This is a genomic window from Fluviicola sp. (assembly GCF_039596355.1).
GTDB lineage: Bacteria > Bacteroidota > Bacteroidia > Flavobacteriales_D > Crocinitomicaceae > Fluviicola.
The window spans coordinates 1-115343 of the sequence record NZ_JBCNJW010000005.1; the positions used below are offsets into that span (position 1 = coordinate 1).

At 44.3% G+C, this 115343-nt stretch carries 94 protein-coding genes and 1 tRNA gene (1 of these 95 running past the window's edge); 66 read left to right on the forward strand and 29 right to left on the reverse strand.

Translation table 11 applies throughout. From position 1 onward, the window contains the following. A partial coding sequence (locus ABDV94_RS11310) for a phosphoglycerate kinase (protein ID WP_343747290.1) occupies positions 1-991 on the forward strand: 991 nt, incomplete at its 5' end. A 91-nt stretch (positions 992-1082) separates the two neighbouring features. Here ABDV94_RS11310 and ABDV94_RS11315 read toward each other — a convergent pair. The 3 genes from ABDV94_RS11315 to ABDV94_RS11325 form a co-directional block, all read right to left on the reverse strand. Beyond that, the gene (locus ABDV94_RS11315; RefSeq protein ID WP_343747291.1) at positions 1083-3026 is read right to left on the reverse strand and encodes a hypothetical protein; all 1944 of its coding nucleotides are present in this window, start codon (positions 3024-3026) and stop codon (positions 1083-1085) included. 137 nt (positions 3027-3163) lie between these two features. Continuing rightward, positions 3164-3457, reverse strand: coding sequence for an Asp-tRNA(Asn)/Glu-tRNA(Gln) amidotransferase subunit GatC (gatC, locus tag ABDV94_RS11320; RefSeq protein WP_343747292.1), 294 nt, complete (start codon positions 3455-3457; stop codon positions 3164-3166). A gap of 39 nt (positions 3458-3496) precedes the next feature. Continuing rightward, positions 3497-4252 carry a lysophospholipid acyltransferase family protein gene (locus tag ABDV94_RS11325; protein WP_343747293.1) on the reverse strand — a complete coding sequence of 252 codons (756 nt, stop codon included), beginning with the start codon at positions 4250-4252 and terminating at the stop codon, positions 3497-3499. A gap of 121 nt (positions 4253-4373) precedes the next feature. Here ABDV94_RS11325 and trpS point away from each other — a divergent pair, with 121 nt between their 5' ends. The 3 genes from trpS to ppk1 all read left to right on the forward strand — a co-directional run bounded on the left by trpS (position 4374) and on the right by ppk1 (position 9576). After that, entirely contained in the window at positions 4374-5342 is a 969-nt protein-coding gene (gene trpS, locus ABDV94_RS11330) for a tryptophan--tRNA ligase (RefSeq protein WP_343747294.1), read from the forward strand. A gap of 231 nt (positions 5343-5573) precedes the next feature. Continuing rightward, the gene (locus ABDV94_RS11335) at positions 5574-7292 is read left to right on the forward strand and encodes an ABC transporter substrate-binding protein (RefSeq protein WP_343747295.1); all 1719 of its coding nucleotides are present in this window, start codon (positions 5574-5576) and stop codon (positions 7290-7292) included. Positions 7293-7485: 193 nt separating this feature from the next. Continuing rightward, positions 7486-9576: a polyphosphate kinase 1 gene (gene ppk1 / locus ABDV94_RS11340; protein ID WP_343747296.1), complete on the forward strand. Its 2091-nt coding sequence runs from the start codon at positions 7486-7488 to the stop codon at positions 9574-9576. Positions 9577-9638: 62 nt separating this feature from the next. Here ppk1 and ABDV94_RS11345 read toward each other — a convergent pair whose 3' ends face one another. Both ABDV94_RS11345 and ABDV94_RS11350 read right to left on the reverse strand, forming a co-directional pair. Further along, positions 9639-11555 (reverse strand): histidine kinase, encoded by a 1917-nt coding sequence (locus ABDV94_RS11345; RefSeq protein ID WP_343747297.1) that lies wholly within the window; start codon positions 11553-11555, stop codon positions 9639-9641. Between the two features lie 101 nt (positions 11556-11656). Continuing rightward, complete coding sequence (locus tag ABDV94_RS11350) at positions 11657-12448, reverse strand: hypothetical protein (protein WP_343747298.1); 792 nt, start codon at positions 12446-12448, stop codon at positions 11657-11659. A gap of 336 nt (positions 12449-12784) precedes the next feature. Here ABDV94_RS11350 and aspS point away from each other — a divergent pair, with 336 nt between their 5' ends. Then, complete coding sequence (gene aspS, locus ABDV94_RS11355; RefSeq protein ID WP_343747299.1) at positions 12785-14527, forward strand: aspartate--tRNA ligase; 1743 nt, start codon at positions 12785-12787, stop codon at positions 14525-14527. A 272-nt stretch (positions 14528-14799) separates the two neighbouring features. Here aspS and ABDV94_RS11360 read toward each other — a convergent pair whose 3' ends face one another. The 3 genes from ABDV94_RS11360 to ABDV94_RS11370 form a co-directional block, all read right to left on the reverse strand. Continuing rightward, positions 14800-15666: a DMT family transporter gene (locus tag ABDV94_RS11360; protein WP_343747300.1), complete on the reverse strand. Its 867-nt coding sequence runs from the start codon at positions 15664-15666 to the stop codon at positions 14800-14802. Positions 15667-15731: 65 nt separating this feature from the next. Next, positions 15732-16235 carry a copper resistance protein NlpE N-terminal domain-containing protein gene (locus ABDV94_RS11365; protein WP_343747301.1) on the reverse strand — a complete coding sequence of 168 codons (504 nt, stop codon included), beginning with the start codon at positions 16233-16235 and terminating at the stop codon, positions 15732-15734. Next, positions 16219-17268 carry a zinc-binding dehydrogenase gene (locus ABDV94_RS11370; RefSeq protein WP_343747302.1) on the reverse strand — a complete coding sequence of 350 codons (1050 nt, stop codon included), beginning with the start codon at positions 17266-17268 and terminating at the stop codon, positions 16219-16221. Before ABDV94_RS11370 ends, ABDV94_RS11365 begins: the two co-directional genes overlap by 17 nt. 98 nt (positions 17269-17366) lie before the next feature. Here ABDV94_RS11370 and ABDV94_RS11375 point away from each other — a divergent pair, with 98 nt between their 5' ends. Further along, positions 17367-18188, forward strand: a complete 822-nt coding sequence (locus ABDV94_RS11375) for a universal stress protein (protein ID WP_343747303.1) — start codon at positions 17367-17369, stop codon at positions 18186-18188. Positions 18189-18378: 190 nt separating this feature from the next. On the opposite strand, the gene rsmI is transcribed toward ABDV94_RS11375, so the two are convergent. From rsmI to ABDV94_RS11395, 4 genes are all read right to left on the reverse strand, one after another. Continuing rightward, positions 18379-19053 (reverse strand): 16S rRNA (cytidine(1402)-2'-O)-methyltransferase, encoded by a 675-nt coding sequence (rsmI, locus tag ABDV94_RS11380; protein WP_343747304.1) that lies wholly within the window; start codon positions 19051-19053, stop codon positions 18379-18381. Positions 19054-19181: 128 nt separating this feature from the next. Continuing rightward, complete coding sequence (locus ABDV94_RS11385) at positions 19182-19934, reverse strand: RDD family protein (RefSeq protein WP_343747305.1); 753 nt, start codon at positions 19932-19934, stop codon at positions 19182-19184. A 49-nt stretch (positions 19935-19983) separates the two neighbouring features. After that, on the reverse strand, positions 19984-21015 hold the full coding sequence (locus ABDV94_RS11390) for an endonuclease (protein ID WP_343747306.1): 1032 nt from the start codon (positions 21013-21015) through the stop codon (positions 19984-19986). 19 nt (positions 21016-21034) lie between these two features. Next, entirely contained in the window at positions 21035-22078 is a 1044-nt protein-coding gene (locus ABDV94_RS11395; protein ID WP_343747307.1) for a M42 family metallopeptidase, read from the reverse strand. A 426-nt stretch (positions 22079-22504) separates the two neighbouring features. Here ABDV94_RS11395 and ABDV94_RS11400 point away from each other — a divergent pair, with 426 nt between their 5' ends. From ABDV94_RS11400 to ABDV94_RS11440, 9 genes are all read left to right on the forward strand, one after another. Continuing rightward, positions 22505-24664, forward strand: a complete 2160-nt coding sequence (locus ABDV94_RS11400; protein WP_343747308.1) for a PKD domain-containing protein — start codon at positions 22505-22507, stop codon at positions 24662-24664. A gap of 71 nt (positions 24665-24735) precedes the next feature. Then, on the forward strand, positions 24736-27138 hold the full coding sequence (locus ABDV94_RS11405) for a TonB-dependent receptor (protein WP_343747309.1): 2403 nt from the start codon (positions 24736-24738) through the stop codon (positions 27136-27138). A gap of 44 nt (positions 27139-27182) precedes the next feature. Beyond that, the gene (locus ABDV94_RS11410; protein ID WP_343747310.1) at positions 27183-27842 is read left to right on the forward strand and encodes an SCO family protein; all 660 of its coding nucleotides are present in this window, start codon (positions 27183-27185) and stop codon (positions 27840-27842) included. A gap of 139 nt (positions 27843-27981) precedes the next feature. Next, entirely contained in the window at positions 27982-29796 is a 1815-nt protein-coding gene (locus tag ABDV94_RS11415; RefSeq protein ID WP_343747311.1) for an MFS transporter, read from the forward strand. Positions 29797-29971: 175 nt separating this feature from the next. Further along, positions 29972-30931 (forward strand): succinate dehydrogenase cytochrome b subunit, encoded by a 960-nt coding sequence (locus ABDV94_RS11420; protein WP_343747312.1) that lies wholly within the window; start codon positions 29972-29974, stop codon positions 30929-30931. Between the two features lie 18 nt (positions 30932-30949). After that, on the forward strand, positions 30950-32962 hold the full coding sequence (locus ABDV94_RS11425; RefSeq protein ID WP_343747313.1) for a fumarate reductase/succinate dehydrogenase flavoprotein subunit: 2013 nt from the start codon (positions 30950-30952) through the stop codon (positions 32960-32962). Positions 32963-32991: 29 nt separating this feature from the next. Continuing rightward, on the forward strand, positions 32992-33357 hold the full coding sequence (locus tag ABDV94_RS11430; RefSeq protein ID WP_343747314.1) for a four helix bundle protein: 366 nt from the start codon (positions 32992-32994) through the stop codon (positions 33355-33357). A gap of 65 nt (positions 33358-33422) precedes the next feature. Further along, the gene (locus ABDV94_RS11435) at positions 33423-34187 is read left to right on the forward strand and encodes a succinate dehydrogenase/fumarate reductase iron-sulfur subunit (RefSeq protein ID WP_343747315.1); all 765 of its coding nucleotides are present in this window, start codon (positions 33423-33425) and stop codon (positions 34185-34187) included. A gap of 212 nt (positions 34188-34399) precedes the next feature. Continuing rightward, on the forward strand, positions 34400-36184 hold the full coding sequence (locus ABDV94_RS11440; protein ID WP_343747316.1) for a PA domain-containing protein: 1785 nt from the start codon (positions 34400-34402) through the stop codon (positions 36182-36184). A gap of 151 nt (positions 36185-36335) precedes the next feature. Here ABDV94_RS11440 and ABDV94_RS11445 read toward each other — a convergent pair whose 3' ends face one another. From ABDV94_RS11445 to ABDV94_RS11455, 3 genes are read right to left on the reverse strand one after another with little or no spacing between them, the layout of a single operon-like run. Further along, on the reverse strand, positions 36336-39932 hold the full coding sequence (locus ABDV94_RS11445) for an ATP-binding protein (protein WP_343747317.1): 3597 nt from the start codon (positions 39930-39932) through the stop codon (positions 36336-36338). A gap of 8 nt (positions 39933-39940) precedes the next feature. Further along, positions 39941-40558, reverse strand: coding sequence for a hypothetical protein (locus tag ABDV94_RS11450; RefSeq protein ID WP_343747318.1), 618 nt, complete (start codon positions 40556-40558; stop codon positions 39941-39943). Continuing rightward, positions 40555-41769, reverse strand: coding sequence for a hypothetical protein (locus ABDV94_RS11455; protein WP_343747319.1), 1215 nt, complete (start codon positions 41767-41769; stop codon positions 40555-40557). The genes ABDV94_RS11450 and ABDV94_RS11455 overlap by 4 nt, the downstream gene beginning before the upstream one ends. A 51-nt stretch (positions 41770-41820) precedes the next feature. Between ABDV94_RS11455 and ABDV94_RS11460 the strand changes: the two genes are divergently transcribed. From ABDV94_RS11460 to ABDV94_RS11510, 11 genes are all read left to right on the forward strand, one after another. Then, entirely contained in the window at positions 41821-42471 is a 651-nt protein-coding gene (locus tag ABDV94_RS11460; RefSeq protein ID WP_343747320.1) for a thioredoxin family protein, read from the forward strand. A 27-nt stretch (positions 42472-42498) separates the two neighbouring features. Continuing rightward, a complete protein-coding gene (locus tag ABDV94_RS11465; protein WP_343747321.1) occupies positions 42499-44766 on the forward strand; it encodes a T9SS type A sorting domain-containing protein in 2268 nt (755 codons plus the stop codon). A 167-nt stretch (positions 44767-44933) separates the two neighbouring features. Next, positions 44934-46295 (forward strand): DNA repair protein RadA, encoded by a 1362-nt coding sequence (gene radA / locus ABDV94_RS11470; protein ID WP_343747322.1) that lies wholly within the window; start codon positions 44934-44936, stop codon positions 46293-46295. A 110-nt stretch (positions 46296-46405) separates the two neighbouring features. Then, positions 46406-48790, forward strand: a complete 2385-nt coding sequence (locus ABDV94_RS11475; RefSeq protein ID WP_343747323.1) for a T9SS type A sorting domain-containing protein — start codon at positions 46406-46408, stop codon at positions 48788-48790. Positions 48791-48878: 88 nt separating this feature from the next. Continuing rightward, on the forward strand, positions 48879-52370 hold the full coding sequence (locus tag ABDV94_RS11480) for a T9SS type A sorting domain-containing protein (protein ID WP_343747324.1): 3492 nt from the start codon (positions 48879-48881) through the stop codon (positions 52368-52370). 419 nt (positions 52371-52789) lie between these two features. Next, the gene (locus ABDV94_RS11485; protein ID WP_343747325.1) at positions 52790-56191 is read left to right on the forward strand and encodes a T9SS type A sorting domain-containing protein; all 3402 of its coding nucleotides are present in this window, start codon (positions 52790-52792) and stop codon (positions 56189-56191) included. Positions 56192-56311: 120 nt separating this feature from the next. Beyond that, positions 56312-57637, forward strand: a complete 1326-nt coding sequence (locus ABDV94_RS11490) for a PhoH family protein (protein WP_343747326.1) — start codon at positions 56312-56314, stop codon at positions 57635-57637. A 73-nt stretch (positions 57638-57710) separates the two neighbouring features. Further along, positions 57711-58250 carry an STM3941 family protein gene (locus tag ABDV94_RS11495; protein WP_343747327.1) on the forward strand — a complete coding sequence of 180 codons (540 nt, stop codon included), beginning with the start codon at positions 57711-57713 and terminating at the stop codon, positions 58248-58250. Positions 58251-58432: 182 nt separating this feature from the next. Next, positions 58433-59041: a hypothetical protein gene (locus tag ABDV94_RS11500; RefSeq protein WP_343747328.1), complete on the forward strand. Its 609-nt coding sequence runs from the start codon at positions 58433-58435 to the stop codon at positions 59039-59041. Positions 59042-59140: 99 nt separating this feature from the next. Beyond that, positions 59141-59842, forward strand: coding sequence for a DUF1003 domain-containing protein (locus ABDV94_RS11505; protein WP_343747329.1), 702 nt, complete (start codon positions 59141-59143; stop codon positions 59840-59842). Then, positions 59839-61035, forward strand: a complete 1197-nt coding sequence (locus ABDV94_RS11510; RefSeq protein WP_343747330.1) for an oxygenase MpaB family protein — start codon at positions 59839-59841, stop codon at positions 61033-61035. The genes ABDV94_RS11505 and ABDV94_RS11510 overlap by 4 nt, the downstream gene beginning before the upstream one ends. Positions 61036-61228: 193 nt before the next feature. Here ABDV94_RS11510 and metG read toward each other — a convergent pair whose 3' ends face one another. After that, positions 61229-63286 (reverse strand): methionine--tRNA ligase, encoded by a 2058-nt coding sequence (metG, locus tag ABDV94_RS11515; protein ID WP_343747331.1) that lies wholly within the window; start codon positions 63284-63286, stop codon positions 61229-61231. A 324-nt stretch (positions 63287-63610) separates the two neighbouring features. On the opposite strand from metG, the gene ABDV94_RS11520 reads away from it, so the two are divergent. From ABDV94_RS11520 to ABDV94_RS11600, 17 genes are all read left to right on the forward strand, one after another. Beyond that, complete coding sequence (locus ABDV94_RS11520; protein ID WP_343747332.1) at positions 63611-64075, forward strand: SLATT domain-containing protein; 465 nt, start codon at positions 63611-63613, stop codon at positions 64073-64075. An 84-nt stretch (positions 64076-64159) separates the two neighbouring features. After that, entirely contained in the window at positions 64160-64297 is a 138-nt protein-coding gene (locus ABDV94_RS11525; RefSeq protein WP_343747333.1) for a hypothetical protein, read from the forward strand. 218 nt (positions 64298-64515) lie between these two features. Then, complete coding sequence (locus tag ABDV94_RS11530) at positions 64516-65310, forward strand: hypothetical protein (protein ID WP_343747334.1); 795 nt, start codon at positions 64516-64518, stop codon at positions 65308-65310. A gap of 91 nt (positions 65311-65401) precedes the next feature. Continuing rightward, complete coding sequence (locus ABDV94_RS11535) at positions 65402-65800, forward strand: hypothetical protein (RefSeq protein ID WP_343747335.1); 399 nt, start codon at positions 65402-65404, stop codon at positions 65798-65800. A 51-nt stretch (positions 65801-65851) separates the two neighbouring features. Then, positions 65852-66571, forward strand: a complete 720-nt coding sequence (locus tag ABDV94_RS11540; RefSeq protein ID WP_343747336.1) for a hypothetical protein — start codon at positions 65852-65854, stop codon at positions 66569-66571. Next, the gene (locus ABDV94_RS11545; protein WP_343747337.1) at positions 66568-66975 is read left to right on the forward strand and encodes a hypothetical protein; all 408 of its coding nucleotides are present in this window, start codon (positions 66568-66570) and stop codon (positions 66973-66975) included. The genes ABDV94_RS11540 and ABDV94_RS11545 overlap by 4 nt, the downstream gene beginning before the upstream one ends. Then, positions 66976-67707, forward strand: coding sequence for a hypothetical protein (locus ABDV94_RS11550; protein ID WP_343747338.1), 732 nt, complete (start codon positions 66976-66978; stop codon positions 67705-67707). A gap of 47 nt (positions 67708-67754) precedes the next feature. Then, positions 67755-68135, forward strand: a complete 381-nt coding sequence (locus ABDV94_RS11555; protein ID WP_343747339.1) for a VOC family protein — start codon at positions 67755-67757, stop codon at positions 68133-68135. A gap of 152 nt (positions 68136-68287) precedes the next feature. Next, positions 68288-69085 (forward strand): DUF2268 domain-containing putative Zn-dependent protease, encoded by a 798-nt coding sequence (locus ABDV94_RS11560; protein ID WP_343747340.1) that lies wholly within the window; start codon positions 68288-68290, stop codon positions 69083-69085. A 6-nt stretch (positions 69086-69091) separates the two neighbouring features. After that, positions 69092-69307: a hypothetical protein gene (locus tag ABDV94_RS11565; protein WP_343747341.1), complete on the forward strand. Its 216-nt coding sequence runs from the start codon at positions 69092-69094 to the stop codon at positions 69305-69307. A gap of 139 nt (positions 69308-69446) precedes the next feature. Next, a complete protein-coding gene (gene xseA, locus ABDV94_RS11570; RefSeq protein WP_343747342.1) occupies positions 69447-70877 on the forward strand; it encodes an exodeoxyribonuclease VII large subunit in 1431 nt (476 codons plus the stop codon). A gap of 69 nt (positions 70878-70946) precedes the next feature. Further along, positions 70947-71981, forward strand: coding sequence for a metallophosphoesterase (locus ABDV94_RS11575; RefSeq protein ID WP_343747343.1), 1035 nt, complete (start codon positions 70947-70949; stop codon positions 71979-71981). Positions 71982-72682: 701 nt separating this feature from the next. Beyond that, positions 72683-72889: an exodeoxyribonuclease VII small subunit gene (gene xseB, locus ABDV94_RS11580; RefSeq protein WP_343747344.1), complete on the forward strand. Its 207-nt coding sequence runs from the start codon at positions 72683-72685 to the stop codon at positions 72887-72889. Between the two features lie 85 nt (positions 72890-72974). Then, positions 72975-73193 (forward strand): FeoA family protein, encoded by a 219-nt coding sequence (locus tag ABDV94_RS11585; RefSeq protein WP_343747345.1) that lies wholly within the window; start codon positions 72975-72977, stop codon positions 73191-73193. Further along, the gene (gene feoB / locus ABDV94_RS11590) at positions 73194-75143 is read left to right on the forward strand and encodes a ferrous iron transport protein B (RefSeq protein WP_343747346.1); all 1950 of its coding nucleotides are present in this window, start codon (positions 73194-73196) and stop codon (positions 75141-75143) included. Further along, positions 75143-75286 (forward strand): hypothetical protein, encoded by a 144-nt coding sequence (locus ABDV94_RS11595; protein WP_343747347.1) that lies wholly within the window; start codon positions 75143-75145, stop codon positions 75284-75286. The genes feoB and ABDV94_RS11595 overlap by 1 nt, the downstream gene beginning before the upstream one ends. 255 nt (positions 75287-75541) lie before the next feature. Continuing rightward, positions 75542-77806 carry a VWA domain-containing protein gene (locus ABDV94_RS11600; RefSeq protein WP_343747348.1) on the forward strand — a complete coding sequence of 755 codons (2265 nt, stop codon included), beginning with the start codon at positions 75542-75544 and terminating at the stop codon, positions 77804-77806. Positions 77807-78003: 197 nt separating this feature from the next. Here the strand turns inward: ABDV94_RS11600 and ABDV94_RS11605 are convergent, their stop codons facing one another. From ABDV94_RS11605 to ABDV94_RS11615, 3 genes are read right to left on the reverse strand one after another with little or no spacing between them, the layout of a single operon-like run. Continuing rightward, positions 78004-79698, reverse strand: coding sequence for a carbamoyltransferase C-terminal domain-containing protein (locus tag ABDV94_RS11605; RefSeq protein WP_343747349.1), 1695 nt, complete (start codon positions 79696-79698; stop codon positions 78004-78006). Between the two features lie 22 nt (positions 79699-79720). Further along, positions 79721-80119: an RNA-binding S4 domain-containing protein gene (locus tag ABDV94_RS11610; protein ID WP_343747350.1), complete on the reverse strand. Its 399-nt coding sequence runs from the start codon at positions 80117-80119 to the stop codon at positions 79721-79723. Then, positions 80100-80453 carry an MmcQ/YjbR family DNA-binding protein gene (locus ABDV94_RS11615; RefSeq protein ID WP_343747351.1) on the reverse strand — a complete coding sequence of 118 codons (354 nt, stop codon included), beginning with the start codon at positions 80451-80453 and terminating at the stop codon, positions 80100-80102. The genes ABDV94_RS11610 and ABDV94_RS11615 overlap by 20 nt, the downstream gene beginning before the upstream one ends. A gap of 114 nt (positions 80454-80567) precedes the next feature. Here ABDV94_RS11615 and ABDV94_RS11620 point away from each other — a divergent pair, with 114 nt between their 5' ends. From ABDV94_RS11620 to ispG, 5 genes are all read left to right on the forward strand, one after another. Further along, positions 80568-81170, forward strand: coding sequence for a CDP-alcohol phosphatidyltransferase family protein (locus ABDV94_RS11620; protein WP_343747352.1), 603 nt, complete (start codon positions 80568-80570; stop codon positions 81168-81170). Between the two features lie 20 nt (positions 81171-81190). Continuing rightward, complete coding sequence (locus ABDV94_RS11625) at positions 81191-82102, forward strand: zinc-dependent peptidase (RefSeq protein WP_343747353.1); 912 nt, start codon at positions 81191-81193, stop codon at positions 82100-82102. A 3-nt stretch (positions 82103-82105) separates the two neighbouring features. After that, on the forward strand, positions 82106-82504 hold the full coding sequence (locus tag ABDV94_RS11630; protein WP_343747354.1) for a hypothetical protein: 399 nt from the start codon (positions 82106-82108) through the stop codon (positions 82502-82504). Positions 82505-82838: 334 nt separating this feature from the next. Beyond that, positions 82839-83141 (forward strand): ArsR family transcriptional regulator, encoded by a 303-nt coding sequence (locus ABDV94_RS11635; protein WP_343747355.1) that lies wholly within the window; start codon positions 82839-82841, stop codon positions 83139-83141. 39 nt (positions 83142-83180) lie between these two features. Next, positions 83181-85091, forward strand: a complete 1911-nt coding sequence (ispG, locus tag ABDV94_RS11640) for a (E)-4-hydroxy-3-methylbut-2-enyl-diphosphate synthase (protein WP_343747356.1) — start codon at positions 83181-83183, stop codon at positions 85089-85091. A gap of 310 nt (positions 85092-85401) precedes the next feature. Here ispG and ABDV94_RS11645 read toward each other — a convergent pair whose 3' ends face one another. The 5 genes from ABDV94_RS11645 to ABDV94_RS11665 all read right to left on the reverse strand — a co-directional run bounded on the left by ABDV94_RS11645 (position 85402) and on the right by ABDV94_RS11665 (position 92553). Next, the gene (locus ABDV94_RS11645; RefSeq protein ID WP_343747357.1) at positions 85402-86277 is read right to left on the reverse strand and encodes a class I SAM-dependent methyltransferase; all 876 of its coding nucleotides are present in this window, start codon (positions 86275-86277) and stop codon (positions 85402-85404) included. A gap of 6 nt (positions 86278-86283) precedes the next feature. Then, on the reverse strand, positions 86284-88155 hold the full coding sequence (mnmG, locus tag ABDV94_RS11650) for a tRNA uridine-5-carboxymethylaminomethyl(34) synthesis enzyme MnmG (RefSeq protein ID WP_343747358.1): 1872 nt from the start codon (positions 88153-88155) through the stop codon (positions 86284-86286). A gap of 176 nt (positions 88156-88331) precedes the next feature. Next, positions 88332-88772 (reverse strand): rRNA maturation RNase YbeY, encoded by a 441-nt coding sequence (gene ybeY / locus ABDV94_RS11655; RefSeq protein WP_343747359.1) that lies wholly within the window; start codon positions 88770-88772, stop codon positions 88332-88334. Next, on the reverse strand, positions 88772-89185 hold the full coding sequence (locus tag ABDV94_RS11660; RefSeq protein WP_343747360.1) for an ATP-binding protein: 414 nt from the start codon (positions 89183-89185) through the stop codon (positions 88772-88774). The genes ybeY and ABDV94_RS11660 overlap by 1 nt, the downstream gene beginning before the upstream one ends. A 26-nt stretch (positions 89186-89211) precedes the next feature. After that, complete coding sequence (locus tag ABDV94_RS11665) at positions 89212-92553, reverse strand: hypothetical protein (protein ID WP_343747361.1); 3342 nt, start codon at positions 92551-92553, stop codon at positions 89212-89214. A 180-nt stretch (positions 92554-92733) separates the two neighbouring features. Here ABDV94_RS11665 and gltX point away from each other — a divergent pair, with 180 nt between their 5' ends. From gltX to ABDV94_RS11680, 3 genes are all read left to right on the forward strand, one after another. Then, positions 92734-94260 carry a glutamate--tRNA ligase gene (gene gltX, locus ABDV94_RS11670; RefSeq protein ID WP_343747362.1) on the forward strand — a complete coding sequence of 509 codons (1527 nt, stop codon included), beginning with the start codon at positions 92734-92736 and terminating at the stop codon, positions 94258-94260. After that, the gene (gene folB, locus ABDV94_RS11675) at positions 94257-94619 is read left to right on the forward strand and encodes a dihydroneopterin aldolase (protein WP_343747363.1); all 363 of its coding nucleotides are present in this window, start codon (positions 94257-94259) and stop codon (positions 94617-94619) included. The genes gltX and folB overlap by 4 nt, the downstream gene beginning before the upstream one ends. Before the next feature lie 81 nt (positions 94620-94700). Further along, a tRNA-Cys gene (locus tag ABDV94_RS11680) sits at positions 94701-94771 on the forward strand. 294 nt (positions 94772-95065) lie between these two features. Here ABDV94_RS11680 and ABDV94_RS11685 read toward each other — a convergent pair. Both ABDV94_RS11685 and ABDV94_RS11690 read right to left on the reverse strand, forming a co-directional pair. Next, a complete protein-coding gene (locus ABDV94_RS11685) occupies positions 95066-96022 on the reverse strand; it encodes a gliding motility-associated C-terminal domain-containing protein (RefSeq protein ID WP_343747364.1) in 957 nt (318 codons plus the stop codon). Further along, positions 96015-96548 (reverse strand): RNA polymerase sigma factor, encoded by a 534-nt coding sequence (locus tag ABDV94_RS11690; protein WP_343747365.1) that lies wholly within the window; start codon positions 96546-96548, stop codon positions 96015-96017. The genes ABDV94_RS11685 and ABDV94_RS11690 overlap by 8 nt, the downstream gene beginning before the upstream one ends. Before the next feature lie 272 nt (positions 96549-96820). On the opposite strand from ABDV94_RS11690, the gene ABDV94_RS11695 reads away from it, so the two are divergent. Next, positions 96821-97867, forward strand: coding sequence for a TlpA disulfide reductase family protein (locus ABDV94_RS11695; RefSeq protein ID WP_343747366.1), 1047 nt, complete (start codon positions 96821-96823; stop codon positions 97865-97867). Between the two features lie 66 nt (positions 97868-97933). On the opposite strand, the gene ABDV94_RS11700 is transcribed toward ABDV94_RS11695, so the two are convergent. Together ABDV94_RS11700 and rpiB are read right to left on the reverse strand one after the other, a co-directional pair. Next, positions 97934-99391: a M28 family peptidase gene (locus ABDV94_RS11700; RefSeq protein WP_343747367.1), complete on the reverse strand. Its 1458-nt coding sequence runs from the start codon at positions 99389-99391 to the stop codon at positions 97934-97936. 108 nt (positions 99392-99499) lie between these two features. Then, positions 99500-99940 carry a ribose 5-phosphate isomerase B gene (gene rpiB / locus ABDV94_RS11705; RefSeq protein WP_343747368.1) on the reverse strand — a complete coding sequence of 147 codons (441 nt, stop codon included), beginning with the start codon at positions 99938-99940 and terminating at the stop codon, positions 99500-99502. Between the two features lie 664 nt (positions 99941-100604). On the opposite strand from rpiB, the gene ABDV94_RS11710 reads away from it, so the two are divergent. The 14 genes from ABDV94_RS11710 to ABDV94_RS11775 all read left to right on the forward strand — a co-directional run bounded on the left by ABDV94_RS11710 (position 100605) and on the right by ABDV94_RS11775 (position 113882). Beyond that, positions 100605-101366 carry a response regulator gene (locus tag ABDV94_RS11710; protein ID WP_343747369.1) on the forward strand — a complete coding sequence of 254 codons (762 nt, stop codon included), beginning with the start codon at positions 100605-100607 and terminating at the stop codon, positions 101364-101366. A gap of 117 nt (positions 101367-101483) precedes the next feature. After that, positions 101484-103142: a S8 family peptidase gene (locus tag ABDV94_RS11715; protein ID WP_343747370.1), complete on the forward strand. Its 1659-nt coding sequence runs from the start codon at positions 101484-101486 to the stop codon at positions 103140-103142. 254 nt (positions 103143-103396) lie between these two features. Beyond that, a complete protein-coding gene (locus ABDV94_RS11720) occupies positions 103397-103801 on the forward strand; it encodes a GNAT family N-acetyltransferase (RefSeq protein WP_343747371.1) in 405 nt (134 codons plus the stop codon). A gap of 93 nt (positions 103802-103894) precedes the next feature. Continuing rightward, positions 103895-104482, forward strand: a complete 588-nt coding sequence (locus tag ABDV94_RS11725; RefSeq protein ID WP_343747372.1) for a YdeI/OmpD-associated family protein — start codon at positions 103895-103897, stop codon at positions 104480-104482. Between the two features lie 21 nt (positions 104483-104503). Beyond that, on the forward strand, positions 104504-105079 hold the full coding sequence (locus ABDV94_RS11730; RefSeq protein ID WP_343747373.1) for a DUF1572 domain-containing protein: 576 nt from the start codon (positions 104504-104506) through the stop codon (positions 105077-105079). 86 nt (positions 105080-105165) lie between these two features. Then, the gene (locus ABDV94_RS11735; RefSeq protein ID WP_343747374.1) at positions 105166-105915 is read left to right on the forward strand and encodes a hypothetical protein; all 750 of its coding nucleotides are present in this window, start codon (positions 105166-105168) and stop codon (positions 105913-105915) included. After that, positions 105908-106438, forward strand: coding sequence for a DUF2199 domain-containing protein (locus ABDV94_RS11740; RefSeq protein ID WP_343747375.1), 531 nt, complete (start codon positions 105908-105910; stop codon positions 106436-106438). The genes ABDV94_RS11735 and ABDV94_RS11740 overlap by 8 nt, the downstream gene beginning before the upstream one ends. A gap of 38 nt (positions 106439-106476) precedes the next feature. Beyond that, positions 106477-107178, forward strand: coding sequence for a hypothetical protein (locus tag ABDV94_RS11745; protein ID WP_343747376.1), 702 nt, complete (start codon positions 106477-106479; stop codon positions 107176-107178). 9 nt (positions 107179-107187) lie between these two features. Next, entirely contained in the window at positions 107188-107898 is a 711-nt protein-coding gene (locus ABDV94_RS11750) for a hypothetical protein (protein ID WP_343747377.1), read from the forward strand. Positions 107899-108006: 108 nt separating this feature from the next. Continuing rightward, positions 108007-108249: a type II toxin-antitoxin system ParD family antitoxin gene (locus tag ABDV94_RS11755; protein ID WP_343747378.1), complete on the forward strand. Its 243-nt coding sequence runs from the start codon at positions 108007-108009 to the stop codon at positions 108247-108249. Then, entirely contained in the window at positions 108250-108552 is a 303-nt protein-coding gene (locus tag ABDV94_RS11760; RefSeq protein ID WP_343747379.1) for a type II toxin-antitoxin system RelE/ParE family toxin, read from the forward strand. A 126-nt stretch (positions 108553-108678) separates the two neighbouring features. After that, positions 108679-110988, forward strand: coding sequence for a catalase/peroxidase HPI (gene katG / locus ABDV94_RS11765; RefSeq protein ID WP_343747380.1), 2310 nt, complete (start codon positions 108679-108681; stop codon positions 110986-110988). 192 nt (positions 110989-111180) lie between these two features. Next, positions 111181-113130, forward strand: coding sequence for a histidine kinase (locus ABDV94_RS11770; RefSeq protein ID WP_343747381.1), 1950 nt, complete (start codon positions 111181-111183; stop codon positions 113128-113130). A 2-nt stretch (positions 113131-113132) separates the two neighbouring features. Next, complete coding sequence (locus tag ABDV94_RS11775; protein ID WP_343747382.1) at positions 113133-113882, forward strand: LytTR family DNA-binding domain-containing protein; 750 nt, start codon at positions 113133-113135, stop codon at positions 113880-113882. Positions 113883-114063: 181 nt separating this feature from the next. Here ABDV94_RS11775 and rnr read toward each other — a convergent pair whose 3' ends face one another. After that, on the reverse strand, positions 114064-115343 hold the 3' portion of the coding sequence (gene rnr / locus ABDV94_RS11780; protein ID WP_343747383.1) for a ribonuclease R. It continues 880 nt past the right edge of the window; the window shows 1280 of its 2160 coding nt (coding positions 881-2160); its start codon lies beyond the right edge, outside the window — the gene reads right to left on this strand; it ends in the stop codon at positions 114064-114066.

Sequence of the window (115343 nt, forward strand, 5' to 3'; positions counted from 1 at the left end):
AGACAAGTATTCTTTGAGACACATTTCCGGGAGAATTGAAAGCCTGCTGGGGAAATCCATCAAATTTGCTTCTGACTGCATCGGTGCAAGTGCCTTTGAAATGAGTGCTAACCTGAAGCCGGGAGAGGTATTGCTTTTGGAAAACGTGCGTTTTTACAAGCAGGAAACTGCCGGAACGGAATCCTTTGCCGAAGATTTGGCAAAACACGGAGACTGCTATGTAAACGATGCATTCGGAACGGCTCACCGCGCACATGCTTCGACGACTGTTGTGGCTAAGTTTTTCCCGAATGACAAAATGTTCGGTTACCTGCTGGAGGCTGAAATCAAGAGCGTAGACCGCGTTTTGAACAGCGACGAAAAACCGTTGACCGCAATCGTGGGTGGGGCGAAAGTTTCTTCTAAGATTACGATCATTGAGCGTTTGCTGGAAAAAGTAGACAACCTCATCGTAGGTGGAGGAATGGCGTATACCTTTGTGAAAGCGCAAGGCGGAAGCGTAGGAAGTTCGCTGGTAGAAGACGATTTCCTGACTGTTGCCAACGATATTCTGGCGAAAGCAAAAGCGAAAGGCGTGAACCTGTATATTCCGACCGACACGGTTGTGGCAGATAAATTCGATAATAATGCAAGTACACAGTTGGTTCCGATCGGTGCGATTCCGGCGGGATGGATGGGTCTGGATGTTGGTCCGGAATCGATCAAAGCATGTGCGGAAATCATTGAAAATTCCAAATTGATCTTGTGGAACGGCCCGATGGGTGTGTTCGAAATGAGCAATTTCCAGAAAGGAACGGTTGAAGTAGCTCAATCCATTGTGAAAGCAACTGAAAAAGGCGCATTCTCGTTGATTGGTGGTGGCGATTCTGTTGCAGCAATCAACCAATTCGGACTGGCAGACAAGGTAAGCTACGTTTCTACCGGTGGTGGTGCCATGCTTGAATACCTGGAAGGAATCGAATTGCCAGGGATTAAGGCGATCAGATCATAATACAAAGAATATTTCTTTCATATAGAAAATCCCGATGAGCAATTCATCGGGATTTTTTCTTTTGGTTGAGGATTATATTCTGTTTGAGATTTCACGATTCAATTCGATAATCTAACCACATAGACTCTGGTTCAAATTTCCACACTCTTTCCAAGTCTTTCCAAACAGTGTTTTGTTGAATATTTTTGATCAGTGTTTTTACAGAACATTCTGTTTCGCCATTCCATAAATCATCATTTTCAGACGCAGCATTTGTCTCAAATAAAAAGCTTGAATTATTTCTATCCGTAATTGTTTTTATACTTCGATACGGATCGTACAATTCTTTTTTCCTATTGTTTATAATGACATCCAATTCCAATAAAGAAACTTTATAAAAACCCTCGTAAAGACGTAAATCTCCTTCAAAAAAATCAGTTATAATAAGTGGAATAATCTCCATTGAATCAAGTTCAATCTTTTCTTCAATTCCTAATTTCTCTCTCAGAAAATCCCAATTATCCCGTATATTTCGAACAGCTTTTTCTAATTGAAAAACAGCTTTTCCTTCTAAATTCATTGCTTCTGTTTCTGCTGCATGGATAAAGTCATCGCTTCTTGTTCTTGTTTTCGCCTCACAGACAAGTAAGCAATGATCCTTGAAAGCTAAAACATCAAAATCTCCCTGTTCTCCGTTGGAAGATTTGAACTTCTCTCTACTAATTGTTTTAAAATCCCTGGCTCTAAAAACTTCTTCAATCTTTCTTTCAAAGTTCTCCGAAAGCAAATTTCCCTGTTCTCTTTTTAAACGATTTAAAAGAATAACTTCCCAACGTCTGTCTTTTAGAAACGTTCCTAACCAAAATAGCTTGGCTTCTTCCCTTATAAAGGGTTTTTCAAGCCAATTTTTAGCATATTTCTTTGCATGAATATCAAATGTGAAATCAGATAATATTGACTGTGCTTCTTCTCTTGTCCATTCGAATGTTTCTGAAATACTATCCAATAATTGCTCGTAATCAAATACTCTAATGCCATCATTGGGAATATCAATCGAATAACAACGAAGAAATTTCAAGAGTTTGCGAATATCCACATCTCCGACTGTCTGAGGCAAATTATAGAATTCCCAAAACTTTATAGCTCCTGATATATCCTTTTTATTGACCATTGTAATTAAATCAAACCCACACAAATAATACTCTTCCAATTCTGATTTCAAATCATTGATCTTAAATCGAGAATAATTTTCATTCGTTTTCAGTGGAGCTATAATTGAGACACTTTGAAAATTCAAATAACCGCTTTGATAAAGTTCGATAGCATTTATTTGACTGGTTCTTTGAATCAATCTTTTGATAAAAGGAAAAATAGTCTCAGGGTCAAATTGATGACCTGGATTTTTAAATGTCATTTTTGGCGTTCCCTTAAACAAGGAAAATAGGTTGTTTAGTGCGTTAACTAATGTCATTTCATAAGCAACCTGTTTGTTTCTGTTACCTAATGTTTCAGGGGATAACTTAAAATCTTCATGGTATAATGAAAAAGCAAGAGCAATTTCTCCAAAAGAATATTGAAGAACAAAATGCTCATCTTCCTTGATTTCTTTTTCAAGTCGCTTTTGAAGCATTAAAATGATCTCAAATTCCTTGACCACATTTTGTAATTCCGAGTCATTCTCCGAAAGTTCTTTTAACGAGGTTAGGAAATTAGCATGCTTAAATGCACCCAAAAGTTTGATAAACCTGATAAAATCCTCTTTTGCTATTGAGGAAAGATATTGATTTAAAGCATGGTTACAATTCTCACCTTCTGAGAGATAAGATTTAATGAAATGTACTTTTACACTACTATCCAGGATTTCTCTTAAATGAAAGTGTGGTAACTCTGCATTCCAAAATACAGCAGAAGAAAAAAGAACTTTCTGATTTTTTAAATAAAAGACTAATAATTCATTTGATGAAAGATCCTTTTCAACAAATGAATTATAAAGAGTAGCAAAATCCTTCCTTTTTAAAAGACGGTCAATTTCCGCCCCATTACTTTCTCGATTCATTATGTCTAATTTAAGATTAGGTCGAGCCCATCAGACATAATAATAGTAAATCTATTCAAAAAAGTAATTCGTGCAAATTTTTTCCTAAGAATCTCTAAATCAGCACCTGGAAATGGAAAACAAGTTTGAATTAGAACTTACTTCTCCAACACCTTTGCAATGCGGAAATAATCGGAATCTTTTTTTGGTGCATTTTTCAATGCTTCTGCTTGTGTGATGGTTACTTCCGGTTCGTCGTCGCGAAGTACATTCACCTCGTCACTCATAAAGATCAGCGGTTCCACATCATCCGTCGGAAGTTCAGACAATTTCCCCATAAACCCGATGATTTTATTCAGGTCTTCACGGATAGCAACTTTTGCAGCTCCTTCAAAACGCAGTCTTGAAAGGTGTGCAATGTGATCAATTGTTTCTTCTGAAATCTTTTCCATGATGCAAAATTACAAAATTTGTACGAATTGCCCTTTCCTTCACTTCATTAAACCTCTTTCCCGCAAAGGTCCGGCCAGGGTGTTGAATACGTAATCGGACAATTCGGATTCGGAGAGTTCGTTTTGCTGTTTCACAGAGATCATGTCGTGCATGTATACCCGCGAAATTCCAGGGTGAGCATAGCCCATCACCTGATCCGGATCGGAGAACATGTGGTAATGGTCAATGAATGTAATCGGAATAATGGGAATCTGAGCATTTTTAGACAATTTGAAGGCCCCGTCTTTGAAGGGAACCATTTGAGGCAGGTCGTAATCGGGAATGCCGCCTTCCGGGAAAATAACAATCGACCACCCGCTGTTGATCGCATTCTTTGCCTGGATAAATGATTTCGCAGCTTTCATCCGATCTTTGCGGTAAACAGGGATATTCAGGCGCTTGAAAAAGGTCTTTACCAGCGGATAACTCAGAATTTCACTTTTCCCCATGAACAAAAACCGGTGGCGCGGCAACAGGGAATACATGATGAAAATATCAAAGTAAGAAGTGTGGTTCGACACGATCAGGTATGGTCCTTTCGGCAATTTTACCTTCCGGACGCGGTGTACCCAGATCAGGCAAAAGATCCGCATGGTAAAACTCCAGGCCACATTGATCGGGAAACTCCATTTCCTCCAGGAAACGCGGCTCAGAGTAATGAAAATAAAGGGGTAGAAGAAAAGCAACGTTGCAACGAAGACCAGTCCGACGTGCAACTTATAACATAAACTTAAGACTCCTAAGACCTGCTTCACCTCTCAAAAATAACGCTTCCGATGAAAAATCCGCAACAAAAAACGGGACAATCTCGAAATTCTAAGGATTTCATTCGATTAAGCGGACGGAAACAAGTAAATTCGCGAAAAAACAATTCAAATGGCCAGAGTTCTAACGGGTATTCAAAGTACGGGCACTCCTCACCTGGGGAATTTGCTCGGCGCGATTTTACCTGCTATTGAAATGTCGAAAGATCCGCAAAACGATTCTTTCCTCTTCATAGCGAATTTACACTCTTTGACTCAGATCAAAGATTCTGAAGTGATGCGTGAAAATACGTATTCTACGGCTGCTGTCTGGTTGGCGTGCGGCGTGGATCCTGAAAAAACGACGTTCTACAGACAAAGTGACGTAGCTGAAGTTTCGGAATTGATGTGGCATTTGTTGTGTTTTTATCCGTATCAGCGATTGACACTTGCAACAAGCTTTAAAGACAAAGCCGATTATTTAAGTGATGTAAACTCTGGTTTGTTTACCTACCCGATCCTGATGGCTGCGGATATTCTTTTGTATGATGCCGAACTGGTTCCTGTAGGAAAAGATCAGTCGCAACACCTCGAGATTACGCGGGATGTAGCTTCGAAGTTCAACAACCAGATGGGAGAAAGCTTTGTGCTTCCGGAAGCGCGTATTAACGAAGAAACCAAAATCGTTCCGGGAACAGACGGGGAGAAAATGAGTAAATCCCGCAATAACATCATCAACATTTTCCTGCCGGAAAAGCAATTGAAAAAACAAGTGATGTCGATCCTGACAGACAGCAAGGGACTGGAAGACGTGAAAGATCCGGATACCTGTCACATTTTCAGATTGTATGAATTACTGGCTTCTGCAGAACAGGTTGAAACCATGCGGGCAAATTACCTGGCTGGCGGATACGGCTACGGACATGCGAAAACAGCATTGCTGGAGCTCATCCTGGATAAATTTTCTGCCGAAAGACAAAAATACGATGCCTTGATGGCCGATAAATCTCAAATTGATAAAGCCTTAGAAATGGGGGCTTCTAAAGCAAGATTGATCGCACAGGAAACACTAAAACGTGTTAGGAACAAAATTGGTTACTAAAAATATTTTTAATAAACGATACCGTTTAATCAAAAATTAGTATATTTGAGTCAACTTATGTTACACCAACATAAACTACTCTTATTAAACCAACATGCTGAAGCTCCTCTTAGGGGCTTTTGCCTTTTTTAAGGATTTCATCTGCCGGAAGCATATTCCGGGTATATTGCTCACGCATTAGCAAAAATTGATTTAAATGTTATTTTTGTGAAGCACTACAACATACTTACTATGTTTAAACAGGTTGTTCTTATTTCCGTGCTCGCTCTGGGAACTGCTGGATGTTCGGATGATTCAGTCAATGTGGAGAATCTGAAAGCCATCGGAGGGGCAAGATATGGCGGTGAATTCCGGTTCATGTCATCCGAAAAAATCGAGGCATTATTTCCTCTCCAGGCCACTACGATTTACACACAACGAATTACTTCCCAGATCTTTGACCCCATTTTACGGCTGGATGCTTCCGGGTCAAAAGTCATTCCGTCTGTTGCGGAGAGCTTTACTGTTTCCCCGGATGGAAAATCCTATACCTTGTCCATCCGCAAAGGAATCTATTTCCACCCGGATGAATGCCTGGACGGAGAAGGCCGGGAACTGACCGCGGAAGATGTCAAATTCACACTCGACATGTCGTGCAGCGGGTTGGCGATCAACGATGTGAGCTTTATGCTCCACGACCGCGTGGTGGGAGCCGCAGCTTATAATGACGCAACCAAAAAACAACTGAAGCCGGGCGGCGTTTCCGGAATCCAGGTCGTAGACAAATACAAAGTCCGCATCAACCTCGTAGAGGCTTTTGCAGGATTTGACAAGCTCCTCACCTATTCTGGTTTCGGCGTGTTCCCAAAAGAAGCGTATGACTTTTATAAAAATGAAATCCGGAAGCACCCGGTGGGAACAGGTCCGTTTATGCTGGAAGCTCACAGCAGCAAAGGATTGAAACTCAAACGAAACCCGCATTACTGGGCGAAAGATCAGTTTGGGAACCAACTTCCTTTCCTGGCAGGAATTGAATTGAGCTACACCAAGAACAAACGCAGTGAACTCATTGCTTTCCGGGAGCGGAAAATTGACCTGGTACTGGAGATTCCAACGGAAGAGGTAGACAATATCCTCGGTTCCCTGAAAGAAGCACAGGAAGGGAAAACAGTGAAACACAAAGTAGATTCAAAACAATCCTTTTCGGTTACTTTTTTGGGGATGTCTCAGCGCAATCCTATTTTCAAAGATGTGCGCGTCAGAAAGGCCTTCAATCACGCTATTAACCGCGTGGATTTGGTGAACCATACCCTGCTTGGAGAGGGCTACCCGGTTTTGAACGGGTTCATCCCCAACACGGAGTTTTTCCCTGCCAACCGGGTGAAAGGGCCGGAGTACAACGTAGCAAAAGCCAAATCCCTGCTCGCACAGGCTGGTTTTCCGAATGGAGAAGGTTTTCCGGTGATGACCATTTATGTGAGCGGAAATGCAGACGCGGCAAATCACTCACTGGCAAAAGGAATTGCCGCGCAATTGAAGCAGAACCTGGGCATTTCCGTTTTGGTAGAACTGGTTGATTTTGACAAACGCAACCAATACGTGAAATCCGGGAAGGCCATTTTATGGATTTCCGGATGGATTGCAGATTACCCGGACGGTGAGAGCTTCCTGAGCCTGTTCTATGGAAAATATGCCAACATGGATTCGGAATTCATGAACCCATTCAAATACAGAAGCTCTACTTTCGACAACCTCTACGAACGCCTCAATAAGGAACAAAATCCACAGAAACGCACAGACATTATGGTTGAATGTGACCAGCAGCTTGTGAACGATGCGGTGGTGATTCCATTGATCAATGACGATTTCATTACAATGATCAATTCACGGGTGCGAAATTTTAAAACAAATTCGTTGGAAAATTTAGATTTTTCTTCTATCTTTATCAAAGAACCAAGGGGTTCTGAATAATTTAATTTTTAACTAACTCTCAGCTTGCAAAAGTTAAAGGCAGTCCAGGGCGGATTGCCTTTTTTTATTCTGTTAACACAATCTCAAAATTTTAGTAACTTAGAATCAAAAGCTCCGTACTAAGTTTGTCGCCATATTCGAAAACATGGTACGAAATCACGGAATAAATACCGCAAAAAACAAATCTCATTCAATGAAATACTTTAACCGCGAATTAAGCTGGCTTTCATTCAACGACCGTGTTTTACAGGAAGCTTTGGATGATGATGTTCCACTGGTGGAGCGTTTGAGATTCCTCGGAATCTACTCCAACAACCTGGATGAGTTTTACCGTGTGCGTGTGGCGAATATCAAACGAATGATCCAGGTCGGAGACCAGAAAGTGGACGGCTACAAAGGAACATCGGAAGAACTATTTGAAGAGATTCGAAACGTGGTGATCAAGCAGCAGCGCAAGTTTGAACATGCCTATGCTTCTATTCTCCACAAACTCAAACTGAACGGAATCCGTCATTACGACGAAACAACTGTCAACGACAGACAGAAACTGGAATTGAAGAGCTATTTCTTCTCTTCCGTTATCCACGATATTGTTCCGGTGCTCCTGGACAAAAAAATGCCGTTTCCACGCTTGCGCGACAAAGCCATTTACCTCGCAGTGCGGATGGAATGGGACGATAAAAGAAAAGCGCGTTTTGCCCTGATTGAAGTTCCGAGCCGCGTTTCCCGGTTTTACATTCTCGAATCCGAAAAAGGAAAAGGGGTGATCCTGATTGATGACATCATCCGCCTTCATTTGGCCGATATCTTCCCTATTTTCTCGTTTGACACTATCGAAGCGTTTACCTTTAAGTTTACGCGTGATGCCGAATTGAACCTCGATGACGACGTTTCGCTTTCTTTCATTGAAAAAATGGAGAAGAGCATCAAGCAGCGGAAGAAAGGAGAACCGGTGCGCTTAGTGTATGACCACCGCATGCCGCAGGATTTGCTGGAAATGCTCATCAAGAGTTTGAACCTAACGTTCGGGATCAATACCATTGCGGGCGGAAAATACCACAACTTCAAGGATTTCATGAAATTCCCGGATTTCGGGAACACCGATTTTGTTTATCCGGCATACAAACCGGCAGATCATCCGAGCTTTTACAAACAGAACAGCCTCATCAAGGTCGTGCTGGAGAAAGATGTCCTGTTACATTACCCGTATCACCGCTTCGACCACCTGGTAGATTTACTCCGTGAAGCAGCCATCGACCCGAAAGTGGTGTCGATCAAGATCAATATTTACCGCGTAGCACAAAATTCACAGGTAATGAACGCCCTGGTGAATGCCGTTCGAAACGGGAAAGACGTGACCGTGGTACTGGAATTACAAGCACGCTTTGACGAAGAAAATAACCTCTTATGGTCAGAACGGATGAAAGAAGAGGGAGCGAAGGTCCTATTTGGTCCTGAGCACCTGAAAATTCACTCCAAACTCATCCAGATCAAACGTCAATCGGACAAAAAGGAACAGCTGATAACGTATGTTGGAACCGGTAACTTTAATGAGCGTTCCGCGCAGGTTTATACCGACCTCGGACTTCTCACGGTGAATAAGAAAATTGCCCACGAGGTAAGCCAGGTTTTCCACATTATGGAGCACGCATTGCACAACCACCAGTTTAAAACACTCATTGTTTCACCGATCAATGCCCGCAGAAAGTACCTGCAGCTGATCAATAACGAAACAAAAAATGCGAAAAACGGGCTCCCGGCATTTATCTATATCAAAATCAACAATCTTGTTGATTCCCAATTGATTGACAAGCTTTATGAAGCTTCTCAAAACGGGGTTAAAATCAAACTGATCGTGCGCGGAATCTGCTGCCTTGTTCCGGGAATCAAGGGCTTGAGCCAGAATATCGAGATTATCAGTATTGTCGACCGGTTTCTGGAGCATACCCGTTTATTGGTTTTCGGAAACAATGATAATCCGCTGTATTTTATTACTTCTGCCGACTGGATGGAGCGAAACCTGGACAAACGGATCGAAGTCGGAACACCGATTTACGACACCGCAATCCAGGAACAAATCAAACTGTTGTTCGCGATGCAGTGGAGCGACCGGGAAAAAGCTCGTATTATTGATAAATTACAGAAAAACAACTACAAAGAGGCAAGCGGACACGAAGCAATCATTCGCTCACAGGTCGAACTACAGCATTACTATCATCATTTGATCGACCAGAAAAAAGAAGCTGAAGCAGCTGCGAAAAAGAGCCAGACTCAACAGGTTTAAAAAGATAGCAAAATCCAGATTGGTTTTATTCGTAATTCGGAACTAACCTCATTCGGCATTACCTAGAACCCTTCTTTCTTCAACTCGTCTGCGTATGCTTTGGTGATCAGCGGAATGAAAATTTCTACGGAAACTCCACCTCCGGATCGTTCGCGAATGAGGTAAGAAGAACTCGTTTTGTTGAGTTTATTCAAGAGGTAAAGGCGGTCGTTAATGATCTCTGAAGCCCTGGAAGAATCGATCGCTTTCAATCCTTTTCCATTGTCTTCAATCACAATAGCCAATTCATTCAATCCTTTCAGGGAAAAACGAATTTTCAGTTCTCCACGGCGATTCAGGTTCGAGAACCCTTCCAGCACCGTACTTTCCACAAAAGGCTGCAAGATCATCGTTGGCAGACACACGTTTGCCGGATCCAGCTGTTCATCAACCTGGAAGGAAAAATCAAAAGCCTGTTTGGATCGGTCGCGCTGCAAAGTCAGATAGAAGGTCAGAAACTCGATTTCACGGTCGAGTGTCATAAAATCATCGTATGTGCTGTCCAACACCTGTTTCAGCAATTTGGAAAACGACTGGATCTGCTTTTTGTAATCCGCCCCTTGTGCTGTGCCTTCATTCTGAAGCTGATGCAGGGCATTGTAAATGAAATCCGGGTTGATGCGTGCCTGGTTCAAACGCTGGCGGATTTCCAGGCGCTTTTGTTTCTGCTTCATGGATTTCTGGCGGAAAACCATCAGTACATAGGCTGCAAGAAGAGCAAAAATGATACTTCCCACGAGAATCAGACGCCATTTCAGGTTTCCAATCTGCTGCTGCTGCTGCAACAAGCGCTTATCCTGTTCATATTCCGCATCCGATTTCTCTTTGCGCACCTGGTGGTATTTCTCCTCCAGCTGACTCAGGGCACGCTCATTCTGCAATTTCAAAACGCTGTCCTTCATTTTGGACAAGTCTTCATAAACTGCCAGCGCCCGTTCGTATTCTCCGCTGAGTTTTGCACAATTGTACAACAACTCCAATGCATTGGTCACATCATACGGATCACCGATCTTTTGGGCATATACCAGGTTTGAATCTGCAAACTGGTATGCTTTGTCGTATTTTTTGAGTTCGAGGTAAATATCCGACATGTCACCGTAGATCGCGCTGCGTTCCTTCAGGTCATACACCGGGTTGGTTTGAAGCAGTGCGCTATCCAGGTATTGCAATGCCAAACGGAAATTCCGGTTGTAGTAGGCGTGATCTTCAAAGAGATTGTAAATCTGCAGATAACTTTCGGTGTACTCCATTTTCCGCGCCAGAACGTATGAAAACGAAACCACGTGCTGCGCTGAATCCAGGTAGTTTTTGTCCTTATTCAGCTGGTAGAGTTTGTAATATCGTGCGGAAAGTTGTGAAAGCAGGTCGATTTTCGTTTCGTTATCCGTCAGAACAGTCACAATCGGGTGTGCCAAACCAACGTAATACGTTGCTTTGTCTTTGTCTTTGAGCCGCCCGTAAGCTCCTGCCAATCCAAGATAAGCTCTCGATAACATGGCATTGTTCCCGGCTTTCTGAAGAATGCGTAATGTTTTGGAATAAGCAGAAACAGCCGCTTCGTATTCCCCGTGAAGCATCGACAAATCTCCTGATGTGAGGTTGTTTTCTACGTAGCTTGCCTGCTTGCAGCGGATGCTATCCAAAAGAAACTTTTCGCGGTCGAGACTTTTGCGGGCATCTTCCAACTGGCCGTTTTTTAGTTGGACCTGTGCCTTCAACTGGAAAGAAAATGCCAAACATCTCGGGTTTTTATCTGTTTCCAGTGATTTTGCGAACTTCCATAAGTTATTCGGCTTGTGCTTAACGGTACTGTCAAAATCCCGTTGCGCGATGTAATCCTGCATGGACTCACACGTGCATTTGGATTGTGCATGAAGGACTTCAGCCAAACCGATCAATAACAGACAAAAGAATAAGCGCATCATATAGTTCTCGCTCAAAGTTAGCAAAAAACGATTGAAAGTTATTTGAGACCAAAAAGAAAAGGAGCTCACCGCGATGAACTCCTTTTCCGTGCTTTATTACTTATGATCTAAATCCGCTAAATATTGAGTGTTAGTCCAAAAGTCAGCGGGTAAACTCCAACTGTTTTATCAGTATCAAACAGGGGCAGCAAGTTGTAATTTGCAAACACCCCGATGTCTTTATAACCGAATTTCACAGCTGCATCCAGGCGGAAGGCATTTAATCCGTAAACACCTCTTGTTTTCGTTTTATCTTTCGATTTATCTTGTTCGATCACCTGTTTGGTACTGGAACCGATTCTCACTCCACCAATCACACCGGCAGCAAGATAAAATCCTTTGTCTGATTTTCCGTTTGAACAGAATTCAACCATCAACGGAGCTGTCAGGTAAATGGCTCTCAATTTGTTCTTTCTGTAATCGTTCACGGTATCTTTTATCACCCACAGGGAGTCGGAGTTAGCGTACAGCAAGTTGTTTTTCAAGCCGATTTGTGTCCAGTTGATCCCCAAACCGGTAGTGATCCCGATGTAGTTTTTGTAGATCTTGAATTTGTATTCTGCAAAGTTGAAGTTCCAGCTAAACGATTTCCCCGGGTCATTTTCCCACTGTTTGTCGTTCGGGAAGCTGCTCTTCATTCCGCTGTTCAGTAAAACGGTCGGCCCGAATTCCAATCCTGCCCAGTGTGCTTCGAAATGTTTCAGTTCTTTTTCTTCCGGAGCCGCATCAATCGTATCCTTCTCTGAAGAGTTTTTGATAATCAAAATCAATTTTTCTTTCAATTGGATGCGTGTAGTGTCCGGGTCTTCCTGGCTGAAGCTGAATCCAAATACGAAGAATATAAATGTGATAAATAAACCTGTTTTCATATCTCTTATTTTTAGTTTTCTGTTTTTGTGTTTTAATTAAGTCCTTCGGGCTTTTCGATCGTATGACCATCTCGTTTCTGTTTTTGTTACAGCAGCAATGAAAAAAATTTCAAAAAAACTTAAAACAACCTCATTATCACTAATTTAAATCTGAAAATTTTTTTGAAAATTTTCAAAAATCACGATCCGGAAATCTATCGGAATCCGTTGAACTCGCTGAAAAATCGGCTTCCGTGCAATTTAGTGGCTAAAAAATCATCCGAACGGGCTTCAAAGCTCTCCGACATTCGTTAATTTTGCGCCGATAACAATTATATCGCGATAAATTTCAAGCACATGTATAGATCACACACGAACGGCGAATTACGCGCCTCGCACATCGGACAAGAAGTAACATTAGCAGGTTGGGTACAAAAGTCCCGCGATCTGGGAGGGATGACTTTCGTCGATTTACGAGATCGTTACGGAATTACGCAGTTGGCTTTCAACATGGAAGAAAACAGTGAGTTGTGCTTGCAGGCCCGAAAACTGGGACGCGAATTTGTAATCCAGGTAAAAGGAACCGTGATTGAGCGAAGCAGTAAAAATGCCAATCTTCCAACGGGAGACATCGAAATCAAGGTTTCGGAACTGACACTTTTGAACGCGGCGAAAACGCCTCCTTTCACGATTGAAGACGAAACGGACGGTGGTGAAGAGTTGCGTGCGCAATTCCGCTACCTGGATTTGAGAAGAAACCCGGTGCAGCAAAAATTACGTCTGCGTAACCAGGTTGCTTTGGAAACACGCAAATACCTCGATTCAAAAGACTTTTTGGATGTTGAAACACCCTATTTGATCAAATCTACTCCGGAAGGAGCACGTGATTTCGTGGTTCCGAGCCGCATGAACCAGGGTGAATTTTATGCTTTACCACAATCTCCACAAACATTCAAGCAGTTGTTGATGGTTTCCGGTTTTGACCGCTACTACCAGATTGTGAAATGTTTCCGCGATGAGGATTTACGTGCTGACCGCCAGCCGGAGTTTACCCAGATCGACTGTGAAATGGCGTTTGTGGAGCAGGAAGACATCCTGAACATGTTTGAAGGTTTGATCAAGCATTTGTTCCAAACAGTTCGCGGCATCACTTTCGAAGGAAATTTCCCGCGCATGACCTATGCGGAAGCAATGGAAAAATATGGTTCTGACAAACCGGATATCCGTTTCGGAATGGAGTTTACGGATTTGAAAGCGCTTTCTGCCGGGAAAAACTTCCAGATTTTTGACAATGCAGAAGCGGTGATCGGAATTGCGGTTACCGGAGCAGGAGAATATACCCGCAAGCAGATCGATGAGATCACGGAATGGGTAAAACGTCCGCAAATCGGAGCTTTGGGTCTGGTTTACGTGAAATGCAACGCTGACGGAACATATAAGAGTTCGGTCGATAAATTCTACGACGAAGCCGCTTTGAAAACCTGGGCGGAAGCAACAGGAGCAAAAGCCGGAGACATGATCTTCGTTTTGAGCGGAACGCTGGATAAAACGCGCAAGCAGATGAACGAATTGCGTCTGCGCATGGGAACGGAGCTGGGACTTCGCAAACCGGATGACTTTAAGCCGCTGTGGGTTTTGGATTTCCCGTTGTTGGAGTGGGATGAGGAAAGCGGGCGTTACCATGCCATGCACCATCCGTTCACATCTCCGAAACCGGAAGATTTCGCCTTGATCGATACCGATCCTGGAAAAGTACGGGCAAATGCATACGATTTGGCGATGAACGGCGTTGAATTGGGTGGAGGATCGATCCGCATCCACGACCGCGCGCTGCAGTCCCGCATGTTTGAACTGCTTGGATTCACTCCGGAGCAGGCACAGGAGCAATTCGGATTCTTGTTGAATGCATTCGAATATGGTGCTCCTCCTCACGGTGGACTGGCATTCGGATTGGATCGTTTGGTTGCAACCATGGGTGGTTCGGATTCTATCCGTGATTACATTGCGTTCCCGAAAAACAACAGCGGACGTGATGTGATGATCGACGCGCCTTCTGTGATCGATGAAGCACAATTGAAAGAATTGGGAATTAAATTATAAGATTGATTTTATAGAAAAAGGGGGGACGCGATGCGTCCCCCCTTTTTGTTTTTATTTCCCGCAAATGCGCAAATCATTAGCTCGGCTACCGCACTCGCTTTTGATCTTTATAAATACACAAAGTTTATTCGTGTTTAGTAGATATAGAGGCGACTGGTAAAAGCGCCTCCAATTATCTGTGCATCGTTCGACTGAACTTACGCCGAAGTCTGTGGGAAAGATAAAGAGTGTCTGCTAGCAGGCACTAAAATGATGAATCACCTGGGCATATTTTAGTGTTTCCTGTTTTCAAATACCATGTTGAAGATCACACCCGCCAGGATCAGGAGTACTCCGAAGATCAGGTTCCAGGTGAGGATTTCTCCGAAACAACACACACTGATCAGAACCGCCACAACGGGTTCCAATGCGCCCATGATAGACGTTGGTGTGGAACCGATGAATTTGATCGCATAGATGAGCGCTGTAATCGAAAAAACGGTTGTCACCAGGGCAAAGACCGAAATGTGCAGAATCAGTTCGGGAGAAGGCGCTAACGGTTCTCGCAGCGAAAGAGTTTTAACCAGGTAGTAGACCGCCGAAAAAAGCAGCGAATAGAACGTAATTTTGATCCCTGAAACATTCATCTTCGCTTTGTTGACAATCACCATGTAAATCGCGTAGAACAAGGCACACGACACTCCGACGAGTAAGCCCGCAAAATTGATTTTGAAATCGGATCCGTTGGTACTCAGCACCACAATTCCCGAAAAGGTAATCAACAACGAAATAAAGGTAAAGCGGGTGATTTTCTCTTTGAAGAACAAGGCCAGGATCAGCGCCACGAAAACGGGGTAAACGAACAAAACCGTGGAGGCAATTCCGGGTGTGAGCAATTCATAATCCCAGAACAAAAAATCGGAAGAAAGGGCGTAAAGGAGCCCGAGAACACTCAAAATAAGAAACTCAGTCCGGTTGATTTTCAGCGATTCCTTTTTATAGATCAGGAATACCAGGATGAACAGTGCCGAAATGAAAAAACGGTAGAACAACGTGGTGTCCAGCGGAAAATGCAGCGCTTTTACCGGAAGAATAAAAAGGGGAATCAACCCATAAGAAACCGCTGATATCAGCGCCAGCAAATACCCTTTTAACTTCATAAAAACTACTCCTTAAAAACCGGTGCAAAATTACATCAAGAATGCATTCGGCGGAGAATTTCACGTTAAACAGACTTGGATTTCCGAACCAGTTTGAGCTGATAGAGGTTTGGATGCTTCACATATTCCCCATCCAAAGAACGCTGCATCAATTCATTGGAACGCATTTCGTATTCCATCCTGCGAACCGAATCTTTCAATGTTCCCTGAGATAAAATGAGCAAATCGCGGTTTTTTTGCTTGACCTTTTTCCACTGGCCGCTGCAAACAATTGTCGCATCGCCATCTTCTGTGGCGTCTTTATATGTTTCCGTGAGACGGAAAATACCCATAGTATCACCTTTCACCACCAGGCGCTGTTCGATTCCGCTGCAATCTTCACAAGGAATAGCTCCTTCATAAATCCGGAAGGTATCGTAATCTTTGTCATGAAGGTATTTCTCTTCTTCCTGGTTTGCCACATTTGCTTTCGAATAAGGTTTCTCATCCGATCTGTGTTCAATACAGGATGTGTTCAATAATAGCATTGAACTCACTGCAATACCCCAATAATTAATCCGGTTTTTCATCCCACTCAACTATTAATTTACCAACAGTTTTGCCTTCCTCCAGTAAACGGTGGGCTTTTGCGAATTCTCCCTGCTTGTAGACACCACCTACAATCGGTTGAATTTTTCCCTGTTTGACCATCTGTACTACTTCATTCAAACATTGAGTGAGTACCTGTGGTTTGAAGTCGGCGATTTTAAGCATGTTGATACCAATGATAGACTTAGAACGCATCATCAGCCCGATTGGTACAACGAAACCCATCTTTCTAACAAAATTAATCGTTGAAAGCAGTCCCCACTTACCATTTGATAATTCAGAACCACCAAATAACACCAACCTTCCGCCGGTGCCTAACAACCCCCAATCCTTCTTAAAGGTCGAACCGGCAACCGGGTTAAAGCTGACATCCAGCCGTTCCCCGCTTGCATTCAAAAGCGCGGAAACAGTTTCAGCGTATGGTTTTTCTCTGTAATTCACGGTTTCATCTGCTCCCAAATTGCGTACCAGGTTTTCTTTTTCCTTCGAACTTACTTTGGCAATGACATGTGCCCCTTTCATTTTACACAACTGAATGAGTGCTGTTCCTACTCCACCCGCTGCTGCGTGAATCAACACGCGTTCTCCGGGCTGCACGTTTGCGGAGCGGTAAACCATGTAATAAGCCGTAACAAACTGCGTAGCCAGCGACAAAGCTGTTCCGGCGTCCATTTCGTCAATGACAGAAACAGCATATTCTTCTGTGATTACCTGCCTGGAATAACCTCCAAAGCGGCAAAATCCGACGACACGTTTCCCGAGCAGTTCCGGATCAACTCCTGCGCCCACCTGGCTGATCACACCAACGACTTCGTACCCGATTACACACGGCATCGGCGGCGCTTCCCGGTACAAACCCAAACGAGCCATGACATCGGCATAGTTCAACCCGAAGGCCTGCACATCAATCAAAACCTGCTTGTCTTTTAATTCAGGCAAGGTCATGCTTCGCAATTCGAAGGCTGATTCGGCGCTGCCCTTTTTTACCAGATGGAATGCTTCAGTCTGTTTCATATGCAAATTTACAAGTAAAAAGTTAGTGAGATTGTTTTGATTTCTCCCTGCCTGCAAAAGAAAAAATGTTACTTTTAGTCAAACTTAAATTTGATGCTATGGCAGCTACGTTTCAATACCTGGTTCCGATTGATTTTACTCCTGTAACCGAAAATGCTTTGGTTTTTGCTTTGGATGCGGCGAAATACAATCATGGAGACATTGTTTTACTGCACATTATTGCTCATGCAAAGGAGCGTATTCCGGCGGAGAAAAACCTGCGCGATCTGGCTGCCAAATATCAAAGCCCGGACGTGAAAATCACTACGCGTGTGGTAATCGGAAAAGTATTGCGGGATATCGGGCTCATTGCTGATTCGATCGGTGTGCAACTGGTTATTATGGGAACGCACAATACTTCCGCATGGCAGAAGATTTTCGGAAGCCCGGCAATGTCGGTGGTTTCAAACAGCAATGTTCCGATTGTACTCACGCAGCAAGACACGTCTTTCCACAAGATTAAATCCATCGTGATGACCGTTGACCTGGCGCGTGAAAGTGTTCAGGTAGTGAAATATGCTTCACAAGTAGCAAAGGTCTTCAATTCCAAAATTTACCTGGTCGGCCAGCGTTATTCGGATGAAATCTTTATGAAAAAGATCGAGGTGAACCTGAAAGTTGCAAACGGATATTTACAGGATCACGGCCTGGAAACAACGGTTCATTTACTGGACGAAAGCAATTTCGAAAAAGGATTGATCGAATACTGCCGCGAAGTAAAAGCAGATTTACTTGCTGCAACGTATTACCAGGATATGTTTACGATTTTCTCTACCAGCCTGATTCAATCACTGGCTCAGAACGAACTTTCGATCCCGGTGATGACGCTTGACGGTGAAGATACCTCATCCGGTGCACAATTCGGGTTTATTACTCAATAAGACTTTACGACTTCAGGATATAAGATATTAGGACTTTAGTGGTCTTAATATCTTTTTTTGCACCAAAAAGACAGTCGAATGAACTGACGGAGTCGGATTACCGATTCCGTTTTTTAGTGTCCTTTCTCGATACACCTTCGTTACACTTCGGCACTCGAAAGGACACCGGACGATTCAAAAAATGAAAGGATTACGAAATTCCTTTGATCAATAATACGATTTCTCCTTTCGGGGCATGCTGCTGGAAGTGTTTCAGGACATCTTCTGCTCTTCCGCGCACAAATTGCTCGAACAGTTTGCTGATTTCACGTGCCACGCATACTTCTCTGTCGGACCCGAGGAGATTGACACATTCTTCCAGTGCTTTTACAATGCGGTGCGGCGATTCATAGAGCACTACCGTGCGTTCTTCTTCCTTATAGGAGAGCCATTTGGTCTGACGGCCTTTCTTATGCGGTAAAAAGCCTTCATACACGAAACGGTCGCAGGGAAAGCCACTTGCAACCAACGCCGGAACGAAAGCAGTGGGGCCAGGAAGACAGGAGACCTCCAAACCAGCTTCCACGCAGGCTCTCACCAACAAAAATCCGGGATCGGAAATAGCAGGTGTTCCTGCATCCGAAACAAGCACGGTTACCAGGTTTTCCCGAACTGTCTGCACGGAGCGTTCCAATTGTTTGTGTTCGTTATGTGCATGAAACGGGATGATTTGTTTTCCCGTAATCTCGAGATGAGAGAGCAGTTTTTTGGTTACACGGGTATCTTCGGAATAAATCACTTCTGCTTCTTTCAGCAAACGAATCGCCCTTAAAGTAATATCTTCCAGATTTCCAACCGGGGTCGGAACAACAAACAACACACCCATTCTATTCTTTTATTTGTCTTATACGAGCATTCCCGTGATTTGAATTTTTAATTTACGATAAACACGTTCAAAAGTTTAAAGGGTTCAATTTGAACTTTTCAACCATTGAACGCTTTCATGCACTACTTTTAACGTGTTAATACCACGTAGTCCTGAAGGACTGTTTTTAAAAACTCCATGCGTTTCTGCGGAGTTTCAGAAAGTCCCATCAAACGCGCCGTCTCATTTGCCAGTTCGATTGCGAAATCTTTATTTGCCTGGTTGGGGTAACGCTGCACACGCAGGATGGTATTTTTAATCAGCAGCATATCTTCATCGGAGAAGCGGATCACGTGCGGATAAGTCGGAATATGCGTATCTGAATTCTTGATCGACAAAACATCTTTCAGTCCGTAGAGTTGTGTGTCTTTCACCTTGATCACGACCGTATCAGCCATGATGTCGCCAATGCGCTGTCTTTTTTCCGTTGTTCCTGAAACCAGGAGTGCCAGAAATCCGAATCCGCCCACCCAGATATCCACAATCCGGAAGATCCAGCGGGTGAAGTATTCGCGGAGTCCGGCTGTTTCACCGTTACTTTTCACCACACGGATTCCCATGATCAGTTTCCCAAGCGAACGGCCGTTTGTAAAGTATTCGATCACCGGAGAGTACAAAAGCCACGGAAGCCGGATAAGGAAAGCCGTCAGAAACGAGTCTCTGTTCATTCGGGAATTCCAGTCCAGATCGAATAAATTCTGATGAATGAAGTAGCTTGCCAGCAAGAAGTAAATGCAGAGGAAAATCAGATCCAAAAACGCAGCAACCGCCCTGTAAACCGGACTTGCCAGTTCGTAATCGATGGTAACGAATTGCGACGTAGTAAAAGAAATCGTTTTCATATGGTCTCAGATCTTCCTCCGAAAATACAAATTAAAAGAACAAATGCTGTTATTTCAGGATCAATTGAATCGGAAGGTGATCGGAATATCCGCCGTAATAATTGCTTCCGCCATAAGTGGTAGAAGGCTTTTTGCTTCCGTCTTTTTGCGTAAACAGCAATTTTTCTTCGTACACAATGATTGCATCGTTTGGTTCCAGTTTGATCCCGTTTGATCCTTTATAAATGGCTCTCGAAATAATGAAGTGATCCAAAACACCCCATTGTCCTTTGAAATTATGTGTTCCTTTTCCGGCTTTGTGATCGTCTGCTAACAAATCCAGCAAATCTGCCGTTTGATCCGTCACTTCTTTTGCTTTCAGTACGTCCTGAACCGATTTGTTGTCCGGGTGGTCGTTAAAATCTCCCATCAAAACGATATTTGCTTTCGGATCAGCCTTCAAAATCGCATCTACTTTTGCGCGCGCTACCTTTGCTGCCTGGATTCTTCGGATTTCGGATTCGTCCTCACCACCTCTTCTGGAAGGCCAGTGGTTCACAAACAGGTGAATGACTTTTCCACCCTGCAATTCGCCCTTCACATAGAGGATGTCACGGGTTTTAAAATCCGGGATCGAATCAATAGACACCGTCAGGTTTTCCATTGAAATCAGCTTGAAGCAATCCTGGTCATATAGCAACCCACAGTCAATGCCGCGTGCATCCGGAGAATCTTTGTGCGCAATTCCGTAGTTGGTTTTTGCTAGTCTTCCATGATTTTTCAAATCGGTCAGAACTCCCTTGTTTTCGATTTCAACCAACCCGATGATGATCGGATTCTCTTTCAGGTTCATGGTAATTGCCTCTACCAGGTGATCGAGCTTCACGTTGTATCGTTCCGAAGTCCATTTCAGTTTCCCGGAAGGAAGAAATTCTTCATCAATCACGTTCGGATCATCGATCGTATCAAAGAGATTTTCCACGTTGTAGGAAACAATGGCCCTGCTGTGAAACGGTTTAAGTGCGGTTTTGGTTCCTTTCTGAGCGTAGACACTTACCGAAGAAATGAACAATGCCAGTGAGAAGAGCGCAATCTTTTTCATGGAAATTTAGCTATGTATTTTAATATTCTAATTTGAACTGGTCTAACTCAAGCAAACATGAGGCCAATAAATCGATACTTGCCTGGATGTCGTCCTTATGCGCCATTTCGATTACCTGGTGCAGGTGGCGTGTCGGGATGGAAACCGCTCCGGCAATGGAACCTCCGGGCGACATGCGCTGGATTCCGGCAGTATCTGTTCCACCGGCCGTAAGAATTTCCGGTTGCCATTTGATTTCATTGCGGTCTGCCACTTCCTTCATGTAGCGAACCATTCTTGGATCACAAATCGTGGAAGCATCCATAATCTTGATGGCAGTTCCGTCTCCCAGTTTCGTGATTTGTTCGTGTGCCGCAGCTCCCGGAAGATCGAAAGCAATCGTGGTATCCAAACCAAACCCGAAGAACGGTTGGATGTTTAAACTTGCCACGTTTGCTCCGCGGATTCCGACTTCTTCCTGAACGGTAAATACCATGTATACATCGTGCGGCAATTCTTTGCCTTTCAGCAATTTCAATACTTCGATCGCAATGAACACGGCCAGGCGGTTATCCAGCGATTTACAATTGAAGCAGTCGCCCATCTCAATAAATTCGCGTTCACGGGTAACGGCATCACCGATCGAAACCAACTCTTTGACTTTCTCTGCCGGGAGTCCGGTATCAATAAAGTAATCGGAAAGTTTCGCCACTTTATTTCGTTCATCCTGGGTCATCACGTGGATCGGCTTGGAAGCCATCACCCCGATTACATCTTCTTTTCCATGAATGATTACACGCTGAGCAGTTAAGGTTTTCGGATCAAAACCACCCAGGGTTGTGAAGCGGATAAATCCTTTGTCGTCAATGTGTGTGACCATAAACCCGATTTCATCCATGTGCGCACCTACCATCACAGACTGGTTTGATTTTCCTTTCCGGATCGCGTATACATTTCCCATGTTGTCGACTGTAATTTCATCACAAAGTGACTCAATTTCGCGCAATACTACTTTTCGTACGCGGTCTTCATGCCCGGGAGCACCCGGCGTTTTGCATATTTCTGCTAAGAGTGTTTTATTCATTTCTTTCGATTCTGTTTGATGAAAAGCAATCCGTTTTCGGAATCAAATCCGCTATTGCAGGTTCACTTCATTGCTCCAAAATTAATAGAATTCCGGGTGCCTTCGGTTATTCTTCAAATGAAAGAATTTGTAAATTCCTGTTAAATCTCTATCCGGTTGTATTTCAGGTAACTTTTACTTCTTTTCAACTAAATTTATTATGCATGCTTGGTAATTCGATTCCGGCAAATAAACGGTCAGATTCCGCATTTAAACAATTGGTTTTGAACGCATTTTTTAATCTCGTGCATATCGCAGGCTCTACATGGCTGCTTGTATAACATCGGGTGCCAAATCCACTAATTCAAAAATTAACAATGCGATTGAAGAAATCGATTAATTTTGCTTTATTAACCCGATTCTAGGAAGAATCTTAAATTCCAAACTATGAAAAGAATTTTACTTAGTTTATCTCTACTATCTCTTACCTTAAACGCCACCTCACAAACACAGATTGGGAACAGTGATTTCGAACAGTGGGATAACTATGGAACGAGTTCCGTTGAACCTACGAACTGGAACAGCTTTATGAACGCAGATGTAGGAAGCTTCTTTGGCTCCGGATTAGTTGCGGGACAACAAGTTAACAGAAGTTCTTCCAAAAGACCAGGCTCTGCCGGTACTTACTCTGCAATAATCTGGTGTAGAAGTATCATTGGTGTAGCTGCAAACGGAAACATGACTTGTGGAAAGATCAATGCCGGAAGTGCAACTGCAACATCAACTTCCAATTACAATAAAACAGTATTAGGAGATCAGAGTTTTTCTGAAGCATTTACAGACACTCCGGATTCACTGGTCGTTTGGGTCAGATACAAACCTGTTAGTACAACTTCAGGATACCAGGCGAGAGTAAGTTGTGCGATTCACACGAATGTTGCTTTCAAAGACCCGAATGATCTTACGAGCACTACAACATGTAAAGCTGTGGCGCAATTAAACGTTTCTTATGCAGGTAATACATGGCAACGTTTATCTATTCCGTTCCTTGATGTAAACGGATCTTTGTCCGGAGCATACATTCTTACGACTTTTACAACAAACAAAACTCCTGGAGTTGGTGATATTGGTGATTCATTGTATATCGATGACCTGGAATTAATTTATGTACCCAAAGCATCTTTCACTGTGAACCAAACAACTATCTGTGCAGGTGGTTCGGTAAACTTTACAAGTACATCTACCAATTACCCGACTTCTTATACCTGGAATTTCGGGGATGGAACTTCTACACAGCAAAACCCTTCTCACACGTATGCAACAGCAGGGACATACAACGTTACTTTAACGGCCACGAACCAATGGGGTTCTACTACTTCTGCTGTAACTACCATTACTGTTAACCCTGTTGCTGATGCCTCTTTCAGTTATGCGCAATCCACTTATTGCTCCAATGATGCAAATCCTACACCAACGGTAACAACAGCCGGTACTTTCAGTGCAACTCCTGCAGGATTGTCCATCAATACTTCAACAGGAGTTATTGATTTGGCAGCAAGTACAGCCGGGACATACACCATAAGTAATGCAGTAGGTGGTGCATGTCCTGACACAAAAACAACTACCGTGACGATCAATGCTGCATCCAACGCCGCATTTTCATATCCATCCAATACAATCTGTTCTTCTGATGGAAACCAAACACCGGTGGTCACTGAAACAGGAACATTCAGTGCAACGCCGGCAGGTTTGACGTTCGTGAGCACTACAACGGGAGAAATTGATGTTACAAACAGTACTGTGGGAACATACAGCATTACACATTCCGTATCCGGAACATGTCCGGCAACTTCCAGCACGAACGTAACGATTACTTCAACACCGGACGCTTCCTTTAGCTATGCTCAGACAGCTTACTGTGCTGATGCAACAGATCCGTCTCCGGTATTCGCTACTGGAGCAAACGGTGGTGTTTTCACGTCAACAACCGGATTAAGCATCAACTCCAATTCAGGAGCAATTGATTTGTCTGCATCTACTGCAGGAACATATACTGTAACAAACACGATTGCAGCGGTTGGTTCTTGTCCGGCAGATGCTCAGACATTCTCTGTAACGGTGAATGCATTGCCAAACGTAACGTTGGGTAACTTCACAGATGTATGTGTTTACAACTCTTCATTTACATTGACTGGTGGTGCACCTGCAGGAGGAAGTTATTCCGGAACAGGAGTTAGTGCAGGTTCTTTCAACCCGGCTGCAGCAGGAGTTGGAACAAAAACAATCACTTACGCTTATACAGATGCGAACAACTGTTCAAACACTGCAACAAACACTATTTTGGTTGATGAGTGTTTAGGATTGGAAGACAACGCACTTGCGGCAGTTTCTGTTTATCCGAACCCTACTGACGGAAAATTGATCGTATCCAATCTTTACCAGGAGACTACTTTCAAAGTAATCGCTACTTCAGGACAAGTAGTTCTGAACGGAATGGTTTCCAACGCAGCAAATGCGATTGATTTGTCTTCAGTTGAAAACGGAGTTTACATGATTCAATTAACTCAGGAACAAGCGGTTCAAACAATTCGCATCGTTAAGAAATAATAATTTCATACCTTTGTCGTGCAACCACCATTCTTTCTCAGAGTGGTGGTTCACTTTTTAATACTGCATTTATGAAATACTTGCTATCCATCTTATTACTTACGACATCTTCTTTCATCTTTGCTCAAACGGGTAGAATCACGGGGAAAGTCCGCGATCTCCAGGGAGAAGCCATTGTAGGTGCATCTGTGTTTGTAAAAACCACTCAATTGTATGGGGCAAATTCGGATGAAAACGGCCAGTTTTCGTTAGAGCTTCCTGTGGGGGTTTACAACCTGATCTGCCGGATGGATGGAATGAATAACGACACAATTCAGATCAATGTGACCGAAAACGGGCTGATTGAACTGGACATCCCGATGGAGGAGATTTCAACAGTATTGGATGTGGTAGAAATCAAGGTAGGAAAGTTTGATAAGCCACTGGAAGATCAAACAGTTTCGATGGAAGTATTGAAACCAAAATTGATTGAAAGCAAAAACACCCGGAGTATTGAAACCGTACTGGATCAAACTCCCGGATTGAATATCCTGGACGGAGAACCCCAGATTCGGGGAGGAAGCGGATTTACGTTCGGGGTAGGATCCAAAGTTGCCGTAATGGTAGATGATATGCCGATGCTTTCGGGAGATGCCGGAAGACCGGAATGGGGGTTTATTCCCGTTGAAAACATCAGCCAGGTCGAAGTGATTAAAGGTGCGGCATCTGTTCTTTCGGGAAGTTCTGCTCTTTCAGGATCTATCAACATTCGTACGGCTTATCCTACAGCAACTCCACTGACAAAGGTCATTCTTTATTCGGGTCTGTACAGCGCACCGTCTATATCTGGTGCCAAATGGTATGACGATACTCCTTTAATTTCAGGGGCTACTTTCCTACACTCACGCAAACAAAAGCAGTGGGACTTGGTATTCGGAGGAAACTTCAATTACGACCACGGATATATCGGGCCTCCCGTATCGGATTCCGGAGTTTGGGCAGATACTGTTTCTAATTTCACCAATAAACAGATGGTTAGCAAACGTGCCCGCCTCAATTTCAACATCTCGCGAAGAGATAAAAAAATCAAGGGGCTACAGTATGGTGTGAATGGAAACTTCATGATCCAGGAAACCAATATGGCTTTAGCCTGGTTGAACGACACCAATGGTCTTTACAGAGCTTACCCGGGAGCAATTTTTTTACAGAAACAGTTGATTTTCAATATTGACCCTTACGTTACCTATTCCAGCAAACACGGGGCAAAGCATAGTTTAAGAACGCGTGTTTTCAGGACGGTAAACGACATGTCTGCCAACCAAAGTAACCAGGCAACGGTGTTATATGGAGATTATCAATTCCGGAATACACTCAAACAAATCATTTCGGTTGATTTCGTAGGTGGTATTACAGCTCAGCATACGCATTCCTATGCCAATATTTATGTCGGATCAGGAAGACCGGTGAATCAATTATTGAACCTTTCTGCGTATGCCCAGGCAGAGAAAAAGTTCTGGAAAAGATTAACCATTTCAGTAGGCGGACGTTTGGAATACTTCCAATTAAATGATACCGTTACAGCATTAAAACCGATCTTCAGAGCAGGATCCAACTTTAAAGTTCACAAAGCTACTTTCTTAAGAGCATCTTATGGGCAGGGGTATCGTTTCCCAACCATTACGGAGCGATTCATTAAAACGGGGGTTGGTAACTTTGGAGTTTTCCCAAATCCGCAATTAAAGCCTGAATCCAGCTGGAATGCCGAATTCGGTATCAAACAAGGATTCAAATTAGGCCCGGTGATGAGTTTCTTTGATATCGCCGGTTTCTGGCAGGAATACCAAAACACGATTGAATACATGTTCGGTTTCTGGCAACCATCTTATACTTCGATGGCAAATGCCGTTGGTTTCAAATTCCTGAATACCGGAAGATCCAGAGTTCAGGGTATTGACGCTTCATTAGCAGGGACAATTAACGCGGGTAAAAAAGGCGAGCTGAGTTTCCTGTGTGGATATACCTACATTGTCCCAAAAACGCTGACTCCGGACTACCGATACGCACAAGATTCTTTGAATACGGTTTACACCTATAATGCAACATCTCTTGATTCAGCATCCAGAATTTTGAAATACCGGTTTTTACACAATTTGAAAATCGATATGGAATACACCCTTGCGAAGAAACTTTCTATCGGGTTCAGTGCTAAGTACTATTCCAAAATTGTCAATATGGACCGCGTCATCAAGGATTTCGAGGAGTTGACACAGGCATTGGATTTCATGCAGAACCTCCGTTACATGGATTACTTCAATTCTCACCGTCACGGCAACTGGATTTTCGATGCACGAATCTCTTACTTATTAAATGATAAGCATCGTTTTGCACTGATCGGAAGCAATATCCTGAACAAAGCATATTCATTACGACCATTAAAAGTTGAACCTCCAAGGACTGTGATGTTGCAGTACACGTTGAAATTAGGCGGAGATTAATGTTTATCGAAGCGATTTAGGATGTAATTTTGTAAAAAAACGAAATGCGTGTCCTGATTGTCGGTTTGATATTCGTTGCCGGAGTTGTTGTTGCCTATTTTTTCACACAGCCGAAAGACGAACCTTTGAAGGTCTATAACCCCATTGACGTGGAATCTGAAATGGTGGAAAAGGATTTGGCACGTAAAGGATTCGGGCACACCATCCAGGAATTTTCATTTACCGATCAAAACGGCCTGGCATACGGATCCAAAGACCTGAAAGGCAAAGTGTACGTTGCGGAATATTTCTTCACAACTTGTGGAACCATTTGTCCGAGAATGAATGCAGAGATGCAGCGCGTCCAGGAAGCCTACAAAGGAGTGGACCGGTTCAAAATCCTGAGTTTCACCGTAGACCCCGAAACGGATTCTGTTGCTCAAATGAAAATCTACGCGGATGGCCACGGTGCTGATTCCAAACAGTGGCATTTCCTGACCGGGAAAAAAACAGATCTTTACAAGCTGGCACGACGCAGTTTCTTTGTTTTGAAACCTGCCGAAGCTGCCAACCAGGGGGATGTCGGTTCAGATTTCATTCACACGAACTACTTCGTTTTGGTCGACACACAAAAACGCATCCGCGGATATTATGACGGGACTGATTCCAGGGAGGTCGACAAACTGATCGGAGATATCCGTAAATTACTGGAAGAAGAGAATTAAAACCCTTCCAAATGATGCTCCAGTCTTAAAATTTCCGTTGCCCGGCCGCGAATCAGTTAATTAACCGGTCACAAATTTTTAAACATGCCATCATAAGCGAATTCTGCTTATTTTCGACCCATAATCGAAAAGGCAATCCATGCAAACTACAAAAACAAACTACGGAGCTTTATCCACACTCACCACCGTATTCTTTTTTTGGGGATTCATCGCTGCAGGAAACAGTATCTTCATTCCCTTTTGTAAGCACTACTTCGGACTGGATCAGTTTCAAAGCCAGCTGATTGATTTCGCTTTCTACGGAGCTTACTACCTCGGAGCTCTCGGGTTATTTGTTTTCAGCACACTCACCCGGAAAGACCTCGTTTCTACCTGGGGCTACAAAAAAAGTATTGTATACGGATTGCTTTTCTCAGCACTCGGGGCAGCCATGATGATTATCTCCGTTTCCCTGAATGTTTTTGCGGCTATGCTATTCGGTTTGTTTATCGTGGCATTGGGATTCTCACTACAGCAAACTTCTGCCAATCCGTTTATGATCGCACTCGGAGATGAAAGAACCGGAAGTAACCGGATCAATCTCGGAGGAGGAATCAACAGTTTTGGAACAACGATCGGGCCGGTGGTGGTTTCACTCGCACTATTCGGAAGTTCGGCCGCTGTCAGTGATGAGATGATCTCCCAATTGAGTTTGGGAAAAGTAACAGTCCTTTATGCCTGCGTTGGGTGTTTGTTCTTGGGCGTTGCTGCGTTGTTCGGTTTCTCCAAGCGCGTACCAAGCGGAAAACTGGAGGAAGACGCCGTTAATCCGGAAAATGATTCATTGCTCGATGCTCCTACTTCAGGACAGGGTTCATCCGCTCATGTTAAAAAAACCATGGTGACCATGCTGGTTGTAACCGGTTTGTTAATCGCCTGCTTTGCGCCGGTATTCAACAGCTACCGTTCGGAAGAAGCCAAACAACTCACCGAGCTGAAAGGCGATTTAGACCAGCTCACCATCGGGGACGACAATAAACCCATTCAAAACCTGACCCCGCAGCAACAAGAAACCAAAGCGCAAATTCAAAAAGAAATCCATCGGATTCAGGCTCCGTTGGAACAAAAACGCATGATGTGGCTTTCCGGTGGAATCCTGGCGGTTTTGGGAGGAATTCTCTTCGCAAACCGTTCTGCCAAAAAGAATGAAAACGGATGGGGAGCCATGAAATATCCGCAACTGAGTCTCGGGATGATCGCCATTTTTGTATACGTCGGTGTGGAAGTTGCCATCGGAAGTAACCTGAGCGAACTCCTGAAACAACCGGCTTTCGGAAGTCTGGAATCTTCTGAAACCACCCCATTCATTGCCATGTATTGGGGAAGTATGATGATCGGACGCTGGTCGGGTTCCATCAATGCGTTTAATCTGACAGATCAGACAAAAATGATCCTGAAATTCATCGTTCCGCTGATTGCCTTTGGGATCATTTTGGGCGTTTTCAAGCTGTCCGGATACCGCATCGACATGCTCTACTGGTATGTTGTTTGTGTCGTATTCCAAATCCTGGCATTCTACTTAACCGGTGATAAACCTGCACGTTCCCTCGCAATATTCGGAACACTGGGGTTACTTTGCGTTGTGATTGGATTAACGACCTCCGGAACCGTAGCCATTTATGCCTTTTTAAGTGCAGGACTTTTCTGCTCCACCATGTGGTCTTGTATTTTCTCCCTTTCGCTTGCCGGATTGGGAAAACACCAGGCTCAGGGATCGGGTTTCCTGGTCATGATGATCCTCGGAGGTGGTTTGATTCCCCCAATCCAGGGAAAATTATCCGACATTATTGGAATCCAACCGTCATTTATTGTCGGCGGAGTGTGTTTTGCATACATCACTTTCTTTGCAATTTTCGTCAACAAGCTGCTCAAAAAACAAGGGATTTCACTGGACAGCGACGATGCAAGTCATTAATTTTTAACGATCTTTGAAAGAAAAAGCGGCAAAATTGCCGCTTTTTTTGATTCTAACCCGGGTAAATAGGCGCTTTTCCAAAATAATCTATATTGTTTCTAAATAAGGTCAAACGTTGATTCGGGTTGTTCTAGCTATTAAATTTGTAACGTTTGAAACATTTTTTAAAAATACTATGAGTAAATCTGGAATACTTACGTCCTCATTAGCAAAGAAGTATTGGATGGCTCTCTCCGGGCTTTTTCTGATTACCTTTCTCATCGGACACTTGTTGGGAAACCTTCAGCTAATTACGAAAACTGGTGAAGAGGGCAGGCGCGCATTTAACGAGTACGCCTACTTCATGGGTCACAACATTTTCATTAAAGTTTTGGCTTATGTGACTTACATTTCCATCTTGGCGCACGCGTTCCTTGGATTGTTCCTGGCAGTGAAAAACAAGCAGGCTCGTCCGCAGAGCTACGCGTACAACAAGCCGAGTGCAAATTCCGGAGCAGCATCCCGATACATGGCTATTTTAGGTACGGCTATTTTGATCTTTATCTGTACGCACATGGCCAACTTCTGGTACAAGCAGAAAGTGGCAGAAACAGTTCCGTTGCACACCAAATCGGTTATGAGATCGGAAAAACAGCAAAATCCGATGACCGGAGAAATGGTTGAATCCAATATCCGAATCAACTACTTGCTGACTACCAAAGGAGAATACGTTCCTTACACGATCAAGGAAATGAATCAAAACATGTACTTCAATCCTCAAACAGGACAAGCAGTTACCGGAAAAGATACTGCATTGTTTGATGTAAAAGAAGTAACTCACCTGTACGACAAAAACACCGGCCTTCAGGTTGGAGAAGGATACAAAGACCTGCACACGGTTGTGATGAACTTCTTCGGGCAGTCTGAGCAAGGAAAGCCTACAAACGAATACGCACTTTGGGCAGTCATCGGATACGTTGTTTCCATGTTTGTACTGATGTTCCACTTGTGGCATGGATTCGCTTCTGCATTCCAGTCTTTGGGATTGAATCACCGAAAATACAACGGACTGATTTCTTTCGTAGGAAAAGCATTCGCAATCGTGGTTCCTTTATTGTTCGCGATTATTCCAGTGATCATTTACTTAAATAGATAACATTCAAAAAAGTACTTTATGTCTATTCTAGATTCAAAAATACCTGAAGGTCATATTTCCAAAAAATGGACCGACTACAAAGACCACTTGCGCCTCGTTGCACCGAATAACCGTCCGAAAATTGACATCATTGTCGTTGGAACAGGTTTGGCTGGAGCTTCTGCAGCAGCTTCTCTGGGCGAAATGGGTTACAATGTAAAAGCATTCTGCTTCCAGGATTCTCCACGCCGTGCGCACTCAATTGCAGCACAGGGAGGGATCAACGCAGCAAAAAATTACCAAAACGACGGTGACTCTATCTACCGTTTGTTCTACGATACAATCAAAGGAGGTGACTACCGTGCACGTGAAGCAAACGTTCACCGTTTGGCTGAAGTTTCCGGAAACATCATCGACCAGTGTGTGGCTCAGGGAGTTCCTTTTGCACGCGAATACGGAGGTTTGCTGGATAACCGTTCATTCGGTGGTACTCAGGTACAGCGTACATTCTACGCAGCAGGACAAACAGGTCAGCAGTTGCTTTTGGGAGCTTACTCCGCACTTTCCCGCCAGATCGGTTTGGGACGTGTACAAATGTACAACCGCCACGAAATGCTGGATCTGGTAAAAGTAGACGGAAAAGCACGCGGAATCATCGCTCGTAACCTGATTACGGGAGAAATCGAGCGCCACTCTGCTCACGCCGTTATTTTGTGTACAGGTGGTTACGGAAACGTTTACTTCCTTTCCACCAACGCAATGGGATCAAATGTAACAGCAGCATGGAAAGCTCACAAACGCGGAGCTTACTTTGCAAACCCTTGTTACGTACAGATTCACCCGACTTGTATTCCGGTTCACGGAACAAACCAGTCCAAACTGACGTTGATGTCCGAATCCCTTCGTAATTCCGGACGTATCTGGGTTCCGAAGAAGAAAGAAGATGCTGAAGCAATCCGCGCAGGAAAATTGAAACCGACGCAAATTGCAGAAGAAGACAGAGATTATTACCTGGAGCGCCGTTACCCGGCATTTGGTAACCTCGTACCTCGTGACGTAGCCTCCCGCGCAGCGAAAGAGCGTTGTGATGCAGGATACGGAATCGAAGCAAACGATACGATGGAAGGGGTTTACCTGGATTTCTCTTCTGAGATCATCGCAAAAGGAAAACAAACCGCATACGCTTCCGGAAATCACCATCCGAGCGAAGCTGAAATCATCAAGCTGGGTAAAAAATGGGTGGAAGAAAAATACGGAAACCTGTTCCAGATGTATGAAAAAATTACGGATGAAAACCCGTACGAAACACCGATGAAAATCTACCCGGCAGTTCACTACACGATGGGGGGTGTTTGGGTTGATTACAACTTGCAGTCAACTATTCCGGGATGTTTCGTGGCAGGTGAGGCAAACTTCTCAGACCACGGAGCGAACCGTTTGGGAGCTTCTGCTTTGATGCAGGGACTTGCTGACGGATATTTTGTAGTTCCTTATACTGTTTCCGACTACCTGGCAGGAGATATCCGCACAGGAAAAATCCCTACGGATTCCCCGGAATTTGATGAGGCGGAAAACAACGTAAAAGAACTGATTTCTAAATTCCTGAATAACAACGGAACAAAATCAGTAGATCATTTCCACAAGCGTTTGGGCCACATCATGTGGAACAAGGTAGGAATGGGCCGCAATGCTCAGGGACTGACAGAAGCTATTTCCGAAATCGCTGCGTTGCGTGAAGAGTTCTACAAAGACGTATATGTTCCGGGCGATGCAAACGAGTTGAATCCTGAGCTGGAAAAAGCACTTCGCGTAGCTGACTTCATGGAATTGGGTCAATTGATGGCAAGAGATGCTTTGCAACGTAACGAATCCTGCGGAGGACACTTCCGTGAAGAATACCAGGATTCCGAAGGTGAAACATTACGTGACGATCAAAACTTCAACTTTGTTGGAGCGTGGGAATACAAAGGAATGGATATCAACCAGTCCGAACTACACAAAGAAGTGTTGAACTACGAATACATCAAGATCGCAGCGCGTAATTACAAGTAATCAGGCAATAGAGGCTTAGGCAATAGTTTATGGAAATAAGTTCTTACAGAGATTTAATCGTTTGGCAGAAAGGCATTGAACTGGCTGTTAATGTTTATTCTTTGACAAAGAATTTTCCGGACGATGAAAAATTTGCTCTTTCTAATCAAGTAAAACGGTGTGTAACATCCATACCTGCAAACATAGCTGAAGGCTACGGCAGACAGTCAAGCAAAAGCTATAGTCAGTTTATGAAAATTTCCAGAGGCTCTTTATTTGAGCTGGAAACACATCTGTTACTTGCAGAAAAGTTAGGTTTTATTCAAAACAACGAACTTTATGCCCATGTAAAAGAACAAATTACCGAAGAAGGTAAAATGTTAAATGCCTTTATCAAAAAATTGGATGATAAATAATAGATAACATTTTGAGTGGGACGGCACTATTGCCTATTGCCTATTCACTTAATAACTAAAAAATTATGGCATCAAAAACAATCAATATAAACCTGAAGATCTGGCGTCAAAAGAACGCTAATTCCAAAGGAAGTATGGAAACATATAAATTGGACAACGTTTCTACAGATAGTTCATTCCTGGAAATGCTGGATCAATTAAACGAACAATTGGTAAATGAGCGCAAGGAACCAATCGCATTTGACCACGATTGCCGCGAAGGAATTTGTGGAATGTGTTCGTTGTATATCAACGGAGAAGCTCACGGGCCAGACCGCGGTGTAACGACTTGTCAGTTGCACATGCGTAAATTCAAGGACGGAGAAACAATCTACGTTGAGCCGTGGAGAGCGAAAGCATTCCCGGTAATCAAAGATTTGGTTGTAGACCGTTCGTCATTTGACCGCATTCAGCAGGCTGGAGGTTTCGTCTCTGTGAATACTTCCGGACGTACCATGGATGCAAACGCTATTCCGATCGGAAAAGCAGAAGCAGACAAAGCGTTTGAAGCTGCAACATGTATCGGTTGTGGTGCTTGCGTGGCAACGTGTAAAAATGCATCTGCCATGTTGTTTGTTTCAGCAAAAGTTTCCCAAATGGCCTTGTTACCGCAAGGGCAGGTTGAAGCGAAACAACGCGTTCTGAACATGGTAAAACAAATGGACGAAGAAGGATTCGGAAACTGTACGAACACCGGAGCATGTGAAGTAGAATGTCCGAAAGGAATTTCACTGGAGAACATCGCACGCATGAACCGCGAGTACCTGAAAGCAATGGTTGCTGCAGATTAATTCCAATTCAAATATTTTGAAAAAAGGGAACCGGATTGGTTCCCTTTTTTATTTCTGTATTCCAAAAAACACAAAGCCTGTTAACGAATAAAAACATATATAAATTCCCCATTTAAGCAAGGTCTGTTTATTTAAATGCCAATATTATTGAGCTAAAGTTTTTTATTTGTTAATTTTTCCTTAATTTGTGGCATCTTTAATTTACTTATGTTATGAAAAAACTATTACTTTCCCTTGGATTGGTAATGGTTGGTTCAACGGCGATGTCACAAGTGGTATTCTCCGTTGAAGAACCTGCTTCTATTCAAGGATTCTATGATTTTACCAGTAATGGCGACGGTACAAACTGGGGTTTAGCAACCCTCGTCGGATTCTCTCCGATCTTAGACACCGTTGTCATTCCCAATGATGGTACTTTAGGTGTGAATGCGCAGGGAAACCCTGCATCTGCAACTGGTTGTAATGCCCTAGCTGCCGGAAGTTTAGCCGGAAAAGTAGCGATGATCTATCGCGGTGACGGAGGAAACCCGGGAATCGGGGCCTGTGGTTTTGGTGTAAAAGCTAAAATGTGCCAGGACGCCGGAGCCGTAGCCGTGATCATCGTGAACCGCGAGGAACAGCTTCTGAACATGAACGGAGGAACTACTGCGTCTGAAGGGCCGTCTGTAACGATTCCGGTTGTATTCGTGAAACTTTCTACAGGAACGCTGATCAAACAGCGTATTGATGCTATGGAAACCGTAACGGTGCTGATCGGTGACAAAACCGGGTATTACAATGACGACATCACGACGTTGGCGACCAGTTCCGTGAGAGCACAATTCGGTTCCAAACCGGTTGCTTTGACACAAAGCGCGTCTGAGTTTTCTTTTAGTCCGGGTACATGGGTGTACAATTTCGGACAAAACAACCAAAACACAGTGACTTTGAATACGGTTATCACCAGATCAGGTACGGAAGTATATAACCAAACATCTTCTTCCGTTATCATTCCTTCAGGTGATTCCGTGTTTATGACCACACCGACGTATTCTTCATCTTCCTACACGGTGGGGCTGTATGAAGTAAGCTACAATGTGAGCACCGGAGGAACAGATCAGTTTCCGGGCGATAACATCAGCACAAACAACTTCAGCATCAGCGATTCACTTTGGTCGCTTGCAGGTTTGGATCCGACTGGGGATGTTCTTGTAAAAGATGGTTTCTACCGTCCGAACACTTTGCCGAACAACCAGTTTGAAACATGTATCGCATTCAAAGATGCGAATGCACACCGCGTTGCAGTAGACGGAATTTACTACGGAGGATTCACAATCGGGAATGACGACACTGCAACAACGACTTTGGACGGTGTTGAATTTACGTGGTCATTGTACTCCTGGAGCGATCAGGATCAAACCACTGCATCAGGTACTTTTGCTCAAATCAGTGAGGTAGCGGCGGGTTCTTACATTTACCCGGATCCTGCGGACAACATGCTGGAAAAAACGGTTTTCATGCCGATTACCAGTTCTCCGTACTACCGATTGACAAACAATCAGTCTTACCTGTTGTGTATTACCAGCTACATTCCGAAAGCGTTTATGGCTTACAGTACGTCGGATCATTACGATTACGCGATGAACCAGGATGACCTGATTCGTTTCCCGATCCGTAACGATGGTACAACGTGGGTAAATGCAGGTTTCGTAGGTTTACCGGTTCCTTCCATTGCTGTAAGAACCGGCGCAACTTTGAACGTGGCAGAAAACACCCTTGAGGCTGCTGCTTTCCCGATCCCGGCTAAAGAAGTCATTACAGTGAAAGTGAAAGCTGCAGGCGATGCAACTTTGAACATCATTGATATGGCAGGACGCCAGGTTTCTACTCAAAACGTGAAAATCGAAAACGGACAATTCCAAACGTCTGTTGAAGGTTTGAACTCCGGAACATACATCTTCACATTGGATTATTCCAACGGAACTACAAGTCGTTTTAACGTGGTAGTATCAAAATAATTCGTTTTTTTAATATGTTACGAAGAAGACCAAGGGGTAATTCCCTTGGTTTTTTTGTTTTAAAATGTTTCGTAATCTTTTGAAGAATTCAAACCGGTTTTCAATTTCCGTTCAAGGAAAATCCCCGGCTTCAACGGTCTGTACGGAAAGCTTATTTCTCCAGCAAAGGCAGGGAGAAAAGAACGGTGGTTCCCGAAGCACTTGTTTTTTCAATTTCAATCGACCCGCCGTGGTTCTCCACAATTTGCTTCACCATGGCCAGACCCAATCCGGTTCCGGTAGATTTGGTCGTAAAATACGGCTCAAAAATGGTTTGAATCTGTGATTCCGGAATTCCCGACCCGTTATCGGAAACCCGCACAAAGGCATCCTTCCCGTCGCAATTGATCGAAATAAGAATTTGTGGTTTGGTATTCAAACTCACCGCCTGAACTCCGTTTGAAACGAGGTTGTTCAAAACTCGGAGAATCATTTCCCGGTCAGCATTCACATAAACGGCTTCTGAGGCATTCAATTCGAGTCCGACACTCACATGGTCGTCGTTATCAAATAAAGCCGCTACAGCCTTGATCAGCTCAATCAAATTGATTTCTGCCATGACCGGCTGGGGCAGTTTGGCAAAATTCGAGAACTCATTCGCAATGTGAGTCAGTGCATCAATCTGCTCGATCAGGGAATTGGTCACGCGTTCGATTCGCTCTTTTGCTTTCGGATCATTCGGGTCAAAAACACGCTGCAAGTGCTGAATGCTGAGTTTCATCGGCGTAAGCGGATTTTTAATCTCATGTGCTACCTGCTTGGCCATTTCCCTCCACGCGCTTTCACGCTCCGACTGCGCCAGCTTCGCCGCGGCCTCTGCAAGTTCGCTCAGCTTGAGGTTGTACTCCGCCACCAGGGAGCCGATTTCATCCCGTGATTTGTAATTGATCTGGGAGCTGTTATTCCCCAATTCAAACTGAGAAAAGCTTTTCCGGAGCATCAGGAGCGGACCTGTGAGCCAGGAAGAAACCAAAAGTGCCACCAAAATCGATAGTACGAGCAGCAGCATGAAGACATTCAGAACGCCAACAAAGAATTGCCGGAGCTGGTCTTCAAACACATTCCGCTGGTCAAAATGCAGAATATTCAGGTAACCGAGTTGTTCGTTTTCGTGGTTATACACCGGAACGTAACCCGAGAGGTAAACCAACGAACCGATGTTTTCTTCGTGAATAAATTCGGATCGTTTGTTGAACATCAGCTCGTAAAGTGCTTTCGGGTTCATCTCCTCACTCAACAATCCCATGTTGTAGATTTTCGTCCGCGAGGTTCCCGCCAGGATTCCGTCTGATTGATACAAATTGATATCCGCTAAAAACACCTTTGACCACCTGCGGAGCTGGTAATCCAGTTCGTCCTGGTTTTTATCACTAAATTTTTCTGAGATAAACCGCTGTCTCGAACTGATTTCATTGATCACCGACTTCACTTTTTCGCGAATCTGGTCTTTCGAATAGGAACGATACTGTCCGCTCAGCATGCTTGTACTGGCAATACTGAAACCCGCCAGCGAAACCACAATTAAGCTGATTAACACCAGCTGGATTTTGGTAATCATCGAAATGCCATTCGAAACCCGCACCTGATCGATTTGCCTGAGCAATAAGGCCAAAACGAGTATTGCCCCGAAACAGACCAGGAGCATCGCCGTGGTCGTGAGGTAGGAAAGCCAGGAAGGAACTGCCTTACTCAAAATGATGGCATCCGTTTTTGACTTCTTGAAAATCAGGTGTTCGATTCCATTTCGCTGGAGCCACTCGACCCCGCCTTCGCTTTCGAAACCGAACATTTTCAGACTGGTCGGATAGCTGTATGTTCCATAATTCAACACCAGCTGATTGTCGTAATACTTCGCAATCGAATAGCGCTCCAATGATTCGAATACTGCTGTCTGTTTCGAAATCAAGAGTCGTGGGAAACCGATTTTTTCAGGAATCCGTTTTGATTTCATGGTTCCGTAAAATTCCACTTTTACGCCGTTTCGTTCCAGCGGCAGGTGGAATACGTAGTTGAACTGGCTGGTGTAATCTTTGACATAGTACAGGTTGCTGTCTATCTCCGAGCGCACTCCGTGCCGTTCGATCAACTCATCGAGCTGGCGTTTGTACATTCCGTTCAGACGGACATTCAAACTGTCTTCCAGGTAATAGTAGCAATCCACATCGTAGCGTTCCCAATATCCTTTGAAAACCTGGTACTCCATGGCTTCTTTCAACTCCGAAAAACTCGGTTTGGTATCGTGGCGGAACAAACGCCGGATAAACGGAACCGAAACCAGCTTTTCTTCTGCCTTTGAAAAATCCACTTCTGCGTTGATATCGCGGTCGTCTGCCAATTGGTTGGCAAAAAGCAAACGCTCTTCCCGTTCTTTTTTCTTGGCTTCCATTTCCAGCGTCATCGTGATCCCGAAGGAAACCATGAACGTGGTCAGTAAATAAAGCATAAAACTCCAGCTCCGGTGAAAACGGAATACCACAAAAACAGCGATGAGCAGCAAAGAAAACATCCAGATGATCCAGAATCCATGGAGTCTGAAAACCCACTCATTGGTGATGATCACAGAAGCAGCAATTCCCCCAATAATGAGAATCACCGTCAGGAGAGACGGATTCGTTTCTTTCCATTTGCCGATTACAGCCTGGTAAAACTGCAATAAAAACAGTGCTCCCAACCCAATAAACAAAATCAACAGTACGGAAAACACATTCAGTTTCAGCAGGTCACTCAGGTGAATCGGGATGGTTGAATTGACGATGATCAGTTTGATCAACTGCGGAAAAACCATGATCAGCACCGGAATGAGGCAGAGCAGGAAGTAAACGGGCCCTTTCCTTTGAATCCCGGACAGCAGGCTAAGAATCGACGGAAAAATCATTCCGAGCACAACGACCCAGATTAAAAATTCCCCGAAATTGGGAATCCAGTTATTCAGTGCCATCAATCCCGGATCAAAGAGCTCCGTTGTTCCCATCCAGGAAAACCAGTCGAAGTACAAAGCAAGGAAGCGGAAAATCAATACGCCGAAAATGAACAGGATGTGTGCCGGGGCCGTATGAACCAATCGTTTGTGAAGCCGGAATCCGATCAGGAAGAAAATCAACAGGACATCTGCGAATATGACTGTCAGCAAGGCATCGTCATACGAACTGCTTTCCATATCCGAAATACTGAAAACCGGTTGCCCGGAAGCATCCACAATGGTCGAATTCGGATCTGCAACCAACGAAACAGCTCCCTGAACCTTTGGAAAAGGAGAAAAGAAATAATCCCGCAGCTGTTCATTATTGATCGGAAAAACGCGTTTAATCCCGAAGGTAACCGCATAGGTCATTTTTCCTTCCTTTCGGAATTGGGTATAATACCAGCCATTTTGCAGCTGAACGATTCCATTAACGGGGAAATGCAGGTCGGTAAAACGGTTGACGGGACATTTATTCGTATTCCAGAAAATCATGGAATCCCCTTCGTAAACATGTACGAACAGAGTATTCTCCAAGTTGTTGTATTTTTTGGAAAATGTCTTTTCAGAAAGTTTGCTCCAATCATCCGGGAGTTGGTTCAACTGCTTGCCCGCAATAGAAACCTGGGAAAGAAAAACTTCCTGGAAATGCTCCAGTTCATCCCGGTTTGATTGGTTGAACTTGAACAATAAAACAATTAACAGTATGAAGGATGCACTCAGAACCAGTGCGTATCCCCTTTTTGCCATTAACTGAATTATTCTTTTAAGCATAATAATTTTGGAGTCAATACCTGGATCAATCGTTCAAATTCCAAATCCGAATTCTGATCATTTTTAAATACAAAATCGGACAAATGCATATATGGTGCCAGGTATTGCTCATAACACGGAGCCACATGGTTATTCCATTGATACAAAATGGCTTCTCTCGAATATCCCCTTGTTTCCTGATCCCGGTACAATCTTCGGTCCAATTGTACCATCGGATCAACATCCATAAAAATAGAAAAATCAAGCAAATTATTTACTTCCTGGTATTGAAACAGGAACAACCCTTCCACAATAATGATCGGAGACGGGTCGAGCGTAATTAACACGTTTTTATTCGGGGGAGCATTGAAGTGGTACTCTTTCACCTCAATGGATTTTCCATCTTTCAGGTCTTTCAAATCGTTGATCAAACGCTCTTTATCCAAAGCCGTCGGCAGGTCGAAATTCACTTCACCGTTTTCATCTACCAACTGCTGGTCTATTGGAAGATAGTAGTTATCCATTGAAAAAATAGTCGGTTGCAGCTCTCCGTAAAATGCTGCCAAACGCTTTAGGAGGGTCGTTTTTCCCGATCCACTACCACCACAAATCCCAATAATCATTTTTGCCTGTATTCGAAGGTTATATTTCCTTTAGCCGGTAGTTGTTTTGTATCAAAAATCAACCACTTGGTATCCAATTCGGCGACAAATTTACTTGGAAATTCCGCAGTAAGCAAACGACTTGGGTTGGAAGTTGCCTGATTAATTGTTCCGGACACAATTCCGGTGCCCGAAGTGAAGCTGTGAAAATGCCCTTCAGACTTGGCAGAATTGACATACCAGCCGATTCCTTCGTTCATTGCGAAGCACCCTACTTCCAACTCTTTTTTTGCATTATAGACCGTACAAACCGATTCACAGGCTTTTACCCACTTCTTTTCCTCCAGGCGGTAGCTTACCAGGTTTGCTGTGGTTCCGTTTACTTCAATTCCGCCCACATAGTAAGCTCCTTTGGTAAAAATTAAAGTCCCTTTTTCGTCCGGTTCGCTTCTTTTCAGCAAGGCGCTTCCCCTTCTCCCGAACCCAACGCGTGCATGAGCTACAAAATTGGTTCCGTTCTGGTTCAAAACCTGCTCTGAAACCATGACTCCTCTCGGGCTGAATTCCTTTACCCTCCATCCTGCTTCCTTACCGGCGTGCATTCTGGCAGCAAACACAATGTTCTCCCCGTTTTCACCGGCGATGTACCAGGAAATCTGATCCTCCACTTTCGCAGAACTGGAGACGTTTTCTGAAACAACAAATGCATACATGTTGAAATTGTGGTGCGTCATGGAAACGGCAATAGTGGTCAGTTTATCCTTTTCCTTGTGACGGAACATCCAGATCAATGCGCGTTCGGTGGTGATAATATCTGTGAGGTACAAATCCGAAGGACTGAAGCTTCCCAGGCGTTTGAGCGGTGTGAGGAAACTCAGGTTCATCACCTTGATATTCCCTGCAGCGCTTAGCTGATGGAGAAAAACCTTTCCATCGTTCAATTCTAGGTTTTCAAGAAAGTATGCATACTTTCCGCCGTCTTCCGAAATAAAATAGGTTTCCTTGGCCATCGGGTTGTAAACCTGCTGCCAGGCACTCTTCGAATCCCCTGAAACCATTGTCAGGTCTACCTGTCTCTGCGTTAAGGTCAAATCACGGCTCAAAACAATACTCCCGATCCCTTTCCATTCGATGATATCGTAAAATGGTTGTTTCAGAGCCGGAATTTCAAAGGTTTGTGCTGAAATAGCAATGCTAAAAAGCAGGAAAAGAATGCTTAAAGATTTTTTCATATTGGGAATAAAGCGTAAATTGGCAGATAAATGTAAACTATATTCTCCAAAATGATGTCATTCACCAGTACAATTAAAAACGCATTCGCGGGATTATCCATTTTCATTTCTACTTTTTCATTTTCCCAGGATCCGGAGGTAAAAACACTTCCGATGGGTGAACGGGTTCCCATGATTCAGCACCAGATGGAGAACATTGACGGGAAACTCTTCAACCTGGAAGCACTTTCCGGGAAAAATGGTTTATTGATCGTTTTCTCTTGTAATACCTGCCCTTTCGTAGTTGGAAGCGAGTCTTTCGAAGGTTGGGAAAAACAATACAACGAACTGAACAAATTTGCCGAAGCAAACGGGTTCAAAATGGTATTGATCAATTCCAATGAAGCGAAACGGAAAGACGACGATTCGCCGGAAGCAATGAAAAAAAGAGCACTGGACAAAGCATACACAATGCCCTACCTGATGGACAAAAATTCGGAAGTGGCTGATGCATTCGGAGCGAGAACAACCCCACATGTATTCCTTGTAAATGAAAACATGGAGTTGATCTACACCGGAGCAATCGACAATAAAGTAGACGGAAAACGCACTTCAGATGATAACTACCTGAAAAACGCGATCGAAGCCCAGGTAAAAGGCCAGGAGATTAAAACCAATTCCACACCACCAAGAGGTTGTAGTATTAAACGAGTAAAAAAGTAAACTCTCCCATACAAAATAAAGCGCAAAATGAAAAAAAAACTACTTGCATGTGCTTTACTAACGCTCTCCTTTTCGTTAGTTGCACAACAGGGTGACGGAGGTCTTCCAAAAAGCACCAAAGCGTCTTATTCCCTGAAACAAATTGACAAACATGCTTTCTCAGAGCCAGATATCGCGGCACTGAGAGCCGAAGACGAAGTAACGGATAAAACAGGAAATGCTCCGTGGCGCTTCGGATTCAACCATCATACTTCACTCGACATGACCAACTCCGGAACCTGGAATACCCTTCCGAACGGAGACCGCATCTGGCAATTGGTCATTACCTGTCAGAATGCACTAACCGTAAACCTGACGCTGGACAACGTAGTCCTTCCGGAAGGAAACGAACTGTACGTATACAACCCGGAAAAATCATTCATTCTTGGAAAGTTTACTGCATACCACTTGTATGAAGGGCAGCTTGGAACGGAATTGATCCCGGGAAATACGGCAATCGTTGAATATTACGTTCCGGCAAAAAACATGGGCCAGCTTGCTTCCCTGAACGTGAATACCGTAACACACGGTTACCGCACGGCAGGAGAATTCGCGGCAAAAGCATTCAACAGTTCCGGGTCTTGTAACATGAACGTAAACTGTACGGACGGTTCTCCATGGGTAAACCAGCGAAACGGAGCCGTGATGCTTGTTTCAGGAAGTAACGGATTTTGTTCCGGATCTCTGATCAACAACACGCAAAACGACGGAAAACCATACGTCCTGACGGCAAACCATTGCTACAGCAACCCGGCAAGCTGGATTTTCCGCTTCAACTGGCAGGCAGCAGGATGTACTACTCCATCCAGTTCTCCTACGTTCTCCTCTCTTTCAGGAGCTGTTTTGCGTGCCCGCAGAACTCCTTCCGATTTCTGTTTGGTAGAAATTACCGGGGGATTGGTAAACAATACCGTTCCGGCAAGCTATAACCCATATTTCTCCGGATGGGACAATACCGGAGCAATCCCAAGTTCTGCAGTTTGTATCCACCACCCGGCAGGAGATATCAAGAAAATCTCTTTCGATGACAATGCATTGGTGATTTCACAGGGAATGGGTTCCACTGAAGCAAACTCTACCTGGACACTGCACTGGGATCGCAATACGACAACAGAAGGAGGTTCATCCGGTTCGCCGTTGTTTGATCAGAATCACCGCATTATCGGTCAGCTTTGGGGAGGTGGAGCTTCTTGTTCCAGCCTGAATTCTGCTGACTACTACGGTCGTTTGGCAAATTCATGGAATCCAACCGGAAGTGATAACACGAACCAATTAAAAGCATGGTTGGATCCGAACAATACCGGAGCAACGATTGTTGACGGATACGATCCGGCAGGACCTGCAGTTGCATTAGATGCTGCAATGTCTAACCCGCAAGGGGTTTCAGGAACCATTTGTGCAGGATCAGTTTCACCGACTGTAACAATTGTAAATTCCGGAACTTCTACACTGACTTCTGCAACCATCAACTACGGATTTGACGGAACAACCGGTTTGGTTTACAACTGGACAGGTTCATTGACACAATACGCTTCCAGCGTGGTTACTTTGCCGACAGCAACATTGAGCGGCGGAAGCCACACGTTCAAAGCAATTGTTTCCAGTCCGAACGCTTCAGCGGATCAAAATCAGCAGAATGATACCGTTACATCTAACTTCACCGTAGTTGTAAACGGAAGCACAATCACCCTGAACCTGACACTGGATTGTTCAGGAGATGAAATTTCATGGGTACTTCAGGACAATACAGGAACAACAACCTTGTTCAGCGGAGGTCCGTATACTCAAACTTCTACAACAACCACTGTGAACGTTCCATTCTGTGTGAACGACGCTTGCTACAAATTCACCATCAACGACTCTTACGGAGACGGATTGCAGGGATGGAGCTGTTCCAACGGATCATACACCATCACCGCTCAGAACGGAACGGTATTGGCTCAGGTGACTTCAAGCAATGCAAACTTCGGATATACGCACAGTGATTCATTCTGTGTTTCAACAGCAGGATTGAAAGAATACACAGCTTCCTGGAAACTGTATCCAAACCCGGCAAGTGATTACCTGACGATTGAAACGCCTGTTTCAGGAACAAAAACAATCATCATCACGAATGCAACCGGACAAGCAGTACAAACGCTTCAATCAGATGAGACTACCATTACACTTCCGGCATCAAACCTGGCAAAAGGAATGTATTTCATCCAGATGACAAGCAGCGAAGGAACTTCTCAAAAGAATTTCATCGTGAAGTAAAATTCATTCAACGAATAGCGAAACCCTGACTATAACGTCGGGGTTTTTTGTTTTCCTCCCCTCAATTTGTTGGGACAAGCTCTCCAGCAGGGGAAGCTGGAATCTCCCGCTCATGCTGCCTCCGAAGTATCATTTTTTCTTGTTAAATTCGAATCTAAATTTCATTCATGGCAAAGGTTAAAACAGCATTTTTCTGTCAAAATTGTGGTTACGAAACGCCAAAATGGCTGGGGAAATGCCCGTCTTGCGGTGAATGGAACACCTTTGTCGAAGAATTAGTTGAAAAACAACTTCCGCAGGTGATTGCCTTCTCTACCTCATCGGGAAGGACGGCAAAGGCACAGGTATTGCAGGAAATCGTTTCCAACGGACAGCGCAGAATCGTATTACCCGACAGCGAGATCAACCGCGTTTTGGGAGACGGTTTAGTTCCCGGATCACTGATTCTTTTTGGTGGAGAACCCGGGATCGGGAAATCAACGCTTTTGCTGCAACTCGCCGTTCAAACGTCCCTGCGTGTGCTCTATGTTTCAGGCGAAGAAAGCGAACAACAGATCAAAATGCGGGCAGAGCGGATCGGGCAGAAAAACGAATCTTGTTTTATCCTGACCGAAACCAATATCCAGAATATTTTCAAACAGGCTGAAGAAACCAGCCCGCAATTGCTGATCGTCGACTCGATTCAAACACTTTTCAGCTCACAGATTGAAAGTGCCCCGGGAAGCATTTCCCAAATCCGGGAATGCACGGCTCAATTGCTCCGCTATGCAAAAATGACGGAAGTTCCGGTATTCTTGATCGGGCACATTACCAAAGAAGGTTCGCTCGCCGGCCCGAAAGTGCTTGAACACATGGTGGATGCCGTGTTGCAATTCGAAGGGGATCAGCACCACGTTTACCGTTTACTCCGCGGGATCAAAAACCGTTTCGGAAGCACCAATGAACTTGGAATCTACGAAATGAACGGCTCCGGGCTGAGAACGGTCGAAAACCCTTCCGAAATCCTGATTTCTTCCGGAGATACCGGATTGAGCGGAGTAGCGATCGCTGCTACATTGGAAGGATTGCGGCCTTTGCTGATCGAAGTACAGGCATTGGTAAGCACAGCTGCTTACGGAACACCTCAGCGTTCTTCAACCGGTTTCGACCTGAGAAGATTGAATATGCTCCTGGCAGTAATGGAAAAACGCTGCGGATTCAAACTGGGAGCGAAAGACGTGTTTTTGAATATCGCGGGTGGAATCCGTGTGGATGATCCGGCAATCGACCTGGCTGTGGTGGCAGCGGTACTTTCAAGCAATGCAGACATCGCCATTGATCGTTCTATTTGCTGCTCGGCAGAAGTCGGCTTATCGGGAGAAATTCGCCCGGTAAACCGCATGGAACAACGCATCCGGGAGGCGGAAAAATTGGGTTTTGAGAAAATTATCATCTCCAAATACAACAAGGGAATCGATCAGGCAAACTTCAAAATCGAGCTGGTTCCATGTGCCCGGATCGATGAAGTACTCAAGGCGCTGTTCGCATAAGATAACCTCTAGTTTGTCAGCCACACACTCTAACTTGGAATTTACTTATTCTAATACATTCAATTACAAACGTTTCCTTAATTTTGGCTCTCTGAATTAAAACGCTACGAATGAAAATAGTTGCTGTTGCAAGTATGATATTGCTGTGTTTCAAATCCTTAGCAATAAACACGCCTCCTGCCCTGAATGTTTCTCAAACAATTGCGAATCCGAATCTTTGTTCCAATTATACTGCCCAGGTTGACTTGTTCATGCCTTTCGAGCTCATCGATGTGGACGGTGATGTGATCACCATTTTGAGTATGTCCTCTTCCAACCAGGCTGTTATCCCCGATAACTCCCTGACGGCAGGATCAACTACCGGAACCGGAACACTCAACACACACCTCTATTCCCAGAACGGGACGACGATTTCCGGAACCTGTGTGATTACGCTCCAGGTCACCGACGGAACTGACAATGCCATCATCACACTTCCGGCAATTACTGTTCACGAAACACCGGATATTTCCATTGTGAATAACCCGCAAATTTGTACCAGTGAAGGAACCGTTGATCTGAACCAGTTTGTGAGTCCGGCGGGAGGAACCTTTGACAATGACGGAATTCTTTATCCGAACAGTCAGTTCAACGCGATTGAACAGGGTTACACGTCTGACGGGACGGTTTATATGAATTACTCTTATTCCTCAGATGGCATTTGCTACGCATACGATTACCTTTCGATCAATATTTTTGTTTCTCCGACGATCAACATTACAACAACACCGACAACCTGTGGAGCGGCAACCGGAACGGCAACAGCAACGGTAAGTGGCGGAGCGCCGGTTTCTCTTCAAAGCTGGTCAAACGGAATCATTGGACAGAGTACTGCAACCGGTCTGGCATCGGGGCAGTATGTTTATTCTATCACTGATACGAACCATTGTTCAACCACTGCCTTCTTTTCCATTGATCCGGTAGGGGTTTCCATTACAAGCAATGTCACCGATGTGCTTTGCAACGGCCAATCGAACGGAGCAGTTACCATTTCCCAAAACGGGTTATCAAGTCCGGTAAGCTATATCTGGAGCTCCGGTCACACGGGAACAGCTGTTTCAGGCTTAGCGGCAGGAACCTACACGGTTTACGCCACAGATGCCAACAATTGTGCAATTTCAAAGGCAATCACCATTTCACAACCTGCAAAACTGACGTTTTCGGCAGGAGTGAATGTGAGTCCTGCCTGCGGTGCTTCTGACGGAGAAGTGGAAGTTTGGGGAATCAACGGGGGAATTGCTCCATACACGACTACCTGGTCGAACGGCGCAAGCGGAATGATCGTTTCGAGCCTTCCGTTCGGAATTTACTCCGCAACCGTAAAAGATGCCAATAACTGCATGGCTGTAAAACCGGTATACCTGAGTGAGAACAACTCAGCTGACATCAGTGGTTCGGTAATTCCCACAAGCTGTGGCGGAAGTGACGGAAAAATCTACGTGGATATCTGGTCGTGGTCGGGAGATCCGGTTCAATCCGTTACCTGGTCGAATGGCGCAATGACAGAAGACTTATTGAATGTTCCGGCAGCAAACTATGTGTGTACGGTTTTGATTGCAAATACGAACTGTAAAGCATTGAAAGGATGGAATATTCCCGTTGTGAAACCACTCAGACAAGATATTTGCGTGATAACCGTAGACGATTCTACCACCACCAACCTGGTCGTTTGGGAAAAAGTTCAACCTGTGGGGATCGATTACTACAACATTTACCGCGAAACTTCCACGCAGGGAGAATACGTGTTGATCGATACGGTCAGAGCAGACAATATTTCGATTTTCAACGACGTGATCGCATCACCGATGGAACGTTCCTGGAGCTACAAAATCGGCGCGGTGAATAGCTGTGGTGTCGAAAGTCCGCTGAGCAACCCACACCGCACCATCCACCTGGATTTGCTGGATTTGGGCAATAACTCGGTTCAGGTAAACTGGACTGCCTACCTGGGAACAACTTTCACGGAATACATTGTGTGGAGATATACCACTGCAAACGGCTGGGAACAGGCGGGAACGGTTCCGAATAACATTCTGACTTTTACGGATGCGGTAGATTACGCCACTCCGGGATTGGATTACATGGTGGAATTTGCACTCTCAACACCTTGCTCTGCCGAAAAAGCACAGGATTTCAATACCGTACGGTCTAACCGTGAGAGAGGGCAGTTTGCCGCAGGAGAAGGAACCGGAAATTCCTCCAACAGCGTTGCGGAAAATTACCTGAACAGCATTCAGTTCTTCCCGAACCCAACGTCTGACAAACTGGTGTTTATCCAGGACGGAAACGAACGCATCAGCTACAGCATTTTGTCGCTGTCGGGCCAGGTGATGCAGACTGCTGAAAGCAATCAAAACAACACAACGCTGGATTTGGGCAATCTGACTTCAGGTGTCTACCTCCTTGAGTTGAGAATGAATGATACTAAAATGATCAAACGGGTAGTGAAGCTGTAACAAAGTTGCCCGCAGAAAATACTTCGAAAATCAGTGTTCCGAGTGTGCAGAACACTGATTTTTTCAATCACTATTTAATTCGATGCTTATGAAAAAGCTCATTTTTACCCTTGTACTTTTGGTCGTCACATTCGGCTCAAAAGCACAAACATACGACTGGTCGTCCAACATGCCGGCAGATCCCTATATCTCTTACGGAACTGAGATCAAATCCGTATTGTATGGCGGTAAACTCTATCATTTCACGGATTCCAACAACTATTACCTCCGGGTGACCGTATACAATCCTCAAACCGAGACCTGGAAACGGGTAGCAACCAATACCACATTGGTAGGAAGCATCGACAAAATCCAGGCAGAAATTGTGAACAACAAAGCGTATATCGCCACAGGTGGAACCAGCGGTTTGTATATGCACCAGCTTGATTTTACAACAAATCAGCTCACTGTCTACAGTCCGCTGATCGCAACCGGCGGTTTGGCCCAGAACTGGGAATTCAAGTCAAACGGTACGTCGAATACATTGCTCGTGATGTATTCGGAAAACAGTTCCCTGCAGATATGTACGTTCAATACCACAACCTCCAACTGGGATATTCCCTCATTCATCGGTACACAGCTGGATCCTTCGTTCACCGCATACTCCGCGAAACTCATTCTTTCGTTTTCATCGGGGACAATCTATTACGGGGTTTCAGGAACATCGAATAACCGCATTGCTGTTGCCCCGATCAATACCCCTTACTCTTTGTCCTATTACAATAGTTCAGGAGCCAACGACGGACGTCTGAAAACCAGCTCCGGAACCAATTTTACCAGCGGAAATTTCTTCCTGGTCGGGAACGGTCAAAACGAACCAACACTCTATCTGCGCAATTATGCGAACCAGGTTACGTACGAAAAATCGTTTTCCGGGAACAATGATGTTTCCTTGAGTACTACAACCGATCCTTCGCTCGTATTCAACATCGACACGACGAATTTCGATGTGACCCAAAATGCAGCGTATTCCTTCCTGCTTTCCAATTATGCTGCGGCAGGAAGCGGAACTTTCGGAAACTTGTTTGTTTTCCGCAAAGATTGGTCTACCGGAGATTGGGACACCCTGGGAATACAAGTACCGCCAACCGCAGGAGTCAACAACCAATTGATGCTGGCCCTGGATGCTTCGGGAGAACACCTCGCCATTGATTATCAAAACGACGGATATTACTATTCCAATGTATTCAATACGAAGCCGGAACTCGACCCGGCATCTGTTCTCGTCAATACAGGAACGTGTAAAAACAGCAGCAACCAGTTGTTTCATGCATTGGTGTTTTACGATGACAATCGCGACGGGCCTTTGAGAATTTACAGCATGACGGATGCCAACGGAGTCGTGAGCAATTTAACTGCCCAGATCATCCATTTCGATAACAGTTCCTCACCGGCCATTACAAAATATGCCATTTACGGAGATATTGGGACTACCGGAGGAAACGCGGATATTTCGATTGTCCTTTCCGATGGTTACAGCACAAACAGCATCACGCTTCCAAGCGTTTCGGTGGGGAATATCTCCGCACCGATTGTGAACTTCAGCAGCAACCCGTTGAATCTGTGTTCCAATGACAATCTCATTAATCTGAGCAACTACGTAAACTATTACGATCATGGTGTTTTCACCATAAACGGAAACACGATTAACGGAACAACCATCGACGGAACGGTCATTTCCCAGGGCTTTACCGGCGGAACGATTACGGTGCAGGATGAAATCGACGGATGTGTTGTCAACGCTTCTGCTACCTTGCTCTTTCCTGCACTCGGTTCTGCAGCAGTTGTTTCAACTCCAAGCGCCTGCGGAAGCACCAGCGGTACGGCTACCGTAACCTTCACTCCGGGAGCTTCGGCGACATACAACCTCGAATGGTCAACAGGCGAAAACACCACCACGATTTCCAACCTGGCTCCGGGGCCATACTATTACAACGTAACAGACGAATACAACTGTCACATTACGGGAACCACTTCCGTTGATGCAACAGGCGTTACACTTACCCCAACCATTGCAAACGTTTCATGCCACGGATTAAACAACGGATCCATCAGCATCAATATCGTCAACCCGAACAACTACCACTTCCTCTGGTCGAACGGCTACGGAACACCGACTATTTCGAACCTCGCTCCGGGAAGTTATTCCATCAGTGTTTGGGATGACAACGGTTGTCAGGCTTCCGGATCTTACCTCATTACCCAACCGGCGGCAATTACAGCAAGCTTAACGGGAATCGAGCCGGATTGCGGTGGTACGAACGGAAGTGTTACTGCAACAGTCAATGCCGTTGGAACACCTTCCCTGGATTGGGTCGGGATGGGACAAACGGGTGCTACGTTGAGCGGTGTCGGGCATGGTTTCTACACGCTCAAAGTAACAGATGCAAACAGTTGTGTGAAGGAATTCACCTACCAGCTGGATGATCATTTTGCGGTGGATATCGCAGGAACCGTTATCAACACGGCTTGTAACCAAAACAACGGGGTGATTGCGGTTGATTTTGTGCAGGATCCGAATGGCGGAACACTTGCAAGTTCCTGGTCCTGGTCGAACGGTGCAAGTACTCAAAGCAATTTCAACCTGGATGCCGGCTCTTACACGATCACGGCTATCAGCGGGCCGGTTAACAACCAACCCTGCTACTCACAAAAGACTTTTGTTGTGGGAACAACTGCTCCGCTCGTACAACCAATCTGTTTGGTTACGGTGGACACATTAACGACAACGAACCTCGTGGTGTGGGAACGTACGGAAACGTCCGGAATCAATCACTACAACATCTACCGGGAATCTGATCTGGCAGGAAATTATCAATTGATCGATACCGTGATGGCAACCAATCTTTCTGCATTCAATGACGTGGTTGCTTCCCCGATGAACCGTTCCTGGCGCTATAAAATTTCGGCAGTGAATGAGTGCGGCACAGAAGGCCCGATTTCTTCTGAACACAAAACGCTGCACCTGAATACGATTACGGTTACATCCAATGGTTCGATCGATGTACTTTGGGACGATTACGAAGGTTCCGGGAACGTAAACAGTTACGTAGTATGGAGGAAAACAGATCAAATCGACTGGATTCCGGTGAGTCCTTCCATTGCTTTGGGAACTTCTTTTTACAACGATGTACCTCCGACGGGGTCAACAGGAATCGATTATTATGTTGAAATGCTCTTGAACAGTCCCTGTACGGCAGAAAAAGCACAGGATTTCAATACCACGCGATCCAACCGGGAGCGCGGACAGTTTTCTGCAGGTGAAGGCGTTGGTGGAACTTCTTCGAACGGAATTTCCGAAAATTACCTCAACGAAATTAGTATGTACCCGAACCCAACACAAGGAATTGTGATCTTTGAGCAAAGCGGTCATGAAGCCATTACATATCGCATCACGTCGCTTTCCGGGCAGTTTGTGCGCGAATTCAAAAGCAGTGAATCCAAAACAACGATCCAATTGAACGATCTTCAATCGGGCGTCTACCTGGTGGAAATCCGTTCGGGAGATTCCTGGGTCGTAAAACGCATTAGTAAATATTGATTTCCGGTTTTTTGAAATTCCATTCAGGAGGGGCAAAGCGCCCCTCTTTTTTAATTTAAGGGGGTAACCCGTCACTTTGAAACCACTGGAAGCCAACCAACTAAAACGATTTAACATCGCATAAAAATCAATTGTAATCATAAAAAACATTAAATAAAGAGCCGTTAGCATCTCTCTATCTTTGGTTTTCAGCAAGGGTATTTTATTCCGTACAAAAAAACAAAATCAATTCGCTGTCAATTACTTACCCTGGAAAATATCTGCCAAAAGGGCGCTAAAAACACTCCTAAAAGCCTCATTTACATTTTAAATCCCGCTTTGGGAATCCTTCACCGACTATATTATTCGTTAGCAGCTATTTGATATTTCAATACCTTTGCCGCCTCTTTATGAGGCTACAACAAAATATCTAAAAAATCATGAAAAAGCTCCTGCTCCAGTGTGTTGCTTTCCTTCCTCTTTTTTCCTTTTCCCAGGATTGGAATTTTATCGGAAACTCCGCCGGTATTGCCAATGCCACAGAAGTGGATATCCAGGTTACTCCGAACGGAAAGCTATACGCAGCTTACATCGATGCAGATAACTCCAAAAAGGTTTCCGTTGTTCAATGGAATGCTTCAAACAATACGTGGCAATTGATCGGAAATGCCGGGATCGGTGACGCGAACGTCTTCGACCTTCAATTGGTGGTACTGGATGAAACTCATCCTGCTTTTGCCGCTAAAACATTCTACCAGGGAACGACTCAGGCGCTGGAGATTTATCAATTCGACGGTACGGGATGGACGAGCCAGACAAGTGGTTTTGGCGCATACAACCAGATCGACCACAGCACGGATTATTCTTTGCGCGGAACCTCACAAGCGAACTGGTTTTTGACCTTCAAAAATCCATACAGCTCTTCCTCTACTTACAACCGTGTGATTACGGTGAACTTAGCCAATCAGAGTCTTTACGGAACCGGAAGTTCATACGCACTGCTTTCTTCGGCTTCCGGCAGATTGAATGCGTACGCTGACGGAACAAACTCAGCGGTAGTACACGGACAAACCGGTGTTACAAGCACCATTCACCTGGATGTTTCGAATACTTCCGGAGTATACGCTCAGAATTACACCTTCGAAACCGGTTTGTTGTCCGATAATATCACCAAGCTGCAAATTGAGCGCAACAACGCTTCATCGGCTTACAGTTTTATGTGGGCTTCGGGGGCATCCGGCTATCCGCTGAAATTCAACACATACAGTAACTCGGCAATGAACACGGAAACGGTTCTGAGTACCGGAAGCAGTGTGGGTGAGTTTGATTTCGACACATACAACAACGATGCATACGTCTTCTACAAAACGGCGGCATCTTGTTTCTTCAAGAAAATCAGCAATGTTACCGCACCAACTGTTTCTACCATTTCATCCGGAACAGCTTTCGCGCCGGCAACGGCGGCTTCTCTGGAAACAAGAGTATATAACGGAATTTACGTGATTGGGTATGTTGATGGCGGAAAATGCTACGTCAAAGAATACAACCAACTGGCAAGTATCGGAAACTACGACCTTTTCACAATGTGTGAAATGGCAGCATTCAACAATACTTCCGGCAATTCCATCTACACGACTGATCCGAATTTCAGCCACCAGGGACTGACCATGACGTGTACTTCCAGCAATACGGCGGTGATTCCGAATTCCCAGATCAGTATCGGTGGAGCCGGAACACAAACGTTCTCTCTGAATATCAGCAATACGAACGATGTGAGTGCACCGACAATCGTTGACCTGCAATTCGAATTGTTTGACAACGGGGTTTCCTGCGGAACAGCACTGATTCCAATCACGGTGAACCCCAAACCGGACATTGCTTTCACCAATACGGTGAATGCCGTCTGTAAAAATGCGGATGAGATCAACCTGAGCTCATGGGCTACACCTGCAGGTGGAAGCTGGACCGGAACAGGAATTCAGAATAACATCTTCTACCCTTCTTATCCTTCCACATCAGCAGTTTCAATGACGTATTCGAAAACAAATCAATACGGATGTAGCAGTTCGGCGGTGTTGCCATTTACGGTAAATGCCCTTCCGGTAGTGAATGTTACCACGACCTCTTCCGATTGTAATCAGAGCAATGGTTCTGCAGCAGCGATCGTTACAAGTGCACAGGCTCCGTATTCCATTTACTGGAGTTCCGGTTCCACACAAACGATCATCAATGATTTGGCTCCCGGGCAATACGTTGTTTCCGTAACAGACGCAAACGGCTGTCTTTCAACTGCCAATTCCATGGTCGGATCAAACGGACTGTCTCAATCAGGCGCAGCTATTGCCGTAAACTGTTCCGGCGCAGCTAACGGGTCCATCGACGTAACAACTAACGGTGGTGTTGCACCGGTAGTTTATTCCTGGTCAAACGGTGCAACGACGGAAGACCTTTCCGGATTGAGTGCCGGATCATACGATTTAACCATTAGAGATGGTCAGGGTTGTGTTTCCGCAGCAACGTATGTTGTTTCAGAACCGCAGCAAATTATGCTGAACCAGATGACCATTACACGTCCTTCCTGTTCAACGGCAGACGGTCAGGTAACGGCATCTTTCAACGGCGGAACAATTCCTTTCAGCTATTCCTGGGCAAATGCACAAGGAACAAACCTGAATGTCAGCAATGCAACGCTTTCCGATATTACAGCTGGAGCTTACTCCTGTACGGTTACCGATGCAAATAACTGTACCTTTACAGCAACAGCTTTGGTTTCGAATACTTCCGGACCTAATGTGGCTATCGACACGATTATTGCTTCTTCGTGCTCCAATGACGGGGAGATCCAATTGAACGCCATTTCCGGAAACCCGCAGAGTTACCAGTGGAGCAACGGTGAAACCACACCAAACGTTTCGAACCTGGCTCCCGGAAATTATTCCGTTTCCATCACCGGAGCTTCCGGATGTATCACAGTGCTTGGAGGAACGGTTGAAGCAGCACTTCCGGATGCAGTAAGCATTTGTTTGGTAACGGTCGACGAAGTAACCAACAAAAACCTGGTGGTGTGGGAAAAACCATTCACAACAGGAATCGATCATTTCAACATTTACCGTGAAACGTCACAGGCAGGTGTATATCAGCTGGTGGGATCTGTTAACTACACCGACGAATCGGTTTTCAGTGATCCGGTTGCTTCTCCGAACGTACGTTCCTGGAGATACAAAATCTCCTCCGTTAATTCCTGCGGTGTTGAATCTGCTTTGAGCGCGAATCACAAAACCATTCACCTGGTGGTTACGCAGGGACTCGGAAACGACAAAAACCTGTTCTGGGACAATTACGAAGGATTTACATACCAGAACTTCGTGCTGAAAAGATACACGTTTGCGAACGGATGGGAAGAAATTGCAACCATGCCGAGCAACTTGTACACCTTTACCGATCAGCCGGCTTCCACTATCGGGTTGTTCTATGTGGTAACGGTTGATGCACCGAACACGTGTTCAAGCACCAAAATGGCGCAGGATTTCAACACAACGCGTTCAAACAGAGATAACCGCTTTTCAACCAATGATGAATCAACAGCTGCTGTTGCAGAGTTAATTGATCAGGCGGTCAATATCTACCCGAATCCGGCAAACAGCTACCTGTACGCAGACAATACTTCCGGTGAAACGATCGAAGCACGCGTGCTGGATCAGACAGGAAGAGTGGTTACCGTTTTAACCCTGGTTCCGGGACAAACTAAAATCGACTGTGGAAAACTGTCGGGCGGAATGTATCAGCTTGAGCTGAGATCACAAGGAGCTAAAACGTTGAAAAAGTTTGTGATAGAAAAATAAAGAAACGGTTAAAAGGGAGTTAAAAGCTCCCTTTTTTGTCACATTTCGTTGTCAATAAGTTTGAACCGGAAGTCGTGTAACGGAGCACTTAAAAAAGTACTTTAATACAAATACTTCAGCATGGCTAAAAAGAACAAACTATTTGTATTAGACACTTCGGTTCTGCTACATGACCACGATGCGATTATGAACTTCGAAGTTCACGATGTAGCAATCCCGATTACTGTATTGGAAGAGCTGGACAAATTCAAGATCGGGAACGATACCAAGAATTTTTCAGCACGTGAGGTGATTCGCTTCATTGACAAAATTTCCGCTACCGGAAATCTGCAGCAATGGATTTCTTTAGGGCCAAACATGGGGAAATTCCGGGTACTTTTGGACACACATCCGAAAGGGGAAGATGCGGAAGATGTCTATGGTTCGGGAAAAAACGACCACAAGATCATTAACGCGACTCTGGCGGTGAAGGAACAAGACCCGAAAAAAGAGGTCATCCTGGTTACCAAAGACATCAACCTGCGCATCAAAGCAAAGGCGCTCGGAATCCTGGCAGAAGACTACGAAACAGGAAAGGTTCATTCCAATACGCTGGAGCAGACCTCCAGTTCAACCATCGAAGGAATCGAATCCGAAACGATCAAGCAGCTCTTTTTGAAAGGAACGATTGAAGAAGCCGGCATCCTGGGGAACCAGAAGGTGGCAAACGGATATTACATCCTGAAAAACGGGAAAAGCTCCGGACTGGCGTATTTTGATCCGTTGACCGATACCTTACAGCGCGTCGAAAAAGAATATACTTCCGGAATCAAGCCGAAGAATGCGGAACAGGCCTTTGCCATCAATGCCCTGATGAATAACAACATCAAGTTGGTTGCGTTGCAGGGAGTTGCCGGAACGGGAAAAACCCTCCTTGCTTTGGCGGCAGCCCTGGAACAGCACAAACTTTTCCAGCAAATCATTCTTGCACGTCCGCTGGTACCGCTTTCAAACAAAGAAATCGGGTTCCTTCCGGGTGATGCCAACGATAAAATCGGGCCGTACATGGAGCCGCTTTGGGACAACCTGAAGTTTATCAAATCGCAGTTCGGTGAAAACGAGAAACGCCACAAACACATTGTTGAAATGCAGGAAAGCGGCCGGATTCTCATCACACCACTGGCATTTATCCGTGGTAGAAGTTTATCCAACATCCTGTTCATTGTCGACGAAGCACAAAACCTCACTCCGCATGAAGTGAAAACAATCATCACACGTGCAGGCGAAGGAACCAAAATCGTATTCACGGGAGACGTTCACCAGATCGATACGCCATACCTGGATGAAAACAGTAATGGGCTGGCTTACCTCATCGACCGACTGAAGGGACAAAACCTGTTTGCGCACGTGCGCCTGGAAAAAGGAGAACGCTCCGAACTGGCAAACCTGGCAAACGAATTATTGTAGGTCAATTTCACGGATTTTGTTGCGGGCAGTTATGGTAAAGAAGCAACACCGAAACAATACAGCAGCTGACACTATGACAAACAAAGAACAGATTGAAATTCCTTTAAGCAAAACCAAAATGCTATTGAGACTACTTGGTGCAATTATGTTTGTTGGACTTGGACTTTGGTTTTTAATAAATCCACCAAAAATTGGCAATCCAATAGTTGGTAACCCGACAGCCATTTTTATAGTTGGACTTGTTTCAATAATATTCTTTGGATTTGTTGCCGTAACAATTCTCCGTAAATTTTCAGATAAGACAGCAGGGTTGATAATAAACAGAGAAGGCATCACAGACAATTCAAGTGGTGTTTCAGCAGGATTTATTCCCTGGACAGATATCGACGAAATTAAAGTTTCACAAGTTATGAACCAAAAATTTCTAATGCTTATCGTAAGAAATCCGCAAGATTATTTAGATAAAGTCACCAATGCTATGAAGAGAAATGCAATGAAAATGAATAATAAAACCTATGGTTCACCCATAAGTATTTCTTCTAATGCATTACGGACAAACTTTGACGACTTACATAAATTGTTAGTTGAAAAATTGAATGAATATAAGAAGTGAAAAAACAACACCGGTTTGGTAAAATCAGGTCTGACAGTTTTCAAATGTCCCGACTTCGCGAAGCCGTGAACCGGTTTCATACGACAAATGACGCATTTTTTGTAAAATGCTGTCTTGAAATATTTTAGCTTTTAAATTTTTACAAAAAAAATGGTAGTTTTAGTCATCTAATAACTGAACGTATGAAAAAATTAATCTGTCTGATTGGATTGGTTTTTGGCTTTTCGGCCGTGTCCAATGCCCAAAAAATTATGCTGCTTGAAGGAGACCTCGGCTTCCTGAAGAATGTAACGGAATTAAACGTCGTTTACGATTTTTCTGCACTGGAAGTAGGCGACTATCCTTCTGAAAAATCCTACAAGGACAAACGGATTAAGGAACTGAACGACAAAGAAGCCGGACGAGGCGACAAATGGTCAGAGTCCTGGGAGCGCGATAAAGAAGTGCGTTTCCCTGAAAAGTTTGAAGAATTGCTGGAGAAAGGGCTTTCAGGAAATAAAGTGAAAGCAAGCAGAGGCAACGAAAACGCAGAATACACGCTGATCGTTAAAACCAAATTCATTGAGCCTGGCTTTAACGTAGGGGTCATGAGCAAAGCTGCAGCGGTTTCCTTCGAATACATCTTCGTGGATAAAAACGACGAAACCAAAGTATTGGCAAGATTGTCTCAAAAAATGGTGCCTGGAGCACAAGCCATGGGAATGGATTTCGACACCGGTACACGCATCGCGGAATCGTATGCAAAAGGCGGAAAAATGCTTGCGGCATTCATCATCAAAAGCTTGAAATAAACGCGTTAATAAATGTTGAAATGCCCCGGTTTTCGGGGCATTTTTCGTTGAATTACATTCTTTCTGCGTACATTCACCCGATACTAATTCATTTCGTATATGAATACTTTTCTCAGTGATCTATCCAAGAAGCAGTTCCCGCTGGCAGAGCGCATTTCGGCCAGAACCATCCGCGGAAGCATTTTAACACTGATTCAGAAAGATTATCCGGAATTTTCGGACAACCATTTCCTGGCAATTGACGAACTCAATGAGTACCGTCAAAAGTACCTGTCCAACATGATGGAAGAACAGCTCGGCGAACTTTCTTCTCTCGACAAGACCGTCCTGGATTCACTGAACGACAAAAAGCTTCTTTCCGACCAATTGGAAGAATCGATGGGCAAAGACACACTTGGTCAGCGCGTTGCTGATAAAGTAGCGACCTTCGGCGGAAGCTGGACTTTCATCATTTCCTTTGTGATTTTCCTGCTGCTTTGGATCGCATTGAATGCATTTATTCTACTGAACAAAGGTTTCGACCCTTATCCTTTCATTTTGCTGAACCTCATTTTGTCCTGTCTGGCGGCACTCCAGGCTCCCGTGATTATGATGAGCCAGAACCGGCAGGAAGAAAAAGACCGGGAACGCTCCAAAAAAGACTACATGATCAACCTGAAATCGGAAGTTGAAATCCGTCTGCTTCATGAAAAAATAGACCATCTCATCATTCACCAACAACAGGAATTACTGGAGATGCAGAAAATCCAGATGGATACCATGAAAGATTTGCTGCTGGAACATAAAGGCCGCAAAGCATGATTCCCTCCCGGTTCTATTATCCTTCCCCGGGATTTTCCGTTTACTGGAAATCCGGAAACGGGAAAGAACTTTCCAAACGTCTCCGGGGAACTTTCCCTGAAAAAGCGGAGATCGAACTCCTGATTCCCCGGTTGTTTGAGATTGATTCTCAGGCAGATCAGGTCATCCGGGAAGTATACCAGGCACATGGTTTCAGACAAGCAGATGCCTGGATTGAAGCTTTGCTTCGTGGTGATACCAGGGTAGAATGCCCTGACTGCCTGAAAGAACTTGTCAGCGAAATAACGCATACTCCGTCGTGGTTAAACCCCGAATTGCTGGAAGCAGGTGCATCTCTGTGCCGCAGATCCGGCTCATTGGGACTCATGGTACTTCGCAACTACTGTTTGATGGGTGGTTACGAATCTTCTGCGATCAATAAACCGCTGGTGTTTACAGGAGCCTTGAAAAAGGGTGCAGCCAAGCGCTTAACGGAAACAACTGAGTTCTGGGTAAGGATTATCGGGGAAAATGCGCTCAGAAAGCCCGAAAACGGCCTGAAAGAATGTTTGAAAGTCCGTTTGATGCATGCTTATGCACGCGTGAGCATCCTCGACGAAGGAAAGTGGCAGGAAGCCGACTGGGGTGCTCCTTTGAATCAGTGGGACATGATCGCAACCAACCTGGGTTTCTCAATTATCTTCCTGGACGGAATCCGGAAACTCGGAATGCGCATTACGGAAAAGGAAATTGAAGGGTTGTTTCATTTCTGGAAATATGTTGGTTACCTGCTCGGAATTCCTGAAGCATACCTTCCGGAAAACGAATCGGATGCCATTCGCGCCATTTATTCCTGGACCATTACACAACCTCCGGCCGACGAAGATACACTGGCACTGGCAAAAGCATTGGTTATCGAACCCATCGAAGGGCCTTTTCCGGCAAAAAACTGGCAGAAGAAGCTGGTTTACAACACTCACCTGAGCTACAGCCGCTTTTTCCTCGGAAAAACATCGTGTGATACCATGCTCCTTCCCGATACCAACTGGCGGTTTTTTCCTCCAACACAAGCATTTCTCATTCGTTTGAGCCAGTCTTTTGTGCACCGTTCAGAAAAAAGTTACCTGCGATCCGTTGCACGCAACCGCAAACGGCAGACGAAAGTGGTGAATGCTTACCTGGTCAGTCATGAAAAAAAACCTGTAGAAGATTAATGCGTTTTATGATTCATCTGTATTCGGATTAAATAAAGCATATGTAACCTGTTTCAGAAAAATTTTATCGTCAAAGACCCTTCCAAAAGTCAAGTCTCATTTCCACGATCCCCTGCGGAAAAAAGGGTACTCCCAAACAAAAACCCTGACCGTATGCTGATCAGGGTTCCGTTATTTCTTTGAATATGAGATTCTATCGGATTTCACCACCGGCTTCGAATCCTTTTTCAGGAATCATGAAGCTCAGTTTCCCTTCTTCGTTTTCAGCCATCAGGATCATTCCCTGCGATTCTACTCCGCGGATCTTTCTCGGTGCCAGGTTCATCAAAACCGCTACCGTTTTCCCGATTACTTCTTCCGGAGCGTAGTGCTCTGCAATTCCGGAAACAATCGTTCGGGTGTCAATTCCCGTGTTTACAGTCAATTGCAACAGTTTGTCGGCCTTCGGAACGCGGATTGCATCTACAATGGTTCCCAAACGGATGTCCATTTTCGTGAAGTCCTCAAACGATGTTTCTTCCTTCTGAGGCGGGAAGTTCGTTGCGGCAACCGGCTGTGAAGCGTGCAATAATTCGACTTCTTTTGCCACGAATTCGTCATCGATCTTCTGGAACAAAATAACCGGTGCATTGGTTTGGTTACCAGCATGCAGTAAAATGCTTCCGGATTGATCCCAGCTTTGTGCACCGATACCCACGAAACCGCGGATTTTTGCTGCAGTTTCAGGCAGGAACGGATCCAGTACCAAACCAAGGTTTGCCGTGATTTGCAACGCAATGTTCATGATCGTTTCCACGCGCTTCGGATCAGTTTTTACCAATTTCCACGGCTCATTGTCTGCCAGGTACTTATTCCCGATACGTGCCAGCAACATCGCTTCAGCCTGGGCATCGCGGAGTTTGTATTGGTATACCAAATCGGCAATGCGCTGCGGAATGGCTTTCATTTCGTCCAAAACCTGCTGATCCTCTGCTGTCAGTTCTCCGCAGGCAGGCACTTTTCCTTCGTAATATTTTTGGGTCAGAACCAGCGCCCGGTTGATGAAATTCCCGAGGATGTCTGCCAATTCATTGTTTACACGTGCCTGGTATTCTTTCCAGGTAAACTCCGCATCTTTGGTTTCAGGAGCAATGGCTGTGAGCGTGTATTTCAATTCATCGATCTTGTCCGGATATCTTTCGAGGTATTCGTGCAGCCAAACCGCCCAGTTGCGCGAAGTAGAGAATTTGTCTCCTTCGAGATTGAGAAACTCGTAAGCCGGTACGTTGTCAGGCAAAATGAAGCCTCCGTGGTCTTTGAGCAGGATCGGGAAAATGATCGCGTGGAAGACGATATTGTCTTTCCCGATGAAATGCACGAGTTTGCGCTCTTCGTTGCACCAGTAATCTTTCCAGTCTTTTCCGTTGTCAAGTGCCCATTGCTTCGTTGCAGAAATATACCCGATCGGGGCATCCAGCCACACGTAAAGCACTTTTCCTTCTGCATTCGGAAGCGGAACGGGAACTCCCCAATCCAAATCACGCGTCATTGCACGCGGACGCAAACCTCCGTCGATCCACGACAAACACTGCCCGATCACCTGGTTTCTCCATGCTTTCGGATCGTGTTGCTGCTTTCCATCCAGGATTCCTTCTTTGATCCACGGACGCAGCCATTCTTCGTGGCGGTCCATCGGCAAGAACCAGTGGGAAGTACTTTTCAAAACCGGCGTTTTCCCGCTCAGGGTAGAAACCGGGTTCAATAAGTCTGTCGGGCTCAGGGCAGAACCACATTTTTCACACTGATCCCCATAAGCTCCGCTGTTTCCACAGTTCGGACAATCTCCGGTAATATATCTGTCAGCTAAAAACTGCTGAAACTCTTCGTCGAAATACTGCTCGGTTGTTTCCTCGATGAATTTTCCGTTTTTTTCCAGTACTTTGAAGAATTCCTGTGCCGTTTCGATGTGAATCGGTGCGGAAGTGCGGTGGAAAATATCGAATGAAATTCCGAACTGCATGAATGAATCACCGATGATCTTGTTGTATTTGTCCACGATTTCGCGGGGTGTGATTCCCTCTTTCTTCGCACGCAGGGTGATCGCTGCACCATGCTCATCCGATCCGCAGATGAACGCAACGTCGTGTCCGTTTGAACGCAGGAAACGCACAAAAATGTCGGCTGGTAAATACACTCCAGCCACGTGCCCTAAATGGAGGGGACCGTTTGCGTACGGCAAAGCGGCTGTTACGGTAAATTTCGATTTATTCATAGATACAAAATTAGGAAAATTTACTTCTCCCTCTTTGATGGACGATTAAGGGTTAGGAAAAATTGTATTCCGAATTGTGCTAAGATTTCACGTAAGAGCTACAGAAAGCAAATACGGTTATTTCCGCTTTGGGAATGAACCGCGAAGATCTGGAGTGTTCTGGCAAACAAATCCGGGAAATTGCACACTCTTCTTTTTAAACGCAAAGGAGCAGAGTGCGCAAAGCGTATAAATGTGGTAAACCACGGTACAGATATGTGGAAAATACGGTTGCCGTGGTTTTTACTGATTCGTAGGTTTGGGTATTAGAATTACTACAGCAATATGACACAGGAACAATCTCAATTAATCCAAAATTGGATTGAGGACGCAAAAATCTTACTTAAATGTTATTTATCCGAGGCAGATAAATTAAGAAGGAGACACCGAATTATCGGAATTGTTTCGGCAGTTCTTTCCGGAATAGTTGGATCAAGCATTTTTGCATCGCTGGGCAAGCAAGAATTAAACCCAGAACTAGTTATTTTAGTTGGATTAACCAGTTTATCGGCGACCATACTGGCCAGTATAATGGCTTTTTTAAAGCTCCCTGAAATTGCCAATCAGTGCCATAATTCAGGAAATCAATATGCAGAAATAAGAAAGGAACTTGAATTATTAGCGACGTTTAATGAAAACAAAAACATGGAGTCAGAAATAAAAAGAATAGAGGCAAAGTGGAATAATATACGAAATAGCTCTACCCCTGTTTCTGACAAAAAAATGAAGAAATTCAAACGCAAGCTTTAATTTTCTCAAAACATACGAAAGAATGTTCACCTCTGTTCACCCACAAACTTCCCATGTGGAACAAACAGAAAACCCGGGATTTCTATGTTGATCAACAGGACTTCGAGGTTTTTCGGAGCTACAAATTCCGACGATTACCTGATGGTGGAAAAAGGATCGGTTCAGCTTTACGTTATTCAGTTCATGGAGTTGAATGCGTCGCTGGATTTCGTTGAGATGTAAATTGAAAGAGGTGTTTTGGGGAAATAATGAATCTAAAAATCAGGAAAAAATTGCCCGTCCACTATCCAATTTTACACATTTATAATCCCGATCAACCGCTCCAAACCCAATCCCTCCAAAAAACACCAAAACAATATATTGATCCAGAAACCGTTTTCCCGCTGATTGAATTCAATTTAGGTACACACATTTTTATTTTCACCTCTAAAATCTACAACATGCATATCTCTCAAAAATGGAAGTTGCTCACCTTGTTTGCAATCTGCGGAGCGAATCTGGCCTTTTCATCCGGATTCGAAAGACCTCCCCTTTTCCGGCCCACCATTTCCCTTTTGGGAACATACACCTATACCAAAAACTTCTCACATCTGAACGACGGACGCTTCGGCATCGAAAACAGAAAAGCAAGTTTCGGATTTGAATTCACCAATAAATTCTATGTCGAAGACCAATTCTTCATCAAAACCGGGATTCGTTTCAACCAATTCAAGAAGGTCGTAACTGCTTACAATCAAGTCCCGGAGATTTACGATTACCCGAATCCCTTTGTCTGGGAGCAGAAATATACAGGTTTAACCGTTCCAATTCTGCTGGGTATGGATTTCAAAACCAAAAACGGAAAAAGCGGTGATTTCTTCTTTGGAGTAGCACCGGGAATCTTGATGAACACTTATAAAAAAATCGACTCGAACATTACCAAACACCGGGACCCCGAATCAACAGATGTTGTCTATGCCGAATTGTGGGATAACGAGACCAAACTGCCGAATTTCTTCTACCTGACGGCAGATGTCGGTGCGAATTTCAGTCCTATCCGGAAAATCCCCGGATTCAGCATCGGTGCACTGTGCTCGTTCCAGTTCAACAAAGCGCAAAAATCCCTTCACAACGGACTGGTCATGGTTCCCTCAAAAGGATATGATTTCCTGTATGAACTTTACAATGAAAACCGGGTGATGAACTTTTCGGTAGTCTTTTCTTACACCTTCGGGAAAAAAATCAAAACAGCATAACTTCTTTCAAACCGGGGTTTTACTCACCCGAGTAGACCCCTTTTCGAATTTTAGATTATCTTTCGTTTGAAATACCTCTAAATTCAACGACATGAGACTAATCACACACGTTATTCTGCCGGTTTTTCTGTTAGTGACAATCTGTACGTGTAAGAAATATGCCGGCGATTACGATCCAAACTACATTGGCGAATGGCACTCCGAAACTGTCATCTCGGATGGAGAAGAAAGGGAAATTTACCTCAAGATCAACGGAAAACAAAGTGAATACGGGTTCCTGTGCCAAATCAACTGCAATTCCTGTAACTGCCAGGAACTCACGAGTGGAAAAGCAGTCATTAACAAAAAGGGAAATGTGCTGTATGTAGGAAGCGGCAACAATCACAAACGGTTTAAACTGAAGATCAAAAAAGCTCCGTACCAAACACCGAACGGAAACTGGGAAATGGTCATTGATTCCGGAACGGAAATCACTTTGCATAAAGTATAAGTAACCGGCAAACGCTATCTTTATGGTTCATTAAACACTAAATAACCCGACATGAACAAATGTTTACTTTTCCTGTTGATCCCTGCTTTCTTCATTTCCTGTGCTTCCGGGCCGGAACAACCGCTAATGCCCAAAAACCTCAAACGGGGAAATATCCAGTTTTTTGAGACTTACCAAACAAGTGAAATGCTCGACTCCTGGCGGGCAGCCTGCAACTGGTCAAAAGAACAAGATTCTCTGTCAAATACATCCTCACAGCAACTGTCCGAAAGAACCCTGGAAAACCTGGTGCAGCTGGGAGAAAGCAATGCCTTCGGTTATGTGCGTGAAGCAGATGTCCCTGCTGTGAAACTGCGGCTTTCCGATAAGGCATTTAAAGAAAAGCTTCCCGAAAACCTTGAATTTATGTGGTCTTACGGGTTGGAATCTGCTCCGAACAATCAAAAAATGTTTGCGCTGTATGCTGTCAGGGTTCCGGATAGCGGAGAAGCTCCCATAAACGGAAAAGACATTCAACTGGCGCGGCACAGTCTTTCCGCTCAGACGGGCCAGCCGGTCATTAACATCAGCATGACGAAGGAAGGAGCAAATAAGTGGAGACAGATGACACGCAAGAATATCAACCGCTATATTGCTGTGACGATGGATCAAAAAGTGCTTTCCTGTCCATTGGTAAATATGGAAATCAGTGGTGGAGAAACGGAGATCAGCGGTAATTTTTCGGTGAAGGAAGCAGAAAAACTGGCTTCACAGATTAATGGAGAAAAATGAAGCGGCTGAAATCACTCATTTTATTACTGGCAGGATTCCTGTTTGTTTTCCCGGCACGTGCTGACTGGAATCCCGGTCCGCCGGAAGGTGCCGTGATCGGAGTCGTGTTTCTGGCACTGGTCGTCGGGTATTTTGGTTGTGCCTTATTTGCACTGATTTTCAAACTCATCGTGGAACAATTCACCAAACGCAAACGCCGGCACATTTGGTTTCAGACAACCCTCATGTTTCTCTTCCTTGTGTTGGTTATCTACCTCGAAAACAGCCAAAACCTGCTTTACAACTATGAAGTGGAACACGGTTACGAAGCACGTGCTCAATTATATCTCCGCCTGATTCTTTTAAGCCTGGCACTGGGTTGTATCCTGGGTTATTTGATTACTCCCGAAAAGAAATCCGAATAAATGAAAAAATACTGCTGTCTAGCATCAATACTGCTGATTCTTTCGGCATGTTCCGGCGATAAACCGGAGACGATTCAACAGGAAGCCGATTCGCAACAGCCGGCAGACTCTTTGAAAATAGCGGTTTCCGATCCACAGACGGAAATCATGAAACCAAGCCTGGGAATCGGTGTGGTCGGAATCAAATTCAATGATAAAACCATTGTGCGTTTTTACGACGAACCGATTGAAAAGAATCCCGTAAAAATCATTCGGTTCTTTGACGATAAAGTCACTAACGGCTGGAATATCGCCGACCTGGAAGAACAGGAAAAATGGATGAAACCCGAAGTATTGTGGCTGGATTACTCCTTTTTCTTCTTTCGCTGCACGGAAAAACAGGGAAACTGGTTCAAAGTAATCGTGAACAACGACAGCGGGAAAAGCTACTGGATCAAAAAAGACACTCAGCGCGTGTTCTCCGACTGGAAAACCTTTCTTTCCGGGATGTTTAGTGTGGAACGAATTCCCGATTACCCGCAAAAAATACACTCAAACCCTTCCGATGATACTCCGGAAATGCCGTATGAAGGTGCAGACTGCTTCGAAGTGAAATCCATGCAGGGCAATTGGATTGAAATTTCCTCTACCGACAACTGCGACGAAACAGATACCGTCCACCCCATCCGGTCGGGATGGATCAAATGGAGAAACAAGGATCGGTTAATGATCAAGTACTATTTGCTCAGTTAATATAAAAAAGCTTTTATTCGCTAAATTCAACTTAAAAGAACGAAAAAATGAATCTAAACCAGGTCACTGTCCCCTCTTCCGACATCGAACGATCCATCGCGTTTTACCAAAAACTGGGGCTGGAATTAATCGTAAAATCACCCCACTACGCCCGTTTCCTCTGCCCCGATGGAAATGCTACGTTCTCCGTTCACCTGGCTGAAGAGCGACCTGCCGGAGCAGGAGTTTCCGTTTATTTTGAATGCGAAAACCTGGATCAAACCGTTGAAAACCTCTGCGCAGCAGGGATGCTATTCGATGTATTACCAAAAGATCAAACCTGGTTGTGGCGGGAAGCTTATCTGAAAGACCCGGACGGAAATCAGCTGATTTTGTTCTATGCCGGTGAAAACAGGATTAATCCGCCGTGGAGAATTAACAAAAGTTGAATGCTCTTGTAACTTCGTGAACGGTCCGGTCGTCATATACAAAAAACACCATGAAGCTACGCTCACTTCTTTTCTTATGCGGTCTAAATTTTACGGCTTTTACGCAAAATTCACTTGAATTAATCGATATTTCGCAAAAGCAGCTGCAACTCATGGAACGTTATGAGCATGCAGATTCCCTTACACGAAAGCAGGTTTTTGCGGATTCCGTTTACACTCCCTATGCCGAATTCTGGAACGGTTACCTGGGAGATGCCGAAGCTGTTGCATCCTGGATGAACGAAGCAATGAGTCTTTTGCCGGAATGGAAGAAGAAAAATGACCTGATCGACGGGAAATTGCTCACACGGCAGTTTCGGGAAACCGCTCAAAAAATGGCTCAACTAACCGGTTACCAACCCAAAGGAAAATGGTACATCGTTTACGGTCCGGCATGGACAGACCTCGGCGGATTGGGTGATTTTGCCATGCTGATCGACCTGGCTCACAGCAGCAACAGTTCCAACGAGCGCATTCTGCGCATGTTTCCGCATGAGCTCACGCATCAAATCATGACCAATGTGAATGAAGCCTATCAAAACACGAGTGTTCTGACTGCAGTTGTGGGTGAAGGATTTGCTGTTTGGATGAACGAAAAATACTGGGGTAAAAAGTATACATTGGCTGAAAACCTGGGCTATTCCGAAGTAGAAGTGCAGCTTTGCGACAAAAACCTCGAAACCCTGAAAAAATTCCTGGCCGGTTATGGGTCTTCAACAGACGGTGCGGTAATCAATGTTTTCCGGAACAGGGGCGAAAAAATTAATGAAAAGATGCCCGGAGCCATCGGGTATTACCTCGGGTATCAAATCGTCAAAAACTACGTTCAAAAATTCGGGAAAAATTCCTGGAGAGACTTGTTTGAAAAATCGCCGGAGGAAATTTATAAGCTGAGTGGTTTGGGTAACTAAAAAGGGATGCATAAAATAAAGATTTACTTTCTGATCGGGTTAATTCTGCTGATTTCAGGGACGATTATCACCCAATTCGCCGGACACAGGCATCTGGCAAAAGGAATGATTTTGATGTTTGCCGGATTTATCCTGAGCAGCGCATTCGGTCTCACCCTGTTTCAGGTGCGAAAACAACAGGCGAAAAGAAAAAAACCGGAGGATGTACTTGATCCGGATTGATTGGACTGAAACCCTTGCTGCTACAGGGCTAATAGATGGATGTCTATTCGTCTTTTCAGGCAATTCTTTTTACAACTCCTGAGGAATGAATGCGTTACAAGCCCTGTGAAATCCGATTCCTTTTCTGTAATTTTAAATCATGGAAACCCCGCAGCATTTTACGCTCAAACAAGTAGCCGAATCGATCCGGAAAACGATCGCTGAACGCTATGCGCGCACCTATTGGGTGACGGCTGAAATGCACAAACTCAATGCAACGCGTAAAGGTCATTGTTACCCGGAACTGGTTCAAAAAGAAGATGATTCGATCGTGGTGGAAATGCGGGGAACCATCTGGAAACAAAACTTTGAACGCATTCAGCAAAAATTCCATGAAGTGGTCAAAGAACCCTTGCGCGACGGAATGGAACTCTTGTTTCATGTGAAAATTACTTATCATCCGCTTTACAATATCGGACTGGAAATCATTGATATCGATCCGAATTATACACTCGGAGCATTGCAGAAGGAACGCCAGCAAACGCTTGAACGCCTGAACCGGGAAGGCATCCTGAATGCCAACCAGCACCTGGAAATGGCACTGCTCCCGAAACGGCTTGCCGTCATCTCCCAGGCCGACAGCAAAGGCTATTCCGATTTTGTGACCTTGCTCAACGGGCATCCGAAGCGGTATCATTTTAACACCTTCCTGTTTGAGGCCACGCTCCAGGGAGATGCAGCGATTCAATCCATTCAGGGTCAGCTGAAACGCATTGAAAAGATCAAACATCATTTCGATGCGGTAGTGATTATTCGTGGCGGCGGCGGTGAAATCGGGATGCATTGCTACAATAATTACGACCTGGCAAAAGCCATTGCAACCTTTCCCCTGCCCGTTCTAACCGGAATCGGACACTCCACGAACCTGACCGTTTGTGAAATGATTGCTTTCCGGAACGGAATCACACCGTCCGACATGGCTTACTTCCTGCTCAGTATTTTCGAAGAACTGGATGCTCCGCTCGACGAACTGCTTTTGAAACTGCCGCAACAAATCAGACGCGTTTTCCAGGATGTGAACAATCAGTTTACGCAGCTCACCCGCTCGTTTCAGCAAGAGGTGCAAACGGCTCTATCGGAAGAAAAAAACCGGTTTTTCAGCACCGTGAAGGATTTTGAGTTTCGGGTGAAGCACCAAATGATTCATTCCAACCAGCAGCTTTCAGAACTTCGTAATCAAATACGTTCTTTATCCGGATACCTGTTTGAATCGCAAAAAACGAAACAACAAAACCTCATCCGGCTGCTCCAGGTTCACGCCAAAAGCGCTTTAAATGCCTCGGAAATGAAGGTAAGATCCAGCGAAGAAACCCTCAACAGAAATGTTACCCGCAACATTCAGCAAGAATCTGCGAAATTACAACAAGCAGAACTCCACCTGAAGCTATTGGATCCGATTACGGTATTGCAGCGCGGATATGCCATCGTGACCAATGAAAAGGGCGTTCTTTCCGCCAAAAACCAGACTGAAAGCGGTGAGGAATTGAAGATCATTACGGAAGCGCAGGAATTGCGCGCGAAGGTGAAGTGATCGTTTAAAAAATACTAATTTTAAACTCTTTACATTATTCAAAGAGATCAATCTCCAACACCAACTCCCATGAAAACCTTCATCTTCGGAGACATACACGGCTGTTACGACGAATTCATCGCACTTCTGGAACAAATGGATGTTCAGGAAGACGATCGGGTCATTTCGGTAGGCGATATCGTAGACCGGGGGCCGAAATCCCCGGAAGTATACCGCTATTTCAAAACCCGGAAAAATGCCCTGGTTCTGATGGGAAACCATGAAAGAAAACACCAGAAAGGCGTGCTGAACTATGCCCAGGAGATCGTCAAACTGCAATTCGGTGACGAGTACACGGAATTTCTTTCCTGGATCAACTCCCTTCCGTATTACGAAGATACCGGTGAAGCGTTGATCGTCCACGCGGCATTTGAACACGATAAAAGTATTGAAAAACAGCGGGAAGATGTCTTGTGCGGATCCACTTCCGGAGATCGCTACCTGCAGGATAAATACCCCGAGGGTAAATTTTGGACGGATTATTACGAGGGGTCAAAAACCATCCTATACGGGCATCATGTGGTAGGTGATTCTCCGAAAAGAGTCAACAACACGATTGGGACAGACACCGGTTGCTGCCACGGAGGAAAGCTCACGGCCATTGAACTCCCGGGTTTCGTTGTACACCAGGTTCAGGCCAAAAAAGACTACTGGGCGGAAGAATTGCAACACTGGCAGTTGATTGTGCTGCAAAACAAACCGTGGTTTACGATGACCTGTGTTGCTATCGACAAACTGGTGCTGCAACTGCAGCGTGCTGATAGAGAAGATGTTCAGGAATACCTTCAAAAAATCCGCGAATGGCGGGTTTACCTGGATCAGTTACTGACCCAAATCCTGGAAGAACTGCCCCGATTCACTGCTGAATTGCTGGAGAAACATCCGGAAGATTTCAATCAAAAAGCAAACGAATACTTCTTTAAAACATTTCTTTTCAAGGCGAAGAACAAGCAGTTGACCCTGGAAGAACTAAGCAAAAAACTGGATTCTCCTGAAAAACGCATTGCGCTGTCAGAGGCATTGGGGATTGTGGTGGATCAGACCGTTTCGCCGGAAATATTCTAAATAGATAGACAACTGCGAACAGTAAAACGTAAAGCAATACGTTCTTTATAAGTTTCTTTTCGAAGAAAAAAGACTATGCGCCTTGGCTTTTTTTAACATTGCCGACGTAATAGTCCTAATCCTTTTTCGTTATCATTGCGGAAACCGTCTCATCTTGATCATCATTAAAAACAGGTGTTTAAGAAAGTTCATGAGGGGCTAACAAACAACCAAATCATATAACCGTCTAAATCATGCAAACACTCATTACAGGAGAATTCAATCAGCATCTTGGATTCGATATAAACAAATCCACCGAAAGATCTCATTTCATCACGAACATCAGCACTTTTTCTGTTTCGGAAACCACTAACCAGTGCGTGAAAGAACTGTTGATACCCGGATGAATCCATTTCCGTCATTAAATTAATTATGCCGCAGACCATGAAAGCTGGATATAACCATCCGGAGTTTCTCCGCTCAGCGGAGAAATACCACTATTCCTGATAACTCTGCTACCACCACTTCGGGATTCTATTTAATTGTTTCCATGCAAAAAACAAATGCTTCGGACGCACTCAAAATAGATCGCGTGACCGTAAACGGGTTGCTAAATCCGTAATTATGAAAACAAAGAGCCGTCCCGGGCACCTGTTCGGGCGGTTTTTTACTTGAATCAATAAGTAATTCTTCCTGACGATTTTTTTCCGTAAATTCGTGTTGTGAAAGAAGAACAGCTGACATACGAACAGGCATACGGAGAATTACAGCAAATCATTGCGGATATTGAGTCCGGAGAGATTTCTGTAGACCTGCTTTCCGAGAAGGTAAAACGTGCCGCAGCGCTGATTCAGCTTTGCAAAAGCAAGCTCACATCAACGGAAAATGATGTGCAGAAAATCCTGGATGATCTCAAATCGACCAACTAGCATATACCCTAAACCCGGTATTTGGTGAATCGCCGGCTTCCCTTAATTTTGTAGCTTTCAGAATTTCAACATCAATTTGTTTCCCATGAAAACACTTGCACAGGTTCCACTGCACCAAAAGGCAACCATATCGGGCATTGCGGAAAGCGAGCTAAAGCCTAAACTGCTGGAAATGGGTCTTTATGCCGGAAAAGAAGTTGAAATACTGTTCCGGGCTCCGTTTGGAGATCCGATCGCGGTGGATGTTTCCGGATATACGCTATCCATGAGGCTTTCTGAAGCGGCTTTGATTCAAGTAGAATAAATGAAGAAAATTGCTCTTTTTGGAAATCCGAATACCGGGAAAAGTTCGCTTTTTAACCGGCTGACGGGTTTGAGACAACATATCGGAAATTTTCCGGGCGTGACCGTTGACAAACACTCGGGTTTTTTAACCGTTTCCGGAACCGAACTGGAAATCATTGATTTTCCGGGAACGTACAGTATTTATCCACGCAGTAAGGACGAGGAAGTGGTGTATGCTGCTATTTCCGACCCCGAAAACAACAACTTCCCGGATAAAACGGCAGTCATTCTCGACAGCACGAACCTGGAACGCAACCTCTTGCTGTTTTCGCAGATTTACGACCTGGGACTTCCAACTGCGCTGGTTTTAAACATGACAGATGTTGCTTCACGCAACGGGTTCGAAATCAACACTGGCTTACTCCAGGAAGCTTTCCCGGATGCAAAAATTATCCGCACCAATGCGCGCATCGGAACCGGAATCCCGGAACTGAAGGAATGGATGGCTTCGGAAACGGGTTCACGTGGAACATTCGAACCCAAAGTGCTCAAAGCGCAAAACGATACGGAAGGTCAGTCGCAAGATACCAACGAACGTTTCGAACGCATCAAAAAGCTGGCGAGCCAGGTAGTAAGCATGCAAAAACACGAAGAATCGTTTTCAAATAAAGCCGATAAATGGCTGGTACACCCGGTTTTCGGTTACCTGATTTTCCTGGCGCTCCTGCTGGTGATTTTCCAGGTGGTTTTCACACTGGCCTCCTACCCGATGGATTGGATTGACATCGGAACCTCATCGCTTGCTTCCTGGCTGGGAGAAGTGATGCCTGAAGGGATTTTCACTTCGCTGGTCGTAGACGGAGTCATTCCCGGAATCGGTGGTGTCTTGATCTTCATTCCGCAAATTGCTTTGCTTTTCCTGATGCTTTCGATCCTGGAAGAAACGGGTTATATGGCCCGCGTGGTCTTCATTACCGACAAATTGATGCGTCCATTCGGGCTGAACGGAAAAAGTGTTGTTCCGCTTCTGTCGAGCGCGGCCTGCGCCATTCCCGGAATTATGGCTACGCGTACGATCAGTTCGTGGCAGGAACGACTCACAACCATTCTCGTTGCACCACTGATCAGCTGTTCTGCACGTCTTCCGGTCTATACCCTGCTAATTGCCCTGGTCATTCCTAAAAAACCGGTTTTCGGGTTTTTGAACCTGCAGGGACTGGTTTTGTTCGGACTCTATTTGCTGGGTGTACTCTCTGCCTTGTTCGTGGCTTTTGTGATCAAGCAGTTTTTCCGCAAGAAGAAGGAATTGAGCGTGTTTTTGCTGGAAATGCCTGATTACAAAACTCCCCGCTGGGGAAATGTGGGTATCGAAGTATTTGAAAAAGTGAAGATTTTCGTATTTGATGCCGGAAAAATTATCCTGGCAATTTCCATCATTCTCTGGGCACTGGCAAGCTTTGGGCCGGGGAATGAAATGGAGCAATATGCCCAAAAAGTTCCTGTTCCGACTGCAAAAACCGAAGAAGCAATTACTGATTACGAAACCCGCGTAGCTTCCGCAAAACTGGAGCATTCCTACATGGGTTACATGGGTAAATTCATCGAACCGGTGATCAAGCCTCTGGGCTACGACTGGAAAATGGGGATTTCCCTGCTCACTTCTTTTGCTGCCCGCGAAGTCTTCGTAGGATCTCTGGCAACGATCTATTCTGTTCACGATGTAGATGATAATCCGACACAACTGATCGACAAGCTGAAGGTTCAGAAGCGCGATGACGGCTCTCCGACTTACACCCTTGCAAGCGGACTTTCATTGCTGGTATTTTATGTATTTGCCATGCAGTGTATGGCAACGCTGGCGGTTGTGAAACGTGAAACAAAATCCTGGAAATGGCCGCTGGTTCAACTAGGATATATGGGCTTTTTGGCGTATCTTGGAGCATTCATTACATACACGCTTTTCAGCTGATGCAAACGGTTTTGGTCATACTGGCAATTTTGGGAGCTGGGTTTTACCTGGTTCGCCGCTTTGTGCTGACTTCCAAACGCAAAAAACAGCCGGGTTGTGAGAAATGCGGAATGAATTCAACGGAGAAACGGTCTGTTTCTTAAAAGAATAAGCAAAAAGCAAGGCATGTTCGAATCCTTGAATAAGGACGCAGCATTTTGCTGACTACACCCCAACTCACAAACCATACGCGAATAATTCCGTAGAATTATCCGATGGCTGGGTTCAAACAGGGGTTGTCCACGCTCCATTTCTGCTTATTTTCTACGTATTCAGCGTAAGAGCCATTTTTAATAATCCGAAAATGTAACCATTTCAAAATCCGGAGTTTGAATGATACAAACCCAATTTTGAAACTTATGAAACCAATTCGACTTGTCTTGGCCACACTTTGCTGTGTGCCCATAAGCAGCGTTGATGCCCAAATCAACTATCATTTACAGGTAAGCAACAATCAAAACCAGCCGGCAGGAAATCTCTCTGTCCGCTTTGTGGAATCGACGACCTTCGAACGGATCGAGAAAAAAACCAATGCTGCCGGAATTCTCGACCTGGTTTTCGATCACGGGGAACTCTGGATCGGTTCTGTCGGCGAGATGAACAATTGCATCTGGGTGGAAGGCGGCGGAACGGGAAATGCCCGCAATCACATCACTTACGACCTGGAGGTGTGGGAGCGCGAAAACCGCATTTTGCCCGACAGATCGACCATCGCTTTCAAGAAAACGCCGCAAAAATATCCGTCCATGCCTCAGCCGGATGCATCTCACTGCGCCTTGAAAATCCAGTTAAAGAACCGGGAGGGAAAACCACAGGCAAATATCCCGGTGAGCATTACCTGTTTCAAGCTGGCAGAACAGTTTACCGGAACTTCCAACGCTTCCGGAGAATGTATTTTCCTGCTTCCGAACAAAAACGACTACGAAATCGATGTGGCGGATATTCCATCAATAGACTGGGCAGATTTCGGCGATGAATCCATGACGCGAACGGCTTTTATTACCTATGAAAAAAAGACTTTTACCGAAAAAACGGAGGGAAGATATACCGTTCAGACGATTCCTGCCACAACCAAACCAAGCAGTTCGCACGCCCAGGTCAGCCTAACGATTCTCAAAAACGGTTCGGCTATCGCCAATGAGCCGGTTTACCTAAAAACCGTTGGCGGTTCGATTAAATACAAAGGGAAAACCGATGGAACCGGCAAGGTTGTTTTCATGCTTCCGCTCAAAACAAAATACGTGGTAGATTTCACGTTTCAGCGGGATGCAGATGTACTTGATTTGAGCCGGATGAAGGGTTTTACCACGATGAGTCACACGATACAGTATACTCCCGATCCGCGACTGGAAAACATCGAATCGTTTATCCCGCGGGTGAAGGATTTGGTGGCTTTAAACGTAAACGATTTCGTTACAGCTCAGTATCCTTCGAGTGACAACGAAGTGGATTTGTTCCTGAAATGGGGAAACAAATTCAATGCTTCTTCCAGGGAGGCGGTTTTGGAAGTGGGCTTCCGGGTGAATTCCAAAAACAAAAAGGCAATGACCCCCAAGAACCTGTTTTTTGTGATTGATGTATCAGGTTCCATGTCGAATGAAAACCGGCTGGAATTGCTCAAAAACACCCTGACCGAACTGGTTGGCCGCATGAGTGCACAAGACCGGATCGGGATCGTTGCTTTTGATGATCGATCATACAACGTGCTGCCGTCCCAGTTTATCACGAACAAAACGGCTATCAGTGACATTATACGTGCATTGCAGCCACATGGAGGAACAAATATTTCCGTTGGATTTGAAGAAGGATTGAAACAACTGGAAGCGAACAAAAAGCCGGGCATGGTCAACCGGTTGATCTTGTTATCTGACGGATATGGCGGCGATGAACCGGAGATTTCTGTAAAACTGGCGAAAACATACGCTGCAAAAGGACTGCAGATTTCTGCAATCGGTGTGGGGTATGATTACAACGCCGCTTTGCTGGAACAATTGGCAACCATCGGTGGTGGAAACATGCAGATGGCGGGCGATCCGTCTCATTACAGCCAGGCCTTTCTCAAAGCGTTTGACGGTGTCATCGAACCGATCGGAAAGGATGTAAAACTGGAGATTTTATTCAATGACCAGATCGTTTACCGTCAATTGCTCGGTTATGAAAATGCGCAGGTAGGGTCGGGAAAAGTGACTGTTGCAGTGGATCATTTGTTCCCCGGACTGCAAAAAATGGCGCTGGTCAAAATGGATATCATCCATTCCATTCCGGCTATTGAACAGCAAAAAGTGGTGGCCCGTATGACGTATACCGATCCCGTTAGTAAAAAGCAAAAAGTGGTGGAAAAAGAACTACACCCCGAATGGAGCACGGCAACCGGTTTGCTCGATATGACGCTGGATATGAATCACAAGCGCATGATGGCCGTAGCCATTGTGAATCAAAGTATGAAACTGATGGCAGAGCGTTTTGCAACCCAGGATCGCGCAGGTGCTGAAAAAGCGGCCGGTAACGGTGTTGCACAAATCCAACGTTTATTCCCACAGGCTGTTCCTGCCGATTTGAAAGGGTTGTTTGAAAAACTGCAGGAATACGTCAGCGTGTTTGAGCGTTTACGGGAACAACCTTAGAAACAAATGATCCTTTGACTACGATCATTTCCCGCAAATGCACAAATGAATGCTCGCCTGCCGGACTCGCCGGTAATTCTGGTATATACTTCGATAAGCTCGGAGTGTCTGGTTGAAAAAAGTTCAAAGGTTTAAAGAGTATCATGATTCATTTTTGAACTTTTGAACTTTTGAACTTTTTCATACAACAACTAACGTTAAACCTTCCGAACGATGATGTGATTCAACACCAGCACATCCAAGGCCGATTCGGCAAAGAGTGCAAGGGCTTCTTCCGGTGTTTCCACGATGGGCATTCCTTTTTTGTTGAAGCTCGTATTGAGCAGGACATAGATTCCGGTTTCCTTTCCAAAAGCGCGGATCAATTCGGAAAAGCGGTTGTTCCACGTGTGATCGACGGTTTGTACCCGGGCGCTTCCATTTACGTGGGTTACATTTTGCAATGGTTCCACGTATTCGGGTTTGGTCTGATCCACCAGGATCATGTACGGACTTTTTCTTCCCGAATGAAAATACCTTGTTGCAAATTCCGGTAAAACCGCCGGGGCAAAAGGCCGGAAATCCTCGCGGAACTTGATGTTTGCATTGATGTGGTCTCCCAAACCCTTGATTCCCGGGTGCGCCAGAATGCTCCGGTGTCCCAATGCACGCGGCCCGAATTCACAGTGATCCTGGAACCAGCCGATTGTTTTACCGGCTGCCAGAAACTGCGCGGTTGTTTGTACCAGTGCTTCCGGACTTAAAATCTGCATGTTCCATTTTCCGGGAAGTTGTTGCAAGGCTTTTTCGATTTCCTGCTGAGAGTATGCTTTCCCGAAGCAGGTGTTTTCGTTGTGTTTTACCCTGGGTTTCCGCAGCACTTCGAGCCAGCCGTAATAAGCACAGCCCAAAGCCAGGCCATTGTCGCCGGCTGCCGGTTCAATGTAAAAATGCTCCAGCAATCCTTCATTGAGCAAACGGGCGTTCGCTACGGCGTTTAAAGCTACTCCACCACTATAAGCCACGTTTTTATGTGGAAAACGCGTTAAACGGTCTTTAAAGCACCTGAAAACGGCTTTTTCTACTTGCTGCTGTGCCCACAAAGCCACATCTGCATAGTATTGGAAGTTTTTCCTGAAAGCGGCATAATCCGCAGCCGGTCTGTTCAATTCGGTTTTCCAGTTATCTGTTACCTGCAGAGATCCGTCAATAAATTCAAATGCTTCCAGTTGAAGAGCCGGTGCTTTTCCGTATGGAGCCAAGCCCATGAGTTTTCCCACATCGTCCATGTTTCCGAACACGTAGTGACTCACCACCGCATAAAATCCACCGATGGAATGCTTGGTTGTGGGCAGTTTCAAATGCTGTTGCATATCTCCTTCGATGGGACTGAAATCTTTCAGAAGCGGAGTCAGGGTTTGTCCGTCGAAATGATAGAAGCTGTCTTTTTCGCACCAGCGCTGCCGGAGAGATAAGTCCGCTATGTTTTCCGGAAGGATCGTTCCACGCGAAACATCGATACATTGCTCGTAGGGGCTCCCGCAACCATCGATCACCATCACTACGCATTCGTCGAAATCACCCGTTCCAGCGGCACTGTAGGCGTGCGCCAAATGATGTGAAATCGTTACCAGCGGCAACTCGGGAAAATCTGCAAACAGGCGTTTCCCGTGAAACCGTTCCCGGTCGGGGGTTTCGAAATTGGCGCTCTGAACCACCAGATCCACATCCGCAAGGGTAATTCCTTCCGCGTCCAGGCAATACTGAACAGCATCGGTATCATTTCCTCCGTGGTGCTTTTTCCGGGTAATCCGTTCTTTCTCAATGGCAACACAGACCGATCCGTTTTTAAGCAATACTGCCGATCCGTTGTGTGAAAGTCCTGTTCCCAGGACATAAAGTGGTTTTGACATGAATACTGGTTTTCGGTTTCAGTTAATCGTCATCACTGTCTTCGTCTTCCAGCCATTCAAAGAACGAATCCAGGTTATCGCGATCTTTCCGCGACGGTCGCCCGGTTCCATATTCACGGTACACGCTTTGTGCTTCCTGGTAGGTTTTGTATTTCTCCAGTTCCAGCGGATCTGTGATGTCAATCAGGTAATCGCCCACGAGTTTTGCACCCACTCTTCTGTCGAGCAGGTCTTTGATTTTGTAACTGAACGTGGCATTGTTTTTCACAATCGAAACGGTATCTCCGATCTTCACTTCTTTGGAAGGTTTCACGGGTGCGTTGTTCAGTTTGATTTTGTTCTTCTGGACCAGTTCGGTAGCCAGTGTGCGGGTTTTTGCCAATCGCACAAACCAGATGTATTTATCTATCCGCAAGCTCATCACGTAATTTTTTCGGTAACGACGAAACGATCAGATCGTAAGAGTGTACGATCAACTCTTTGACCAGGGAATCATCTACTTGTCCCAGCAGTGAAACCGTGTTCCAATGCGTTTTGTTCATGTGGTATCCGGGTTGAATTCCATCGTAGCGTTCGCGCAGTTCGATCGCTCTTTCGGGGTCACATTTGAGGTTGATTCCCGTCGGGTCTTCCACATCTACCAACGCAAACATTTTACCCTGAACTTTTATAACAAGTGTTCGCTTATCGAACGGGAAGGTTTCCGTTGCACCCGGAAGCTGGAAACAGAAATGGATCAATTCGTCTAAATGCATGCCGAAAGGTAAGAAAAACCGGGCATACACAAAGCAATCACGCCTCTTAAAAAACGCCTTAGGCATCATTTTTGCTTTCCTGTTCCACGTGTAAACAATGAAACTACCTGAAACATGAAACGATTCATACCTACCGCCTTGATTCTTTTCCGGCTGGCTCTTGCTCCGATTATCTTCATTCTTGCCCTGGTCTTCGGGCAGGAAGCGCGGTTTCTTATCGTGGTGCTGATGTACCTGGGATTGATTTCCGATATTTTTGACGGAATCATCGCCCGGAGACTTGGTGTAGCGACTGAAAAAATCCGGCGTTTCGACAGTCAGACGGACATGCTCTTCTGGCTTTCGATCGGGATTAGTACGTGGCTGCTTTACCCCAACGTCATTTCCGAAAACAAAGTTCCCATTATTGCCATTCTCGCAATGGAAGGGATGTGCTACGTGATCAGCATTATCAAATTCGGCAAGGAAACCTGTACGCATGCTTTTCTCTCCAAACTCTGGGGAATTACACTGCTCATCGGGTTCACTTCACTGATCGGGTTCAATTATGCAGGCATTCCTTTTTTGATTGCAATTTTTTTCGGCTTAATTTCACACCTCGACAGGATTTTGATCACCCTGCTTTTAAGGTCGTGGACGCATGATGTTCCCAGTTGTTATCATGCGTATTTATTGCGAAAGGGCCTGGAGATCAAACGAAATAAATTATTGAATTAACTGATTTTCACGTGTAACAAATGGTCATTGCTGGATTTGTTTTAATTATCTCACTACTTGCTTTCGGATGGGTTTCCTACCATAAAGTTGCTCATCCCAAATGGAAAGTTCCTTTGGGCCCTTTTCCTCCAGATTGGCGCAAGATTCTGGAAGAACACGTTCATTTTTACAATTCCCTCGACGAGTCGGAAAAACAGCGTTTTGAATACAAAGTGCAGGAATTCCTGCTCAACTGCCGGATCACCGGAATTCAAACGGAGGTTGAACAGAGCGACAAATTGCTGGTTGCTTCAAGTGCCATCATTCCCATTTTCGGATTTGATTCCTGGAGATACCACAACATCCGGGAAGTGCTGATTTATCCCGCCACCTTCAATAAAAACTACGATTTCGAAGGATCTGAGCGCAACATTCTCGGAATGGTCGGCAACCAGAGCATGGAGGGAATCATGATTCTCTCAAAAGAGGCTTTGCGACTGGGTTTCAGCAATGAGTCGGACAAACAAAACACGGCTATCCACGAGTTCGTGCACCTGATCGATAAATCGGACGGAGAAATTGACGGCTTGCCGAAACTCCTGATGGATCGCCAATATGCCATTCCGTGGATCAACCTGGTGAACAAAGAAATCGAACGGATTTACGAAGGGAAGTCGGATATCAATCCTTACGGTGCAACAAACAAGGCGGAGTTTTTTTCTGTGATCAGCGAATATTTCTTTGAACGTCCGAAATTACTGGAAGAAAAGCACCCTGAATTGTATTCGCTGCTGGAGAAAATATTCCACCAGGATTTAGCAGAAAGAAAACCCGCACGAAAAGCATCCGGGATCGGAAGAAATGAACCGTGTGTGTGCAATAGCGGTGAGAAATTCAAGCATTGCTGCGGAAGTGTGCACTACTCAAAAAAACAATCTTTTTCTAAAAAATAGCAGATGCTCTCCAATACGAATTTGGCCGGTTACGCCACGTTTTCATTTGATTACTTTCTAAATGGCGGCTTTATCGCCTGCACTTGTCCGGATTGTAAGTCTGAAATTAATCTGCCGATTCAAATTTATCATTCGGGGACATTGCTCGAAAAATTAGCAGATCAGTACAGCATGCATTTGATCGATGAGCTGGTCGAACGGAATATTGTGCATCTTAAAGACGAGGACAGCAGGGTACATTATGGCCTGGAAAAATACATTTTATGGAACATGGATGCACGGTATGAAGTCATTCCATGCAAAGCCTGCAGCAATGAATTTCTTGCTGTGTTTGGAATGGCGGAACTCCAACCGGGCAGGGAAGAGGTACAGTTTAAAGGGATTTGGAAGTTAAACTCATAAGTTTAAATCTGCTATTCACTTCAAAATCCTTCTGCAATATACCTTCAGAATCTCGTTTCTTTTTGAAAACCAGGGAAGATGTTTCCTGTGAAACGCTTGTTGATCTGAATTATGCGTCCGTCATTTTCGGGCTACCGGCAGCAAAAATTTAATTCACAAAAAGCAATATCATGATAACGCAATATTCCCATATCGCCATATTGCGAACCCCCTGAAAACAATGGGCTACAGAGCCGATAATTTTACTTTTGATCTGTTTTGGCCTACGATTTTAACAAAACAGCTCTTTTTTCAAATGATCTTTTTCCCTAAATTAAATAAGAAAGAAGCTGCTATGGGCACGACAAAAATTTATCCATATTCCGATCAGACGCTACAACTGGCACAAATTGCCAAGGCATTGGGACATCCCGCAAGAGTAACGATGATGAAATACCTATTTGAAAACCGGAAGGCAAACAGTGATACGTTTCAATCGCTTACGACTCTTTCACAATCAACAATTTCCAAGCATATCAAGGAATTGATTCTGGCTGATCTTGTGTATTCGGACTACCTGGAACCGGAAGGAAATTATTACCTCAAACGGGAGGCCGACCAATTGATTCAAATGCTGATTGACGACGTGAAACACTGAAATTCATTCCGTACCTTTGCAGGGAACAATTTCTTAAGGATGTCGGAAAAAATCTATTTCTGCAACGATTTATTCAATCGTGAGCGTTTCGAAACACGTGAAGTAACAATCGGAATCACCGCAATAGGAGGGAAGAATCCCATCCGGATTCAATCCATGACAACAACCGATACCATGGACACTGCCGGTTCCGTGGAACAATCCATCCGCATGATCGATGCCGGCTGTGAACTGGTTCGATTGACCGCTCCTTCGAAGAAAGAAGCCGAAAATCTCGGAGAAATCAAAAAAGAGCTCGTTAAACGTGGTTACAACACTCCGCTGGTAGCAGATATCCATTTTACGCCAAACGCAGCGGAAATCGCCGCAAAACTGATTGAAAAGGTGCGCGTGAATCCAGGTAATTATGCCGACAAAAAGAAATTCGAAGAAATCGACTACACCAACGAAAGCTATCAGGCCGAATTGATCCGCATCGAGGAGAAATTTACACCACTGGTATTGCTATGCAAGGAACAGGGAACAGCTATGCGGATCGGAACCAACCACGGTTCGTTGTCCGACCGGATCCTGAGCAGATACGGTGATACTCCCGAAGGGATGGTGCAGTCTGCCATGGAATTCATCCACATTTGTCGCAAAAACGATTACCACGACCTCGTTATTTCCATGAAAGCCAGCAACACACTCGTAATGGTTCAGGCATACCGTTTATTGGTTCAAACCATGAAAGAGCAGGGGATGAACTACCCGCTGCACCTCGGGGTGACTGAAGCAGGGGATGGAGAAGACGGAAGAATCAAATCTGCAGTTGGAATCGGGGCATTGCTCGAAGACGGACTGGGAGATACAATCCGTGTTTCTTTGACGGAAGATCCTGAATTTGAGATTCCGGTAGCTCAAAAATTGGTTCAAAAATTTGATCAAACAAACACAAATAAACTAAATTATTCGTCAGAAATTGATTTTGACTTTTTTCATCATAACAAACGGATTACAAAGTCATTATTAAACATTGGTGGAAGTAATACTTCAATCGTTTTTGCAGATTTATCAAAGAAAAAAGAAATCGTTTCAACTAATTTTTACGGATTTGGGTATGCGTATTCCGAACCGCTGGATAAGTGGAATATTTTCGACCAGGCCGCAGACTATGTCTTCATCGGGGATCACACCATTGACTTCGAAATCCCGGGAACTATCCGCCTGGTACAGAACTATGGAGCATGGAAAGCACACGGAAGGGCAGATGCATATCCGTTGTGCACACTGGAAGAATACCAACAGCAGCAACCGGGAACAATCGCATTTATTCACCTGGATTTAGATTCGGATTTGAATGTCTCTGCGCTTCCGATAGAAAATGTCGTGTATGTCATTGAAAGCCAGGAGCAGCAAAAAACACAGATTATTCGCAAATTTCAACACGAATTAGCGAAAAACAACAACCAAACACCGGTTATTCTTCGTTTGAATTACGGGATTTCCGACCTGGAAACGTTCCAGTTATACGCCAGCTCCGACGCAGGAATTCATTTCATAGACGGATTCGGAGACGGTTTGTGGATCACAGCTCCGCAACCTATCGTGGACATTAACAGCTTATCATTCGGAATCCTCCAGGCAACCCGTACACGCATCTCCAAAACGGAATACATCTCTTGCCCGTCTTGCGGAAGAACACTCTTTGACCTTCAGGAAACAACGGCAAAAATCCGGGAGCGGACATCCCATTTGAAGGGAATCAAAATCGGAATTATGGGCTGTATTGTAAACGGTCCGGGAGAAATGGCCGATGCAGATTACGGATATGTAGGAACCGGTCCTGGGAAAATCAACCTGTACAAAGAAAAGACGGTTGTCAAGAAAAATGTTTCGGAAGAAGAAGCCGTTGATGCCTTGATTGATCTGATTCGAGATAACGGAGATTGGATTGAGCCGAATAACTAATTGAAGCGAAGCGGTCATTTCGACTCCGCTCAATGACCGCTTAAAAATAAATTTTTGTTTCTGTGAGATATAATTTCTAGTGCTTCTTTTTTGCTAACGGATATTTTTCAGAAAATAAAATTTAAGACCAATTTTTCTCTTCAAAAAAACTTTTACCAAAACACGGACGCTGAGCGGAGTCGAAGCACCGTTTTTGGCTAAAACCCACCCAAAAAGTTAAATTTTTCACTTGATTTAAGCGCAGATCTCCATACAAGCAAGGTGTTTCCTTTTCAAACACCACAAAACACGCTTAAAAGGGCTAAAAACACTATTTCTTACGGAAAATATAGATCTGAGAGCTCGATTTTCCCTCCTTGGCCTTCCGATTAGATAAAAATCCGGTTCGCATCGCTTTCAGCATCGATCCGCCTTTGTATTTTTCACTCAGCATCGACACATAGTAACTGTCGAATTTCATCGGAAGCATTTTTTCAAATTTCAGACCTTTTGATTCAACTAACGGAATCAGTGATTTCGGAGAGAAGTGATAGAGGTGTCTCGGCACATCATACGCCGCCCAAAATTCCTTGTAGTGTTGTGCATCAAATGAAGTGTAATTCGGAACAGCGATAATCAAAACACCCTTGTGGTTTACCAGGGAAACTATTTTCTGCAAATCTTCCTGCAAGTTGTAAACATGTTCCAGGACGTGCCACATCGTCACGGCATCAAATTGCTGATCGAGGTTGTGAAGCAAACTCAAATCCTTCAGCTCAATTCCATTTTCGGCAAATGCAACTTTTCGTGCATCTTCATCCGGTTCCAATCCCAAAACTTCAAATCCGGAGTTCTTTGCCTGTGCCAGGAAATGTCCGGTTCCTGCGCCAATATCGAGCAGTTTTCTTCCGGAAGTTAATTCCTGCAACAACGAAACCTTTTGTTTCAGGGTGTAGGAGCGAACCCACGAATACACCCGATTGATCAATCCTTTCTTCGTAGAACTGTGCGAAACATATTCTTCCGATTTGTAATAATCCCCGATGCGCTCTAAAGACGGACGGGGATTTGTAAACAATAAATGGCAGGAATCACACAACTCCAGACGAAAGTCTTCTTTCGAAAGAAAATGATCTTTCACTGCTAAATAGGTATTAAAAGATGTTGCTCCACAAGCGGGGCAAGTTGATTGGTTTAACTGTTCCACGTGAAACTATCTTCCTAAATGAATTAATAAAACTGAAATATCACTCGGTGAAACACCGCTCACACGAGATGCTTGCCCAATTGTTACAGGGCGAATCTTACCTAACTTCTCTTTTGCTTCAGAAGAAAGTGACTTCATCGCGCTATAATCCATGGATTCCGGAATAGCTACTTCCTCCAAACGGGAAAGTTTCAACGCTACTTCTTCTTCACGTGCAATGTATCCTTCATACTTCAACAGGATTTCGGCCTGTTCAACAGAATCCTCATGTTCCACGTGTAACTTGTCAGCCAGTTCGCGAACACTCTGACTCATCTCCAGCACGTGCTCCATAGTAACGTGTGGACGTGTCAAAACTGAAGCCAGTTTCACCTGCTGCGAAAGGGGAGAGCTTCCAACAGTTTCCAGCACCGGATTTGCGATATCCGGACTAACTCCTTCTTTTCGCAATGCTCCGATTAATTCTTTCGCTGCATTTACTTTCCGGTTCACACGATCCATCGCTTCCTGATCCTGCATTCCCAGTTCAAAAGCCAACGGAGTCAAACGAACATCTGCATTATCCTGGCGAAGCAAGATTCGGTATTCGGCACGGGAAGTAAACATGCGGTATGGTTCCTGCGTTCCTTTCGTAATCAAATCGTCGATCAACACTCCGATATACGCTTCACTTCGCGATAAGATCAACGGATCGCGTTCCTGAACCTTTAATGCTGCGTTGATTCCTGCCATCAATCCCTGGCAAGCTGCTTCTTCATATCCGGTGGTTCCATTAATTTGTCCGGCGAAATACAATCCTTCCACCAGTTTTGTTTCCAGGGTATGTTTTAATTGAGTCGGAGGAAAGTAATCGTATTCGATTGCATAACCCGGCCGAAACATTTTCGCCTGCTCGAAACCAGGAATCGAACGCAAAGCACGTAGCTGTACATCCTCCGGCAAACTGGTCGAAAATCCGTTCACATAGATTTCGATGGTATTCCAACCTTCAGGCTCCACGAAAATCTGGTGACGATCGCGGTCTGCAAAACGATTGATTTTATCTTCGATACTCGGACAATATCTCGGCCCGCTACTTTTGATTGCACCATTAAACATCGGTGAACGATCAAATCCTTCACGCAACAATTCATGCGTGAGGGTAGAGGTGTACGTGATGTGACACGCACGTTGAACCTTCAACGCTTCGGTATTTCCGTAAGAGAACTTGCCTGGGTTTTCATCCCCATCCTGAAGCTCCATTTTGGAATAGTCGAGCGAACGCCCATCAATTCTCGGAGGTGTTCCCGTTTTCATCCGGCCAGCTTCGAAACCAAAAGAGATCAAATCTTCTGTGATCCCGGTAGCACCTTTTTCACCGATTCGACCACCGCCAAATTGTTTTTCACCCAAATGGATCAAACCGTTCAGGAAGGTTCCGTTCGTCAACACCACCGATTTACCGTAAATCGAAATCCCCATAGATGTTTTCACACCCACTACTTTTCCGTTTTCAACGATCAACCCGTTTGACATATCCTGCCAGAAATCCACATTCGGATTTCGTTCGAGCAACAAACGCCACTCTTCAGCAAACTTCATCCGGTCGTTCTGAGTCCGCGGAGACCACATGGCTGGTCCTTTCGAACGGTTCAACATGCGAAACTGAATCGCTGACAAATCCGAAACAATTCCGGATCCACCTCCCAGCGCATCAATCTCGCGAACAATTTGCCCTTTCGCAACGCCACCCATTGCCGGGTTGCAACTCATCTGGGCAATCGTATTCATATTCATTGTAACCAACAACACGGAACACCCCAATTTCGCTGCCGCATTCGCGGCCTCACATCCGGCATGTCCACCACCAACTACAATGACATCATAATTCTTCAACATACTATTTTCGTGTTTCACGTGGAACAAAATTACTACCATCCCGCCAAGCCTTCAAATGTTCCACGTGAAACTTACGCAACATTAACATTTGACTTTCTTCAAACAAATCGATTTTCAACCTGGCACTTCAAAATCGATCTTCGGTTTCACACTTTGTTCCACGTGGAACAAACGTACTAACCTTTCAAGTGTTCCACGTGGAACTTTCGCAAAGACAACATTTCGTTTTCCTTCGAGCGCATGAGTTCTTCATCAGCTTCCGACTTATCCTTATATCCACACAAGTGGAGAAGACCGTGAACGCACACCCGGTGCAATTCATCCTGGAACGAAACATCAAATTCATCTGCATTATCCTGCACACGATCCAAACTGATAAACAAATCACCCGAAACCAAAGCACCTTCCGTATAATCGAAGGTGATAATGTCCGTATAATAATCGTGTTCCAAATACTCTTTATTCATTTCCAACAAATGTTCGTCCGAACAAAAAATCAGGGAGACTTCTCCCAGCTGCTTTTGCTCAACTTCACACACGTTGGTATACCATGCAAACAAAAATTCCGGGTTGACACCCGGAACTTCATCTATATCCTCAAAAAAAACTTCTACCATCACTTATTAAAAAAAACAGTCACTTCATTTCCCAGATCATTGAAAGAAACTTCATCGGCCAGGTTCCGCATCAGGAAAATCCCGCGTCCGTTTTCCTTCTCAATATTCTCCGGAGCAGTAGGGTCGGGGAGATGCAGATGATCAAAACCCGTTCCTTCATCACAAATCTTGAAACCGAAACCTTCACTCGTTTCATAAAACTCCAGCTTCACTGCTTTCGATTGATGCGATGCATTCCCATGAATGATTGCATTGTTTACAGCCTCTGTTACCGCAATCAGCACATTGCCGTACATATCTTCATCGATACCTATCGTTTGACATGCTTTATCGATCATTGACTCAACCGCTGGCAAGTTATTCAATTCTGAAGGAATGCTTAACGAATCAATTAAAGTAAACCCTTCTTTCATTCTATTCATTTAATGTTCTACGTTCACTAGAACTGATTGAAGTATTTACTTGCTTTGTCCTTATAGTACTTTGTCAGTAAAGGATCCACGGCACGCAACAACTCAACTTGTCCAAGCTTGTTACGCTTATACTCATCAAATCGAATAAGGTTACCATAATTCACATTTTTTCCTGAAGTCGATTCACGCTTCTCTTCAAACCCTCTTTCTCTCAGGGATTTTTCACTTTCCAGCAGGCGTGTTAAAATGTCTTGCTGGCGACGGATCATCTCCGGGGAGAATTGTTTATTGATTAAATCCTTTTCCTGTTGTTCCAATTCTTTGATCAATGGGTTCAATTGATTTCCCTTTCCTTGTCCGTCTTTGTTCATTTCGTTTCGCAGTTGTTCCAACCGCTGACGAATGGCCGTTTGCTGGGCAGCCATCTTTGCAACTTCTTTGTTTCCGAGTCCGGGCATTCCCATTGTTCCCTGACCTTCTTTATTGCCTGGTTCTTTTCCTCCGGGATTCGGGCCTTTCTTCATTTGTTCTAATTGCTTCTTCAGCATTTCTTTCATGTCACCGGGCGACATTTGTCCGCCACTTGGTTTCTGTCCGGCTCCACCCGGATTATCGCACGAACCGGAACCAGGTTTTTGTTGTTGTGCCTGCTGTTGCTGCTGCATCGCCTGCAAGCTTTCATTCAACATCAACGCCAAATTGTTGTAACTCGTCATGACGTATTGCTGATGCGTTTGCAAACTTCTGCGGTTGTGCTCTCCGATTTCGTCGGTAATCAAACCGAAATTTGAACGGATATCTTTCAATTCTTTATCAATAAACGGAGCAATCTTCGTTTGACGTTTCGCCAAAGCCATCAAACTGTCTTCTACAATTTTGTTGTCATCGATAATGCTTCGTTGTTTTCGTCCCAATTTATTATAGTAAGGATCCATGTCTTTTACCTTTCCGAACCGGTTCATCACGTACTCCTGATCGAAACTCAAAGACATCAAATTCTCCAGCAGCAACCGAATCAAACTCATGTCTTCTTCATTCTGCTTTTTATTAGCTGATTCCTGCTGGTTGTTCAACTGATCGGAAAGCTCTTTCATTTTCTGAGCCGCACTTTTCTGACTCTCTCCCGCTTTGCTCTTCTTCCCCTGATCGAGTTTGCTTTTCGCATCCTGCATCTCATTGGAGATTTCCTGCTGTTCCTGCTCGAAGGAATCAATCGGCATCGGACGCTCCAACTCATCATTGAGCTTCTGCATTTCCTGCATGTCTTTCTTCAGGTCATCGAACTTTTTATTCAGCTCTTCCTGTTTCTTCGAAGCATCTTTTTCGTTCAGCTTTTCATTCTTGATATCTTTTTCAAGTTGTTCCTGTTCTTTCGCCAGTTCATCCAACTCTTTTTCCAGGTCATCAATTTTCTCATTCACCTGCAAACGCTTCAGCATTTCCATGGTACGATCGAGTTGCTTTTTCATTTCATCACTCGATTGATCCAGCTTTTGCGTTTCATTCTTCATTTGGATCTGATCGTTTTTCTCCATCAGTTTTTCCAATTCATCCAGGAGTTTTTTCAACTCATCGTCCATGACCTCCTTCAGCAATTCTTCAATCAGTTCCTGCTGCTTCAGCAATTCCTCATCCTGCTCGCTCAGTTTATTTTTCTCCTGGTTACTCGCATCCATTTTATCCTTGATGGATTGCAATTCTTCCTGGAGCATTTGCTGTTGCTGTTTCAGCGATTGAACCTGCTCCATATTCTTAAAGTCGCTTTTTGATTTATTCATCAAGGACTTCTGGAGTTTGTTCACGTCTTTCTGAAACTGCTCGGTTTTCTTGTAAACATCTGTCAATGCATTCTTCAATTCCTTCTGAACTTCGTCACGCTTATCGTTCAAATTGGTGAGCGTGGGTAATTCATACACAAAACTTTGTGAAGACGTGCTTTTCGATCCGTTCACACCGTCGTTGTCATATACCTGGAAGTGGTAAGAAATCTTGTCTTCCACACCAATATTGTCCCGACTAAAGTCTACTGCAAAAGCGAATTTATCACTCGTTCCGGAATAGTTATCCACGAGCATTTTTCGCTTCAATTCTGCACCACCTTTCTTTTTAATGGTATAGAGGAAATAAAGTGAAGTCAAACCGTAATCATCCGAGATCAATCCTTCGAATAAACGCACAGATGGTTTGATAGAATCCACATTCTCCGAAACAAGAATAGAAGGGAAGGCATCTTTGATTACATGTACCTGGATATTGGAAGTATCCATCACATTTAAGTCTTTGTTCTTCAATACAAAGTTCAGGTTCTCATCGTTTTTAAACGTAGTTTGAAACTCTCCATTTGCGGAATCAAAGCGTTTTGAGAATGTTTTCCCAAACACTTTAAACCAACTCACATTGCGCGCTTCTACCGACCAATCTACTTTGGTTCCTTCTGGCAAATCCAAATCCGCGATGTTCAGCAGGCGTTCATCTTTCTTCTTTAAATATTTCGGATAGTGCAATGTGGCAACTACTTTCCCCAGGGAAGAATTCCCCAATACTTTCACTGCAAATTCTTTCGACTGAAATCCTTCACTTTCAAAGTGAAACACAAAATCGGATTTCAAATTGTCAATCGGGAAAGCCAGGCGGTTCTTACGTACTTTATTCATTTTGTAGCGTCCGCGGTTTGAAACCAGGAACACGTGCTCCGGAACATACATGCCGGTAATGTCGACTTCCACGTTATACGAGCTTCCTTCTTTCAAACGGTCTTTCTTTCCCACCAGGTGAAAATCAAACGGAGCTTCCTGTGCACGAGAAAAGTTCACTACGTTGGATGATCCTTTGGTAATCCATCCCGGAGTAAAAACAGCAACTGCCCCGAAGATCAACACCACCGGAATCACATACTTTAAATAACGCTTTGATTCTTCGTAACGAACTGCTTCTTCAAATTTCACGGACAGCAATTCATTTGATCGTTGTGAAACACTCGCACGAATCAATTCAAAACTCCGGTCGTCTTCATTGACAATTTCATTCAGCTGTAAGGTATTCAACAAACGGTCTGAAACATTCGGGAAAAATGCTCCGATAATTTTTGCAGCCTGTGTGCGGTTAATCCGTTTTCCGAATGAGTACAAACGCATAAACGGAAGCAGGAAGTAGCGCACAAGCAAATAGCCGTTCGTACCGATAAATAACAGGAGCAAAATAAAACGCACCGAACTCGGGAAACGGCCGAAGTATTCCAGCACGCTCACCGTTAACCAGGAAGCCAGCAAAAAGCCGGTCACGATTAAAACACCCTTCAATATTTCACTCTTGTAATACTTCCGGATAAAGGCGTCTATTTGTTCAATTAAGCGATCAAAAGCTGACATAAAAACAATTCTTATTCGAATAACTTACTAAAGTAGAAAAGTTCATACAGAACGTCTTCTTCCTTTTCTAACCCCCTGTACACTTTACTCTTAAAAAAGGTTAATCTTTCTCGTTCTTCGGAGTCTTTCAATTTCGGAATCGGGGCATTATTTAATTACTTTTGCATAAAATTTACAAGCATGAGTTCGTCTAACGTACGTGTCCGCTTCGCACCATCTCCAACTGGACCTTTACACATGGGAGGTGTTCGAACGGCACTTTATAATTATCTTTTTGCAAAACACCACAATGGAACGTTCATTCTTCGAATAGAAGATACCGACCAGGAACGTTTTGTTCCCGGAGCACAAGATTACATTATGGAATCCCTGCAATGGTGTGGAATCATGCCTACTGAAGGTCCTGGTATCGGTGGCGAATACGGTCCTTACATTCAAAGTGAGCGGATGGATCTTTATAAACCGTACGCACTTCAGTTGATTGAAAACGACAAAGCATATTACGCATTTGACACTCCGGAAGAACTGGATGCTGTTCGCGAACAGGCAAAAAATATGGGAATGCCTAACTGGCAGTACAACAGTGTAACGCGTACAAACCTGAAAAACTCCCTGACTCTTCCTGCAGACGAAGTAAAGAGAAGATTGGAAGCCGGTGACAAGTTTGTCATTCGTATGAAAATGCCTCGTAATGAAGATGTCCGTTTCGAAGATATTATCCGTGGATGGGTAGTTGTGAACACTAACAACCTGGATGACAAGGTGTTATTCAAAAGTGATGGTCTTCCGACTTACCACTTGGCAAACATCGTGGATGATCATTTGATGAAAATCTCTCACGTGATTCGCGGAGAAGAGTGGTTGCCTTCTGCACCTCTGCATATTTTGCTTTATCAGGCATTTGGATGGGATGCTCCGCAGTTTGCACACCTGCCGTTACTGCTTCGTCCGGACGGAAACGGAAAATTGTCAAAACGCGATGGCGACCGTTTAGGTTTTCCAGTGTTCCCCATTTCAGGAAACCTGAAAGATCCCAAGACAGGAAATATGGAATCCTTTACGGGTTACCGTGAGAGTGGATATCTACACAATGCTTTTATTAACATGCTTGCTTTTCTCGGATGGAATCCTGGAACTACTCAGGAGATTTTCAGCCTCGATCAATTGGTTGAAGCATTCAGTTTAGAGCGTGTCAGCAAGGCAGGAGCAAAGTTTGATCCGGACAAAACCAAGTGGTTCCAACAGCAATATTTAAAAGCAACGAGCGATGCAGATTTAGCACAAATGCTCAAATCTCAATTTAATCTTGCGGAAAGTGATGAAAAAATTGCACAATTCTGTCACTTGATGAAAGAACGCGCAACGTTCGTAAAAGATATGATGACGGAAGGTTCTTACCTGATTTTCAAACCGGAATCTTACGACGAACAAACTGTTTCCAAGAAATGGAAGCCGGAATCAGGTGCTTTGATGACGGAATGGAAAAGCAAACTGGAAGCACTTGCTTCATTTGATGCGGGATCTGTTGAAGGTGCATTTAAAGCATTCCTGGAAGAGAAATCTTTGGGAATCGGTGCGGTACTTCCTTTGTTCCGTTTGCTGGTAACAGGAGCAGGAACAGGACCTTCTATGTTTGAAATCGCTGCTTATCTCGGGAAAGACGAATGTTTGAACCGCATGAACGACGGATTAGCCAAATTGGGATGAAACACACCATTGAAGTAAACGGAATTAAACTCTATGCGTTTCACGGATGCCTGGAGGAAGAAGGAAAAATCGGTGGAAACTACGTCGTAGATGTCCACATGAGAACCGACTTTCAACAAGCAGCTTTAAGCGATGAGTTAAGCCAAACGATTGATTATGTTCATATCAATGCGATTGTGGAACAAGAGATGGCCATTCGATCCAAATTGATCGAACACGTCGGTCAGCGCATTGTTTCACGCATCGAACAGGAAATCAACGGATTAATCGGATTAAGGGTAAAAGTCACGAAAATCTGTCCGCCGATAAACGGCGATGTAGACCATGTGGCAATTATTATTGAATCGGGAAACTGGTAGATTGACCCACGATTAATGCCGATAAAAAGTGATTTTTCGTCGGCATTAAAGAAATATTTACTATTTTTGCCCGCACAATAAGGTCTCGTGGCCGAGCGGTTAGGCAACGGTCTGCAAAACCGTGTACTCCGGTTCGAATCCGGACGAGACCTCTTAAAAGTCTTCATCAGTTGGTGAAGACTTTTTTGTTTTATGTCTTCTCCCAAAGCTTGAGTGATTTGAAATTTCCCGCTGATTGCGCAAATCCCGTATACCTCACAAATTACATGGTTTGAATTAAACGAAACGCAAAGGATTATTGCTTGAATAGATTAACCAATTAGTCTGCGGGAAATACGTTTATATCGCAAATTTAAGTCTGTATTCGCGGTATAAATCAAAAAAGCACCCGCCAATCGACGAGTGCTTTTCCTGTTCACTTTGTTTCAGTTTATGTGTGTAAATTATTAGTTTCGTTGGCGCATCAATTGGAACATTTGAATGTCTCTGAAGCTTTTTCCACCTTGTTGTTTTCCTGTTACAACTGCAGCGTACATTCCTTCAGGAGCTTCCTCTCCGGCTTGATTTCTTCCATCCCATGCTTCTTTCGGATCGTTTGTTTCGAATACCAGGCGGTTGTGGTCATCGAAAATAATCAAACGGAAATCAGCGATGTTTTCTACTTTCACGAAATACGTATCGTTTTCACCGTCGTTGTTCGGAGAAAAGGCATTCGGGAAGTGAGTCACTTTTGCTTCCAATTCTGCAAATACCTGTTTGTCTGTGTTTTCAGGATATTTCTTCGGAGACGTTTCGGTTGCTGATCCTTTCGGATTCGTTACCGGAGTTCCGGATTGTGCTCCACTTCCAGCTGCCGGACTTACTTTTTTATCTTCCGGTTGTTTTGTTTCTGCAATCTTCTTATCGTCTGTTTTACTGTCGGTCTTTTTATCCGAAAGAGTAGGAGTATCTTCCCCGATTTTCAGGTCGTGCTTCAATACATCTGCCTTATTCGGATTCGCCGAAGGATCAGGTGTTGTTGCTTCTTTTCCAGCAACTTTAGGAGCATTCGAATTTACAGGCGTATTTAATTGCAGGGTATTTTCTTTTACCGGAGTGTCTTCCGTTACCGATGCAATTTGTGTGGTTTCTTTCTGAGCAGTTTGGTTTTGTTGATTCGTTGATTCATCTCCTGAATTCAGGGCAACCACCGTTGCAACCACACCCACAGTTCCCACTGCAGCGGATCCGATCAACCATTTTGTTAACGCAGAAAGACCTTTTGTTGCAACAGTTGCACTCGAAGCAACTCCTGCAGCAGCCATTTTCGCCTGAACGCCAGCCCACAACTCCGGCCTCACCGGGGCAGTCTGGTTTTCAAAAGCTTTTGAAAACAGTTCTTGTATGTTATCTTGTTCAATCACGTTCTAATAATTCTAATTGAGTGCGTAAAAAAGCTCGTGCACGCGAGTATTGTGATTTGGAGGTATTCTCCGTCACTCCCAGTGTATCTGCTATTTCTTTATGCGAATATCCTTCTATTGCAAACATGTTGAAGACAACCCGGTATCCATCAGGCATTTCGTTAATTAATTTCATTAACTGTGCCAGATCCATTCCTTCGAATTGATGATCGGTAAAAGATACTTTGTATTGAACCTCTTCAACCTGCACGTCATCCAATAGTTTCTTGTTCTTTCGAATGGTATCCAAAGCTGTATTCACAATAATTCTTCGAATCCATCCTTCCAGAGATCCTTCCATTTTGAAATCCACAATCTTCTGAAACACTTTTACAAAACCATCCTGTAAAACGTCTTCAGCCTCCTGGTTATTCCGCAGGTAACGCTGACATACTGCCAGCATCTTGGGAGCAAACTTATCAAACAACGCTCGCTGTGCTTTTGAATTTCCTTTGGCGCATTCATTTACCAATGTTAAATCTTCCATAGCACTTGCTGTATCAATAGACTCTAAACTACCAAAAAAGGTTGCATTAGTCTTTTTTCTTCAAAATAAAAATTAACTTAGTACGACTTTAGGACTCCATGAAATTACAGCTTACCTTTTTGTTGCTGAGTACTCTGTCAGCAACATGTTCATACTCTCAAAAGATTTCACTCACACCAGGATCTTATTCGGCTTATCTTCAATTAAACGAAACAACGCAATTACCTGTACATTTAACAGTCGAAAAAAAGCAAAAAAGAACTATTCTGGTTGTGAATAATGCCGAAGAACGCATTGAACTCACCAACGGAATTAACAAAGGAGATACCATCATTCTTCCTTTTCCGAGTTTCGATTCCGAGCTGCGTTTCATTACCGATAAAAAGAAAGAAATCAGGGGTTTTTGGTTTAACTATAATAAAGGAGCCAATTACAAAATACCATTTTTCGCGAATTTCAATCCAAAACCACGAAAAATAGAAGAAGCTAGCGGAAATCTCAATGGAAAATGGGAAACGCACTTCTCTCCGGAAACCAATGACGAGGAAGATGCATTAGGAATCATTTCTCAAAACCAAAATCACATTACAGGAACTTTCAGAACCGAAACAGGAGATTACCGTTTCCTGGAAGGTTACATCGACGGATCTAAATTCTATCTTTCTGCCTTTGACGGTTCGCATGCATTTCTTTTAAACGGAACCATCAAGGATCAGAAAGTACAGGGCTTTTTCTACAGCGGAAAACATTACTCTACCAACTTCGTTGCAACCTACAATCCGAATTTCGAACTCCGTGATCCGGATTCCATTACGATGCTGAAAGGAGATTCCCGTGATTTCACGCTCGACCTGAAAACCCTTGACGGAAAGAATTATCATTTCCCGAATGACGATACGAAAGGAAAAGTGGTGATTATCCAAATCATGGGAACCTGGTGTCCGAACTGTATGGACGAAACGAATTACTACAAGGAATTGTATGATAAATACCATTCAAAAGGATTGGAAATCATCTCCATCGGATATGAAGCTGCTGATTCATTTGAAGACCAGGCGAAAAAGATTCTTACACTGAAACAGCGCAAAAACCTGAATTTCACCTTCCTGGTAGGAGGAAAAGCTTCCAAGGGAATTGCTTCCGAACAATTCAGCATGCTCAACGAAGTGATTTCTTTCCCGACTTCTATCTACATCGGGAGAGACGGTGAAGTAAAACGTATTCACACCGGGTTCAATGGCCCCGGAACGGGGGAAGTGTACCTGGAATACGTTAAAAAGACCAATGCGTTGATTGAATCGCTGCTGGGAATCAATTAATGAATATGTCTTTCTCTCGATACATCCCGATTAAAATATCGGGACACTCGACAAGACAACAAATTCTTAGTGATTGACCGTAATACGTTTAGCAGCATTCGCTAATTCCCAGGCTGTGAAGAAAACCAGTTTAGCTACTTTCTCGACTTTCGGGAAAATAATCTTCTCTACATCATCTGTCGCCTGGTGGTAATCTTCGTGTACTCCACTGAAGTAAAAGATCACCGGGATGTTGAATTTCGCAAAATTATAATGATCTGAGCGATAATAGAACTGATTCGGGTCTGATAAACTGTTGAATTTGTAATCCAGTTTCAAGCGCGTGTACTGTTCGTTTGCTTTTTCATTTGCTTCATGCAATCCGTCGCTCAGCATATTGGAACCAATGATGTAAATGTAATTGGTGTCTTTTTCGTGTGCAATGTCGTTTCTCCCGATCATGTCGATATTCAAATCTGCCACGGTATTTTCCAGCGGAATGATTGGATGAGAAGAATAATAGTCCGAACCAAGCAATCCTTTTTCTTCTCCGGAAACAGGCATGATCAGAATTGAGCGTTTCGGACCTTGTCCGTTTTTCTTTGCCTCCATAAAAGCTTCTGCCAATTCCAACAACGCTACTGTTCCGGTTCCGTCGTCATCTGCTCCATTGAAAACCAATCCGTTATCTACACCAATGTGGTCGTAATGTGCCGTAATGATCACCACTTCTTTTGAAAGTACCGGATCACTTCCTTCAATATAAGCCAGTACGTTGGAACTTGTGAGTTTATCCTCTTGTATATTCAGTTCGGCATTCAGGGTGAAAACCGGCTTCGATACTTTCAGAGCTACTCCTTTTCCGGTCAAAAATCCGTTTGATTTTTTCTTCAGTGTTTCCAGGGATGATTCCTTTACAAACAAAATCGGGAATTCCTCTTTCTTTTTCTGATCGGCCAGGTACATGGTTTTGGTTGTCACATAATGCTCCAGGTATTCGTACAGCGCATCGTATTTACTGGAAACCAATACAATTCCCTTCACATTTTTAGGAAGTTCTTTTTTCAAAGCAGTTACTTCCTTGCGCACTTCCATGCTTGTTAACTCATAAGCCAAATAACACGGTTGATCTCCGATTGTTGATAACTGATCCTTAGAATAAACAGGCAAGTTCTCCAATTTGGTTTTTGATTTACAACCATAATAGATAAAGTCTGTTTTAAAATTCAGATTCAAACCACTCAGATTCAAGGTTCCACCTGGTGTCGTTTCTATTACATCAAAGTGTTGTTCATAACCGGTCATTCCCGGAGCGTAAGCACACCCCAGTTTTTGGAAGTAAGCTGTTAAGAACGCAGCTGTCATTTTCTGACCTTGTTTCCCGGTTTCACGTCCCAGGTAATCATCTGCAGCAATGATTGACAGATTCTTTTTTAAATCTGCTTCATTAATATAGGTACTGTATTTTTTGGCAACATCAATTTGATCCTGGGAATGGCAGACTAACAAAGCGCCTGAAAACAATATGCTGAGAACGTTCTTCATACTTTAATATAATTGAGAAGGGAGAATTGAATGGGAAGAATCAAGAGACAAGATTTATGGAGTCAAGACAAGTCTGTTCTTAGTCTTGACTCTTGTATCTGAAGATCCTTATTTACAAACAGGGATTTTATGAATACGATTCAGGTGTCTTCCGCCTTCGAAAGCAGTGTTCCAGAAAATATCCACCATTTCCAATGCTTCTTCCGTAGAAATGAAACGTGCAGGCAGTGTTAAGATGTTTGCATCGTTGTGTTCGCGTGCCAGCCGGGCAATTTCTTTTTTCCAGCAAAGTGCTCCACGAATTCCCTGGTGTTTATTCACAGTCATGTTAATACCGTTTCCACTTCCGCAGATTACAATTCCTTTGGAACCTTCATTTGCTTCCACATGATCGGCAACCGGGTGACCAAAATCTGCATAATCAATGCTTTCTTCACTGTAGCATCCATAATCTTTTACCTGGTAACCCAATGATTCTAAATGCTTAATAACTTCTGATTTCAATTGAAATCCTGCGTGGTCCGCTCCGATTGGAATAACTTGAGACATATCTATAAACGTTTTGTCAAAATTACACCTTATCAACAAATCGCACAATCAATTAACAATAAGAAAAATTGCATTCCGTCAATCCCTTGATTTATAAGTCCTTTTAAAAAGTAGTTTTACACAGCTTCCAATACCCGTGCTGTCAATAACTGTTCGAAAAATTCAATAACTATTCCTAGGAAATCCGAACTATTTCATCATATGTACAAGATTTCGGATTAAGCACTGTTATGTTAAGTGAATTTATAGCCAATTTATACACTGTGTTAAACACATATTAACACAGCTAAACCAAATCATTTTATCCACATGAACAATTCTACACTATTTGTTCATATCTATTCAAATCACTGAATTTGAACCTATCTAAACGGATAGTAATTGTCAATAAACTGACTGAAATAACTCATAAATTAAAAAAACGAATCATTGATCCGAAAGTTTTACACGAATTCACACCCCTAATAGAAATAATAGATTTTCTTTTTAAAAAGTTTTTATTCTATATTATTATCCCTCTTCCGTTTCGAAGATGAATTTGGACAATTCATAGTTAAAGTTTATATTCGAATAGACGAACCAAATGAATGCGTCTATGAAATAATTAAAAGAGATGGTGATTAAATCTCAATTTTAATTACTTTTGAATCCAAAGCTGTAAAGAATGACGAAGGCTAATGTATTAGTTGTAGAAGATGAATTCATCGTTTCGAAGGATATCCAGTCGAGTTTGAAAAAGCTTGGATACCACGTAATTGGTGCAGCCCCGTCAGGCGAAAAAGCACTTGAACTACTCGAAGCAAATCAGCCGGATATTGTTTTAATGGACATCATGCTGAAAGGCGAAATGAACGGGATTGAAACCGCAGAAATCGTCCGGAACCGATACTCCATTCCGGTTATTTACTTAACAGCTTATGCAGACGAAGCTACGTTGTCAAAAGCAAAAGTTACCGAACCTTACGGTTATATTTTAAAGCCCTTCAAGGAAATTGATTTACACACTTCCATTGAAATGGCGCTTTATAAACATAAAAAAGAGCAGGAGGTGGAGCGCGAGCGTGATATGCTCTATTCACTGGTTGAAAACAAAGAGAAAGATTCCCTGAATGAATTCATCTTTGTGAAATCCAACAGCAAGCTGGTGAAGCTGAATATGCACGATATCTATTTCATTGAAGCACTGAAGGATTACGTAGTTATTAACACCAACGAAACACGTTATACGATCCATTCAACGATGAAGGATATCGAAACGAAGCTGGGAACCGACCAGTTTATCCGTGTTCACCGCTCATTCATCGTCCGCCTGGATAAAATCGCTTCGATTGATTTCCCGAATTTACAGCTGGAAAACGACCGCAAACTGATCCCGATCGGTGGATCCTATAGAGACGAACTGACCAACCGCATTAAAATGCTCTAGCATCCTGATTTTCGGATTACAGCTTTTCAAATACCTTTCCCTCAATACTTTCGCCGTTATATCATTTTGTTGAAATGGCATTGGGAATAATTCCGTAGCATTGGGAAAAACAGGCTTATGAAAAGATTGCTACTTGTCTTGATCTCAACGGGTTCTTTTTTTGTTTTTTCTCAAAATTCCCCCAAAAATTCCGCTTCGCGGATCTTACATGTCAAGTTTGAAGACCAAACGGTTCTTTCCCTGGAATCAGGAAAATTGCTGCTCAACGGCCAAACCTATCCGAACTCGGAACTTTTGACGCAATACGGACATTGGGAACCGTTTTATTCCATTTCCCCGGAACTTTTAAAGTCCTATTACGAAAAGGCGAAACAACGCTTGAAGAAGAATCTGTCGAATCCGTTCACCTTGTTTGAATTTCATTTGAACAGCGATGCAGATCTTCAAAAAGCAAAACGGGAACTGGAAAACCTGGCACAGATTCATTACGTGAGCATTCCGCCGAAATTGAGTTTGCCGGTTGCACCGGATTTCCAGGCTTCACAAGTGTATTTGTTCGATCAAAATCCGGGAATTCATGTGCAGGAATTTTGGAATGCCTATAACAATCACGGAGCCGGAATCAAAGTGTGTGATATTGAATACCAATTCAACGCCGATCACGTAGATTTACCTTCCGTTACGATTATCGGGCCGACGCCCGAAGATCCAGGTTTTGGGACCGACCATGGAACAGCTGTACTGGGAGAAATCGCGTCGTTGAACGACGGAATCGGAACAACCGGAATTGCGTACGAAAGTGAATTGTATTTTGCCGGAGCGTATATCGGTTTGTCTTACTACCTGGAAGAAGCGTTGATTAGTACATTGACGGAATTGAATGCCGGAGATGTCGTGTTGATTGAACAGCAGATCATGGCATTTGACGGAACTCCGGACGAAGGATATGCCCCGGTGGAGTGGTACGAACCGTTCTACGATGCCATTCAATTGATTTCCGGAAATGGAATCATTGTAGTAGAAGCTGCCGGAAACGGGAGTCAGGATCTGGACAAACCGCTTTTCAGCCAGGACAACGGCGGACATTATCCCTTCCTGCCGGAAAATCGCTCAGAAGCGATCATAGTTGGTGCAGGAGCCGTTGGAATAGCAGATACGCCGCGTTCCAAGTTGTGGTTTTCCAATTACGGAAGCCGCATCGATGTGCAGGGAAACGGAGAAGGAGTTGTCACAACCGGCTACGGAACGGCTTATTCGGCTGAAGGTGTTAATTACTATTATTCCAACTCATTCGGAGGAACATCGGGGGCTTCGCCCATCGTGGTTGGTGCGGTAACACTGCTTCAGTCGCTGCATGAACAACACACCGGGAACAGGTTATCCGTAAACGATATCCGGAATTTACTTATCAGTACGGGAAAACCGCAGGTTTCGGGAATCCTTTACCCGGTGACAGATAAAATCGGGCCGCTTCCGAATGTGTTTGCAGCCGCAAACGAACTAATGAGCCAGCTTGGAATAACGGACTTTGAAAAAGCAGGATTCAGCATTTATCCGAATCCGAACACAGGTTCTTTTGAAGTGTATGTTCCCAATCAATCCGTTGCAGAATTGAAACTGAGAGATCTTTCGGGAAAGGAAATACCGCTGCATTATGAAAAAACACAGATGGGATTTGAAACGAGTAATTTGAACCTGGCGGCAGGAATGTATCATTTATCTCTAAACTATACCGATGGAACCATCGTTACAAAGTCCGTTCAAATCACGGATTAACGCTTAATTGGTAAACCTCACAGCAAGCTGTCTGATTTCGGTCGGGCAGCTTTTTTTCAATTTGTTGAAAAGGGTTCGGGAGTTTAAAAAGTTTTCCCCGGAATTTTTGTAAAAAATCGAATTTAAGAAGGGGGTGACCCAATATTGGGAAATTGGGTTTTTGGGTTTTCCCCTCGCCCTGTAAGGAGAAATTTCGGCAAAAATAAACAGCGATTTTCCGCGTTAAAGAAACGCTTCTACACTAATTTTAGAATATGGAAAAGCTGATTATCTCAACGGAAAAAAGCCTGCTGGATCCGGAATATATCACGACAGTTTTATCGCAGACCTACTGGGCAAAAGGCCGGAGCCTGGAAACGGTAAAAACGTGTATCGAGCATTCACTCAATTTTGGAGTTTACCTCGAAGGAAAACAAATCGGGTATGCCCGGGTAGTGACGGATTATGCTCAGTTCGCCTATATTCTTGACGTGTTTATTGACGAAAAGCACCGCGGACTCGGATATTCCAAATTGCTGATGAATGATCTCCTGGAACACGAAGCTTTAAGCGGGGTAAAAGTTTTGCGTTTGGCAACATCCGACGCACACGAGCTATACCGGAAATTTGGGTTCAAAGAATTATCGAAACCGGAGAATATGATGGAATTGTTCCGGTAAATGCGGCGCGGAATGAAAAAGCATTTTTGCACTGACATAGGGTTGTCACTGGCAGCATTTAGTTTAGGGGCAGAAATCAACATTTAGAGAACAATGACGATTAACGGAAAAGAAATCGAAACATATTGTCCGGCAAGCCGGGAAGCATGGAAGGTATGGTTAGCAGAAAATCACCGGTCGAAACAATCCATCTGGCTGCTTTGTTACAAAAAACAGAGCAACAAACCCAGTATTACCTGGAGTGATGCGGTGGATGAAGCGCTTTGTTTCGGATGGATAGACAGCACGCGCAGAACGGTCGATGAGGAGAGTTTTATCCAGTTTTTCACCAGGAGAAAACCCATGAGTACCTGGTCGAAAATCAACAAGGAAAAAGTGGAACGACTCATTGCTGAAAACCAACTAACTGAAGCTGGATTTGAAAGCATTGAAATTGCCCGGAAAAACGGATCTTGGACGATTCTCGATGAGGTGGAAGAAGGAATTATTCCGGAAGACCTGGAGAAAGCATTTGAGGAATTTTCCGGATCGCGGGAATTTTTCCTAAGTTTGAGTAAATCGGTTCGGAAAATGTTATTGCATTGGATCGTTTTCGCCAAACAGGATCAAACCCGGCAGAAACGCATCTCGGAATTGGTTGAGCAAGCTGCGCAGAAACAAAAACCGAAGCAGTTCCGATGATTTATTCGAAAAACAGGAGAGATGGCAAACAGTTATTTGGAAAGCGTGCGAAAGCAATTCGAGTATTACAAACAACTCGGAGACAAAACGTTTTCGCAGGTCGGCGACGAACAGTTGTTTTGGAAATACAACGATGACAGCAACAGCATCGCCAATATCGTGAAACACCTGTGGGGAAACATGCTTTCGCGCTGGACGGATTTTATGACCACCGACGGTGAGAAAGACTGGCGCAACCGCGACGCGGAATTTGAAGATTCGGTTAAAACCCGCGAAGAGTTGACCAGGAAATGGAATGAAGGCTGGAACTGCCTGTTTGCTGCGCTGGATTCATTGCAGGAAAAGGACTTGGAAAAAATCATCTACATCCGGAACCAGGGTCATACTGTGATGGAAGCCATTAACCGGCAGCTGGCACATTATCCGTATCATGTGGGACAAATCGTATTTCTGGGGAAAATGCTTGCTGAAAACGGTTGGGATTCCTTGTCGATCCCCAAAGGCAATTCACAGGCATACAATGCGGAGAAATTTTCCCAACCGAAGCAAAAAGGGCATTTCACGGATGAATATTTGAAGGATCAGCCCGGGAAATAGCGCTGAAAATCAAAAAACGGCCTCCGGCGGGAATCTTCCTGTGGATTTCGGTGCAAAAATGCATCTCTGTAAACTAAAAGCACAACATGAAATACCTTCTTTCCGCCCTTGTCTTCCTGTTTTCTGCGAAAAGTTTTTCCCAATTCGGGGATTCCCTGGTCGTTCGGTATACAATTAGTTATGACTGCAGCCGGGAAATTGACTCCAAATCATTGCGCGGAGCATGTGGCAATACGGAAACAATCGTATATGATAAATACCGACGAAAATACGCAATCAGGTCTTTTGTTTCCAAATCCGGTTTTTATGTGTGGAAGGGCCGTTGGGAATCAACGGAAGATACGATCACACACGAAAAAAAAACAGCCTGGAAAGGAGGGTTTGGGCCGAACCTGATCGAAGACAGTGTAACACATCCGCTTGTGCTTCGCCACAGAAAATTGCGTGTGAAAACACTGGAAGATTTTTTGAAGGAAATCAGCACGGTTCAATCCGATACCATTTTTCCATATTCGGTTCAGGATGTTTCGGCAAAATTTCTGCGGAAAATCGGTGCTCCGGAAGGTGGCAGGGATTCCGTTCAGATGGATTCCCTGGTTCATGATTCCTTTTATGTCCTTGCCATGTCGACCGTTACGGGTTATCTTTCCTTCTCTTTTCAGTTCCAGGGAAAACAGGTGTATCTTAGCAAAGACACTAATAATCCGTACTGGCGGGTTTATTTTCCTGAAAAGGAGGAAGAAGCACCGGTGAAAGTCATTTATTTTGCCCTGGATGCGTTTCTGAAAGAAAATTTGCCTCCAAAATTTTCAGGGAAACGCGCGCTGAATGAGTAAAAAACAAGTCAATATGTTTTGGAAAAAACGAAAGCAAACCTGTCGTGTGTGTGGAAAAGAACATGTAGGGTTTCCTGCGATCGGGTTCGATACGCCATTCTATTACGACGGGTTGACGCAAGAAGAAAAGCAAGAAATAGCACAAATTTCAACTGATTTTTGCGCGATAGAATATTCCGATCAAACGGATCGATTCATCCGGACGGTTCTGAGTATTCCGATTGTTGGTTCCTGTGAACGATTGGATTATGGAATCTGGGTTTCTGTGAGTGAAAAAACCTGGGACGAATACAGGCGGAATTTTGATGTTGATTCAGAACCAAAAACCTATTTTGGAATGATCAGCAATGAACTGAATGATTATCAGTCAACAACACTCGGTTTATATACGGATGTAAAAACGCAAAAAAACGGCCTCCGGCCGGAAATAATTCCACATCAGTCAACACACCCTTTGGTTTCAGACTGGGAAAATGGGATTAGTTTGGCTGAAGCAGAACGCCGGATTCAGAGAATAGTATAAATTTAGTCTTGTTCAAGCGAATCGAAAACCAGCAAAAGATGAAACAACACACCTGTTTTTTAACCGCCCTATTGTTATTTTCCTGCGGAAATTCCCCGGAAAAAGACAAGAATCTGAAGGAAAAGGAAACAATTACTGCGTCGACAAATCAGAAAGAAGCAGAGAAACCAGCCGATGCACAAAGCCAACCGGAAGACAACGAATTGCAGGAATACTACCGATCCTTATTGGTTCCCGGGAAAACAACCATCGGGAACTATGAATTGAAATACGGGTATACTGCGTACAACGAAGAAAAATATGGGTTTCAAAATCCCGGGTATCTCCAGGTTTATTCCAAAGGGAAATTGATTTTCAAAGATCATTTCAAGGGAGAAGGAGCAATCTACCTAAAATCGCTGGGGTATCACCAGCTTTCCGGTAAAAAACTGGTATTGGTGCTGCACTACGGAACCGAAGCCTGTGATTACAGCCAGGTGGCAAGGTATTATACGGTCGATCCGAACCAGAAAGTGAGTTTCCTGAGAGAATGTTACTCTTCCTGCGGCGGAGACGGGTATTCCTGTCATATCTACGACCAGATTTTCCCGGAAGATTCCCTGGGAGTTACCAATTCGATCCTTTTCATAGAAGGATATACATACCTGGAGCATGACGAAGAAGATCAGATTGACACCACCAAAATGACCTTTACTTCCGGCGGATTTTCAACCAAAAAAACGGCCTCCGGCCGAAAATAAGTGCCAACCATGATCACAAGTGAACAAGACGATGCATTACGTGTAGTAGGAAACGCCGCCCTGAAAAATCCACTTTGGATAGACTACGCAAACTATTGTTTCGAAAGAAAAAAAGGCTTGCGGAAAGAAGCATTTCAACGACTCGATTCTTTTTTGAAATCGGCTGAAGGCTGGGGAACCGCTGAAAAGATTGCATTTCTGGAATTCCTGTTTCCATTTGTCGAGACAATCCCCGATGCCGATTACGGTCCGCTTCCTCACCTGTTGAGTGAAAAACTGGTGAAGCCGGGCTTGCTGACCTGGTGTGAAACAGAAAATTCGGACAACCGGCCTTTCCGTTGGTATGGAAAGTATTACAAAGATGAATCATACCTGCTCAAAGCCCTGGAGCTTGATCCGGCGGATGATCTGGTGCGGGAAGCAATTATTTCCGAATGGATGAATACGATTTACCATTCAGTACATCACCTGCCTGAAGGATATATCGGAGAACCGGAAAAGGACCTGGAACTGGCTGCGGAAATCAGGAAACACATCAACCTGCTTTCATCCGAAGAACAACGGAAATACTGGACAAACGAATTGGAGGAAGACCTCGAGTTGGTGGTCAATTATATGGAGTGGAAGCAGTCCGGGCATGCAAACCTGGCTCAGTGGGGAGCAGAAAATGCGAAGAGAGTATCGTATGGCACAACGCGGATTTACTATTATGGGAAGTAACTGGATTGAGAGGGAACTCAAAATCAACGAATAAGATTCAATGTGACCGGATAAAAGGATTTTGAGAAAATACCTAAAATTGGTACATTTATAGAAAATCTTTCAAAAATGAGTAAAAACACATCCATTACATTGGGAACTTATTTTGATGAATTTGTTCAAAATGTTCTGAAAGAGGGTCGGTATAAAAATGCCAGCGAAGTGATTCGTGCGGGTTTGCGTTTACTGGAAGAGAAAGAGGAAAAGAAAATAGCTTTACACGCCGCAATTGAAGCGGGTGTTGCCAGTGGAAGGAATGAAAATTTTGATCCGGAAGAACACCTCAAACAATTGAAAGCAAAAAGAAAATAGATGGCAAAACCGGTATTTACAAATAAGGCCATTGAAGATCTTTCGGCTATTTGGGAATATACGCTTGAAACCTGGTCTGAAAAACAAGCGGACCGGTATTACAAATTACTGATCAACGCATGCATGGAGCTTGCGGAAAATCCGAACTCCGGGAAGAGCTACTTCGAAATCTATCCGGACTTGTACGGAAAGCGAATTTCAAAACACCTTATTTTTTACCGGCTGGTTGCTGAAAATCAACTGGAAATAAGCCGTATTCTCCACGACAGAATGGACTTGGAAAACAGGTTGGAAGAAGAATAAAAATTCCGGATTTTATATATGTCAACAAAACAAAGCATAGAAAAAATCAATCACACTATAAATCTAATCGATTTTATCTAATCCAAGACTGCCGTACTTTCGTGAAGTAACACAAAGGATTTAGAGATGAAAACAAACAGTACTATTCTATCGCTTTGTCTATTGCTATTAAATACCGCTAACGGACAAACAAGCACTGAATCAGCCGCAAAATGCCCCTTTAACCACGAAAGCCTCACGCAGAAAACAACCAATGCTACGCCAGTTGTGAACGGGAATCTGAGCGGAACAAGCAGCCGCGACTGGTGGCCGGATCAACTGGATTTGAGCGTACTCCGCCAGCAGTCTGCATTGTCCAACCCGATGGGAGAAACGTTTGATTATCGTGCCGCATTTTCGACGCTCGATTACCAGGCGCTGAAAGCAGATATTCGCAAAGTGTTGACCGATTCGCAGGATTGGTGGCCGGCAGATTTCGGGAATTACGGACCCTTGTTTATCCGGATGGCCTGGCACAGTGCCGGAACCTACCGCACAGGCGATGGTCGTGGCGGGGCTTCCGAGGGTCAGCAGCGTTTTGCACCGCTCAACAGTTGGCCCGACAACGCGAACCTCGATAAGGCAAGAAGATTGCTTTGGCCGGTGAAACAGAAATACGGGAACAAAATTTCCTGGGCCGATTTGATGATCCTCACCGGGAATGTTGCCCTGGAATCGATGGGATTTGAAACGATCGGTTTTGCAGGAGGAAGAGCAGACGTGTGGGAACCGCAGACTAATGTTTACTGGGGAAGCGAAAAAACCTGGCTCGCAAAAAGTGATGCACCGGGGAGTCGTTATTCCGGAGACCGCAACCTGGAAAATCCGCTGGCAGCCGTACAAATGGGACTGATCTACGTGAATCCGGAAGGACCGGACGGAAATCCGGATCCGCTGCTGGCAGCGAAAGATATTCGCGAAACATTTGGGAGAATGGGAATGAACGACGAAGAAACAGTGGCGCTGATTGCCGGCGGACATACTCTTGGAAAAACCCACGGAGCAGGTCCGGCAACACATGTGAGCCATGAACCGGAAGCAGCGGGAATCGAAGAACAAGGTTTGGGCTGGAAAAGCGATTACAAAAGCGGAAAAGGCCAGGACGCGATCACATCCGGATTGGAAGTAACCTGGACATCTACTCCGACCGAGTGGAGCCACCAGTTTTTCAAGATATTGTTTGAAAACGAATGGGAATTGACCAAAAGTCCGGCGGGTGCACACCAATGGATAGCAAAAAACGGCGAAAACATCATCCCGGATGCGTTTGATGCAGCGAAAGCGCACAAACCAACCATGTTGACAACAGACCTCTCCCTGCGTTTCGACCCGATTTACGGGAAGATCTCCAAACGCTTTTTAGATAATCCGGCAGAATTTGACAAAGCATTTGCACGTGCCTGGTTTAAACTCACACACCGCGACATGGGGCCGAAAGCCTTGTATCTCGGACCGGAAACTCCGAAAGAAGATTTTATCTGGCAAGACCCGATTCCGGTAGTGAATCACCCGCTGATCGACGCAAAGGATATCGCTGCATTGAAAACAACGATTCTGAATTCCGGTTTGAGTTCCGAAGAGCTGATCGAAACAGCCTGGGCTTCGGCATCAACATTCCGCGGATCAGATAAACGCGGTGGTGCAAATGGTGCACGAATCCGCCTGGAACCACAGAAAAACTGGGAAGCAAACAATCCAAAACAATTGGAGAAAGTGCTGAAAGTGTATGAAAAAATCCAGAAAGAATTCAACGCGAAATCCGGTGCGAAAAAAGTGTCACTAGCCGATTTGATCGTGCTGGGAGGAACTGCAGCCGTGGAAAAAGCGGCAAAAGACGCCGGATTTAATAATGTGGAAGTTCCATTTTCGCCGGGACGCATGGATGCAACGCAGGAACAAACAGACGTAAAATCGATGGCGGTACTGGAACCAATGGCTGATGGATTCCGCAACTATAAAAAACAGCAATATACCCTTTCAACAGAAGAATTGCTGGTCGACAAAGCACAGTTGCTGACCTTGACGGCTCCGGAAATGACTGTTTTGATCGGTGGACTGCGTGTTTTGAACGCCAATGCAGGAGATTCGAAAAGCGGTGTGTTTACGGTGACTCCGGGCAAACTGACCAATGATTTCTTCGTGAACGTATTGAGCATGGATTACCAGTGGTCACCGGTCGACGAAAAGAAAGAAGTATTTGAAGTGAAAGACCGCAAAACAGGGAAAACCGTTTGGACGGCAACCCGCGCCGATCTCATCTTCGGATCCAATTCTGAATTGAGAGCGCTGGCAGAGGTATATGCAAGCAACGATGCGAAAGAGAAATTCGTGCGCGACTTCATTGCGGCGTGGACGAAAGTCATGAACCTGGATCGCTTTGATTTGTTGAAGAAATAAAGATTCCTTGTACGAAGTAAAACCACCGGAAACCCCGGTGGTTTTTTTGTTTTACACGCTTTTTTCTGCGAATGAGGCCACAGAATCAACTAGAATATTAACCCGGAAGAAACAGCGGAATTGAATAATCCGGCTAATTTTGTGGGAGTTCGCGCACCTGGGAACCGAAAAAATCAATATCCATAAAATAGCATGAGATCATTTCTAATAAAAACTGCAATCTGTTTTCTTCTCACATGGGTTGGAGGAAAGGCTTTTGCACAGGACGATCAGCACACGATTGATTCCCTGAAAAGTGTTGCCACCAACGAAAAAAATCACGATACAGTTCGCTTGTATGCCTATGCGTTTTTGATCGATCGATTTGCCGTTGACGCCGACGCTGTGATTTATTACAGTGCGCAAATAGGTAAAATTGCCAAGGTGGGAATCAAAAAATCAAAGAAAGGAACGCCGCTCTATAAAGCATACGCCAGCTACATGGCTCTTTATTATAACAACCTGGCTGGCTTTACCGATCTGGATGATCCGAAAGGATTTGAATACCTGGAAAAGGCAATGAAATACTTCAAAGAAACGCAGTACAAGTCCGAGTACTATTATGCAATGATAAATAAAGGAACCAGGTATGGACGAATGAATCAATTCAAAAAAGCACAGGATTGTAATTTCAAAGCACTGTATTACTTCGAGATCGTAGAGAAAGAAGACCGTTTCGGGACAGCACTTGCCTACATCAATATCGCCTCGCTTTACGAATGGCAGAATGATTTCAAAACCAGTATTTTCTACTTGAAAAGGGCTTTGCGTTACCTGGAAAAAGACACCACCGGAAGCATGGATATTTTGATTCATAAAAGCACGTGCCTCATGAATATCGGGAGTAATTACGTAGACATAAAGAATTACAGTAAGGCCCGGGAATATTATTTCAGAGCGTTATACCTTGCAAAGCAGTATGATATAGACCTCTACATGAGTTTTAATTATTCCAAAATCGGGATTACTTATGAAGAAGAGAAGAAGTTAGATGTGGCTTTTGACTATTATAAAAAAGCATACGAAAAGGCGAATGACGAAAGAAGCATCGTTTATGCAGCCGTTAACCTGGGAGCAATATACCTGTGGAAAAAAGATTACCGGAAAGCCCTGGAATACGGGAATGAAGGCTTGAAATACGCCGGAAACACCGACAAGTATATCAAAGAGTCGAATTACAACCTGCTCTACAAAGCCCACAAAGGATTGGGACAGTACAAACAAGCAATGGAATACCTCGAAAAAGAGAAAGCACTCAAAGATTCCATCAATTCAACAGATAATACCCGGGCACTCAAGAGTCAGAAAGAAGAATATGCCTACGAGAAAAAAGCCATTCAGCTCAAACTGGATTCGGAGCGGAAAAATGCTGAAAAAAACAAGGTGCTTTATGGTTTGTCAATCGTACTGCTTGTACTGCTTTTCGCAGGATTCATCCTGTACGTTCTCTACAAGCACAGACAGCGCACCATTACCTACGAGAAAAACGAATTGAACCAACGCTTGCTGCGTAGTCAGATGAATCCGCATTTCCTCTTTAATTCCCTGAATGCTGTATACAATTACATGGATAAAAACCAGCCGGAAGAGGCGGGGCGCTACCTGACTTCCTTTGCCAAACTGGTGCGGTCTATTCTCGACAACTCGCGGGAAGAAAGTGTGATGCTTTCGAAAGAACTTTCCTGGCTGGAAAACTACCTGAAATTACAACAGCTGCGTTTTGAAAAGCCATTTCAATATACCATCAACGTAGAACCGGAAGTGGAACCGGAACTGACATTGGTTCCCCCGATGTTGGTACAACCCTTCGTTGAAAATGCCATTGAACACGGGTTTGCTATCAGCAGGGAATCCAATATGCTGAACATTTCTTACCGCAAAAACGGGGAGATGCTGGAGATTACTGTTTCGGACACGGGTTCCGGTTTTCAAAAGAAAGATCCTGAAAACAAGCAGCACCAATCCCTGGCGTTGAGTATTACGGAAGAACGATTGCGGTTATTAACAATTAAATACAAGAAAAAGGCTAACTTTAGAATAGAATCTGAGCCGGAAAAAGGGACTCGTATCTTCTTTTCGGTTCCATTTCAAACACTTGCCTGAAAATGAAAATACTGATAGTTGATGATGAGTCGAGTGCGCGTGAAATCGTCCGCCGGGCTTTGGAGAGAGATGGCTCAAGTAATTATGAAATCCGGGAAGCGGATTCGGTGAAAAGTGCTGTGGAACAAATCGGTAATGACCGTCCGGATCTTTTATTACTGGATATCCAGTTGCGCGATGAAACCGGATTTGATGTGCTGTACCAGACGGGAACGCCATATATCCCCACTATTTTTATCACGGCATATAACGAGTTTGCGTTAAAAGCATTTCAATTTTCGGCGTTGAATTACCTGCTGAAACCGGTTGCGGGATCAGAACTCCTGGATGCGGTTAAGACAGCTCAGCAAAAAATCGAAAAGGAAAAACTGGCGGATCAGATGCAGGTTTTTATGCAGCATTTCTCCAAACAGGCAGCACCTGCGGCTCCCAAACAGATCACGCTGAAAACACAGCATACGATTCACTTTGTTTCGCTGGATGAGCTAATCTATTGCTCAGCCGACGGTTCCTACACGAATTTTGTACTGGTCGGAGGGGAAAAGATCATGGTTTCGGCTTCAATTGGCGAATACGATGAATTGTTGCGATCAAACGGTTTTTTAAGAACCCATCAAAGCTACCTGGTAAATACGGCCTTTTTAAGCCAGTTTGACAAACGTAAAAGCACGCTTCAATTAAAAAATGGGATGGAAATCCCGGTTTCCTCCCGAAAAAAAGAAGAAATCCTCACCCTTTTGAAATCATCCTGAAAAACGCAGACCTTGGTTGAATCGATGCATAGGTAAAGTATCTGGAAACCCTTTACGCACTTTGCATCTTTGCGTTTCAAATAGAAAAGATTCACTCGGTTAATCATTAAAAGAATGGATCAGAAATAAAAAAGTCCCGGCAGTTATCTCCGGGACTTTTTGCTATAATCTGTATGATCAATTACTCTGCGCTTGAAACCAACTCCAGGTCGATTGTGCGTTTTCTCGGACTCACTTCGCTGATCTTCACACGAACCGAATCTCCGAAATGGAACGTTTTTCCCGTTTTTTGACCGACAATCGTCATGGTTTTTTCGTCAAAACTGAAGCGATCTCCCGGAAGTTCCTGCATCGGAACCATTCCCTCACAGGCATTTTCAGTCATCCGCACATACAAGCCGTGTTCCGCGAGTCCGGAAACAATTCCGTCGAATTCCTCCCCGATCTTGTCGTGGACAAAAACTACCTGGAAGTATTTATTCGACTCGCGCTCTGCTTCCGTAGCCTTGCGTTCGGTACGTGAAATGCGTTTGCAGACATCGTCCAGTACCTGGTTGTATTTATGCGGTTTATTCTCGAGGCATTCCAGCAAAATGCGGTGAACCATCAAATCGGCATAGCGGCGGATCGGCGAAGTGAAATGCGCATAATACTCAAACGCTAAACCGTAGTGCCCGATGTTGTCCGTATCGTACGTCGCTTTCGCCATGCTTCGGATAGCCATCTGCTGAATGATGTTGTATTCGTTTTTCAGCTGGATGTCGTTCAGGAGTTTATTGATACTCTGAGCCGCTTTTTCCGGGCTGGTGAACTCCAGCGAATACCCGAATTTATCCAAAAATAAACCGAATAATGCGATTTTCTCCGGATCCGGTTTGTCGTGAACGCGGTATACGAACGGAACAGGGTCTTTCCCTTTTTGTGGTTTCCCGACGAACATCGCCACGTGCTTGTTGGCAAGCAACATGAATTCTTCGATCAGCTGGTGGGCATCTTTTGAAACCTTTACTACCACATCTACCGGCTCTTTGTTTTCATCCAGTTTGAAACGGATTTCTTCTGAATTAATCATCAGAGCACCCTTTTTAAACCGCTCTTTTCGATAGATTTTTGCGATTTTATCCAGGATATGCAATTCTTCCTTGTATGGTCCTTCCGCTCCTTCCAGGATTTCCTGCGCGTCTTCATAGGTAAAACGGTGATCGGAGTGAATAACGGTTTTCCCGAACCACTCTTTGTAAATCTTCCCGTTCTCATCGATTTCGAAAACAGCAGAAAAGGTGAACTTGTCTTCCTTCGGACGGAGGGAACACACCATGTTTGAAAGTTGCTCCGGAAGCATCGGAATCACACGATCCACCAGGTAAACCGAATTCCCGCGTTTCAAAGCTTCCTTGTCCATCGCAGAATCAGGTTTCACATACTGACTCACATCCGCAATGTGCACACCGATCTCGAAAT

Excerpts from the sequence above, each read along its gene's own strand:
- xseA (WP_343747342.1), top strand. The coding sequence starts at position 69,447 with ATGGAAACCCCGCAGCATTTTACGCTCAAACAAGTAGCCGAATCGATC.
- ABDV94_RS11335 (WP_343747295.1), top strand. The coding sequence starts at position 5,574 with ATGTTTAAACAGGTTGTTCTTATTTCCGTGCTCGCTCTGGGAACTGCT.
- ABDV94_RS11715 (WP_343747370.1), top strand. The coding sequence starts at position 101,484 with ATGAAAAGATTGCTACTTGTCTTGATCTCAACGGGTTCTTTTTTTGTT.
- ABDV94_RS11350 (WP_343747298.1), bottom strand. The coding sequence starts at position 12,448 with ATGAAAACAGGTTTATTTATCACATTTATATTCTTCGTATTTGGATTC.
- ABDV94_RS11510 (WP_343747330.1), top strand. The coding sequence starts at position 59,839 with ATGATTCCCTCCCGGTTCTATTATCCTTCCCCGGGATTTTCCGTTTAC.
- ABDV94_RS11730 (WP_343747373.1), top strand. The coding sequence starts at position 104,504 with ATGGCAAACAGTTATTTGGAAAGCGTGCGAAAGCAATTCGAGTATTAC.
- ABDV94_RS11365 (WP_343747301.1), bottom strand. The coding sequence starts at position 16,235 with ATGAAAAACCGGATTAATTATTGGGGTATTGCAGTGAGTTCAATGCTA.
- ABDV94_RS11720 (WP_343747371.1), top strand. The coding sequence starts at position 103,397 with ATGGAAAAGCTGATTATCTCAACGGAAAAAAGCCTGCTGGATCCGGAA.
- ABDV94_RS11430 (WP_343747314.1), top strand. The coding sequence starts at position 32,992 with ATGGAAATAAGTTCTTACAGAGATTTAATCGTTTGGCAGAAAGGCATT.
- ABDV94_RS11315 (WP_343747291.1), bottom strand. The coding sequence starts at position 3,026 with ATGAATCGAGAAAGTAATGGGGCGGAAATTGACCGTCTTTTAAAAAGG.
- gltX (WP_343747362.1), top strand. The coding sequence starts at position 92,734 with ATGAGTTCGTCTAACGTACGTGTCCGCTTCGCACCATCTCCAACTGGA.
- ABDV94_RS11550 (WP_343747338.1), top strand. The coding sequence starts at position 66,976 with ATGAAAAAATACTGCTGTCTAGCATCAATACTGCTGATTCTTTCGGCA.
- ABDV94_RS11710 (WP_343747369.1), top strand. The coding sequence starts at position 100,605 with ATGACGAAGGCTAATGTATTAGTTGTAGAAGATGAATTCATCGTTTCG.
- mnmG (WP_343747358.1), bottom strand. The coding sequence starts at position 88,155 with ATGTTGAAGAATTATGATGTCATTGTAGTTGGTGGTGGACATGCCGGA.
- ABDV94_RS11440 (WP_343747316.1), top strand. The coding sequence starts at position 34,400 with ATGAAAAAACTATTACTTTCCCTTGGATTGGTAATGGTTGGTTCAACG.
- ABDV94_RS11615 (WP_343747351.1), bottom strand. The coding sequence starts at position 80,453 with ATGCATTTAGACGAATTGATCCATTTCTGTTTCCAGCTTCCGGGTGCA.
- ABDV94_RS11415 (WP_343747311.1), top strand. The coding sequence starts at position 27,982 with ATGCAAACTACAAAAACAAACTACGGAGCTTTATCCACACTCACCACC.
- ABDV94_RS11385 (WP_343747305.1), bottom strand. The coding sequence starts at position 19,934 with ATGAAAACGATTTCTTTTACTACGTCGCAATTCGTTACCATCGATTAC.
- ABDV94_RS11575 (WP_343747343.1), top strand. The coding sequence starts at position 70,947 with ATGAAAACCTTCATCTTCGGAGACATACACGGCTGTTACGACGAATTC.
- ABDV94_RS11585 (WP_343747345.1), top strand. The coding sequence starts at position 72,975 with ATGAAAACACTTGCACAGGTTCCACTGCACCAAAAGGCAACCATATCG.
- ispG (WP_343747356.1), top strand. The coding sequence starts at position 83,181 with ATGTCGGAAAAAATCTATTTCTGCAACGATTTATTCAATCGTGAGCGT.
- ABDV94_RS11595 (WP_343747347.1), top strand. The coding sequence starts at position 75,143 with ATGCAAACGGTTTTGGTCATACTGGCAATTTTGGGAGCTGGGTTTTAC.
- ABDV94_RS11445 (WP_343747317.1), bottom strand. The coding sequence starts at position 39,932 with ATGGCAAAAAGGGGATACGCACTGGTTCTGAGTGCATCCTTCATACTG.
- ABDV94_RS11420 (WP_343747312.1), top strand. The coding sequence starts at position 29,972 with ATGAGTAAATCTGGAATACTTACGTCCTCATTAGCAAAGAAGTATTGG.
- ABDV94_RS11425 (WP_343747313.1), top strand. The coding sequence starts at position 30,950 with ATGTCTATTCTAGATTCAAAAATACCTGAAGGTCATATTTCCAAAAAA.
- ABDV94_RS11700 (WP_343747367.1), bottom strand. The coding sequence starts at position 99,391 with ATGAAGAACGTTCTCAGCATATTGTTTTCAGGCGCTTTGTTAGTCTGC.
- ABDV94_RS11495 (WP_343747327.1), top strand. The coding sequence starts at position 57,711 with ATGACAAACAAAGAACAGATTGAAATTCCTTTAAGCAAAACCAAAATG.
- ABDV94_RS11390 (WP_343747306.1), bottom strand. The coding sequence starts at position 21,015 with ATGAAAAAGATTGCGCTCTTCTCACTGGCATTGTTCATTTCTTCGGTA.
- ABDV94_RS11375 (WP_343747303.1), top strand. The coding sequence starts at position 17,367 with ATGGCAGCTACGTTTCAATACCTGGTTCCGATTGATTTTACTCCTGTA.
- rpiB (WP_343747368.1), bottom strand. The coding sequence starts at position 99,940 with ATGTCTCAAGTTATTCCAATCGGAGCGGACCACGCAGGATTTCAATTG.
- ABDV94_RS11400 (WP_343747308.1), top strand. The coding sequence starts at position 22,505 with ATGAAAAGAATTTTACTTAGTTTATCTCTACTATCTCTTACCTTAAAC.
- ABDV94_RS11725 (WP_343747372.1), top strand. The coding sequence starts at position 103,895 with ATGACGATTAACGGAAAAGAAATCGAAACATATTGTCCGGCAAGCCGG.
- ABDV94_RS11770 (WP_343747381.1), top strand. The coding sequence starts at position 111,181 with ATGAGATCATTTCTAATAAAAACTGCAATCTGTTTTCTTCTCACATGG.
- ABDV94_RS11405 (WP_343747309.1), top strand. The coding sequence starts at position 24,736 with ATGAAATACTTGCTATCCATCTTATTACTTACGACATCTTCTTTCATC.
- ABDV94_RS11525 (WP_343747333.1), top strand. The coding sequence starts at position 64,160 with ATGTTGATCAACAGGACTTCGAGGTTTTTCGGAGCTACAAATTCCGAC.
- folB (WP_343747363.1), top strand. The coding sequence starts at position 94,257 with ATGAAACACACCATTGAAGTAAACGGAATTAAACTCTATGCGTTTCAC.
- ABDV94_RS11750 (WP_343747377.1), top strand. The coding sequence starts at position 107,188 with ATGATCACAAGTGAACAAGACGATGCATTACGTGTAGTAGGAAACGCC.
- ABDV94_RS11395 (WP_343747307.1), bottom strand. The coding sequence starts at position 22,078 with ATGAATAAAACACTCTTAGCAGAAATATGCAAAACGCCGGGTGCTCCC.
- ABDV94_RS11360 (WP_343747300.1), bottom strand. The coding sequence starts at position 15,666 with ATGAAGTTAAAAGGGTATTTGCTGGCGCTGATATCAGCGGTTTCTTAT.
- ABDV94_RS11565 (WP_343747341.1), top strand. The coding sequence starts at position 69,092 with ATGCATAAAATAAAGATTTACTTTCTGATCGGGTTAATTCTGCTGATT.
- ABDV94_RS11500 (WP_343747328.1), top strand. The coding sequence starts at position 58,433 with ATGAAAAAATTAATCTGTCTGATTGGATTGGTTTTTGGCTTTTCGGCC.
- ABDV94_RS11555 (WP_343747339.1), top strand. The coding sequence starts at position 67,755 with ATGAATCTAAACCAGGTCACTGTCCCCTCTTCCGACATCGAACGATCC.
- ABDV94_RS11660 (WP_343747360.1), bottom strand. The coding sequence starts at position 89,185 with ATGAAAGAAGGGTTTACTTTAATTGATTCGTTAAGCATTCCTTCAGAA.
- metG (WP_343747331.1), bottom strand. The coding sequence starts at position 63,286 with ATGAATAAATCGAAATTTACCGTAACAGCCGCTTTGCCGTACGCAAAC.
- ABDV94_RS11630 (WP_343747354.1), top strand. The coding sequence starts at position 82,106 with ATGCTCTCCAATACGAATTTGGCCGGTTACGCCACGTTTTCATTTGAT.
- ABDV94_RS11605 (WP_343747349.1), bottom strand. The coding sequence starts at position 79,698 with ATGTCAAAACCACTTTATGTCCTGGGAACAGGACTTTCACACAACGGA.
- rsmI (WP_343747304.1), bottom strand. The coding sequence starts at position 19,053 with ATGGGTGTGTTGTTTGTTGTTCCGACCCCGGTTGGAAATCTGGAAGAT.
- ABDV94_RS11560 (WP_343747340.1), top strand. The coding sequence starts at position 68,288 with ATGGAACGTTATGAGCATGCAGATTCCCTTACACGAAAGCAGGTTTTT.
- gatC (WP_343747292.1), bottom strand. The coding sequence starts at position 3,457 with ATGGAAAAGATTTCAGAAGAAACAATTGATCACATTGCACACCTTTCA.
- ABDV94_RS11465 (WP_343747321.1), top strand. The coding sequence starts at position 42,499 with ATGAAAAAAAAACTACTTGCATGTGCTTTACTAACGCTCTCCTTTTCG.
- ABDV94_RS11635 (WP_343747355.1), top strand. The coding sequence starts at position 82,839 with ATGGGCACGACAAAAATTTATCCATATTCCGATCAGACGCTACAACTG.
- feoB (WP_343747346.1), top strand. The coding sequence starts at position 73,194 with ATGAAGAAAATTGCTCTTTTTGGAAATCCGAATACCGGGAAAAGTTCG.
- ABDV94_RS11735 (WP_343747374.1), top strand. The coding sequence starts at position 105,166 with ATGAAATACCTTCTTTCCGCCCTTGTCTTCCTGTTTTCTGCGAAAAGT.
- ABDV94_RS11600 (WP_343747348.1), top strand. The coding sequence starts at position 75,542 with ATGAAACCAATTCGACTTGTCTTGGCCACACTTTGCTGTGTGCCCATA.
- ABDV94_RS11620 (WP_343747352.1), top strand. The coding sequence starts at position 80,568 with ATGAAACGATTCATACCTACCGCCTTGATTCTTTTCCGGCTGGCTCTT.
- ABDV94_RS11690 (WP_343747365.1), bottom strand. The coding sequence starts at position 96,548 with ATGGAAGATTTAACATTGGTAAATGAATGCGCCAAAGGAAATTCAAAA.
- ABDV94_RS11480 (WP_343747324.1), top strand. The coding sequence starts at position 48,879 with ATGAAAAAGCTCATTTTTACCCTTGTACTTTTGGTCGTCACATTCGGC.
- ABDV94_RS11450 (WP_343747318.1), bottom strand. The coding sequence starts at position 40,558 with ATGATTATTGGGATTTGTGGTGGTAGTGGATCGGGAAAAACGACCCTC.
- ppk1 (WP_343747296.1), top strand. The coding sequence starts at position 7,486 with ATGAAATACTTTAACCGCGAATTAAGCTGGCTTTCATTCAACGACCGT.
- ABDV94_RS11540 (WP_343747336.1), top strand. The coding sequence starts at position 65,852 with ATGAACAAATGTTTACTTTTCCTGTTGATCCCTGCTTTCTTCATTTCC.
- ABDV94_RS11775 (WP_343747382.1), top strand. The coding sequence starts at position 113,133 with ATGAAAATACTGATAGTTGATGATGAGTCGAGTGCGCGTGAAATCGTC.
- ABDV94_RS11610 (WP_343747350.1), bottom strand. The coding sequence starts at position 80,119 with ATGAGCTTGCGGATAGATAAATACATCTGGTTTGTGCGATTGGCAAAA.
- ABDV94_RS11410 (WP_343747310.1), top strand. The coding sequence starts at position 27,183 with ATGCGTGTCCTGATTGTCGGTTTGATATTCGTTGCCGGAGTTGTTGTT.
- ABDV94_RS11475 (WP_343747323.1), top strand. The coding sequence starts at position 46,406 with ATGAAAATAGTTGCTGTTGCAAGTATGATATTGCTGTGTTTCAAATCC.
- ABDV94_RS11545 (WP_343747337.1), top strand. The coding sequence starts at position 66,568 with ATGAAGCGGCTGAAATCACTCATTTTATTACTGGCAGGATTCCTGTTT.
- trpS (WP_343747294.1), top strand. The coding sequence starts at position 4,374 with ATGGCCAGAGTTCTAACGGGTATTCAAAGTACGGGCACTCCTCACCTG.
- ABDV94_RS11530 (WP_343747334.1), top strand. The coding sequence starts at position 64,516 with ATGCATATCTCTCAAAAATGGAAGTTGCTCACCTTGTTTGCAATCTGC.
- aspS (WP_343747299.1), top strand. The coding sequence starts at position 12,785 with ATGTATAGATCACACACGAACGGCGAATTACGCGCCTCGCACATCGGA.
- katG (WP_343747380.1), top strand. The coding sequence starts at position 108,679 with ATGAAAACAAACAGTACTATTCTATCGCTTTGTCTATTGCTATTAAAT.
- ABDV94_RS11520 (WP_343747332.1), top strand. The coding sequence starts at position 63,611 with ATGACACAGGAACAATCTCAATTAATCCAAAATTGGATTGAGGACGCA.
- ABDV94_RS11740 (WP_343747375.1), top strand. The coding sequence starts at position 105,908 with ATGAGTAAAAAACAAGTCAATATGTTTTGGAAAAAACGAAAGCAAACC.
- ABDV94_RS11435 (WP_343747315.1), top strand. The coding sequence starts at position 33,423 with ATGGCATCAAAAACAATCAATATAAACCTGAAGATCTGGCGTCAAAAG.
- ABDV94_RS11745 (WP_343747376.1), top strand. The coding sequence starts at position 106,477 with ATGAAACAACACACCTGTTTTTTAACCGCCCTATTGTTATTTTCCTGC.
- ABDV94_RS11370 (WP_343747302.1), bottom strand. The coding sequence starts at position 17,268 with ATGAAACAGACTGAAGCATTCCATCTGGTAAAAAAGGGCAGCGCCGAA.
- ABDV94_RS11760 (WP_343747379.1), top strand. The coding sequence starts at position 108,250 with ATGGCAAAACCGGTATTTACAAATAAGGCCATTGAAGATCTTTCGGCT.
- ABDV94_RS11625 (WP_343747353.1), top strand. The coding sequence starts at position 81,191 with ATGGTCATTGCTGGATTTGTTTTAATTATCTCACTACTTGCTTTCGGA.
- ABDV94_RS11505 (WP_343747329.1), top strand. The coding sequence starts at position 59,141 with ATGAATACTTTTCTCAGTGATCTATCCAAGAAGCAGTTCCCGCTGGCA.
- ABDV94_RS11455 (WP_343747319.1), bottom strand. The coding sequence starts at position 41,769 with ATGAAAAAATCTTTAAGCATTCTTTTCCTGCTTTTTAGCATTGCTATT.
- ABDV94_RS11755 (WP_343747378.1), top strand. The coding sequence starts at position 108,007 with ATGAGTAAAAACACATCCATTACATTGGGAACTTATTTTGATGAATTT.
- ABDV94_RS11485 (WP_343747325.1), top strand. The coding sequence starts at position 52,790 with ATGAAAAAGCTCCTGCTCCAGTGTGTTGCTTTCCTTCCTCTTTTTTCC.
- ybeY (WP_343747359.1), bottom strand. The coding sequence starts at position 88,772 with ATGGTAGAAGTTTTTTTTGAGGATATAGATGAAGTTCCGGGTGTCAAC.
- ABDV94_RS11460 (WP_343747320.1), top strand. The coding sequence starts at position 41,821 with ATGATGTCATTCACCAGTACAATTAAAAACGCATTCGCGGGATTATCC.
- ABDV94_RS11490 (WP_343747326.1), top strand. The coding sequence starts at position 56,312 with ATGGCTAAAAAGAACAAACTATTTGTATTAGACACTTCGGTTCTGCTA.
- radA (WP_343747322.1), top strand. The coding sequence starts at position 44,934 with ATGGCAAAGGTTAAAACAGCATTTTTCTGTCAAAATTGTGGTTACGAA.
- ABDV94_RS11535 (WP_343747335.1), top strand. The coding sequence starts at position 65,402 with ATGAGACTAATCACACACGTTATTCTGCCGGTTTTTCTGTTAGTGACA.
- ABDV94_RS11665 (WP_343747361.1), bottom strand. The coding sequence starts at position 92,553 with ATGTCAGCTTTTGATCGCTTAATTGAACAAATAGACGCCTTTATCCGG.